Annotated in this window: 85 protein-coding genes, 5 tRNA genes and 1 pseudogene; 30 read left to right on the top strand and 61 right to left on the bottom strand. The window is 54.2% G+C overall.

Annotated features, from left to right (window positions below; translation table 11 throughout):
* From BUA44_RS13215 to BUA44_RS13205, 3 genes are all read left to right on the top strand, one after another.
* Positions 1-207: hypothetical protein (locus BUA44_RS13215; protein WP_218587613.1), on the top strand; the 207-nt coding region annotated here is incomplete at its 5' end.
* A gap of 60 nt (positions 208-267) precedes the next feature.
* On the top strand, positions 268-678 hold the full coding sequence (locus BUA44_RS13210) for a hypothetical protein (RefSeq protein ID WP_072812921.1): 411 nt from the start codon (positions 268-270) through the stop codon (positions 676-678).
* Between the two features lie 72 nt (positions 679-750).
* Positions 751-1,734 (top strand): rhomboid family intramembrane serine protease, encoded by a 984-nt coding sequence (locus BUA44_RS13205; RefSeq protein WP_083579625.1) that lies wholly within the window; start codon positions 751-753, stop codon positions 1,732-1,734.
* 19 nt (positions 1,735-1,753) lie between these two features.
* On the opposite strand, the gene BUA44_RS13200 is transcribed toward BUA44_RS13205, so the two are convergent.
* Positions 1,754-2,440 carry a tetratricopeptide repeat protein gene (locus BUA44_RS13200; RefSeq protein ID WP_072812917.1) on the bottom strand — a complete coding sequence of 229 codons (687 nt, stop codon included), beginning with the start codon at positions 2,438-2,440 and terminating at the stop codon, positions 1,754-1,756.
* A 118-nt stretch (positions 2,441-2,558) separates the two neighbouring features.
* Between BUA44_RS13200 and BUA44_RS13195 the strand changes: the two genes are divergently transcribed.
* Positions 2,559-2,631, top strand: a tRNA-Thr gene (locus tag BUA44_RS13195).
* A 110-nt stretch (positions 2,632-2,741) separates the two neighbouring features.
* On the top strand, positions 2,742-4,526 hold the full coding sequence (locus BUA44_RS13190; RefSeq protein ID WP_072812915.1) for a DNA repair helicase XPB: 1,785 nt from the start codon (positions 2,742-2,744) through the stop codon (positions 4,524-4,526).
* Between the two features lie 247 nt (positions 4,527-4,773).
* Here BUA44_RS13190 and BUA44_RS13185 read toward each other — a convergent pair whose 3' ends face one another.
* Both BUA44_RS13185 and rfbA read right to left on the bottom strand, forming a co-directional pair.
* Positions 4,774-5,664 (bottom strand): flavodoxin, encoded by an 891-nt coding sequence (locus BUA44_RS13185; RefSeq protein WP_072812912.1) that lies wholly within the window; start codon positions 5,662-5,664, stop codon positions 4,774-4,776.
* Positions 5,665-5,674: 10 nt separating this feature from the next.
* Positions 5,675-6,562, bottom strand: a complete 888-nt coding sequence (rfbA, locus tag BUA44_RS13180) for a glucose-1-phosphate thymidylyltransferase RfbA (RefSeq protein WP_072812910.1) — start codon at positions 6,560-6,562, stop codon at positions 5,675-5,677.
* A gap of 78 nt (positions 6,563-6,640) precedes the next feature.
* Between rfbA and BUA44_RS13175 the strand changes: the two genes are divergently transcribed.
* Both BUA44_RS13175 and ispD read left to right on the top strand, forming a co-directional pair.
* The gene (locus BUA44_RS13175; RefSeq protein ID WP_072812908.1) at positions 6,641-9,259 is read left to right on the top strand and encodes a DEAD/DEAH box helicase; all 2,619 of its coding nucleotides are present in this window, start codon (positions 6,641-6,643) and stop codon (positions 9,257-9,259) included.
* 90 nt (positions 9,260-9,349) lie between these two features.
* Positions 9,350-10,069: a 2-C-methyl-D-erythritol 4-phosphate cytidylyltransferase gene (gene ispD, locus BUA44_RS13170; RefSeq protein WP_072812904.1), complete on the top strand. Its 720-nt coding sequence runs from the start codon at positions 9,350-9,352 to the stop codon at positions 10,067-10,069.
* 63 nt (positions 10,070-10,132) lie between these two features.
* Here the strand turns inward: ispD and BUA44_RS13165 are convergent, their stop codons facing one another.
* Complete coding sequence (locus tag BUA44_RS13165; RefSeq protein ID WP_072812902.1) at positions 10,133-11,599, bottom strand: SO_0444 family Cu/Zn efflux transporter; 1,467 nt, start codon at positions 11,597-11,599, stop codon at positions 10,133-10,135.
* A 2-nt stretch (positions 11,600-11,601) separates the two neighbouring features.
* Positions 11,602-11,949: an ArsR/SmtB family transcription factor gene (locus BUA44_RS13160; RefSeq protein ID WP_072812942.1), complete on the bottom strand. Its 348-nt coding sequence runs from the start codon at positions 11,947-11,949 to the stop codon at positions 11,602-11,604.
* 116 nt (positions 11,950-12,065) lie between these two features.
* On the opposite strand from BUA44_RS13160, the gene BUA44_RS13155 reads away from it, so the two are divergent.
* Positions 12,066-12,980 (top strand): porin family protein, encoded by a 915-nt coding sequence (locus BUA44_RS13155; RefSeq protein WP_072812900.1) that lies wholly within the window; start codon positions 12,066-12,068, stop codon positions 12,978-12,980.
* Positions 12,981-13,120: 140 nt separating this feature from the next.
* Here BUA44_RS13155 and BUA44_RS13150 read toward each other — a convergent pair whose 3' ends face one another.
* The 10 genes from BUA44_RS13150 to BUA44_RS13105 all read right to left on the bottom strand — a co-directional run bounded on the left by BUA44_RS13150 (position 13,121) and on the right by BUA44_RS13105 (position 23,760).
* Complete coding sequence (locus tag BUA44_RS13150) at positions 13,121-14,365, bottom strand: hypothetical protein (protein ID WP_072812897.1); 1,245 nt, start codon at positions 14,363-14,365, stop codon at positions 13,121-13,123.
* 118 nt (positions 14,366-14,483) lie between these two features.
* On the bottom strand, positions 14,484-15,272 hold the full coding sequence (locus tag BUA44_RS13145; protein ID WP_072812894.1) for an ABC transporter ATP-binding protein: 789 nt from the start codon (positions 15,270-15,272) through the stop codon (positions 14,484-14,486).
* A 15-nt stretch (positions 15,273-15,287) separates the two neighbouring features.
* Complete coding sequence (locus BUA44_RS13140) at positions 15,288-16,070, bottom strand: MlaE family ABC transporter permease (RefSeq protein WP_072812891.1); 783 nt, start codon at positions 16,068-16,070, stop codon at positions 15,288-15,290.
* A gap of 2 nt (positions 16,071-16,072) precedes the next feature.
* The gene (gene dnaB, locus BUA44_RS13135) at positions 16,073-17,497 is read right to left on the bottom strand and encodes a replicative DNA helicase (RefSeq protein WP_072812888.1); all 1,425 of its coding nucleotides are present in this window, start codon (positions 17,495-17,497) and stop codon (positions 16,073-16,075) included.
* A 47-nt stretch (positions 17,498-17,544) separates the two neighbouring features.
* The gene (locus tag BUA44_RS13130; protein WP_072812885.1) at positions 17,545-18,480 is read right to left on the bottom strand and encodes a uracil-DNA glycosylase family protein; all 936 of its coding nucleotides are present in this window, start codon (positions 18,478-18,480) and stop codon (positions 17,545-17,547) included.
* Between the two features lie 6 nt (positions 18,481-18,486).
* Positions 18,487-19,881: a bifunctional phosphopantothenoylcysteine decarboxylase/phosphopantothenate synthase gene (locus BUA44_RS13125; RefSeq protein ID WP_072812883.1), complete on the bottom strand. Its 1,395-nt coding sequence runs from the start codon at positions 19,879-19,881 to the stop codon at positions 18,487-18,489.
* A gap of 249 nt (positions 19,882-20,130) precedes the next feature.
* The gene (gene rpsA, locus BUA44_RS13120; protein ID WP_072812881.1) at positions 20,131-21,921 is read right to left on the bottom strand and encodes a 30S ribosomal protein S1; all 1,791 of its coding nucleotides are present in this window, start codon (positions 21,919-21,921) and stop codon (positions 20,131-20,133) included.
* A 36-nt stretch (positions 21,922-21,957) separates the two neighbouring features.
* Positions 21,958-22,626 carry a (d)CMP kinase gene (cmk, locus tag BUA44_RS13115; protein WP_072812879.1) on the bottom strand — a complete coding sequence of 223 codons (669 nt, stop codon included), beginning with the start codon at positions 22,624-22,626 and terminating at the stop codon, positions 21,958-21,960.
* A gap of 29 nt (positions 22,627-22,655) precedes the next feature.
* On the bottom strand, positions 22,656-23,096 hold the full coding sequence (locus BUA44_RS13110; protein WP_072812877.1) for a hypothetical protein: 441 nt from the start codon (positions 23,094-23,096) through the stop codon (positions 22,656-22,658).
* Between the two features lie 58 nt (positions 23,097-23,154).
* A complete protein-coding gene (locus tag BUA44_RS13105) occupies positions 23,155-23,760 on the bottom strand; it encodes a hypothetical protein (RefSeq protein WP_072812875.1) in 606 nt (201 codons plus the stop codon).
* Positions 23,761-23,914: 154 nt separating this feature from the next.
* Between BUA44_RS13105 and BUA44_RS13100 the strand changes: the two genes are divergently transcribed.
* Positions 23,915-25,087: a TraB/GumN family protein gene (locus BUA44_RS13100; RefSeq protein WP_072812872.1), complete on the top strand. Its 1,173-nt coding sequence runs from the start codon at positions 23,915-23,917 to the stop codon at positions 25,085-25,087.
* 268 nt (positions 25,088-25,355) lie between these two features.
* Here BUA44_RS13100 and BUA44_RS13095 read toward each other — a convergent pair.
* Positions 25,356-25,440, bottom strand: a tRNA-Ser gene (locus BUA44_RS13095).
* A gap of 228 nt (positions 25,441-25,668) precedes the next feature.
* Here BUA44_RS13095 and BUA44_RS13090 point away from each other — a divergent pair.
* Positions 25,669-28,089: a DEAD/DEAH box helicase gene (locus tag BUA44_RS13090; RefSeq protein WP_255370563.1), complete on the top strand. Its 2,421-nt coding sequence runs from the start codon at positions 25,669-25,671 to the stop codon at positions 28,087-28,089.
* A gap of 34 nt (positions 28,090-28,123) precedes the next feature.
* A complete protein-coding gene (locus tag BUA44_RS13085) occupies positions 28,124-29,395 on the top strand; it encodes a M16 family metallopeptidase (protein ID WP_072812870.1) in 1,272 nt (423 codons plus the stop codon).
* A gap of 150 nt (positions 29,396-29,545) precedes the next feature.
* On the opposite strand, the gene rplT is transcribed toward BUA44_RS13085, so the two are convergent.
* From rplT to infC, 3 genes are read right to left on the bottom strand one after another with little or no spacing between them, the layout of a single operon-like run.
* Positions 29,546-29,896: a 50S ribosomal protein L20 gene (gene rplT / locus BUA44_RS13080; RefSeq protein WP_072812868.1), complete on the bottom strand. Its 351-nt coding sequence runs from the start codon at positions 29,894-29,896 to the stop codon at positions 29,546-29,548.
* A gap of 11 nt (positions 29,897-29,907) precedes the next feature.
* The gene (gene rpmI / locus BUA44_RS13075; protein WP_072812865.1) at positions 29,908-30,105 is read right to left on the bottom strand and encodes a 50S ribosomal protein L35; all 198 of its coding nucleotides are present in this window, start codon (positions 30,103-30,105) and stop codon (positions 29,908-29,910) included.
* A gap of 20 nt (positions 30,106-30,125) precedes the next feature.
* The gene (gene infC, locus BUA44_RS13070) at positions 30,126-30,743 is read right to left on the bottom strand and encodes a translation initiation factor IF-3 (RefSeq protein WP_254794707.1); all 618 of its coding nucleotides are present in this window, start codon (positions 30,741-30,743) and stop codon (positions 30,126-30,128) included.
* Positions 30,744-30,864: 121 nt separating this feature from the next.
* On the opposite strand from infC, the gene BUA44_RS13065 reads away from it, so the two are divergent.
* A tRNA-Gly gene (locus tag BUA44_RS13065) sits at positions 30,865-30,936 on the top strand.
* Between the two features lie 66 nt (positions 30,937-31,002).
* On the opposite strand, the gene BUA44_RS13060 is transcribed toward BUA44_RS13065, so the two are convergent.
* Positions 31,003-32,583 carry an FISUMP domain-containing protein gene (locus BUA44_RS13060; RefSeq protein WP_072812860.1) on the bottom strand — a complete coding sequence of 527 codons (1,581 nt, stop codon included), beginning with the start codon at positions 32,581-32,583 and terminating at the stop codon, positions 31,003-31,005.
* A gap of 75 nt (positions 32,584-32,658) precedes the next feature.
* Here BUA44_RS13060 and BUA44_RS13055 point away from each other — a divergent pair, with 75 nt between their 5' ends.
* The 3 genes from BUA44_RS13055 to BUA44_RS13045 are packed head-to-tail and all read left to right on the top strand — an operon-like array spanning position 32,659 to position 35,613.
* Positions 32,659-33,819, top strand: coding sequence for a class I SAM-dependent RNA methyltransferase (locus BUA44_RS13055; RefSeq protein WP_072812937.1), 1,161 nt, complete (start codon positions 32,659-32,661; stop codon positions 33,817-33,819).
* Between the two features lie 2 nt (positions 33,820-33,821).
* Positions 33,822-35,000 carry an MFS transporter gene (locus tag BUA44_RS13050; protein ID WP_255370562.1) on the top strand — a complete coding sequence of 393 codons (1,179 nt, stop codon included), beginning with the start codon at positions 33,822-33,824 and terminating at the stop codon, positions 34,998-35,000.
* Positions 35,001-35,022: 22 nt separating this feature from the next.
* Positions 35,023-35,613, top strand: a complete 591-nt coding sequence (locus BUA44_RS13045; RefSeq protein ID WP_072812857.1) for an NUDIX hydrolase — start codon at positions 35,023-35,025, stop codon at positions 35,611-35,613.
* Between the two features lie 59 nt (positions 35,614-35,672).
* Here BUA44_RS13045 and BUA44_RS13040 read toward each other — a convergent pair whose 3' ends face one another.
* From BUA44_RS13040 to BUA44_RS13005, 8 genes are all read right to left on the bottom strand, one after another.
* Entirely contained in the window at positions 35,673-36,143 is a 471-nt protein-coding gene (locus BUA44_RS13040; protein WP_072812854.1) for a T9SS type A sorting domain-containing protein, read from the bottom strand.
* A gap of 6 nt (positions 36,144-36,149) precedes the next feature.
* Positions 36,150-38,147, bottom strand: a complete 1,998-nt coding sequence (locus BUA44_RS13035) for an InlB B-repeat-containing protein (protein ID WP_072812851.1) — start codon at positions 38,145-38,147, stop codon at positions 36,150-36,152.
* Positions 38,148-38,358: 211 nt separating this feature from the next.
* Complete coding sequence (locus tag BUA44_RS13030) at positions 38,359-39,186, bottom strand: hypothetical protein (protein ID WP_072812848.1); 828 nt, start codon at positions 39,184-39,186, stop codon at positions 38,359-38,361.
* Positions 39,187-39,326: 140 nt separating this feature from the next.
* Positions 39,327-40,082 carry a hypothetical protein gene (locus BUA44_RS13025; RefSeq protein ID WP_072812846.1) on the bottom strand — a complete coding sequence of 252 codons (756 nt, stop codon included), beginning with the start codon at positions 40,080-40,082 and terminating at the stop codon, positions 39,327-39,329.
* Positions 40,083-40,171: 89 nt separating this feature from the next.
* Complete coding sequence (locus BUA44_RS13020; protein WP_072812842.1) at positions 40,172-42,364, bottom strand: NADP-dependent isocitrate dehydrogenase; 2,193 nt, start codon at positions 42,362-42,364, stop codon at positions 40,172-40,174.
* 94 nt (positions 42,365-42,458) lie between these two features.
* Positions 42,459-44,342, bottom strand: coding sequence for a cellulase family glycosylhydrolase (locus BUA44_RS13015; protein ID WP_072812839.1), 1,884 nt, complete (start codon positions 44,340-44,342; stop codon positions 42,459-42,461).
* Between the two features lie 184 nt (positions 44,343-44,526).
* Positions 44,527-46,326, bottom strand: coding sequence for an endo-1,4-beta-xylanase (locus tag BUA44_RS13010; protein WP_072812837.1), 1,800 nt, complete (start codon positions 46,324-46,326; stop codon positions 44,527-44,529).
* A gap of 175 nt (positions 46,327-46,501) precedes the next feature.
* Positions 46,502-48,397, bottom strand: a complete 1,896-nt coding sequence (locus BUA44_RS13005; RefSeq protein WP_072812833.1) for an endo-1,4-beta-xylanase — start codon at positions 48,395-48,397, stop codon at positions 46,502-46,504.
* Between the two features lie 378 nt (positions 48,398-48,775).
* On the opposite strand from BUA44_RS13005, the gene BUA44_RS13000 reads away from it, so the two are divergent.
* Positions 48,776-50,281: a PHB depolymerase family esterase gene (locus BUA44_RS13000; protein ID WP_072812830.1), complete on the top strand. Its 1,506-nt coding sequence runs from the start codon at positions 48,776-48,778 to the stop codon at positions 50,279-50,281.
* A gap of 81 nt (positions 50,282-50,362) precedes the next feature.
* Here BUA44_RS13000 and BUA44_RS12995 read toward each other — a convergent pair whose 3' ends face one another.
* The 8 genes from BUA44_RS12995 to BUA44_RS12960 form a co-directional block, all read right to left on the bottom strand.
* Positions 50,363-52,978: a carbohydrate-binding protein gene (locus BUA44_RS12995; protein WP_072812827.1), complete on the bottom strand. Its 2,616-nt coding sequence runs from the start codon at positions 52,976-52,978 to the stop codon at positions 50,363-50,365.
* A 160-nt stretch (positions 52,979-53,138) separates the two neighbouring features.
* On the bottom strand, positions 53,139-54,803 hold the full coding sequence (locus BUA44_RS12990) for a carbohydrate-binding protein (protein ID WP_255370561.1): 1,665 nt from the start codon (positions 54,801-54,803) through the stop codon (positions 53,139-53,141).
* 88 nt (positions 54,804-54,891) lie between these two features.
* Positions 54,892-57,591 carry a beta-L-arabinofuranosidase domain-containing protein gene (locus tag BUA44_RS12985; protein ID WP_143152007.1) on the bottom strand — a complete coding sequence of 900 codons (2,700 nt, stop codon included), beginning with the start codon at positions 57,589-57,591 and terminating at the stop codon, positions 54,892-54,894.
* 208 nt (positions 57,592-57,799) lie between these two features.
* A complete protein-coding gene (locus tag BUA44_RS12980; protein ID WP_369806419.1) occupies positions 57,800-59,572 on the bottom strand; it encodes a carbohydrate-binding protein in 1,773 nt (590 codons plus the stop codon).
* Between the two features lie 181 nt (positions 59,573-59,753).
* The gene (locus BUA44_RS12975) at positions 59,754-61,265 is read right to left on the bottom strand and encodes a carbohydrate binding domain-containing protein (protein WP_072812824.1); all 1,512 of its coding nucleotides are present in this window, start codon (positions 61,263-61,265) and stop codon (positions 59,754-59,756) included.
* Between the two features lie 109 nt (positions 61,266-61,374).
* Positions 61,375-63,708, bottom strand: coding sequence for a beta-xylosidase family glycoside hydrolase (locus BUA44_RS12970; RefSeq protein WP_072812821.1), 2,334 nt, complete (start codon positions 63,706-63,708; stop codon positions 61,375-61,377).
* 240 nt (positions 63,709-63,948) lie between these two features.
* Positions 63,949-65,607: a sialate O-acetylesterase gene (locus BUA44_RS12965; protein ID WP_072812819.1), complete on the bottom strand. Its 1,659-nt coding sequence runs from the start codon at positions 65,605-65,607 to the stop codon at positions 63,949-63,951.
* A 106-nt stretch (positions 65,608-65,713) separates the two neighbouring features.
* Positions 65,714-66,394, bottom strand: coding sequence for a hypothetical protein (locus tag BUA44_RS12960; RefSeq protein WP_072812818.1), 681 nt, complete (start codon positions 66,392-66,394; stop codon positions 65,714-65,716).
* Between the two features lie 147 nt (positions 66,395-66,541).
* Here BUA44_RS12960 and BUA44_RS12955 point away from each other — a divergent pair, with 147 nt between their 5' ends.
* Positions 66,542-67,204 carry a DNA alkylation repair protein gene (locus BUA44_RS12955; RefSeq protein WP_072812815.1) on the top strand — a complete coding sequence of 221 codons (663 nt, stop codon included), beginning with the start codon at positions 66,542-66,544 and terminating at the stop codon, positions 67,202-67,204.
* Positions 67,205-67,279: 75 nt separating this feature from the next.
* Here BUA44_RS12955 and BUA44_RS15750 read toward each other — a convergent pair whose 3' ends face one another.
* A complete protein-coding gene (locus tag BUA44_RS15750) occupies positions 67,280-67,432 on the bottom strand; it encodes a hypothetical protein (RefSeq protein WP_178348803.1) in 153 nt (50 codons plus the stop codon).
* A 99-nt stretch (positions 67,433-67,531) separates the two neighbouring features.
* On the opposite strand from BUA44_RS15750, the gene BUA44_RS12950 reads away from it, so the two are divergent.
* The 4 genes from BUA44_RS12950 to BUA44_RS12935 all read left to right on the top strand — a co-directional run bounded on the left by BUA44_RS12950 (position 67,532) and on the right by BUA44_RS12935 (position 73,143).
* Positions 67,532-68,356 (top strand): tetratricopeptide repeat protein, encoded by an 825-nt coding sequence (locus tag BUA44_RS12950; RefSeq protein ID WP_072812813.1) that lies wholly within the window; start codon positions 67,532-67,534, stop codon positions 68,354-68,356.
* 98 nt (positions 68,357-68,454) lie between these two features.
* Entirely contained in the window at positions 68,455-70,284 is a 1,830-nt protein-coding gene (locus BUA44_RS12945) for a hypothetical protein (protein ID WP_143152006.1), read from the top strand.
* Between the two features lie 6 nt (positions 70,285-70,290).
* Complete coding sequence (locus tag BUA44_RS12940) at positions 70,291-71,376, top strand: hypothetical protein (RefSeq protein ID WP_072812809.1); 1,086 nt, start codon at positions 70,291-70,293, stop codon at positions 71,374-71,376.
* Between the two features lie 192 nt (positions 71,377-71,568).
* Complete coding sequence (locus BUA44_RS12935) at positions 71,569-73,143, top strand: biotin attachment protein (protein ID WP_072812807.1); 1,575 nt, start codon at positions 71,569-71,571, stop codon at positions 73,141-73,143.
* A 191-nt stretch (positions 73,144-73,334) separates the two neighbouring features.
* Here BUA44_RS12935 and BUA44_RS12930 read toward each other — a convergent pair whose 3' ends face one another.
* The 4 genes from BUA44_RS12930 to BUA44_RS12915 form a co-directional block, all read right to left on the bottom strand.
* Complete coding sequence (locus tag BUA44_RS12930) at positions 73,335-73,574, bottom strand: DUF2442 domain-containing protein (RefSeq protein ID WP_072812805.1); 240 nt, start codon at positions 73,572-73,574, stop codon at positions 73,335-73,337.
* Positions 73,558-73,890: a type II toxin-antitoxin system RelE/ParE family toxin gene (locus tag BUA44_RS12925; RefSeq protein ID WP_072812803.1), complete on the bottom strand. Its 333-nt coding sequence runs from the start codon at positions 73,888-73,890 to the stop codon at positions 73,558-73,560. Before BUA44_RS12925 ends, BUA44_RS12930 begins: the two co-directional genes overlap by 17 nt.
* Complete coding sequence (locus BUA44_RS12920; protein WP_014545032.1) at positions 73,883-74,140, bottom strand: type II toxin-antitoxin system Phd/YefM family antitoxin; 258 nt, start codon at positions 74,138-74,140, stop codon at positions 73,883-73,885. Before BUA44_RS12920 ends, BUA44_RS12925 begins: the two co-directional genes overlap by 8 nt.
* A gap of 197 nt (positions 74,141-74,337) precedes the next feature.
* Positions 74,338-74,410, bottom strand: a tRNA-Glu gene (locus BUA44_RS12915).
* Between the two features lie 78 nt (positions 74,411-74,488).
* On the opposite strand from BUA44_RS12915, the gene BUA44_RS12910 reads away from it, so the two are divergent.
* The 5 genes from BUA44_RS12910 to rpmB all read left to right on the top strand — a co-directional run bounded on the left by BUA44_RS12910 (position 74,489) and on the right by rpmB (position 79,295).
* Positions 74,489-76,258 carry an ATP-binding cassette domain-containing protein gene (locus BUA44_RS12910; RefSeq protein WP_178348802.1) on the top strand — a complete coding sequence of 590 codons (1,770 nt, stop codon included), beginning with the start codon at positions 74,489-74,491 and terminating at the stop codon, positions 76,256-76,258.
* A complete protein-coding gene (locus BUA44_RS12905; protein WP_072812800.1) occupies positions 76,245-76,877 on the top strand; it encodes a methyltransferase family protein in 633 nt (210 codons plus the stop codon). The genes BUA44_RS12910 and BUA44_RS12905 overlap by 14 nt, the downstream gene beginning before the upstream one ends.
* 7 nt (positions 76,878-76,884) lie before the next feature.
* Positions 76,885-78,075, top strand: coding sequence for a glycosyltransferase N-terminal domain-containing protein (locus BUA44_RS12900; RefSeq protein ID WP_072812797.1), 1,191 nt, complete (start codon positions 76,885-76,887; stop codon positions 78,073-78,075).
* Positions 78,076-79,008, top strand: a complete 933-nt coding sequence (ispH, locus tag BUA44_RS12895) for a 4-hydroxy-3-methylbut-2-enyl diphosphate reductase (protein ID WP_072812795.1) — start codon at positions 78,076-78,078, stop codon at positions 79,006-79,008.
* A 65-nt stretch (positions 79,009-79,073) separates the two neighbouring features.
* Entirely contained in the window at positions 79,074-79,295 is a 222-nt protein-coding gene (gene rpmB / locus BUA44_RS12890) for a 50S ribosomal protein L28 (RefSeq protein WP_072812793.1), read from the top strand.
* A 137-nt stretch (positions 79,296-79,432) separates the two neighbouring features.
* Here the strand turns inward: rpmB and BUA44_RS12885 are convergent, their stop codons facing one another.
* Complete coding sequence (locus tag BUA44_RS12885; RefSeq protein WP_072812790.1) at positions 79,433-80,080, bottom strand: 3'-5' exonuclease; 648 nt, start codon at positions 80,078-80,080, stop codon at positions 79,433-79,435.
* Positions 80,077-80,622 (bottom strand): lysophospholipid acyltransferase family protein, encoded by a 546-nt coding sequence (locus BUA44_RS12880; protein WP_254794758.1) that lies wholly within the window; start codon positions 80,620-80,622, stop codon positions 80,077-80,079. Before BUA44_RS12880 ends, BUA44_RS12885 begins: the two co-directional genes overlap by 4 nt.
* A 73-nt stretch (positions 80,623-80,695) precedes the next feature.
* Between BUA44_RS12880 and BUA44_RS12875 the strand changes: the two genes are divergently transcribed.
* Positions 80,696-80,768: transfer RNA gene (locus BUA44_RS12875), tRNA-Cys, on the top strand.
* 90 nt (positions 80,769-80,858) lie between these two features.
* On the opposite strand, the gene BUA44_RS12870 is transcribed toward BUA44_RS12875, so the two are convergent.
* The 11 genes from BUA44_RS12870 to BUA44_RS12820 form a co-directional block, all read right to left on the bottom strand.
* Positions 80,859-81,785, bottom strand: a complete 927-nt coding sequence (locus BUA44_RS12870) for a LysR family transcriptional regulator (RefSeq protein WP_072812788.1) — start codon at positions 81,783-81,785, stop codon at positions 80,859-80,861.
* Between the two features lie 180 nt (positions 81,786-81,965).
* Complete coding sequence (thiF, locus tag BUA44_RS12865; protein ID WP_072812786.1) at positions 81,966-82,613, bottom strand: thiamine biosynthesis protein ThiF; 648 nt, start codon at positions 82,611-82,613, stop codon at positions 81,966-81,968.
* A gap of 1 nt (position 82,614) precedes the next feature.
* Positions 82,615-82,809 carry a sulfur carrier protein ThiS gene (gene thiS / locus BUA44_RS12860; protein WP_072812783.1) on the bottom strand — a complete coding sequence of 65 codons (195 nt, stop codon included), beginning with the start codon at positions 82,807-82,809 and terminating at the stop codon, positions 82,615-82,617.
* Positions 82,810-82,812: 3 nt separating this feature from the next.
* On the bottom strand, positions 82,813-83,472 hold the full coding sequence (locus BUA44_RS12855) for a TatD family nuclease-associated radical SAM protein (RefSeq protein WP_072812781.1): 660 nt from the start codon (positions 83,470-83,472) through the stop codon (positions 82,813-82,815).
* An 11-nt stretch (positions 83,473-83,483) separates the two neighbouring features.
* Positions 83,484-84,314, bottom strand: a complete 831-nt coding sequence (locus tag BUA44_RS12850; protein ID WP_072812778.1) for a pyridoxamine kinase — start codon at positions 84,312-84,314, stop codon at positions 83,484-83,486.
* 66 nt (positions 84,315-84,380) lie between these two features.
* Positions 84,381-85,616 carry a cytosine permease gene (locus tag BUA44_RS12845; protein ID WP_072812776.1) on the bottom strand — a complete coding sequence of 412 codons (1,236 nt, stop codon included), beginning with the start codon at positions 85,614-85,616 and terminating at the stop codon, positions 84,381-84,383.
* 114 nt (positions 85,617-85,730) lie between these two features.
* Positions 85,731-87,326: a bifunctional anthranilate synthase component II/anthranilate phosphoribosyltransferase gene (locus BUA44_RS12840; RefSeq protein ID WP_072812773.1), complete on the bottom strand. Its 1,596-nt coding sequence runs from the start codon at positions 87,324-87,326 to the stop codon at positions 85,731-85,733.
* Position 87,327: 1 nt separating this feature from the next.
* Positions 87,328-88,776: an anthranilate synthase component I family protein gene (locus BUA44_RS12835; protein ID WP_072812770.1), complete on the bottom strand. Its 1,449-nt coding sequence runs from the start codon at positions 88,774-88,776 to the stop codon at positions 87,328-87,330.
* Positions 88,777-88,807: 31 nt separating this feature from the next.
* On the bottom strand, positions 88,808-89,560 hold the full coding sequence (trpA, locus tag BUA44_RS12830) for a tryptophan synthase subunit alpha (RefSeq protein WP_072812767.1): 753 nt from the start codon (positions 89,558-89,560) through the stop codon (positions 88,808-88,810).
* 162 nt (positions 89,561-89,722) lie between these two features.
* Positions 89,723-90,997: a tryptophan synthase subunit beta gene (gene trpB, locus BUA44_RS12825; protein WP_072812764.1), complete on the bottom strand. Its 1,275-nt coding sequence runs from the start codon at positions 90,995-90,997 to the stop codon at positions 89,723-89,725.
* Between the two features lie 444 nt (positions 90,998-91,441).
* Positions 91,442-93,055, bottom strand: coding sequence for a bifunctional indole-3-glycerol phosphate synthase/phosphoribosylanthranilate isomerase (locus BUA44_RS12820; protein WP_072812762.1), 1,614 nt, complete (start codon positions 93,053-93,055; stop codon positions 91,442-91,444).
* A 180-nt stretch (positions 93,056-93,235) separates the two neighbouring features.
* On the opposite strand from BUA44_RS12820, the gene BUA44_RS12815 reads away from it, so the two are divergent.
* Together BUA44_RS12815 and BUA44_RS12810 are read left to right on the top strand one after the other, a co-directional pair.
* A complete protein-coding gene (locus tag BUA44_RS12815) occupies positions 93,236-96,628 on the top strand; it encodes an MFS transporter (protein ID WP_072812759.1) in 3,393 nt (1,130 codons plus the stop codon).
* 372 nt (positions 96,629-97,000) lie between these two features.
* Positions 97,001-97,939 carry a PD-(D/E)XK nuclease family transposase gene (locus tag BUA44_RS12810; protein WP_072812756.1) on the top strand — a complete coding sequence of 313 codons (939 nt, stop codon included), beginning with the start codon at positions 97,001-97,003 and terminating at the stop codon, positions 97,937-97,939.
* Positions 97,940-98,174: 235 nt separating this feature from the next.
* Here the strand turns inward: BUA44_RS12810 and BUA44_RS12805 are convergent, their stop codons facing one another.
* The 7 genes and pseudogenes from BUA44_RS12805 to BUA44_RS12775 all read right to left on the bottom strand — a co-directional run bounded on the left by BUA44_RS12805 (position 98,175) and on the right by BUA44_RS12775 (position 111,356).
* A complete protein-coding gene (locus BUA44_RS12805; protein WP_143152005.1) occupies positions 98,175-105,323 on the bottom strand; it encodes a pilus assembly PilX N-terminal domain-containing protein in 7,149 nt (2,382 codons plus the stop codon).
* Positions 105,324-105,332: 9 nt separating this feature from the next.
* Positions 105,333-106,718, bottom strand: a complete 1,386-nt coding sequence (locus tag BUA44_RS12800) for a prepilin-type N-terminal cleavage/methylation domain-containing protein (protein ID WP_143152004.1) — start codon at positions 106,716-106,718, stop codon at positions 105,333-105,335.
* A gap of 357 nt (positions 106,719-107,075) precedes the next feature.
* Positions 107,076-107,372: a GNAT family N-acetyltransferase gene (locus BUA44_RS12795; RefSeq protein WP_255370559.1), complete on the bottom strand. Its 297-nt coding sequence runs from the start codon at positions 107,370-107,372 to the stop codon at positions 107,076-107,078.
* 597 nt (positions 107,373-107,969) lie between these two features.
* The gene (locus BUA44_RS12790; protein ID WP_072812747.1) at positions 107,970-109,205 is read right to left on the bottom strand and encodes an AAA family ATPase; all 1,236 of its coding nucleotides are present in this window, start codon (positions 109,203-109,205) and stop codon (positions 107,970-107,972) included.
* Between the two features lie 16 nt (positions 109,206-109,221).
* Positions 109,222-109,416, bottom strand: a complete 195-nt coding sequence (locus BUA44_RS12785; RefSeq protein ID WP_072812744.1) for a hypothetical protein — start codon at positions 109,414-109,416, stop codon at positions 109,222-109,224.
* A 225-nt stretch (positions 109,417-109,641) separates the two neighbouring features.
* Positions 109,642-110,295 (bottom strand): annotated as a pseudogene (locus BUA44_RS12780) (NAD-dependent epimerase/dehydratase family protein); the annotation flags it as partial.
* A gap of 11 nt (positions 110,296-110,306) precedes the next feature.
* Complete coding sequence (locus BUA44_RS12775) at positions 110,307-111,356, bottom strand: PDDEXK nuclease domain-containing protein (RefSeq protein WP_072812740.1); 1,050 nt, start codon at positions 111,354-111,356, stop codon at positions 110,307-110,309.
* A 395-nt stretch (positions 111,357-111,751) separates the two neighbouring features.
* On the opposite strand from BUA44_RS12775, the gene BUA44_RS12770 reads away from it, so the two are divergent.
* Positions 111,752-112,705 carry a sugar phosphate nucleotidyltransferase gene (locus BUA44_RS12770; RefSeq protein WP_072812736.1) on the top strand — a complete coding sequence of 318 codons (954 nt, stop codon included), beginning with the start codon at positions 111,752-111,754 and terminating at the stop codon, positions 112,703-112,705.
* The last annotated feature ends 221 nt before the right edge of the window (positions 112,706-112,926 follow it).

Below are 112,926 nucleotides of genomic sequence, written 5' to 3'. Positions count from 1 at the left end.
ACGGAGGTCGCGACAGGTATGATCGACAAGGATGAATTCAATGCGTGCATGAGTTATGCCCGCCGCGAAGGATACGAGGAAGGCGAGGCAAAAGGCGAAGCTCGCGCGAAAAGAAAATTCGCTGCCCGAGACAAGAAGATTGCGGAATACTTCCGCTCAATCGGCGTCCCCAAAAAACACATCGAAACAGCAATGGCCATCAGGTAACTTTTTACTTGACAAAACTCCCTTTATCTACGATATCATAGTAAGATATAGGGAAATTTTATGGCAAGACCCACCTTCGGCAAAATTGCAGCAGCCGCATTCCTGATTGTTTGCGTAGCCCTTCTCGACGGTTGTGACGACTGCGGTAACTGTATTGACGGCATCATGGAAATGGACATGCCCCAGGAGGACGGTTCAACGAACTGTCTTTACTTCGGGGAATCGGAAAAGTTCATCTTCAACGCTCCTGCAGACAGCCTATGCCCCAACACGCTCCGAATCCGGAGGGAAGCGCTGCAGTACAAGGGAATAATGGGCCTTACCTTCATAGACGAGAGTCTAATCGCGGGAGGCACCGTTTTCTACAACCTGCCCGACTGCCTTGAAACGGAGGGCGATTTAGAAGGATTTGAATTCTCGACAGGGCTTTTCCTGTGCTCGCTCCTATACAGCGAAAAGGCGGTTCCCTGACTCACGGCGGCCCCGCCAAAGCAATAAAACACGCAACAGTTCCACGACAAGGCAATTTGCTATATTGAAAACATGCCCCGCCTGATGTCACCCCTACGCCCACGCTACATGCGAGTCCCTTCGGCCCCGCATCGCGCGGACCTAGTACCGAGCGAAAACGAAAAGCCCGTAGACACCCCCGCCGAGGAAGTTCCCGAGGAATCCTCCCGCATCGCAGAGGGCACTTACAGACAAATTCGTGACTACAGCCTGGTACTGCTGTCGCAGGGCATTGTCCACCGGTTGGAACGCAGCCCCGAAGGGCCGTTCGAGATTTTTGTCAAGCCGGAACACGAACCGCAGGCATTGCACCAGCTGGAGCTCTACCGCAAGGAAAATCCCCCGAGGGAAGAAAACCCGCCCCTGCCGCTCAGCCTGAGCCTGCAACCCGCGTGGGTGCTACTCGTGCCCGTGGTCTGCACGCTTCTCGACTTTTCGGGCAAGGTCGCCCGCATGCATAGCCTCGGCCTTTCCGATGCCGACAAGGTAATGCACGGGCAGTGGTGGCGAACCATCACCGCCCTTACACTGCACGGCGACGCCCGCCACATTGCAAGCAACCTGCTATCGGGCTATATCGTCCTCACCCTCTTGTCGTACCGCACGCCGCTCGCCCGTATGGCGCCCTTCCTTGCCGTCGCAAGCGCGCTCGCGAACTTCTGCACCGTCCTCACCGTGCAGACGGACTTCCGTTCCCTCGGGTTCTCCACGTTCGTGTTCGCCGCCATCGGGGCGCTTGCCGTAATCGAATTCAGGCTCATGCCCAGGGAGACGCACGGCCAGCTCCGTCGCTTCGCACCGCTGTGCGGCGCCGCCTCGCTCGCCGTATTCCTCGGGCTTGGCGAAAACGCCGACATTCTCGGCCATGCCTACGGGTTTATCGCAGGGCTCTTCTGCGGGTTCATCCCAAAAAAGAAGGCGCTCCGCTGGGGAACGCCTACCAAACTGGTTGATCTCGTGTGGGTCGCTATCTATTTCGCGATTTTCGCTATCGGCTGGAAGTTCGCACTCGCCTAGCCCGCGAATCCGTTAAATCCTAGATGCTCGCGAGGAACTTCTTGGCCTTGTCGGCGTACTGCGTATTGTCGCCGTAGACCTCGATGATACGTTCGGCAACGTTCTTCGCCTTGTTCTTGGAGCCGAGTTCGTTGTGGAGCAGAACGAGCTTCCACATGGCATCCGGAACGAGCGGAGTTTCGTCGAGCGGTTCTTCCTTCTGGAAACGGTCTTCCTTGTCGCCCGTACGCTTGCCGAATTCGCTAACGAAGTCTTCGAGCAGTTTTGCGGCAGCGGAAAGGTCACCCTTTTCCATCTTGGCGGCGGCCAGACCGTGGATGGCGGCCGAACGCACGAGCGCGACATCGCCCGCATTGTCGATGGACTTCTGGAACAGCGCGATAGCACCGTCGTAGTCGGCCTTCTCGTACTTGATGTTGCCGGCAAAGAGAGCGGCCTTCGCAAGGGAGAGTCCCTTCACGTCGCCGGCCTGGATACGGGCCTCGAATTCGGCGAGGGCGTTATCCTTGTCGTTCACATAGAGGTAGGTGTACCCCTTGCCCAGGAGCTCGGTCTGTTCGATGGCGGCAGCCTTGCGGCTGTCCCTGAACTGGACGATACCCGCGACAACCACGAGCAAAATGACAAGCCCAACGAGCACCTTGGTACCGTGCTGGACAAAAAATTCCTTGATTTCAGAATTATTCTGGTTAGATTCGTTAGCCATTTTCGACTTCCATTTTGAAATTTCGTAAGCCAAACATAGAAAAACTCGCCGACTTTGCCAACTGAAGGCCCCCCATCTTGACAAAAAAACGCCCTTTTGCTATTTTTGACCCCGCTATGCCACTCTAGCTCAGCTGGTAGAGCAGCTGATTCGTAATCAGCAGGTCGGCAGTTCAAATCTGCTGGGTGGCTCGAAAGCCCCGATTCCCGCAAGGAACCGGGGTTTTTCTTTTATCCGTGATGGTCCGCGCGCGGGTCGCCCCCTAACCAAAAAACGCTTTTTTTACTATATTTGGCGCCCTATGAATCCGAATGGCGCCATTATTGTTCAGAGCAACCTCGAAATCATGGTCGAGGTCGATTCCCCCTCCTACGAAGCGGCACGAGACGCGATTGCTCCCTTCACCGAACTGGTCAAGAGCCCCGAGCACCTGCATACATACAAGATATCGCACCTGAGCCTTTGGAACGCCGCAGCGACCGGACTCCGCGCACCCGACGTGCTGGAACGCCTCGAAAGCCAGAGCCGCTACCCCATCCCGCAAAGCGTCATTACCGAAATCGAGGACTACATGGCCCGCTACGGCCTGCTGCGCCTCAAGATGGACGATTGCGGCAACCTCATCATGGAATCCGACGACAAGATCATGTTCGTCGAAATCTGCAAGTTGCCCGAAGTCGCCGAGTACGTGAAGGAATTCATCGACGACACGCACGCCATTATGGACGGCGAACGCCGCGGCCACATCAAGATGGCGCTCACCAACGCCGGATTCCCGGTCGAGGACCTCGCGGGTTACACCGTGGGCGACCCGCTCCCCATCCACCTGCGCAAGACTACCCTCGGCGGAAAGGAATTCAACCTCCGTGACTACCAGAAAGAAGCTGCACAGATTTTCTATGCGAGCGGTTCCGAGAAAGGCGGTTCGGGCGTAATCGTGCTGCCTTGCGGTTCGGGCAAGACGGTGATTGGCCTTGCCACGATGGCTTTGGTACAAACTAAAACCCTCATCCTGACACCGAACATTTCGGCAAGCCGCCAGTGGATCCGCGAAATCTGCGACAAGACTGACCTCACCATAGACATGGTAAAGGAATACTCCGGCGAAGTCAAGGAAATCGGCCCGGTAACCGTCGCGACCTACCAGATTCTGACCCAGAGGAAGCGCGTCAAGAAGGACGAGAACGCGAACGCAACCGAAGAACTCGAAATGAGCGACGAGGAAGTGAAAAAGGAACTCGCAAACTTCCCGCTGTTCAGCCAGCAGAAGTGGGGCCTCATGATTTACGACGAGGTGCACCTGCTCCCCGCCCCGGTGTTCCGCCTGAGTACCGAAATGCAGGCGACCCGCCGTCTTGGCCTTACAGCGACGCTCGTGCGCGAAGACCACAAGGAAACGGAGGTCTTCAGCCTTATCGGCCCCAAGAAGTACGACATCCCGTGGCGCATCCTGGAAGCGCAGGGCTGGATTGCCACTGCCGACTGTAACGAGATTCGTATCCCGATGGAAGCGGAACTCAAGATGAAATACGCCCTCGCGCCCATCCGCGAGAAGATTACGCTCGCCTCGACGAACCCCGAAAAGACGGACATCGTGGAGCGCCTGCTCAAGCATTTCGACAAGCCCGACGACCGCGTGCTGATTATCGGCCAGTACATCGACCAGCTCGAGGCCCTCTCCGAAGACCTGCAGATCCCGCTCATCACAGGCAAGACTCCGAACAAGGAACGCGAACGCCTGTACGCCGCCTTCCGCGACGGTAGCCAGAAGAACCTGATGGTCTCAAAGGTCGGCAACTTCGCCATCGACCTGCCCGACGCGAACGTGCTCATCCAGGTTTCGGGAACGTTCGGAAGCCGCCAGGAAGAAGCCCAGCGACTGGGCCGCGTGTTGCGCCCCAAGAGCGACGGCGGTGCGGCGCACTTCTACAGCATCGTAACGCAGGATTCCAAGGAACAGGAATTCGCCATGAACCGCCAACTGTTCCTCACCGAACAGGGTTATGCATACAAGATAATCAAGCGCGGCGACTGGGATATTCTTGCGCGCACGCCCGAAGAACTAGCTGCGCGGGTCTCGCAATAAACTTCGCATAGTTTCGGTCCTGCGGCTACTGAGACTCTGCGCTTCAGCGCTGGAGGTTGGCTTGTCCAACCGTTCGTCGAAGGATGTCGTTACCAAGTTTTGTCGGAAACTTGTTTCCGTAACAAAACTTAGGTAAGGACCTCACTCTGCTCGTTTCTTGTTTCGACCTAATTTATTAAAAAAAAAGAGCTAGGAATCTAAATCCTAGTTCTTAATTTTTTTTAGTTACGTCAAGCGATAGCGTCGGCTACTTTTCCATGACGATGAGTTCAGGTTCGCCACGGCCCGGGAGCGGCTTGAATATTTTCACCATCGTCTCGGTCGGCGGGCGGTTGAACCCGCTTGTCGTGCACACGAACAGGTAGTTCGTACCCGCGACGACCTGCGTGGCAACGCTCAACGGAGCAAGTTTCAAGTAGGCGTAATCCTTCGTCGCGACGGCAAACACCGCAGAATCTTCCGCAGTAAGCGCCCTCTGGTCGGTAAAGCCGCCCATGAGCATCTCGTCCGTCTTGCCGGTAGCAAGGTCCGCGAAGAAACCTTCGACTTCCTTAGCAGCAACTTCCGCACCGTTTTCCGCGGTTATTCGCTTGTTCGAAATCCCGTAGGCAAGCGTCACGTTCGCGTTCGGCTCGAGCGTCTTGAGTTCTGCGGCAGATGCCTTGCGGCCGCCGCTCCCGTAGGTACAGAACGGCACCACCACCTTGCCCGAAAGGTCGTTCGAGTCGAGGAAGGTATAGACCGGCGGGGCGAAACTCCCGAACATGATCGGGTATCCGAGATACACCGTATCGTATTTCGCAAGGTCGGCCTTTGCGTTCACGAGTGCGGGCCACTGTTTGCTTTCACGCTGGGCGCCCACTGCGGCTATCGTGCTGTCGTATGTCGAGGGGTACGGCGTCACCGTCGCAATCTCGAACACGTCCGCGTTCTTTGCCTTCTGGAAAATTTCCGCGAGTTTCTTGGTGGCACCCGTCTGCGAGTAATAAACGACAAGCGATTTCGAAGATGCCTGCGGGGCCGCCGCCTCGGGCTGCGCGCCCTTCTCGCCCGTCTTGGACTGAGCGCTTTCCTGGCTGCAGGCGGTAAACGCGCACATCGCAACCGCAACAAGAATCAAGCCAAATTTCTTTTTCATATTGCTACTCCTAATACCTAATTTTCCCTTCGGCGACCTTGCGCAGGTGCTGACCGTAGGGGGATTTCCCGTACTTGGCGGCAGACTCGAGCAGTTTTTCTTTGCTGATCCAGCCGTTCACGTAGGCAATCTCTTCCACTGCGGAAATCTGGATGCCCTGGCGGTTCTCGATCATCTTCACGAACTCGCCCGCTTCAATCAGGCTGTCCATCGTGCCGGTATCGAGCCAGGCAAAGCCACGGCCCAGGAGTTTCACGTCAAGTTCTCCCCTGTCGAGGTACGTCTTGTTCAAGTCGGTAATCTCGAGTTCCCCGCGGGCGCTCGGCTTCTGGGCCTTCGCAAATCCGCTCACGCGGTTGTCGTAGAAGTAGAGACCCGTAATCGCGTAGTTGCTCTTGGGTTCCTTCGGCTTCTCTTCCACAGAAATCACCTTGCCGTTGTCGTCGAATTCCACCACGCCAAAACGTTCCGGGTCTTCCACGTAATAACCGAACACGCTCGCGCGGCCGTTCTCCTCGGCGTTCTTCACCGCGGCCTTCAAAAGCGGGCTGAAGCCGTTGCCGTAGAAGATGTTGTCGCCCAGCACCATCGCGCAGCAGTCGTTACCGATAAATTCCTCGCCCAGGATAAACGCCTGTGCCAGGCCATCAGGGCTCGGCTGCACCTTGTAACTGAGCTTGAGGCCCATCGCGGAACCGTCGCCCAGAAGGCGTTCAAAGTTCGGCAAGTCCGTCGGCGTCGAGATGATGAGGATTTCGCGGATGCCCGCGAGCATCAAGGTCGAAAGGGGGTAGTAGATCATGGGCTTGTCGTAGACCGGCAAGAGCTGCTTGCTGGTGACCATGGTCAGCGGGTAGAGCCTTGTGCCGGAGCCCCCGGCGAGAACGATTCCTTTCATGCTAGGTTCCTTTTATTTTTTCAAAATAATAGAAATCTTAAAATTACAGTCGGGACAAAAGAACTATCTTTGCGCATTATGGCAGAGCAAAACAAGGCCACACTCAAGGATTTCATTGCAAGATTCACCGCAAACCCGGCAGGAGGCCTCTCTGCGCCCGCTTCCGAGGACATCCTGGAAGCATTCATGGAATGGGCGCAGTCCAGCGGGACAACGCTCTACCCCGCGCAGGAAGAGGCCATCCTCGAACTTCTGGACGGAAAGAACGTTATCCTGAACACGCCCACAGGTTCGGGCAAGTCGATGGTCGCACTCGCGCTCCATTTCGACAGCATCGCGCATGGCCGCAAGAGCGTGTACACCTGCCCCATCAAGGCGCTCGTGAACGAGAAGTGGATGGCACTCTGCAAGGAATTCGGGCCCGAGAACGTGGGGCTTTCTACCGGTGATGCGACCGTGAACCGCGACGCCCCCATCCTGTGCTGCACCGCAGAAATTTTAAGCAACATGGCGCTCTGCGAAGGCGAGAAACTCACGATTACCGATATAGTGATGGACGAATTCCACTACTATTCCGACCGCGAACGCGGAGTCGCCTGGCAAATACCGCTCTTGACGCTCCCGCAATCTCGATTCCTCCTGATGAGCGCGACCGTCGGCGCAACTGAATTTTTTGAATGCGAGATGACGAAGCATACCGGCAGGCAGTCGGTCACCGTCCGTTCCTCGCAGAGGCCCGTCCCGCTCGATTTCAGCTACAGCACCACCGAAATTTCGACCGAAGTGCAGAAGCTCGTGAACGAGGGCAAGGCGCCCGTATATGTAGTTCACTTTACTCAGGCGGCTGCGGCAAGCAACGCGCAGAACTTCATGAGTCTCGACCTCTGCACCAAGGAAGAGAAGGTCAAGATAAACGAAGCCATCAAGGAAGTGCGGTTCTCTAGCCCGTACGGCCCCGATGTCAAGCGCTGGCTCAAGCAAGGGATTGGCCTGCACCACGCAGGTCTTTTGCCCAAGTACCGCATCCTCTGCGAAAAGCTCGCACAGCAAGGCTTACTGAAAGTCATCTGCGGTACCGACACGCTCGGCGTGGGCGTGAACGTCCCCATCCGCACGGTACTCTTCACGCAGCTCTGCAAGTACAGCGGCGACAAGACCGCGATATTAACCGCGCGCGACTTCCACCAGATTGCGGGCCGCGCAGGGCGCAAGGGATTCGACAACATCGGATACGTGGTGGCGCAGGCTCCCGAGCACGTAATCGAGAACCTGAAACTCGAGGCGAAGAGCCGCCAGACAGGGAAGAAGTTCCAGAAGCGCAAACCGCCCGAGCACGGCTACGTCCCCTTTGATGAGAGCACATACAGACGCCTGATTGATGCGCAGCCCGAACCACTCACCTCGAGCTTCCGAGTAGATCACGGGATGCTCCTGAACATTCTGAGCCGCGAGACCGACGGCTGCAAGGCGATGCGCACGCTCATCAAGGACTGCCACGAGAGTGCAGCGAGCAAGAAGCAGTTACAGCACCGCTCCTTCCAGCTTTTCCGAAGCCTGGTGGAAAAGAACATCGTGGAGTTCGTGAAGCCCGTAGCCGAAGGCTACAGCCACCTGCGCGTGAACATGGACCTGCAGGACGACTTCGCGATGAACCAGCCGCTCTCGCTCTACCTGGTAGATACGCTCCCGAAACTGGACAGCGAAAGCCCGGAATACGCACTCGACGTAATTACGTTGTGCGAAAGCATCGTAGAGAACCCGGAGGCGATTCTGCGCATCCAGCAGAACAAGGCCCGCACGGCAAGGCTCGACGAACTCAAGGCGCAGGGCATGGAATACAACCAGCGCATGGAAGAAATCGAGAAGGTCGAGTACCCCAAGCCGCTCCGCGAGTTTATCTACGGCACGTACAACGAGTTTGCGGAACAGCACCCGTGGGTCGACGTGAACGTGGAACCCAAGAGCATCGTGCGCGAGATGTTCGAGAACTTCAGCACCTTCAGCGGCTACGTGAAGCAGTACGGCCTGCAGCGCATGGAAGCGATTTTGCTCCGGCACCTCAACTATGTATATAAGGTTTTGAGCCAGACGGTGCCCGACGGCTACAAGAATGACGAACTCCACGAGATGGAAGACTACCTCGGCGACATGATACGCCGCACCGACTCGAGCCTGCTGGAGGAATGGGAAAAGATGGCCCACCCCGAGGACTACCAGAAGCGACTGGAATCGGGCACGGCAGAAGACGAGGCAGAAAAGGCGTTCGGAGCGGACAAGGCCGCCGCCGACATCACCTACGACAAGAAACGATTCCTCGGCATGGTGCGCCAGCGCATCTTCCAGATCATGGGCAACCTCGCGAAGCAGGACTTTGCCGCAGTTCTCGACAGCCTCGCAGACGACCTGGAAGAGGGCCAGATGCTCGTGGACGGCGAAGGCAAGCCGTGGACCGAAAACACGCTTACCGAGATTATGGCCGCCTACACGGCAGAGCATCACAAGTTCCGCCTCGATGTGGAAGGTCGCGCACTCGCCCACACCATCGTCAGCTACGAAGGCGACGTGATGCACATACAGCAGATGCTGCAGGACGAGGAAGAATTCAACGACTGGAGCATCGATTTCGAGATAAACCTCGCCGACAGCCGCGAAGCCGGAATCCCGCTCCTGAAAATGCTACGCATCGGCGAAGCGTAGGATGCTGTCATCCTGAGTGCAGCGCCATCATTAACACGTTCATTGTCACCCCCGCGTAGGCGGGGGTCTCTTTTTTATATCTTTACCACCATGCAGAACTTGAAAGGCAGATTCGCGGCAGTGCTCCCCGCAGGGGGCCTTGGCAAACGCATGGGCGGCAACATTCCCAAGCAGCTGATGCTCCTGGGCGGCAAGCCGGTCTACCGCTACTGTCTCGAGACATTCCTCGAGATGGAAGAAATCGCCGAAGTCGTGATGGCCGTACCCGCCGACTGGAAGGATCATTTCGAAAAGGAAATTTTCAACAGCGAACACTCCGGCAAGCTCGGCGAACTTATTGCCTGCAAAATGAAGATTGTCGTCGGCGGTGCGGAGCGCTGGCAGTCCGTAGAGAACGGCGTGAACGCACTTACGAGCAATGCGGAATTCGTTCTGGTCCATGACGTGGCACGCCCCTTCGTGAGCAGGGAAATCATCCGCGACGTGTGCGAAACGCTTCTAACCAAGGGCAGCTGCCTTGTGGCAAAGCCCGCCGTCGATACCATCAAGATTGCGAAGGACGGGCGCGTCGAATCCACCATCGACCGCAATACCGTCTGGATGGCACAGACCCCGCAGGCCGCCTCCATCGCGCTACTGAAAAAGCTCTACGCGCGCATTGCCGCAGAGCCCCTGAACTTCACGCCCACCGACGAGGCGAGCATCCTCGAATACTTCGGCGAGAGCGTCTATATCGTGAAGGGCAACGCCGCGAACGACAAGCTCACCACTCCCGAAGACTTCGAGATTTTCGCCAGCCGCGCGAAATAATACAAGCGTCACTCCGCGCGAAATAGGTTCTCGTCATGCCCGGCTTGGCCGGGCATCTTTTCTTCAAACCTTCCCGCCAAACTCGAAGCCGGCTTCTTCCACTGCCTTCCTGAGCGCACCTTCATCGATATCGTGTACGTCGTGCCATTCCACGCGAAGTTCCTTCTTCGAGACATCGGCCTCGGCAAATTCCACGCCGTCCAGCACGCGAACCGCCTTCTCGACACACGCCTTGCAGTGGCTGCAGCTCATGCCGTTCACGCGGTAAGTCACGTGAACGCATTCATCGCATTCCTCTTCGTGCTCGTGGCAGCAGTTTCCTTCGTGGTCATGGCCGCACCCGCAATGTCCACCATGTTCGTGCCCACAGCCGCAGCCCTTGTGCCCGAACTTCGCGTAAATCATGAATGCTGCGAGCAAGCCCGCACATACATAGTCAAACACGCCAAGCGCACCATGCCCGTGACATTCCGCAGAGCCATGCGGGAGCATCGCCGCAAGGAACGTGTCCATGAAGAGCGTATCCACAATGTAGCCAAAGAACAGCGCGCCCAGCGCAATGGAGGTCAGGTACGCAATCAAGGTACGCTTGCCAAACGCCTTCCCCACCACAAGCATCGAGGCGATACTCGTCGCAGGCCCTGCCATCAGCAGCACAAGGGCCGCACCCGGCGTAATGCCCTTCGCCACGAGCGCAAGCGCAAGCGGAATGGACCCCGTCGCACACGTGTACATCGGCATCGCGAGCATGAGCACGGCAAGCATACAGAGCAGCGGATATTCACGCAGGGCAAGGAAGAGCTCGTTCGGGACAAACGCCGAAATCAAGGCTCCCAGCAAGAGGCCTATGAGCAGCCACTTGCTCACGTCGCCCACCATGTTCACGAGCCCGTAGCGGAAAGTTTCCACAACCTTCTGGCCGAAAGACATGCGGTGCACATCGCGCGATTCACAACCGCAGCCATGTTCGCCGCACCCGCAATGATCGTGATGGTCGTGGTCATCGTCCTCCTCGCAGTGGCCGCAACCGCAGTGATGATCGGTATCGCAGTCGTCAAAGTCGATGGTTTCGGGGTGAGCCTCACCAAGCACCGCACCTTCTTCCCCGCGAGAAACGAAATTCGTGAGCACGCCACCGAAAAGCGCCGTCGTAAACGCCGCTATCGGGCGCAAAATCGCAAACGGGAGCCCGAGCAGCGAATACGTCGCGAGGATAGAATCCACACCCGTCGCAGGCGTCGAAATGAGGAAGCTCACGCTCGCCCCCTTGCTCGCCCCCTCCTTCCGGAGTGCAATCGACGTGGGAATCACGCCGCAGCTGCAAATCGGGAGCGGCACACCGAACAGGGCCGCCCACAGAACCGACTTGAAATTCGACTTGGAAATCTTGGGCACGTACAGATGGTTCGGCACCCACACGTGCAAAATGCCCGCAAGCAAGAAACCGAGCAGCAGGAACGGCGCCATCTCGGAAAACAGCGTGATAAACTCGTGTACAAAGACCTTAAAGATATCGACGAAGGAATCCATGTCTACTTTCCCTTCTTGTGGAGAATGTGCGTGAGGCCCGTATTGAAAATGAGCCCGATATGTTCGTCATCGAGCGAATAGAACATCTTGCGGCCATCGCGACGCGGCTTTACCAGGTTCGCCGTGCGGAGGATGCGCAGCTGGTGGCTCACCACCGACTGTTCCAGGTTCAGTTTTTCGGCAATCTCGTTCACGGAGAGTTCGCCCGAAAGCATCAGGTGAATGATGCGGATGCGCGTAGTATCGCCAAAGAACTTGAAGAATTCAGAAAGTTCGAAAAGCGTATCGAGCGAAACGTCCTGTTCTTGAGCCTTCCTACCGTTGTTTTTGATATATGAACAAGTATTCATATTTTCATATATAGAAATCAGCACCTGTTTTGTCAAGAGATACAACGACTTTTTTCAAATACCCTCCCACTTTCTGTCGAAATTATTACATTTACCGCAAAATAACGGAGGAATCCATGAATATATCCAAGATTATCGCGGCAGGCGCCCTCGCCACCTCGCTCGCAGTCGCACAGGAAGACGCCTGGCCCGCAGACGAGCAGACCGATGCTTCGACAAGCTCAGCAACCGAAGCTGAGGAAGCCGAGCCCGCAGAGGAAGCTGCCGAACAGTCCAACGAGGCCGCAGAACCACAGAGCGAAACTACCGCCCAGACGGCCAGCGAACCCGCCCCTGCAGCCAGCGAACAGGCCGACACCCGCACCGCATACGACTCAAGCGACAATGCCTACGCAGAAAACACGGCAAGCGCCCCGCAAAAAACAAACACGCTCAATTCCAAGATGGGCGTCGGCGCGCACATCGACTTCAACTACAGTTTCTTGAACGGACTCGCCCAGGACTGGAACATGGGTGACGAGACTGACGCCCCGGCCGGCTTCGGCTTCGATGCGGGTATCCGCGGACGCATCCCCATGGTGGACTACCTCCAGTTCGTGCCCGAGCTGAACTTCCACTTCGCGGCCCTCACCCAGAGCGACGAGGCCGCCGAGCGCGTGTTCAAGCAGATGGACCTCGAAATCCCGCTCACGATGCGCGCAACCGTTCTGGACATGCTATACATCGCGGCTGGCGTGCAGCTCACCCTGAACCTCAGTTCCAAGGTCACCTTCGAGGAAGAGGATATCGATATGGGTGGCGGACTTGGCACCACGAGCATGGAATTCAACGAGAAAATCGAACAGGCCGGGTTCACGTTCGGGCTCCTCTTCGGGGCAGGCTTCTTTATCATGGAACGCCTCTCCATCGACGCAGCCTTCATGCTCGGACTCAGCGACATGTACCCCGATTGCGAAAGCGACCTGATTGAATCGATGGACGGCGGCAAGCAGATGACCTTCAAGGTCGGCGTCGGCTACTGGTTCATGTAATCCAATATCGACCCGTGCCCCTTCGTCATACCGAAGCAGCGAAGCTGCAAGTGTATCCATAGACACACTCTTGCCAACGGAATGACACAGAAAAACCCGCTCAGACGAGCGGGTTTTTATTATAAAGTTTGGTCAATCTCTTAATAAACAGCGCACTTAGCTGGAACAGGCAGATTAACTGTAACAACGGGTTCCGAACATGGTGTGTTTATATACCATTCATTTGCAGCGCCAATCGTTACAACGTTACTGCCGCATTTAATCGTTCCACCAACCATACTTCCTGTAGGCTGGCAGTTGAAATTTGCATAACTAATCGCAATCGTTATAGATGCTTCACCAGCAGGGACTTCTATTCCTGTATTAGCGGCTTCAATTAGGAAATCCGGCTTCGTTGCGTCAATAGCCTTGGCATCGTCACACTGGATTGTCACCGCAGTGCTGTCATCGTTTTCGACCGTGAAAGACACGCCCTTCACTTCATCACCCTTCGCAGTCACCGGGGCAGTAGCAACCAGACCCGTGGCATCGGCAGTAGCGCCTTTCCACGTGTAGCCGGTAATATTCGCCTTGGACGTACAACCGCTAGCAGTCCACGTAGCAGACTCTCCCTTAGACACATCAGGCTCTATGTTCGTCGGCATGCACTTGCAACCTTCAATCTTCTGACCGTTCACCTTCAACGGAGAGCAAGTGACATCCTGCGTAGCTCCACCAGCCGTTACAGAAGCAACAGCCGTCTTTGTGCCCGAAACAGAATACGAAGTCTGACCTGTGGTCTTCGCTTGTGTACCTGCATACGAATCAGGCGTTCCATTCGGGAAGCTCCATTTTATCGTAATCGCCAAAAGTTCATTAGTCTTAATTACAGCCGTATTAGGTTTAAACGTCCAGGTAACCGTCTCGCCCAATTCCGCAGAGGTCTTTGGCGCATTAGAAGACCCTGCAAAACAGGTACCAAACTGGCCTGCCGGCACAACCACTTCCGACGACGAAGACTCGACTACGACCGGAGCAACGGACGACGAGCTCTGCTGGCCGATGGGGCCCCTTGAGGAGAAGTTATTGAAAAAATCCCTAGAGGAAGACGAAGATACCGGCTGAGGAATTCCGTCCGAAGATTCGGGGGTCGGGGCGGAAGACGACTCAATCAGGATTGCCGAACCCTGCGCCTTCGCCATCTCGTTTTCGCAAATGACATCCGCGGCACAGTTCTTCTTGGCATCGGCAACCTGGCTAGCGAAGTCGATAGACTGCGTTTCGAGCATTGCCCTGACATATCCGTCAGTTTCTTCGTTCAGGGGTTCCACGGTACCATCACCGCAGGCCCAAAATCCGGCCACCAAGCCGAACGACGATAAACTTATCAAAAGTTTCTTCTTCATAAAAAACCTCTTTTTCTACCTAGAAAATTACATTATTATTTGCAAAAGGGGTAACGGAAATCCTTTTTTTGTGAACGAAAACACGCAAAAAAGCCCATTTTTGCCCCAAAAACACGCACTACTGCTCCTCGTCCACCGAAATCTTGCGCTGGCCGGTAATAAACTGGTGCACATAGGGGTTGCTCGTGTTCTTGATTTCGTCCACCGTTCCCACCTCGATAATGCGCCCGTTCAGGAGCATCGCGATGCGGTCGGCCACCTTGAAGGCGCTCACCATGTCGTGGGTCACCACCACCGAGGTCACGCCGAGCTTGCTCTGCATGTCGAGGATGAGGTCGTTAATCACGTCGCTCGTGATGGGGTCAAGGCCGGTCGTCGGTTCGTCGTACAGGAGAATTTCCGGGTTCAAGGCAATCGCGCGGGCAAGCGCCACGCGCTTGCGCATACCGCCCGAAAGTTCACTCGGCATCTTGGTGCGGAACTCGGGCACGAGGTTGATCATCTGGAGCTTCTCGGTCACCACGTCCTGGATTTGCTTCTCGGAAAGTTCCGGATGGTGCTCGCGCAACGCGAACGCAATGTTCTCGCCGGTGTTCATGGAATCGAAGAGCGCGCCCATCTGGAAGAGCATGCCCATCTTGCGGCGAATCGTATGCGTGTCGAAGAACTTCGGGGTACTGATGGTCACACCGTCGACGGACACCTCGCCTCCATCGGGCTGCAAGAGGCCAATCATGTGCTTAAGAATAACCGACTTTCCACCACCGGACTTTCCGATGATGACCATCGTCTCGCCGCGCCGGATATCGAGGTTCACGTCCTCGAGAACGGTCTGCGGGCCGAAGGATTTCTTGAGTCCCTTGAGCCTGATGGCAATGTCGTTCGGGTCAATCTTTACGTTTGGCATATATCACCTGCAAAACTAGAAGAACATGATGGCATCGAGAATGAAGTCAGAAATCAGAATCATGAGGCAGCTCGAGACCACGACGTTCATGGTCGCAAGCCCCACACCGCGGGCGCCGGCCTGGGCGTTAATCCCGTGGTAGTAGCCCAGCACAAAAATAATCACGCCGAACACGAGCGACTTTATCATGCCCGACCAGAGGTCCATGGAATCGAACAGGTACTGCATGCCGGTAGTGTAAGTGTACGTAGTAATATCTAGGCCAAGCACGCACACGATCCAGCCACCGATAAGCGCGAGAGCATTCGAAATCGCGGTAAGGCAAGGAATCATCGTCATGAAGGCGACAAAGCGCGGGAGGGCGAGGTAGCGGTAGGGCTCAAGACCGAGCACCGTGTAGGCCGCGAGTTCCTCCTTCTCCTTCATGCTGCCAAGTTCCGCGGCAACGGCACTGCCCACGCGGCCCGAAAGCACGATAGCAGTTAGCAGGGGTCCAAGTTCGATAAGCACCATCTTGCAGGCGGCAGTACCCACAAACTTGTCGGCCACCAGGTTCTGGAACTCGAACTCGGCGCAAACGGTCGCCACCATGCCGGTAAAGATGGACGTCACAAACAAAAGCGGAAGGCTAGACACGCCGATGGAAACCATCTGCTTCACGACAAGGTCGGGGTTCTTGAACACGTGAGGCATCTGCTTGAGCGTCAACAGCAATATGCACAGCACCTCGCCAATGCTCGAGATGCCGTCCACGATGACGCGACCTATCCACGCAATGGGCCTGAGCAGCAAGGGCATCGCTAATACCCTCCAAAGTCAGAGGGGCCCGAGAACGAGGCGTCGTCGCCGTAGCTGTAATCCTGTTCCTCTCCGCCAACCATCCCGGAATCGTCGAAGCCGTCCTTGAACGTAGTGCATTCGGGAATGAACGTGAGCGGGATATCCCTCACCGAACCGTTACGGTGCTTCGCCACGATGAGTTCCGCCTTGTTCTTTTCTTCTTCCTTGTGGGTGCGCACGTAGGGGCGTTCCACGAACCACACCATATCGGCATCCTGTTCGATAGAGCCCGATTCGCGAAGGTCACTGAGCTGGGGCCTGTCGCGGCCCTTCTCTTCGACCTTACGGCTGAGCTGGGCAAGCGCGATGACCGGAATCTGCAGTTCCTTCGCCAAAATCTTGAGGCCGCGCGAAATCGCACCGATAGCCACAGCACGGTTTTCCTCGTTGCCCGTCTTCATCAGCTGCAGGTAGTCGATAATCAGCATATCGAGTTCGCCCTTGCGCTTGAGGTCTCGGGCCTTGCTCATGAGTTCCATGATGCCGAGGTCGGCGTTGTCGTCCACGAACAGCGGAGCCTGGTTGATCGGCCCCACGTGTGCCACCAGCTGGTTCATCTCGTCCGAGTTCAACTTGTTGTTGCGGAGCTTACTCTGGTCGACGCCGGAACGGGAACACAGCAAGCGCTGGGCCAGCTGCACGCCATCCATTTCGAGGCTGAAGAACGCCACGTGCTTGCCGTAATCGATGGCGGCGTTCGCGGCAATCGTGAGCGCGAACGACGTCTTGCCCACACCGGGGCGCGCCGCCAGGATAATCAGGTCCGAATTCTGCAGGCCGTTCGTGAGTTCATCCAGGTCCTTGAGGCCCGTGGGCACGCCGGTCATGCCGTCCCTACGGGTAGTGAGGCGCTCCAGGAGCGGGCTCATGAACTTCTCGATGGGGCGGAGCGTGTTCTTCACCTGCTTTTCGGCAATCGCAAACACGGAACGTTCGGCAGATTGCAGGACCTCGTCCGGCGACGATGTCGCATCCATCGCCTGCTTTATGGTTTCGGACGACATCTTGATAAGCTTGCGGAGCACGTGCTTGTTGCGCAGGTGCTCGAGGTTCCACTCCACGTTCGCCGCAGAAGCGACGCTTTCCATCAGGTCAAAAATGTATTCGCGGTTACCCGCCTCGCGGAGCTTGCCCATCGATTCGAGTTCGGCCGGGAGCGTGAGCATGTCGATAGCCGTACCGCGACTATAAAGGTTCTTCATGGCACGCCAAATCAACTGGTGGCGTTCCAGGTAAAAGAAGTCGTCTTCCGCAATCATCTCGATGGCGGGCGAAATCGTATTCGGGTCGCGGAGAATGCCACCAAGCAAGTAACGCTCGGCATCGGTATCCATCGGGACCTGGCGACCTTCGTAAGTATTATTTTCCTTTGCAAATTCTGGCATAACAATCAACAGGAAATATAATTTTTATCGGGCTTGCGGTATGCGGGCTACGCCTTGAAGTAACTGCTCTTCGGGATATGGACCTTCCAGGTAACCCACTTGAGCTGCTTATCCTGCGACATGGCGTAGGCATCGACCAGCGAGCACGTCTTGACGCCCGAAAATTCCATATCGGTACCGGCGTGCTCCTCGAAATTCTTCCCCTTGCCAAATACCTGGTGAAAGAGCGGTTCCCCGAACGTGACCATGACCGAGGGGGCGATGAACGAGAGTTCCTTCGCGAGCATCTTCTTGAGAGTCGCCTCGAGCAGGGCGGGAATGTTACGCGCGGTTCTGCCCTTGTAGAAGAACGTGACCCCGATCGATTCTGCCGGGATGGAGAGGCTACCGAAGAGACGCACGAGCATCTCGCCCGCGGGGGTAGCAAAGAACGGGCCGCCTTGGGCCGGAGGAGCGGGCAGCAGGAGCAGGACCTTCGGGTTCGCGGGGCCCTCGTAGAGCGCGAGGTCGCCGACATTCGCGTAGACCACGTCGGACTTGATGGCCGCATAGAAGGCGTCGAGCGATTCCGCAGATTCGAACGCGGAGGTTGTCTTCTTGACTACCGGGCGGGCGGCCGGAGCCGCAAGGCCGCCCGTCGGGGCGAACAGCGAAGCGGCGGGAGATTCGCCTGCAAGCGAAGCACTTGCGGAAGGCGCGCTTGTCGCAGACGTGTTTATCGCGGAAGGCGCGCTTGTCGCAGCAAAAGAAACGTTTGCCGCGGGATTGTTTGTCACGGGAGAGAACTGCGCAGATGCGGGCACGGAGGGCGCCACGTTTCTCGCGGGCACGGAAGGCGCGGTGTTTATTGCCGGCCTGGACGGTGCCGGGGCGGCCCGCTTCACGAGGGTCCACGGTTCATCGAGGAACACCTCGGAATCCCCCATGTCAATCTGCCCACGGAGATACTTGCGAAGTTCAGCAAAGTCAAATACTTCCGGCATGTTCCCTCACCGCGATACTCTTAGTTTATCAATAACAAATGCGACAATTTCCTGGGCCAGGTCGACCTTACCGCCCATCTTCATTTCGGGCACATCCATGCCGGGGCGCACCAGCGTGTAGCGCACGCAATCGTGCCCGAATCCGGAATCGCTTGCGACCGGGGCGTTCAACAGGAGGGCGTCGGCGCCGCTCTTCGCGAGCTTTTCGGCGGCATGCTGTTCAAAGTGGTCAGTCTCGAGCGCAAACCCCACGATGACCTGTTGTTTATTGCAGGGCGCTTCTTTGCCGGTATGGGATGCGCCGGCATTCTGGTTGCGAGATGCGCTTTGGTCGCAAGATGAATTCTGGTTGCGAGATGCGCGGGCGGCGGTGCAGTCCCGTAAAATATTCGGGTTCGGCACGAGTTCTATGGTAAGCTGGCTCCGGCTATCCTTGATTTTCGCATCGGCGGCGTGGGCGGGGCGGTAGTCCGCTACCGCCGCGCAATGCACGACGGCGTCGGCCTGGTCGAACCTTTCCATCACGGCGTCGTGCATCTCCCGGGCGCTTCTAACGCGGGTCACCAGGACTCCGCCCGGGAACGCCGCCTCCATCGGGCCCGCGACGACTTCGACCTGGAAACCGTTCGCGTAGAACACGGAAGCAAGCGCCACTGCAGTCTTCCCGCTGCTGCGGTTGCTGATGTAGCGCACCGGGTCAATCGCCTCCTCTGTGCGGCCCGCGGTCAAGAGCACCTTCTTGCCATGACCGGGGAGTGTTGCATCCAGAGTCGGGTCGATATCCTGCGCGACAGGGAACGCGGGAGGTTCGGGGGCTTTGCCCTTCGACAGGCTCAGGGACCTTGGTAAGGTTGGTGAGCTTGTCGAACCATCCAGCCACTTCACAATCTCCGCCGGTTCCATAAGCCTTCCCTGCCCCACCTCGCCGCAGGCAAGTTCACCCGCGGGAGATTCAAGCACGGTCGTGTTTTCAAACCCGCGCAGCACCTCGAGGTTGCGTTTTACCGCGGGGCTGTTGTACATCGCCACATTCATCGCGGGCGCAACGACGCGCGGGCACGTGCAGCTCATAAAGCAGAGGCTTACCGAGTCGTCGGCGATACCGCAGGCGAATTTCCCGATAACGTTCGCGGTTGCGGGCACCACCAGGTAGAGGTCCGCCCACCGCGGGAAATCAATATGCTGGAAAGGCCGCGCCTCCACGGCACCGTTCTTCAGGTACACGGGGCACTTGCTGAGGCTTGCGAACGTAAGCGGCGCCACGAACTCCGTCGCGGCCTCCGTCATGCACACGCGCACCTCGGCGCCCTTCTTCTGCAACAGGCGCAAAAGTTCGCAACTCTTGTAGACCGCGATACCGCCCGAGACACCCAGAAGGATTTTCTTTCCGGCAAGATTCATATAGTGCAAGATAGAAAAACTAGGGCGGTTTCACCCTTCCCGATGGCGCGCCCGGCCCGCACGAACTCGCTTTTTGCCGAAAAAGCAGACCAGAGGGGGCGTTTGTCGCAATTTGGTCTGCATAATTTCGTATAAATTAAACAAAATATGGTAAAATCAAGGCACCAGCGAATCCACCCCTCGCGCTACCCAAAAAACGAAAATCCCGCAGGCTAATGCCCGCGGGACTTTCTAAACTAGTAAGAGATCTTACTTGGCTTCTTCAGCAGGAGCGGCGTCTTCGGCCGGCTTTTCTGCCTTCTTCTTGGTAGCCTTCTTCTTCGGGGCGGCAGCTTCGCCAATCGTCGTACCCGATTCACCCGGCTTGTGGGAATCCATCCAAGCCTTGAGTTCTGCGGATTCGCGGTTCTTGAAGTAATCCACCACGGAGAGGTAGATCTTGCGGTTGTTCTGGTCGATCTCGGTCACGACAGCCGGGACTTCGTCGCCAACCTTGAATGCATCGGCCGGAACCTTGATGTATTCAGCGGTGAGCTTGGAGACCGGGATGAAGCCTTCGATACCGTCGTTGAGTTCAACCACGACGCCGCGGTCGAGCATACGGACAATCTTGCCCTTCACTTCGGAATCCACCGGGAACGTGGTTTCGATAGAATCCCACGGGTCTTCGGTGAGGTGCTTCATGGACAGAGAAATGCGGCGCTTTTCCTTATCGACAGCGAGCACGACGCATTCGACCTTGTCGCCCTTCTTGACCATTTCGTTCGGGTGAGTGATCTTCTTGGTCCAGGACATGTCGGACACGTGAATGAGGCCATCCACACCTTCCTTGATTTCGACGAACGCGCCGAAGGAAGCGATGTTGCGGATTTCGCCAACCACGCGTGCACCCGGAGGAAGTTCGGTCTCGATGGAATCCCACGGATCGCTTTCGAGCTGCTTCATGCCGAGAGAAATGCGTTCGGCTTCTTCTTCAACCTTGAGCACAACGGCTTCCACTTCCTGACCCACGGAGAGGATCTTGGAGGGGTGCTTGCCGTGCTGCGTCCAGGACATTTCGGAAACGTGGATGAGACCTTCGACGCCAGAATCCAGTTCGACGAATGCACCGTAATCAGTGATGGAAACAACCTTACCCTTAACGATAGCGCCTTCCGGATAACGTTCGGCGATATCCTTCCACGGATGCGGCTTAAGCTGCTTCATGCCGAGAGAGATGCGTTCCTTCTTGTCGTTGAAGTCGAGAACCATGACTTCGACTTCCTGACCGAGCTGGAGCATTTCGGACGGGTGGTTGATGCGCTTGTAGCTCATGTCGGTGATGTGGAGGAGGCCATCTACGCCGCCAAGGTCGATGAATGCACCGAAGTCGGTGATGTTCTTGACGATACCCTTGCGGACCTGACCCTTTTCGAGGGTTTCGAGCACGTCGCCACGCTGCTTGTTGCGTTCTTCTTCGAGAACCACGCGGCGGGACACGACGATGTTGCGACGGGCCTTGTTGACCTTGATAACCTTGAGGTCGAATTCCTGGCCGATGAGAGCGTTGATGTCCGGGATCTGACGGAGGTCGATCTGGGAACCCGGGAGGAAGGCGTCGATGCCGAACAGGTCGACAACCACACCGCCCTTGATACGCTTGGTGAGCGTACCGCGCACGACTTCGTTGTTTTCGAATGCCGCGTGGATGCGATCCCACACGCGCACGAAGTCGGCCTTCTGCTTCGAAAGGATGAGACGGCCGTCTTCATCTTCGAGTTTCTCGACAAACACTTCGATTTCGGAACCGATTTCGAGGGAGTCCGTGTCCTTGAATTCAGCACGATCAATGACACCTTCGGACTTGTAGTTCACGTCGATGAGCACTTCCTGGTCGTTGACCTGGCTGATCTTGCCCATGACGAGCTTGCCCTGTTCGAGGCAGCCCATGCCGGCATAGATATCGGCGTTAGCCTTGCGGAAGTCCTGGCTGCATTCGCCCTGAGCGGCGAGGATTTCGGCGAGATCTTCCTGAGTTCCGAATTTGAGATTTTGAGACATATTGTTAATTGGGGTTGTGGATCAAAGGACTCGGGACTACGCCACTACACCTACGTAGTCGAGAATCTTTTGAACCTGTTGTTGGATTGAGATGTGTGTAGTGTCAATTTCGATTGCGTCGTCCGCCTTCTTTAACGGGGCGTTCGCGCGGGAAGAATCCAGGCGGTCGCGTTCGACCAGATTCTGGAGAACCTCCTCAAGAGTTACCTTCTCGCCTTTTTCAAGGAGTTCCTTGTAGCGGCGTTCGGCGCGGACCTTCACGTCCGTCACCATGAAGAACTTGTACTTCGCGTCGGGGAAGACTACCGTGCCGATGTCGCGGCCATCCAGGATGCAGCTCTGCTTCTTGCCGATTTCGCGCTGCTGCTTGGTCATCGCGGCGCGGACAGACGGGAGGGCGCAGTAGATGCTCACGTTGCTCGAGACCTTCATCCCGCGGATTTCGCTTTCGCGGCAAACGCCGTTGATGAGGATATGGTTTTCGGAGTCGAACCCGAGGGTGAGGTTAGAGAGCAGTTCGTCCATCGCGGGGCCTTCCTCGGCCGGCAGTCCCTTGTCGAGGGCGGCAAGCGTCACCGCGCGGTACATGGCTCCCGTATCCAGGTAGGTAATACCGAGGGTCTTGGCCACAATCTTGGCCGTGGTGCTCTTCCCGGTACCCGAGCCGCCGTCGAGGGCGATGACAAAATTTTCAGAACTACTCATGAGTGGGGGCAATTATAGAAATTTTTGCCCTAGTACTCAAGATCGTAGAGGTAGACCGTGGCCGTATTTTCGCGCGTATCCCAGAAAATCAGCTGCGAACCGTTCTTGTACAGCGAAAGTTCGTAGTCGTCCTCGTAAAAGTAGTAGTACGAGCCGTCGTCGTCGTGGCCCGAGCCGTACTGCCTTTCCGTGTAGTAGAAGTTGTTGCGTCCGTCCAGGTTGAGCGAGGCGAACCCGTCGGAATCAATCCGGAGCGAGGCCGTGTAGGCGGGGCTCACCGGCTCCTCGTAACTGCAGTCGTACAGCCCGAAACTGTCGTAGCGGCAGTCCATCACGTAGTAATAGCGGAAAGACCTGTTGAACAGGGCCCCGTCCGCATCCGGCGAACCCGCGGTCCAGTCCCCGCCACAAGCGGCAAGGAGCAGGGGCAAGAGCGCCACCAGGAAAATCTTTCTAAAGAATAAAGCCATGCTTACCTAAAAAAATACCCCGACCGGAGCCGGGGAACAAAAGATTACAGACAACCTATCAGTCAGATTCGTAGTCGCCGTTGAAGATCTGCTCTTCGGCTTCCTCGGTGTTCTCGTCGTGGAACTCTTCCGGAGCCTGGAGGTCGCGGGTACTGCCGTACTTGCGCTTTTCTTCGTCGGTCAGCTTGTTGGTGAACACTTCAACCTGCTGTTCCTGCTCGGCTTCCTGTTCTTCTTCCTGCAGAATCTTCTGGCCTTCCTCAAGACGGCGCTGGATGCGCTTCTGTTCCATCTCTTCGAGGTTCGTGCCGACCTTGGCCTGTTCCTCGGAAACGACGTAGCGTTCATTGGCTTCGTCCATGGCGGCCTTGATACCCACGAGGCGGCCCCTGCCATCTACGGACAAGCCTGCCTTACGGAGGGTAGAAAGCGGCAAACGGCGAGCTGCGGTCTGGTACTCGGGCTTGAATTCGTAGCCGTCAGGGCTAATCTGATTAGCCTCGTCAGGCGTCACGTAATCAAGTGCTTCCTGCCAACGGGAACCCTGCACACAGGAAGTAAAGCCAACAAGGGCTTTGTCGAGTGCCTCCGGATCGTTCGACGTGCCAGCGCAGCCGATCAAAGCGAAAGCGGTAAGTACTAAACCCAGCAATATCTTTTTCATAGGGAGAAACCTCCGTAAAAAAATTATCCCACACATAATATATAACAATTTTTTCGGCAAAATATCCAAAAAAGACAAAAAATTCATAACTTCGTGCTATAAAAGCACTTACAATCACTAAAAACAGGTCAGATTTGCTATTTTCTGGCCCAATATGAGTGAAAACGCAGATATTTACCGCATCAAGACCTCCGATGACCGCGAAATAGTCCTTATTGGCACGGCCCACATCTCGAAAGTATCGAAGGAACTTGTGCGCGAGACCATCGAGAACGAAAAACCCGACACCATCTGCGTCGAGCTCGACGAAGGGCGCGCCAAATCCATCCAGGACCCCGAACGCTGGAAAAAGACCGACCTGAAGGAAGTCATCAAGAAGAAGCAGCTCGCGACCCTCATCGCGAACCTCGTGCTCGGGTCTTACCAGAAGAGGATGGGCGAACAGACCGGGGTGAAGCCCGGGTCCGAACTCAAGGAGGCGGTCGACCTCGCAAGCGAAAAGGAAATCCCCGTGGTTCTCGCCGACCGCGACATCAAGATTACGCTCCGCCGCACATGGGCCTGCACGCCCTGGTACCGCAAGTTCAGTTTGCTGGGCGGGCTATTCGCAAGCATCTTCGACAAGACGGAAATCAGCGAGGAGGAACTCGCGAAAATCAAGGAGCAGGACGCCCTCAACTCCATGATGCAGGAATTCGGCAAGAGTTTCCCCGAAGTGAAGCAGGTGCTTATCGACGAGCGCGACCAGTTCCTCGCGAGCAAAATCAAGAACGCTCCGGGCCAGAAGGTCGTCGCGGTCGTGGGTGCGGGCCACATGAAGGGAATCGCGGGCATCATTGAAGGCGACAAAGAACTCCCGAGCGAGGAATCCATCAGCGTTATCCCGAAGGGCGCTCCCATCTGGAAGATTATCGGGTGGGCCATCCCGCTCGCGATTGTCGCAAGCATCATTTTCGTGGGGTACAAGGCGGGCGTCGAGAAGGCGGGCGAACTGAGCCTGCAGTGGGCGATGCTTACGGGCGGCGGCGCCATGCTCGGCACGATTATCGCGGGCGGGCACCCGCTCACCATCCTGGTGGCGCTGGTCGCCGCACCGTTCACGGGGCTCACGCCGCTTATCGGCGTCGGGTTCTTTACCGCGCTTACGCAAGTGTACATGAGGCCGCCGCGCGTGTCCGAGATGGAGACGCTCTCCGACGACATCTGGCAGGTGAAGCGCTGGTGGAAGAACCGCGTGACCCGCGTAATCCTGTGCTTCCTGTGTCCGGGCATTCCGGCGATTATCGGGAAGATTCTCGCGATATTCCAGATATACCAGGCATTCTAGTACGCACTCTCTTCGAGAGAGGGATAGGACATCGACGTCACTTCGTTAGTCGTCTCTCCCTCCCCTCCTTTCAGGAGAGAGAGGGATAGGACAACAAACTCATTACATTCGTTTGTTGCCCTACGGGTTACGGCCCATGGCCGTAATCCTTGACTGCGTCTGGTTCGCTTCGCTCACCCGCAGTCAATCGAACCCTCTGCGAGGGTTCTCATACCCTTCCTTGCCTATTGAAACAAAAACGAGGCTTTTCAGCCTCGTTTTCGTTTCAAGGAGAGAGAGGGATTCGAACCCTCGGACCTGTGACAGTCTCCGGATTTCGAGACCGGCCCAATCGACCACTCTGGCATCTCTCCAAGGTTCGCATAATGTAGTAAAGTTTTAATCTTTTGTCTACCCTTTGAAACAACCAGCCTTATTTCTACATTTGGCCCCGAATCCATAAAAGGATCCAACAGACTTCAGGTTTATGAGCGCGAGTGCGCTTCGGGGCTTTTCAAGGTTCAGCCGGGTAACCGGCACAAGAACCAATCGATAGTGCGGCATGGGCCGCAGATGAAGTTTACGGGTCCTGAAGGCGCATCATGACTAAGAATACCGAAGAACGTATTCCCGAAGAAGATATTAACCCGAATTCCAAAATAGCACGTGAAGCGGACGCTTTCCTAAGCGCTCTTGCTGGCGGTGCGGACGAAGACGAAGCCGACGAGGCAGCATTCCTCGCACTGAACCCGAACGGAGTCGTAGTCGACGAAGAAGGCGACGTGCTGAAGAAGGGTCCCAAATCCGCCATCGATGTCGGCACGAAAGTCGAAATCGAGGAAGGCGAAGTCGAACAGGAACTTGACGAAGACTGTTCGGCAACTTCATCGGCATCGGACGAAGAATACGCCGTGTCGAAGAAGGACTGCGCGGATCAGACTGTTGAAAAGGAGATGTCCGGTCAAGCCGGACATGACAACGCTACTGCCGAGGAAGACAACACGGATATCGAACAATCTTCCGACGATGACAACCCCGCCGACGAAGCACTCGTAACCTTCGAAGATCTAGGACTCGCGGACGAAGTTCTCGAAGCCATCAAGGCGATGAACTACGAGACGCCCTCCCCCATCCAGGCGAAGGCGATTCCCGCACTGTTGCAGGGTGCAAACCTGCTCGGTACGGCTCAGACCGGCACCGGCAAGACGGCCGCGTTCTCGCTCCCGCTGCTTTCCAGGCTCAACTTCAACGGGCACGAGACATCCATGCTCGTGCTGACGCCGACGCGCGAACTTGCCATCCAGGTGGCGGAAGCCATCCAGCAGTACGCGGTGAAGATGCCGAAGGTACACGTGGTTCCCGTCTACGGCGGGCAGGATATCGCAGTGCAGTTGCGCGCCCTCAAGCGCCAGGCGAACATCGTGGTCGCAACACCGGGCCGACTCATCGACCATATCAAACGCGGTTCCATCGTGCTTTCAAGCGTGAAGGCCATCGTGCTCGACGAGGCCGACGAAATGCTTGACATGGGATTTATGGAAGATGTGGAAACCATCCTGAAGGAAATCCCGGCCGACGCACAGCGCGCGCTCTTTAGCGCCACGATGCCTGCCGACGTGAAGAAAATTATCGACCAGCATTTGGGCGAATACGAAGAGGCCCGCATCGAAGGCAAGACGACGACCGTCGAGAACATCCGCCAGCGTTACCTGCTGGTGAAGAACGAGCACAAGATCGAGGCGCTCGCCCGCGTGCTCGAAGGCGAAGACTTTGACGGTGTGCTGATCTTTGTGCGCACCAAGCAGAACACCACTGAAGTCGCCGAGAAGCTCGAAAGCCGCGGGTTCAACGTGGCCCCGCTCAACGGCGACCTGGCGCAGTCCATGCGCGAGCGCACCATCAACCGCCTCAAGATGGGCAAGCTCGATATCGTCGTCGCCACCGACGTGGCCGCCCGTGGCATCGACGTGGACCGCATCTCGCTGGTGGTAAACTACGACATTCCCTACGACACGGAATCTTACGTGCACCGCATTGGCCGTACCGGCCGCGCCGGGCGAAGCGGGAACGCAATCCTCTTTATCACCCCGCGCGAAAAGCGCATGCTCAAGACCATCGAGAAGGCCACCCGCCAGCCCATCGAAGTGATGGATTTACCGACCGCCGAAGTCATCAGTGCAAAGCGCGTCGCCGCCTTCAAGGAAAAGATCAGGAGCGTCATCGACACCGGCGAACTCGAGAAGTTCAAGGAACTCGTGGAAAGCATGGTCGCGGAAAGTTCAACAACCGCTACTGAAGGCGCCGAACCTCTGACCGCCATCGACATCGCCGCCGCCGTCATCAAAATCTGGCAGAAGAAGCAGCCGCTGTTCCCGGAACTCAAGCCGCTTGACGCCCCGCGCGAAAAGAACCGTGGCGGGAGGGATTTCCTCGGGCGAGATTCCGATAAATCCGCCGGCGACTTTACGAACGAAGAAAAGAGCCGCCTGCGTAAGGAACGCAAGGAAGGCAGCAACGGCGTGGAAGAAGGGTTCCTGCGCTACTACATGGGCGTGGGCCGCATGGACCGCGTGACCCCGAAGGATATTGTGGGCGCCATCGCCGGCGAAGGCAACATCAGCAGCAGCAACATCGGGCGCATCAAGCTCTTCGACAGGTTCAGTACCGTCGAACTGCCCGAGACGCTCCCGCAGGAAGTTCTTGATATCTTGTCTGGAATGACAATCCGCGGAAACGATTCCAAGTTCCGCCTCATGACCGACGAGCCGCCCGCAGGCCCGCGCGAAAGCAGGGAAAGCCGCCGCGGGTTCCATCGCGGTGGTCACGACTTTGGCCGGGGCGATCACCACGGAAAAAAATTCGGCGAAGACCGTCCGTTCGAGAACCGCAAGGCACGCCGCGAAAAGATGTTCGCCGACCGCAAGCCGGGCAAATTCGAAGACCGCCCGTTCCGCAAGGATCACGACGAGCGCAGCTTCGGCGACAGGCCTTTCCGCAAGACAAGGCGATTCGGACGTGTATAAGTTTTTCGAAAAAGAATTATATTAGTCTCGCAAAATGAAACAGGCAGTTAAGAAAACAGTTCTCGATAACGGCATCACCATTCTGACCGACTACATGCCGCACGCCTATTCCGTCGCGATGGGGGTGTGGATCCCGCGCGGATCGCGACACGAAGCAAAAGACGAATTTGGCCTAAGTCATTTTTACGAGCACCTCGTTTTCAAGGGAACCGAGAACCGCACGGCTCTCGAGATTGCACGCTCCATCGAAGACAAGGGCGGAAACCTGGAGGCCTACACCACAAGGCAAGAGACCGGATTCTACGCGCAGATTGAACGTAGCCACCTTCCGCTCGCCGTCGACGTGATTGCCGACATGCTCATGCACCCGCGCATGGACAAGAAGGAGATGGAAAAGGAACGCCGCGTCATCATCGAGGAAATTCACAGCTACGACGACATTCCCGAAGAAATCGTGGGCGACGTGTTCAACGCAATCCACTTCAAGGGTTGCGGCATCGCACATTCCATCACGGGCACCGTCAAGCAGGTGAAGGCGCTCACGCACAGGCAGATGCTCAAATACAGGGAGCAGGTGATAAACGAAATCCCGCTCCTCGTTTGCGCTTCGGGCAAGGTCGACCACGAGGAACTCGTGCAACTTTGTGCGGAAAAGTTTGCGCAGAAAAAATGCTCCGGTGTGTTGCCCGCAGACACCTACAGGGCGCACAACAGCGTGAAGGTCGTGCAGAAGCAGGACATCGCGCAGTCGAACCTCTTCTGGGGCTTGAGTTTTGACCGCAACCTGATGGACGAGCGCGGGCGTTGCGCCCTCTCGCTTTTCAACGTCGCGATGGGCGCTGGCATGGCAAGCCGCCTGTTCCAGAAGATTCGCGAAGACAAGGGACTCGCCTACTCCGTGTATTCTACCGCAGATATCTACTGCGACTGCACCGACTGGGGCGTATCGCTTGCGACCGAGCCGCACCAGCTGAAGACAGCCCTCGAGCTCTCGCTGAACGAGACCCGCAACTTTCTGAAGCGCGGGTTCAACAAGGGTGAGTTCGAGCGTACCAAGACGAACATTTTGGGCGGGATGTACCTCGGGGCAGACAGTCCCGAGAAGCGCGTTGTCCGCATGGCGGAACAGATGCTGCACCTCGGGGAATTCCACACGATGGAACACTCCGAGAAAATCATCAAGTCCATGACCGAAGATGAAGTCGTCGTTACGGTGAACCGCCTGTTCGGTGCTGCAAAGTTCTCCGCCGCGGTCATCGAGCCCGCCGGCCGCAAGAAGACCGAACTGGACGTCGACTTCTTTTAAGACGGTTTGCGCCTCCGCGCATTTTCTAACAAGCGATATACAGCAACTGAATCAAGACGTTGCGCATTTCCAAACAGGCGACAAACAAAAAAGCGCCCCGCCCTGTTACAGGCGGAGCGCAATTTCTCGCGTTTTCGCTAAGTCAGCTAATTAGGCAGCCTTCACGACTTCGACGACCTTGGCAAATGCTTCCGGATCGGCGACGGCCATGTCCGCGAGAACCTTGCGGTTCATCTGGATGTTGGCCTTGGAAAGCTTGTAAATGAACTGGCTGTAGCTGATGCCGTGTTCACGGACGGCGGCATTGAGGCGGACGATCCACAGGGAGCGGAACGTGCCCTTCTTGTCGCGGCGGTGAGCGTAGGCATACTGACCGGCGTGAGCAACTGCGTCGATGGCAAGGCGAAGGTTCGACTTGCGACGGCCGTAGAAGCCCTTGGCGGCCTTGAGGATTTTTTTGCGGCGTTCGCGGGAAGGAACTCTGGTTTTAGCGCGTGGCATTCTTACTCTCCTTATGCTACTACAAGCAGACGCTTGACGTGATAGGTATCGACCTTCTTGACGAGTGCACCCTTACGAAGGTTGCGCTTACGCTTAGTGGTCATCTTGGCTTGAATGTGGCGCATACCAGCGCGCTTGAACTTGACGTGGCCGGAACCCGTCACGCGGAAGCGCTTCTTAGCACCGCTGTGTGTTTTCATTTTAGGCATTTGTACCTCGTAGGTTAATGTTAAGCCTCACCTGCTGCCTTTGGCTCGGTTGCGGGCTTCGGTGCCTGGTCCTGCTTTTTGGCAGAACCCGCACCACGTTTAGGACCGTAGATAGAAAGCATTGTGTTGCCTTCCACCCTGGAGTCCATTTCCAAATCGCCGAATGGTGCCAGGTCTTCCTTGGCGCGTTCCATCAGGCGCTTGCCGTAGTCCATGTGCGCCATCTCGCGCCCACGGAACTGCATGATAAGCTTCACCTTCATACCATCCTGCAAGAACTCGGCCGCCTGCTTGATCCTGTACTGGTAGTCGTTCTCGGCAGTCTTCGGGTGCATCTTGATTTCTTTCAGCTTCACCACGTGCTGCTTGGCCTTAGCAGCCTTGGCCTTCTTGACCTGCTCGAACTTGTACTTGCCGTAGTTGATGATGCGGCATACGGGCGGTTTTGCATTCGGAGACACTTCCACCAGGTCCAGTCCGGCGTCCTTTGCCATCTGCAATGCCTTGCTCGTCTCGATGATGATGGCCTCGCCATCTTCCTTCACAAGACGAATCGGGGAGATATGGATATCTTCGTTGGTACGGGTCCCATCGCTGGGACGGTTGGGCATGCGGCGATCGCGCGGATTAGGGAACAAGTATACTCCTTGGGTATGATTGTTAATGTGGGCGAAAATTTAGCAAGTTTTATGTAAATTTCAAATATCTTTCGACAAAACCCTTTAAAAAATGCCCGATTTTTGTATAATTGGGCTTGTTGCGGCGGTAGCTCAATGGTAGAGCCTTAGCCTTCCAAGCTAATGGTTGCCGGTTCGATCCCGGTCCGCCGCTCTAGGACCCCTCGTTCGAGGGGTCTTTTTCTATTCAGCCTCCCTCGTGAAAGGCCATTTTTTGCAATCAATCAGGATCCGCCGGGTCATTTTCTATGCACCGGACCGGGTATTTAATACCCGCCACACCGGTATGCAATCCGACACCATTCAAATCCATTCGATAAGCATATCGGCCATTATCATTTGTAGACGTCCAAAAAGCTGTTGAACCACTCCTCATGCTATAACCGTCGCCATCTCCTTCTGCAGAAATCCGCGCTGAAAATCCATAGGGATCAGTGCCATTTTCCACGCTCTGCGAAAACAAGGACTTTTCATCACCAACGAAATCAAGTAATTTTTTCCAATCAGTCCAAGATGCTACACGCCAGCGAACTGGACACAGGTACCGACCACGCGCCCAGGAATACAATCGCCCCATCGCATCGCAACTGTCCTGCACATCATTGTAACAATATCCGGAATCTGACACATCCGAACTATGATTAGGATCCGGATCAAACCACTCTTGAACTGACTCATAATTGAGGTTCTGAGCCATCCACACTTGCTCCCCTATCCGAATCGTCTTATAAACATGGCCATCCCTTTCGTCCAGGACTTCGCCATACTTACCCGACTCGAGAAACTCCTGATTCAAATATTCCGTAGTAACGCATTTGTATTTTGTACAGTCGTACGTTCCAGAAGGCACTACAGCATAGGAATTTTCTTTCCAAGAAGTATCTTTCTGGGCATATCCCTTAACACACCGAACAGCGTTCGCGTTTTTCTTGGGTTCCAAATCAGAAGATCGATTCGCTCTATTATAAGCTATGTATATGGTCTTCGCATTCTCGAAGCCTACATCAGAAGAGCTCCAAAAAAATGTAATATGGCCTCCGTCTTCACCACAACTTCCACTAAAATCGGTTGTTGCAACCGCAGAAAAGCCAAATTCGTCTTCACCCTCATAATATCCACCACCCCTGCACCAGCCTTCTTTTGATTGAAGTTCATTGCGGGATGTACGATTTCCACCAACAGCTTTAATTAAAGTGCCCAATTCTTCCGATGACGGTATATGCCAGCCCTCGGGGCAAACACCCTGTGCCGGAAGAATGAGAGCCGGGTCACAAAGCCTTTCATTACCGCATCCCTTGGCATTGGTCGTAAATACACGAGCCGTATCCATAGCGGACATCCATGTATACAGTCTTCCGTACTTCTCGCAATATTCCGTAGAATCATTATAGCAAGAACTCATCAAAGCATTAAAGTTGAGATTCTGAGCCATCCATACTTGATCACCAATCTGAATGGTCTTGTAAACCTGGCCATCTCTTTTATCCAGAAACTCGCCATACTTGCCAGCCTCTAGAAAATCCTGATTTAAGAATTCAGTCGTAATGCACTTGTACTTTGAACAGTCGTATGTTCCCGAAGGCATTATTTCTACATCTTCACGACTATCCAGAACACTGCTGCTACTGGTCTTGTCACTATGAGAACTCGAAGAGTTCGTGGAACTGCTACTGGATACGTCTGTCTCGTGTTCGTTTGACTTCGGTGTGATGAAGTTGCTGTCATCGTCGTCGCAAGCGGAAAGCGCCAACAGGGACGTGACAGAAAGAACCAAGAGTTTCACGTGTAAATTGAAAATCATGATTGTCCTCCTTTCGTCTAAATATAAATAATTTCTAAATTTGCCTCTGTAAAAACGGCCGACATGGAGGCAATTATGTTTTTCGAACAAGCCATCGCACACCAGATTCCGGGCTACACCAAGGAGGCCGACTCACTCCACGGCGAATCGCTCGCCATGCTCGACTACAAGGACGAGCTGAAGGTCAAGAACGACGCCATCCAGGAATTCTGGGACGTGAACCGCCTTGCCGGCAACCCACAGAAGGTTATCGCGAGCCCCATGCCCCGCGGGTACCGCACCACGAGCAAGCGCCGTGTGTACATGCAGCCGGGCAACCTGCAGTTCGACCGCCAGGAATCGATGCTCGAACCCGAGGAACACAACAAGATTTACGACTTCCTGTTCGAGAAGCTGATTACGCCCGCGTACAAGCCGCTCGCCTACGCGCTCAACTGGATTATCATCCGCGGCACGTACCAGTACCGCGTGGTGATTTTCAACATCAAGAAGATTGACGCGAGCATCGTACGTAAACTCAAGTTGATTTCGGACGCACTGAAGGAATCGCCCCTCCACGTGACCGCGGCGCACGCCTACGTGGACACGACCGAATCGGACTACTACCTGGAATCGAAGCGCCCCACCGAAGGGCTCAACTTCAAGCAGCTCTACGGCCCGCGCGAACTCAGCCTGAATCTCGGGCACTTCAGCCTGCGCTACCCCGTCACGGGATTCAGCCAAATTAACGAGAGCCAGATTCACAACCTCATCAAGGCGGCGAGCCGCATGCTCAGCCTCGGCAAGGAAGACCACTTCCTGGACCTGTACTGCGGTTACGGCCTGTTCAGCTTTGCGCTCGGCGAAGCCGCCAAGGACGTTCTAGGCGTGGAATGGGAAGGCCCGTCCATCGACTGCGCGAAGGCTTCCGCAAAGCACCTGAAGAAAAACTACCGCTTTATCGCGGGCAAAATCGACGAGATGTTCGTACAAACTAGACTCCCGAAGCCGGTACTGAACGAGCCCGAAAAAATCCTGCTCGACCCGCCCCGCAAGGGCTGCGAACCCGGCGTGATTCACGCGCTCGCGATGAGGAAGCCTATCCGCGTGGCACACGTGTTCTGCGGCACCGACGAGATTCCCGCATCGCTCAAGGAATGGGAACGCTACGGCTACCGCGTGCGCGAAGTGCAGCCGCTCGACCTGTTCCCCGGCACCCCGCACCTCGAAACCATCGTGATGCTCGAGAGGAAATAAGCGTGGAGGAAAAAAAGCCAGCACTCTGGACACGCAACTTCGTGACGGTCGCCGCCGCGAACTTTCTGCTGTTCTTCAGCTTTTACCAGCTGCTGCCGATTCTGCCGCTCTACATTATCGAGAAGTTCCAGACCGACAACGCAACCGCAGGGTTCATCATCTCGCTCTACACCATCGGAGCACTCGCCTGCAGGCCCTTCGCGGGATTCCTGGTGGATACGCTCTCCCGCAAGCCGCTTTACTTCTGGACGTTCTTCGCGTTTACCGCATGTTTCTTGGGCTACAAGACGGTGGCCTTTTTGCCGATACTAGCCGCAGTGCGCTTTGCCCACGGTCTCTTCTTCGGGATTTCGAGTACCGCGAGCAACACGGTGGCCATCGATGCGCTCCCCGCAAGCCGCCGCGGGGAAGGCATCGGTTATTTCGGGATTAGCGTGAATCTTGCGTTCGCGACCGGCCCGATGACGGGTATGTTCCTGTACGAGGCCTTCGGTGACACCATCGTGTTTATCATTTCCATCGCGCTCTGCGTAATAGGCCTCATTCTCGTGCAGACGCTCAAGGTCGCCCCGAAAGAAAAGAAGCCGCACGCACCGCTTTCGCTCGACCGGTTCTTCCTCACCCGCGCCATCCCGCAATTCGTGAACTTTATCTTCGTGGGGTTCGCCTACGGGCCCGTCACGAACTACATCGCACTCTACGCGAAGGAACTGGGCATCGGAGGTTCCGGCTGGTTCTATGCGCTCATCGCGGCAGGGCTCATCTTGAACCGCGTTATGACCGGGCGCCTGATTGACCGCGGCTACCTGATTCACCTGGTGGGCACCGGCATGACGCTCAACATCGTCGCGTACTTCCTGCTCGCCTTCAGCCATGCGCCCGTCACCTTCTTCGCATCGGCATTCCTCATCGGTACGAGCCTCGGGCTAATTTTCCCCGGCTACCAGACGATGTGCGTGAACCTCGCCCGCCACGACCAGCGCGGCACGGCGAACAGCACGTACCTGAGCGGCTGGGACATCGGTATCGGGGCGGGCATTTTGGCGGGCGGCTCTATGGCGGGGCATTTCGGCATGCACCAGCAGGTATTTTTCACCTGCGCCGTGGCACTTGTAATCGCCGACATATTATATTTCACGTGGACCGCAAGGCACTACCTGAAGAACAAACTGGAAGGATAATCCCGGCGGAAAACATTACGATATGAAACCCTGGAAACTGCTCAAGACGGAATACCTGGTAGACGCCCCCTGGCTCAAGGTCGCGAAGGAAACATGCGAACTCCCGAACGGCAAGGTCATCGACGACTTCTACACGCTATGGCAACCCGACTGGGTGCTGATTCTCGCGCGTACCGCAGAAGGCAAGTGGGTCATGACGGAACAGTACCGCCACGGCACCGGAAAAATCGCGCTCGAATTCCCCGCGGGCATCATCGACAAGGGCGAAACGCCGGAACAGGCCGCGCTCCGCGAACTGCAGGAGGAATGCGGGTACTGCATAGATTCTTCGACTACCCCTATCGCGCTATGCGCTCCAGGGTCCGCTCAGAATGACACAGTCAGGTTCATCGGGACATTCCCCGTGAATCCGGACAGGCACCGCGGCGTATTCCATGTCGTTTTCATCGACGGGGTCGTAAAATCCGGCGAAACGCATTTCGACAGCACCGAGGACATCGAGTCTCTCGAACTTTCCGACGAAGAACTGCAAAAGAAAATGGCGGACGGCACTTTCAACCATCCGCTACAGATTGCAGGGTACTTTAAATTTAGGCTTTGCAAGAATTTCTAATAGATCCTCGCCTTCGCGAGGATGACGACGGGGCTCGCGAGGATGACAACGGGCATGTATTAGCGGACTGCGACACGCTTCACGTCACTACCCACGCGAACCAGGTACATTCCCGGCACAAACGTTCCCATGCTGAACGTGCCCGCACTTGCCGTAGCCTTCGCCACGACATGCCCACGCATATCGTACACGACTACGCCGGAGCCGGCACGTACACCCGAAATTTCGAGCGAACGCGCGTGCGACACCACACTGAAGCGGGCAACACTCGAACCCGCAACAGTGGGAATGGCATCCGGGTCCACCCGCCAGTGCGGGTAAAGCACCACGTCGGCATCGGCCACATAGTCTACGCCCAGCCTGTACACGCCCTTGCCTCCATCTTCGGTAGACCAGCCATCCTGCAGGTAGCCCTCACGCGTGAACACGGCTTCTTTCAGTTTCACCGTATCGCCGAACACCTTGACCTGCGGCTCGACAATCTCCAGAGCGAATTCGCCACCCATGTAGGTAACCGTGAACGTCTTCACTTCCCACTAGGCGTACAGCTTCACCTTGCCCGTAGAGCCCTCAGTAATCTGGGTCGCAGCATTCACGAAGTCGGCATCGTAGTACCAGCCGTCAAAATTGTAACCCTTCTTGGTAGGCGGGCGCAACTTGATGGTCGGAGTCTCGACATTATACGAAACCGGGTTCACCTCGTTGTTCGCGCCCGAGCCCATAAGGTACACGATATCGTATTCCTGCAGTTTCCACTTGGCATACACCACGACGTTTTCTTCAATTACCTTGCTGGTATCGAATTCCGTACCTTCCGCGAACGAGGAATCGGTAAACCAGCCCACAAACTTGTAGCCGGCAGCCTTCGGGGCTTCGGGCAGCACCACCTTCTCGCCATCCTGCACGTAGGCGACGCTCACGCCAAATCCGCGCGTATCGAACGTTACCGTCCAGGTCGGAGCCTTGGTCCACACTGCATACAACGTTGTATCACCCTTCGCCTCTCCGAGCGTTGCTAGAGACGCTTCCGCATCGGCCGCAAACGCCCAGCCTTTGAAATAGTACTTCACTTCATCTGCCGTGTAGCTTTCCGGCAGGCCGATACCTTCCACGCTGATTGTCTCGCCTTTCGCGACCAGCTTGGACATCGACTTCACTGCACCCTCGCCCGGGAACGCACTCCCGTTCGCATCGAAGGTCACCTTGAACATCTTCTTCCACACGGCATAAACCGTCTTCGCCTTGTCGGCAACACCCAGCGCACTATCGGGCTTCGTGGCATCGCTTGTAAGCGCCCAGCCCGCAAATACGGTATCGCCGCGGGTCGGCGGGATAATTTCTGTGGCCGTAATCTTGTCGCCGACCTTCAAGAGCTTGCTCGTCTTGTCGCCATCACGGAACACACCGCCATTCGCGTCGAACTTTACTTCGAACATGAGCGCACCGCTCTCGTTACGCGACACGCCGTTCACGACAATGTGGGTTTCGCCAACCGACCACACGCCATCCTTATCGCAAGCACCATCCTTGAGTTCGCCACCGTTCAGCGCACACGTCACCTTATCGACATTCAGTTCTTCTTCACTCATCGTCGTGCCATCCACCTCGAGCGAATCCGTCTTTTTGCCAACACCTTCCGAAGCGACATCCTTGTCAAAGTAAGCGGCACCGACATTCAAGACACCGTACTCGAAATTACCGACAATACCGCCCAACTTGCCGTCTCCACTATTGACAAGGGCGGTTCCATCGTATGCGCAGGATTCAACAGCCACCTTATCATTTTCATTTTTACCCCTAATGAACCCGACAATGCCGCCGATATAGGTCTGATTTCCGCTGGCATAAATAGAAACCGAGCTCAGGCTGTTCTTGATTGTACCATTCCAGGCGTTGCCGACGATACCGCCGACACCATTACCATTTCCGCTCGTAAGGATCTTGCCCGAAACGGTGCAACCCTCAATAGTGCCGCCTTTCTGCCAGGCGACAACGCCGCCGACAGAAACCGGCTGCTGGGCACCGAGAATTTCGCCGGCACTCGCCGATGCGGTAATATAGAGGTTATTGAAATTGAGGTTCTTGACCACGCCACCCGACATGACCGCAATAAACGCAGCGTTCTGGGCGTTGCAATTCGCAACCGACGCATCGCAGAAAGGATTCTTGATTTCGGCAATCTTGCCCGCATCGATATAGAGGTTCGATATGGTAAAGCCGTCACCGTCAATAGTTCCGGCAAACTGGTTGCGCCCCATGCCCGCAGAAATCGGCATAAAGAGTTTGCCCCCCATGTCCAGCGACCGGGTAAGTTTCGCGTTCAACGTAGCCGTTCCGCCCGCGCGGTAAATTGAATCGGTGAACCACGCCAAGTTGGCCTCGTTACCGATAAGGTAAAAATCCTTGCCGTCAATCTTCTGCGATTCAGGCTTTTCCATGGACTTGCCGTCCCACGCGGCAAACGACTGGCCGACGCCCGCCAAAAACAGGAGCGACACAAACAAAATAAAATGGGATTGGACTGCAATTTTCATCGTAATTCCCTTTTTTTGCCTAAAATAATTAAAAAAAACGGCCTTTTGACCGGGCTCAAGAGAGCACTACAAAAAAAATATGCACTATATCACAAGTGCATATCGGTTCAGTTTTGTAAAAAAGCCGTTTTTCGCGTTCAAATGGCAATATTGAACATTTTGTCGCACAGAATAGAGCATTCCAAGTTGGATTATGCCCTATCCCGGGTGACTAGGAGTTGCGGCGGAAATAAACGCCTTCGCAGGCATCCATGAACTTGACATCAAAGTGCCTCAGGTTACCCCAGGCCTGACCGTTCTTGTAGTGAGGAATATACTGGCCCAGCAATTCGCGGGTCACGTGCCTCCATTCACCTTCGCCCGTGAAGCAGTAGTAATCGCCTTCATCAAACGACTCGTAGGTCAGAGTTTGCTCATTGAACTCGGTTGCGACTTCCTCAAAGCCATCAATGGTTCCGCCGTTATCCAGAATTTCCTTCAAGCTATCTAGTTCGCTCTGTTCTCCAGTAGAAACCTTTTCCATATCATTGGTACCCACGGAGAAATTGCCCTCACCGTCAGTAAGAGTTTCCTGACGCACAGTGCTCGAGGAACTGGTTGCTTCACCAGACGCACTCGAAGAAGACTTGTCGGAACCGGAATCCGAGGAAGCCTTAGCGCTGCTGGAAGACTCCGTTTTTGAATCCGAGGAAGTCGTCTTGCTATCGCTCGAAGACGCGGTCTTGCTATCGCTCGAAGACGCGGTCTTGCTATCGCTCGAAGATTCAGTCTTTGTATCGCTTGAAGACGCGGTCTTGGAATCGCTGGAAGAGGACTTCTGGGTATCGCCGCCCGCAGCACCCTCTTCTTCATCTTCCTCGATGACGTTGCCCGATTCATCTACCAAGCCCTGCTCTACGAGTTCTTCGTACTCGTCTTCACTGTAGACCTGTCCCTTGGGCGTCACCACCTCTACCGGGGAATTGGACGTGCACGCGACAAGGGCGGCAACAGGGAGCGCTGCGGCCAGAGTCCACCATTTTTTTTCGAGTATACGCATAAGACTAACTCCTGTTTTATTCAGGAGTAATATAAATTATTTTGTAAATAAAAGTTAATAAAAAAGTAACGAGACAACAAAAATGTGCATTTTTGCACACTTTGACTGTAATTTTTTGATTTTTGACGTTTTTTAGGGAACTATTCAGCTTCGTTTCGCACAAAAACAGCCTTGCAGGCACCCGTAAAGCTTACCTTGAACCCCTCAAGCGGGCCCAAGTCGGCACCATTCTTGAAGTGCGGGATAAATTCCGCCAGCTTCGCGCGCGAAATTTCGGACCAGTTTCCTTCCTTATCAAGGCAGAAGAACTCGTTATCGATGTAAGCCTCGTAGTTGAACTCGCTTGTCGTAGATTCCAGGCCAAAGTCGCTATAACCTTCGGGAGCCTGCTTTTCGGAATCCTCGATGGACGCCTTAACTTGTTCTAAATCTTCCGCATATTCATCGTCCACATCGGCAAAGGCATCCACGCCGATGCTCAGCACGCCATCCTTCGCCACAATGGAATTGTTCTCGCCGAAGGTGGCCTCGTAGGCGCTGGAACTCTCAGGTTCTGCCGACGAGGAGGATTCCACCCAATCATCATCTTCCGAGGAACTGGACGCATCTTCGGCACCCGAAGAGGAACTGTTTTCCTCAGAACTGGAACTTCCGCCAGTTTCGGAGCTCGTGGCAACCGAGGAACTGGACTGCTTCGTAGCGGCGGAGGACTTTATCACATGACCGGTCTTGTCCATCTTGCCCGACGCCACGAGAGAATCGTACTCATCCTGGCTGTAGGTAAAACCATCCGGCGCAATCGCTTCGGGCGAAAGGTCCGAGGTACACGCCACAAGCAGAAGTACAGAGAAAATGCATACAAATGCAAACAACGACTTCCAAAGCGAAACTTTCATTTTCAGCCTCCGGTTCTACAACGAAAAAGCAGAACAGCCCCACAAAGGGAATGCTCTGCCTTAAACATATAATTTTTTTTGCGGGTGGGCTACAGCGCGTCGATGACGGCGTTGAATTCAGCGACCGGGCGCATCCACTTCTTCAGGAGTTCAGCCTTGGGCAGGTAGTAGCCACCGATGTCGGCGGGTTTGCCCTGCTCGGCGGCAAACGCGGCGACGATTTCGGCTTCGCGGGCCTTCAATGCGTCGGCGACCGGGGCGAACTTCTTGGCAAGTTCCGCATCATCCTTCTGGGCGGCGAGAGCCTGCGACCAGTAGAGGGCCAGGTAGAAGTGTGAGCCGCGGTTGTCGAGTTCGCCGATTTTGCGGGCGGGCGTGCGGTTGAATTCGAGAATCTTGCCGTTGGCCTCGTCCAGCGTGTCGGCGAGAACCTTCGCCTTCTTGTTGCCATCCTTCAACGCGACCTGCTCGAAGGCGGGCACCAGTGCGAAGTATTCGCCGAGGGAATCCCAGCGGAGGTAGTTTTCGGCGAGGAACTGCTGCACCTGCTTGGGAGCGGAACCGCCTGCACCCGTTTCGTAGAGGCCACCGCCAGCCATCAAGGGCACGATGCTGAGCATCTTGGCAGAGGTTCCGACTTCAAGAATCGGGAAGAGGTCGGTGAGGTAGTCGCGCATCACGTTGCCGGTGACGCCGATGGTATCGAGGCCGGCCTTGGCGCGCTTCATCGTTTCCACAATCGCCTTGCGCGGGCTCATAATCTTGATGTCGAGACCATTGAGGTCATGTTCCGGCAAGTAGGCTTCCACCTTCTTCTGGATTTCGCGGTCGTGAGCGCGTTCCGGGTCGAGCCAGAAAATCGCGGGCGTGTTGCTGAGGCGGGCGCGCGTGACGGCGAGTTTCACCCAGTCGCGCACCGGAGCGTCCTTCGCCTGGCACATGCGGAAAATGTCACCCGCTTCAACATTCTGCTGCAAGAGCACTTCGCCCTTGCTGTTCACGGCGCGAATGACTCCCTTGCCCTTTGCAACGAAAGTCTTGTCGTGGCTGCCGTATTCTTCGGCACCCTGAGCCATGAGGCCCACGTTCGGCACGGTACCCATCGTCTTCGGGTCGAATGCGCCGTTCTGCTTGCAGAATTCAATCGTCTCGTCGTAAATGCCTGCGTAGCAGCGGTCCGGAATGCAAGCGACAACTTCTTGCAACTTGCCTTCTTTGTTCCACATGCAGCCGGAATTGCGGATCATCGCAGGCATCGAGGCGTCGATAATCACGTCGCTCGGCACATGCAAATTCGTAACGCCCTTCGCGGAATCGACCATGGCGAGGTCCGGACCCGCAGCGAGCGCTGCATCGATAGCGGCCTTGACTTCTGCTTCCTTCGCGTTGCCTTCGAGGCGCTTGTACAAATCGCCCAGACCGTTGTTGGCATCGATGCCGAGTTCCTTGAACAGGTCGGCGTACTTCGTAAACACGTCCTTGAAGAACACGCGCACGAATGCACCGAACAGCACCGGGTCAGAGACCTTCATCATGGTAGCCTTCAGGTGTACCGAGAACAGCAGGCCCTTCGCCTTGGCTTCGGCCATCGCATTGGCGATGAACTTTTCGAGCGATGCCATGCGCATCACGGTGGCGTCGATGATTTCGCCCTTCAGGAGCGGCTTTGCGGCACGAAGTTCCGTAACGGCACCCGCTTCGTCGACGAATTCAATCTTGAACGTGTCGGCATCGGCCATGGTGATGGACTTTTCGTTGCCGTAAAAGTCGTCGGACTGCATGCTTGCCACGTGAGTCTTCACGGAGGTGTTCCACGTGCCGTTGCTGTGCGGGTTGTTGCGGGCAAAGTTCTTCACCGCCTTGGGGGCGCGACGGTCGGAGTTGCCCTGGCGAAGCACCGGGTTCACGGCGGAACCCTTCACCTTGTCGTACTTCGCGCGGATTGCCTTTTCTTCGTCATTCGCTGGAGCGTCCGGATAGTCGGGCACGTCAAAGCCGTTCTTCTGGAGTTCGGCAATCGCGGCCTTGAGCTGCGGTACAGACGCCGAAATGTTCGGGAGCTTGATGATGTTTGCATCCGGTTCAAGCGTAAGCTTACCGAGGAAATCCAGGTCGTCGCTCGCCTTGCCGAAGGCGGCCAGAATGCGGCCCGGCAGGGAGATGTTCTTGGTTTCCACATCGATATCGGCGGTCTTTGCAAAACCGCGCACGATGGGGAGCAGGGATTGAGTCGCCAGGAACGGCGACTCGTCAGTAAGCGTGTAATAAATCTTCGTATTCATACAAAAGTAAAGATAGAAAAAGCGTCACCACCAAAAATGCCCCGAAAACAAGTTTCGGGGCATTGGGTGTATGGATTAGGATTTCTCTTTTGGCTTAGCGGGTCACGCGGACGCTCTGCATTGCGCCGGTAAAGCGGTTGCGCAGGTAGTACACGCCGGAAGTCTTCACCATGCTGGAAGAGCGGAGCATATCGGCTGCGGCGTTAAACCCGTAGGCGCTCATCAGGCCGAGGCGTACGCCGTTCTGGTCGAACACGTAGTAGTCCTGGAGCTTGCCCGCATCAAAATTCACGTTAGCAATGGAGGTCGTACCCGGGTCGTCTTCACCGATAATCGGTTCGGGGTCGGTCGCGTCCTTGCCCTTCACGAAGGTGAAGTAGTCCACATCGAACCAGGCGCCGGTCACGTCCATGCGGAGGATATGCGAGCCTTCCGGGAGGGTCACGTTGGCGCTGACCTTGTTGTAGTCATCGTAGTTCTCTTCGCCGGACTTGGCCGCAGGAACCGTAATCACGTCGGTGAGGGCCTTGCCATCGAGGGATAGCTGGAAACTAGAGGTAGAACCTGCGGCAGCCACGGCAGCAAACATCGTGTAGTCGCCCGCTTCCTTCACGTTCACGGTCCATTCGAGCCAGTCGCCTTCGCTGTTGTAGCCCACAATCACGCCGGTAGCCTTCTTGTAGAGGTCGACACCCGTGCCCTTGCGGTAGTCGCTATCGCCGTGATTTTCGGAATCGTCGCTATAGGACTGGTTGCTCGAGCCATCTTCATTGACGCCCACGCCCGGGATATCGAAATCTTCGGCTTCCACCTTGCCCGGGAGCGCAATCGGCTGACCCTTGAACGGGAGCTGCGGTTCGGGCTCGACCGGAGTGAAGGTCACTTCATTCTGGCCCTTGTTGAGGTTCTTCGCGAAGTAGTCTTCGAGCCAGTTCATGGAAGCGCGCTTGCGGCCATCCTTTTCGATAAGGCCGGTGTTTGCCACCCAAGTAGAGCCGTTGATATAACCCCAGATAGTGATACCCGCGACCCAAGGAGTTTCCCACATGAAGGGAACCTGGTTTGCATAGTCATTTTTCTGCTTGGTATCGTCGGCTTCGCCGATATCGTATTCCGAAACCAGGAGCGGGAGGCCCGTCTCGTTATGGATTCGAGTCATCTTGCTTTCGAAATCGTTCTTGCTCATGCCCTTGCAGTCGTGAGCCTGCTGGCCGTAAGCATCGACCGGAGCGCCATTCTTGAGGATGGTCTGGATGAGTTCGATACCTTCGTTAATCTGCCAAGAGAGCGTGTTGTAGTCGTTGTAGATAAGCACAGCCTTCGGCCAACGTTCGCGGGCCATCTTGAAGGCGTTCGTGATAAAGTCGTACTGGTGCTTGCCATTCACCACGCGGTCGCCACCGAGGGCTTCGATAATGTAGGAGCCGCCGCATTCGGTATCGTCGGTGCTGTGGCCTTCGGCACCTGCAGCAGGCTTGCCGTAACCGGAGTGGTAGTTGTCACCCGCCCAAATGGCTTCGTTCACCACGTCGATGTATTCGAGGTCCGGGAACTTGGCCGCAACGGCATCGAACCATTCGGTGATGTACTGCTTGGTCTTTTCTACCGTGATGCTCGGATTCTTTTTCTTGCAAAGGAAGTTCGGGTACTGCGACCCCCAAACGAGGGCATGGAACTTGAAGTGACGCTCACCGGGCTTTTCCTTGGCCCACTTGTAGGCGCTTTCGCACTTGTCGAAGTTGTCCCAGGCGAACTTGCTTGTCCCGCTGTTGCCGTTAGAAAGGGAATGGATGGAGCCCCACTTACAGCCGTTTTCGGGAGTAATCTGGTTCCAGTACTGAGCAAAGTCGCTACGGATCTGACCGCCTGTAGTAATATTGCCCAAAAATTTTGCACCGCCATCGGCAAGAGCGGCATTTGCCACGGTTGCAAAGCCAGCGATGGCTGCGACAGCGAGAGAAAGGGAAAGCTTTTTCATACACCACATCCTTTTTTATTGTCTATACTCCAAAATTACCTTGAAAAGCGCCAAAAAAAGCATGTCGGGAGGGTGTTTCTATGGACAATCTATCCATGAGAACAAGGCAAACGCATAAAGAAACGGATCCCGAAACTTTCGTTTCGAGACCCGTCTCTAAAATGCTAAACCTTTTTGTTTGCGATTAGCGGACCACGCGGACCTTCTGCATTTGGCCGGTAGCACGGTTACGCAGGAGGTAGATTCCCGAGGTCTTCACATCGTTGGAAGTCTGGAGAATCTGCTTTGCTGCATCGAAGCCATAGGCAGTGAGTACGCCCATGAACATGCCGTTCATGTCGAACACGTGGTAGTCCTGACGGACGGAAGGATCGTCGAATGCCACGGTCTGCTTGATTGCGTCCGTACCCGGGCCCGTGCCCGGACCTTCGCCAGCCTTCGAAATCTGGAACCAGTCGATATCGATATATCCCTTGGCAACTTCCATCGTGAGAATCTGTTCACCCTTTTCAAGTGTGATGGAACCAGAAACCTGTTCAAAGGTAGTCCAAGAAGAACCGGTGTACGTCAGCGAATCAGATACGACCTTGTCGCCAACCTTGAACACCAATGCACCACTACCGTCTGCAGCGACCATTGCAGCGATATCATACGTACCAGCTTCTGCAACGTTTATGGAGTACTCGAAAGTGTTTCCTGTAGGATTGCAACCGAGGACAAGGCCTCCATTCTTTTCGCCAATGCTTACAGACGTGCCCTTTCTGTATTCCGTATTCCAGGTATCGTTGCATTCACCGGTAACAGAGTAGGAGTTGTTGTTCGTTCCATCTTCGTTACGACCCTTGCCCGGAACGTCGAAGTCTTCAGCTTCAATCTTGGCGGACAGATCGAACGGCTGGCCCTTGAACGGAGTCTGCGGTTCGGGCTCGATCGGGGTGCTGTTCAGCAAGCCCGTCGAGTTGTTACCCGGGTGAGAAGGCAGGTAGGACTTGAGCCAAGTCATGGCCGCACGGTCCCTGTTTCCGTCGATGATACCCGAGTTGTCCAACCATGTGGCGCCATTGATGTAACCCCAAATGGTAATGCCACCAATGTGTTCATTTTCCATGAAGTAGGAAATCTGTTCTTCATAGCACCTCTTCTGGGTATTGTCGTCCGAGGTGTTGATATCATATTCCGAAATGAACATCGGAGTCTGGGTATTGTTCCAAATTTTTTCTATCGCGCTCTTCAGCGTGCTGAGAGCCAGGCAGTTACCACCGCCACCGGTACCGTTGGCGCCGCCACCCTGGGTCATCATGTCGTGGGCCTGGAGGCCATAGGCGTCAACCGGAGCACCATTTTTCTTGATGGTCTTGATAAGGTCAATACCCTGGTCCAAGTTCCACTGGACCGTGTTGTAGTCATTGTAAATCAAGACGGCATTCGGCCAGCGCTTTCTTGCTTCCTTGAATGCATTGACGATGAACATGTAGTCACCATTATTGTCGCCGCCCATAGCCTGGATAATCTTGGTCTTCGGGTAGTTGGAGTGGTACTGGTTATTACCCGTACGGATAGCCTCGTTCACCACGTCAATCATGTCAAGTTCGGGGAAATTCTGCTTGACGGCATCGAACCAGTCCATGATGGCCTTCTTGGTATCGTCAACGCCCAGGCTTTCGAGCCAAGTCGGATACTGGGAACCCCAAAGCAGGGCATGGAACTTGAAGAGGCCTCCGTTATTCTTTGCCCAGTTATAGGCCGCCTTACAACCGCTGAAATTGCGGTTACCACGAGAACCTTCAATGGACTGCCATTTACATTCGTTTTCGGCAGTAATCTGGTTCCAGTACTGACCGAAGTCCGAACGCACCTGACCGCGAGTGGTGATGTTTCCGACGAACTTGGAAGCGTTTTCTGCCAAGCCGACGCCAAACGAAAGAGTGGACGCTGCAAGAGCAAGCGCCGCGACCTTCGTTGCTGTTGAGAGAATCTTTTTCATATCCACATCCTTTGGTTTATAACCATCTGGACATTAAATTATCCTCAAAACAGCACTTTTTCTCCCGTTTATAGACATTTCCCATTGACAAAATGTCCATAACACCCCAAAAGGCAGGTTCCGGAGAATCCCGGAATCTGCTCTTTTTTGCAAAATTTCGCGAATTTTTGATGTTTTACTTGATTACACGGACCTTCTGCATTTCGCCGGTAAAGCGGTTGCGCAGCAGGTACACACCCGAGGACTTCACGTCGGCGGAGGTTCGGAGGATTTCCGCGGCGCCGTCGAAACCGTAGGCACTCATGACACCCATATTGACGCCGTGCATGTCGAACACGAAGTAGTGCTGGAGAGCGTTCGGGTCGTAATTGATGTTCTGGCCGATAACCGTCGTACCTTCACCCGGATTATCGTCGCCCGGTTCTTCAGACACAATCGGTTCGGGGTCAGTCGCATTCTTGCCCTTCACGAAGGTGAAGTAGTCCACGTCAAACCAGGAGCCGGTTACCTTCATACGGAGGATATGCGTCCCCGCAGTGAGGGAAACGTTGGCAGAAACCTTGTTGTAGTCGTCGTAGTTCTCCTCGCCCTGCTTGGCAGCCGGAACGCTGATGACATCGGTAAGGGCCTTGCCATCGAGAGAAAGCTGGAAGCTGGAGGTAGAACCGGCAGCAGCCACGGCAGCGAACATGGTGTAGTCGCCCGCTTCCTTCACGTTGACCGTGTATTCGAGCCAGTCGCCTTCGCTGTTGTAGCCCACGATGATGCCGGTAGCCTTCTTGTAGAGGTCCACACCCGTCGTGTCCTTGCGGTAATCCTTCACGTCGCCGTGGTTTTCGATATCGCCTTCGCTGTAAGAGACGTTGCTCACGCCGTTAGTTTCGCCGACACCGGAAATATCGAAGTCTTCGGCCTCAATCTTGCCCGGAATCTCGAATGCGGAGCCCTTGAACATCTTGCGCGGCACAGGTTCGACCGGAGTGAGCACGCCAGTCTTGAGGCCGGTAGTGTTCACGCCCTTGTTGGAAGCCAGATATTCCTTCATCCATGTGAGAGCCGGACGATCCTGACCATTTCTCACAAGACCAGAGCAACCGTTCGCCTTACCATTGCAGTTAAGCCAGGTCTGACCGTAGATCCATCCCCAAATGGTGATACCGGCAACATGGGGGTCTTCCATCCAGTACTTGACCTGTTCCTGATAGCACTGCTTCTGGATGCCATCGTCAGTAGACGGAACGTCATATTCAGAGATGAGAACCGGGAAATTATTGGTTTCCTTATGGATCTTCTGCATGGTAGCAACGAAATTATTGTAATTCATGCAGACGCCGCCGCCGCCAGTACCGCCAGCCTGACCACCGTCACTCATCAAGTCATGAGCCTGAAGGCCGTAAGCATCAACGGGAGCGCCATTCTTCCGGATGGTGTTGATCAGGTTGATGCCCTGGTCCACATGCCACTGGATGGTGTTATAGTCGTTATAGATGAGGATTGCCTTGGGCCAACGTTCGCGAGCCATCTTGAAAGCGGTCGTCAAGAAGGCGTAATCGCCGTTGTTATCGCCACCCAGTGCAGGAATAATCTTGGTTCTGGTATAACCAGAATGATACTGATTGTTGCCAGTACGGATAGCCTCGTTGGCCACGTCGATCATCTCGATATCGGGGTAGTGATTCTTGACGGCGTCGAACCAGTCGGTAATCGCCTTCTTGGTTTCGTCAACGCTCAGGCTTTCAAGCCAGCCAGGATACTGGCCGCCCCAAAGGAGGGCATGGAACTTAAAGTGACCGCCATTGTTCTTTGCCCAGTTGTAGGCCGCGTCGCAACCGGCCCAGTTGTAGCGACCGCGAGTACCTTCGATGGAACCCCACTTACAACCGTTTTCGGCGGTAGCCTGGTTCCACAGCTTGGTAAATTGGTCGTTAGGACCAGGAGCCGTGTTTGACTGAGTAATGTTGCCAATGAACTTTGCTGCACCATCGGCAATGCCGGGCCCCGCAAAGGAGAAAGAAGACGCTGCAAGAGCGACTGCAGCAACTTTCGTTGCCGTTGAGAGAATATTTTTCATAACCACATCCCTTATGTGTTATGGCCGACTCACCAATACCGGCCTAATCTAAAGATATCTCCTCAGATTACGAAAATCTCACACCGGCACACCTATTCCATTGACGTTTTATCCACAATCAAAAGTTTACACTCAAGCGTTGCCCCAAACTCCTACATTTTCGCCATGACACAAAATGGCGATTTTTACAAAAAAAATGGGATTAATCGCCCCAACAAAAATGACCCTTTTGCAAAAATGGCTTTTTTAGCGAAATTTGCCGTTACCAAAATGTAAACAACCAAATCTTTACAAAAGAAAAAACACCTACCCGCAAGGCCAAAAGGTTAAATTTGTCTATGGAATGTATGTGATGTTTGGGAAAAAAAGGAGTCAAATATGCATTTTCCCAAACTTTTGGGCATTGCCAGTGGATTGGCTTTGTCTAGTAGCCTGGCGTTCGCCTGGAGTATCGACGGGGTTGTAAAATCCAAGGTATCCGGCAGACTGCTCTCGGGCGTAAAAATCAACACCTTCAATTTCGGTGGCTACGAAACGACCTCCGCAGAAGATGGCACGTTCAGCCTCAGCGGTGGTACGGACGCATTGCCCGGCATGAAGGTCGCCAATATGGCCATCCACATGGAAGGTGGCATGCTCACCATCTACAATGCGGACGCCAACAACCTCAAGGTTTCCGTGATTGACGCCCTGGGCAAGGTCCTTGCACAGAGCAACCCCGGGCACGTCCAAGGTATCGTCACTCTCAACTTTGGCAAGCTCGCCCGCGGTGCAAAATTCATCCGCATCAATGCCGATAGCGACAAGGCTACCTACATGGTAACCAGCAAGGGCGTAAAGGCTCTCAAGAAAGAGGGCGACCTGTTGCCGATGCTCCAGTTCGCGTTGGACGGCTATGCAAACCTGGCTTACCAGATGCAGGCTGAAGTCGAAACCGGTGTGACCATCGAGATGGTAAGGCCCTCCAGCTCGAGCTCTACCGAAGTCAAGCCGGCAGAATCCTCCAGTTCTCAACAGGTTGAACCGCCGAAGTCTTCCAGCAGCAACGCTGGCAGCGACGAACCTATCGTAGTCGATTGCTCCGGCAAGACTGCAAAGGTCGGAGATAAGCAAAACATGTCCGTGACCGTCGATGGCAAGCAGCGCACCTTTATTATGCACATTCCGAGTGCCTACAAGGGCGACAAGCCCGTACCGCTCGTTATTGACTACCACCCGATTGGCGGTTCCGGCAATGGCGAATTCGGAAGTTCTCCGTACAAGGCCAAGACTGACCCCGAAGGCGTAATCACGCTTTACCCGGACGGCACCAGCAAACCGGGTGGAATGGGTAACGGCTGGAACGTCGGCCCCTGCTGCTCCAACGACGACGACGTCAAGTTCTCTTACGCAATGATCGACATGCTCAAAGAAATCGCCTGTATCGACCCGCAGCGCATCTACGCAACCGGTTTCTCGATGGGTGGCGGCATGAGTAACCACGTGGCTTGCATGATGTCCGACGTCTTTGCAGCAGTCGCTCCGGCAGCTATGGACTTGAACAAGACCAACAGTGCACAGTGCAAGATGTCTCGTCCTATCTCTGTCATCAACTTCCGCGGCACAAACGACCCGGTCTGCAAATATCAGGGCGGCGATAGCGGATTCAACGACGGCCTGAACTTCCTCGGCGCCGAAGGCACCTTCAAGTTCTGGGCAGAGAAGAATGGCTGCACGGGCTCCCCGAGCAAGAACTCCAACGGCTGTGACGAATACTCCAACTGCCAGGACGGCGTGAAGGTCGTGCTCTGCACCAAGCAGGGTGGTGGCCACGACTACGGTGACGCAAGCATCGGCTGGCCGTTCCTGAAGCAGTTCACTCTGCCGGCAAGCTTCGTGAAATAATACAAGCTTCTTTACTAACTCCAAATCCAAAAGGCCTCCGCAAATGCGGAGACCTTTTTCATACATAGCCGTTCACAAGAATCAATGCAAGTTGACGCGAATCGCCTTCTTGCTGTCGAGCCCGCGGACCACGTACATGCCGGGGTTCACGCCCTTCGCAGAGAGGGCCGCCTTGATGCCACCCGCGGCCGCTACGCCTTCGATTCTACAGACAAACTTGCCGTTCATGCCGAACACGTCGTAGCCGCGTTCGCCGAGGTCTAGGCGCATTCCGGAAACCTGACGAACGGGGGTAAGTTCCTCGGCAGTGAGCGCAAACTTTATCCAGTCAAGATTCACGTAACTGCCGGTGAACTGAATTTTCAGAATGTGTTCGCCCTTCGCAAGTTCGCTAGTTTCGCCGTCAATTGTGGCATAGGTATTCCAGTCTTCGCCCTGCGGCACAGGAATCGTATCCGAAACCGCCTTGCCGTCAAGGAACAGGCGGAAGCTACCACCCTCAAGGCCGGTCGCCACGTTCGCGCGGAACACGTACTTGCTCGCCGTAGTCACATTCACGCTGTATTCGAGCCATTCGCCTGCCTGCGTGTAACCGATGGCGAATCCCTTACAGTCTTGGGTATTGAGCGTGTCGGAGCAGCCGAAGCCCACCACGTCCACGCCGTCTTCGCGATAGGTGTTGCCCTCGTTCACGAAGTCCTTGTCGCTGTAAGAAACGCTCTGGCCGCCCACATCGTAGTCTTCGGCTTGGATGGTTCCTGGAAGGGTCGCCACGGCCTTGAAGGCTTCCTGCGTCACGGTGTTGCTGAAGTCAGCGAGCGGAATTTCCTTGATGTCGCGGATGTAACGGAAATTCTTCTCGATACCAGCGTTGTTCACGACTTCGTCGCTGTAATAGTTGTTGGACTGCTGGAGATTATTCTGACCAGCCTGGTTCTGACCCACACCTGCGGGAGAATTCTTGAACACGTTCTCTTTCACGGTAAAGCCGCTGGAGCCTTCGTCCAGGTAGATAGGCACGTTCCAGTAATCGGCCCACTTGGAAGTTCCGTTATCGTGAATGTAGTTGTGCTGGATTTCGCTACCGGTGCCCTGGTTACTCAAAGTGTAAATCGGGCCCGAGTCACAAAGCAGGCGGGCAATGTGGTGAATTTCGTTCCAATTCACATGGTTGTTGGTCATGGCGGTCTGAGCCTTTGTCCAGCCAAAACCGATGGAAATGCCGGAGTAATACGTGTAAGAGACTTCGTTGTGTTCAATCACCACATAGCGCGGGTAACCTGCGCCAATACCTACGGCACCCTGATGCTCGTTCGTCACGTTGGTGACCAGGTTGTTCTTGACCGTATCGCGAGTGCTGATTTCGTCCTTGTCGCTCGGGTTGTAGGCGATATGGATTTCGGTCGTGGAGTCCTGATAGAACTTGCCGAGCATAATGCCCGCAGCGCCGATTTCGAAGAAGGCGTTGCCCTGAATCATGTCGTCGTTGGTGCCGGAGACAAAGTCGAGGCCCGTAGCCGCAATCTGCGAGAACACGTTGCCCTGCACCAAAAAGTGATGGGCATTTTCAACGCGGAAGGCCGCATCGGGGCGCCACAGCAAGTACTTGTTGCTGTTCAGCTTTTCCCAGTTTCCGCGGCTTGGATCCGGAAGCACGTCTACGTTGAAGTTTGCCGCCTGCAAATCCAAGAAGCCTTCTTCGCTAGGGCGTGTAAAGTTGGAATGGGCGAAGGTCAAGCCTTCGAAAGACATGTAGCCCACTTTGTTCTTGGTGTCTTTACCCAAAACGCTGAACAAAGTATTGAGGCGAGGTGCAACCACGTGGGCAGTCGCCATGCTTTCGCCTTCACGGGGCTTGTAATAAAGCGTTTGATTCTTTTCGTCCAGGTACCATTCACCCGGAGCGTCAATCAGGTCGTAGGAATTTTCCAGATAGAAAACCTGCTGCTTGGGCGGATTGCTCATGAAGGCGGTGCCGAGCATGGGGAAAGCGCGGTGGAACAGCTTGGTGCGTTCAGGATCCTTGGGGATGAGCTTTGCGGTGCCGCCGTTTACCTGGGCCTTTTCCAAGCGCAAAATGTTTTCGGACCAGGCAATCATCAAGTGGATTTCGACATCCTCGATGTTCTTGATATTCTTGATGTAGTCGGCAGAGACATCGAAGGCACGGCCCGTAGAGTCCACCTTCGTGAGTCGCACAAAATCGTGGTCGAAACCGCCGTTGCCTTTTTCCTTTGCGTCAATCACATTGGGGAAGCATGCGCGAACAGCCTTACGGTTGTTCACGTAAAGCTGGCGGAATCGGCCTTCCACGCCTTCGGCTTTCCAGATGTTGTTCGCCTCGTCGTGAATGGTCCAGCCCGTAATGGGCATACCGCCCGTAATGAGCGGTTTTTCGCCATCGGCAGCCTTGTAACGCACGTAGTGACCGTCCTTGCCACCGTCGCGTTCGTCAAATGCAATGGTTGCGGGGAGCGCGTAGGTGCCTTCGCGTAAAATTACCTCGATGTCGCCCGTCATGGAGCCGTTTATGGCGCGCACGGCCTTCTGGGCCTGCGTAATCGTCTTGAAGGGAGCATCTTTTGTACCCGCGGCAGCATCACTGCCCGAGGGGGCCACATAGAAGGTTGCCTGCGTCGCGGCCAGAGACATGCCCGACATCACCAAACAGAAGGATAGTAACGACTTCGTTCCCATAATTTCCTCTTTTTTCCCGTTTTTACACCAAGGGGGAATCCCTATCCCGAAAATTACCATTTACGAATAAAAAAAGAACCCCCGGAAAGGGAGTTCTCGTTGACAACTTATCAATGATTCAACTTAGGTCACTGAACTTGCCGAAGTGCACCAACCTGGTTTACTTGATGCGGTGGCCCGTCAGGTCGAAGCGCATGCCGTTCCTTTCGACAAACAGCTGGCCACCCTGCTTGCGGAGGCGCGGGACCGAAGTCTTGGTAACGGATGCGGGCATGATTTCACGGATTCCCGTAGGCGCCTCGCAGGCCTCGCCTTCGCAGAACTTGAGCCAGTCCACGTTCACGTAACTACCCGCAATGGCAAGTTTCAGGATGTGTTCGCCCGCCGTAAGGTTCGCGACACCGATATCAACTTCCTTGTACACATTCCATGTGGTATCGACCTTCTCGAAAGTCACCGTATCGCCAATCGCCTCGCCATCGACAAACAGCTGGATTTTCGAGGTCTCTGAAGCCGTCGCCACATTCGCACGGATTGCATACTTGCCGCTTGCCGCGACCTTCACGCTGTATTCGAGCCACTCGCCCGCTTCCGTATACCCGACGGCATAGCCCTTGCAGGCCTCGCCGCCACAGGTTGCGCCCTCCAGGGTAACGACATCTACGGCATCTTCGCGGTAGGTCTCGCCCTTGTTGGCAGCATCCTTGTCGTAGAAACTGAAGCGGTTTCCGCCCTTGTCGTAATTCTCCGCCTCGATTATACCCGGAATCGCCGCAGGTTCGCCGTTATACGCCTCACGGACGAGCGGGGTTGTCTCGACCGTATCGGCCCAGGCCATCTTCATGCGGTCCACGCCCGACTGGTTCACGATTTCGAGCTTGATGTTGGCACCTTCGCCGGTGCGCTTGGTCATGCTGTACCAGTCACCATCGCGAAGCCCCGGCCAGTAAAAACTACCCATTTCCCATTCGCGCAATTGGTCGGACATGCCGCGAATGTAGGCCATAAAGTAATTCGTCGGAGTAGAATTGTAGTCCATGTAGTCGTAATGCACGCCCGCCTTGTCGCCAGGGCTCATGGCGCCGCCCCATTCCGTACACACGGTGCGGTCGGCATACTTGCCCACCTTGCCCTTGAAGCTGTTTTTCCAGCCCTGCTCGGTGGTAATGCTCATGTTCCAGAAGGTGTATTCGTGCACCGCGAAAAGGCAACCCTCGAAGCGCGGGTCATCGGCAATGTCGGGTACATTCCATGCAAGGCCCGAACCGTCTAGCAGAATATGGTCGCGCGGCACATTCGGGAACTTGCTCAGCCACTGGGCGTAAAGGTCGCGCAGTTCCGTTTTGCTGTACATGTGCGGCTCATTGAAAATCTCGAAATAGGCATTCGGGTGGTCGCCGTATTTTTCGACGATTTTTGCCCACATGCTCCACCAGTCATTCATATTTTTCGGGCCCGAAGGCTGTGCGGGGCCCCAGTAGCCCATCACGATACGGCCCTTGGAAAGGCCCATGTCGATAACGCCCGTGTAGGTATCCCAGAACTTGAGTACCGTCGGCTCGTTCACCGGAATTCGCACGCTGTTGGTGCCGAACAGTTCCTGGAACTGCCCGATAACGCGGTCAGCAACAACCGATGCAGACTGGTAATTATCCGAAAGGCTCATGCCTGAAAGCACCAGCACGTCAGACACGAAATTGTCACGCTTGTCCGCCCAGTTTACGCCGCGGAACTGGCTCGTGACGGCGAAGGAACTCACTGCCGAAAGTGCTGTTGCAGCAAGAACAGAACAGGCTACACGCCTGAAACCATAACCAAACATCATAAGAACTTCCTTGTTAACACCAATAAGAAAATTACTTGAAAAAAGCGCAAAAAGGAACCCCCGCTAGGGAGTTCCTATGGACAGAATGTCAAAAGCCGCCCTTCCTGAAAATTGTTGAAGCATAGCTGAAACCATCGCGCTGGATTTTCAGGATATACATGCCATTTTTCATATCGGCAATTCCGATGCTAAAGCTGGACTGCCCCGCCGGTAGCGCCTCGGTTTTTACTAGACGGCCGTTCATCGCATAAATTCTCGCGGTGAGGCCCTGCGAAAGCACCGCTCCGGAGGCAATCTGCAGTTCGTTGCCCATCACGCGCGCCTTCAAGTCGGGGCGTGCGGGCATTTTTGCGGGTGCGGCAATCGTCGGCACGGTATCCTGCACTTCGGGCTTCGGCTTGTTGCGGAGCAATCGCACGCTGTAGATGCCACCCACCATGCCGGAAGTCGCCGTAAACGAGATGCGCACAATCTTCTTGCCCTTCACCATGTTGTCCGGAATCGGGTACGTCACGTTCACGAACTCGTTCTTGTTCCAGCGATTCGAAATCGTCTCGGTCGTGAGTTTCTCGCCATCGATATCGATATCGAATATGCGGGTGCAGCCCTCGTTGCCCCAGTAGCGCACCATGAGGCTCAGGGAATCCTCGCTGTTCGTCTCGAATTCATAGCTGATGAGGCCGCCGTCGCCACCGCTGCACTTACCCGCGTCGCGGTAGAATTCCCCATTCGCCGTTCCCGACGTGGAATTCTCGATTTTCATCTTGTGGTCCACTTCGGGCTGCTGCTCGCCGGGTGCCACCTTGTCAACCGTCTTCTCGTCAAGCGCGAGAGCCTCTTCCTGTTCCTTTTTCAGGCGTTCCAGAACGGAGGGGTCAGTAAGCACCATCCAGTACATCATGTAGCGGGCATCGTGCACCTCGTAGAACGGCTCCAGCAACAGGTTTGCATCCTTCTTGGCGGCAAACAGGTAGGGCGCCTTGAAGTGCAGGGGTTCCCCCTTCACGGGTTCCACCTTCGAAGGGATATCTTCCTTCTTGCTCGCAAGCATGGGGGCCTGATCCAGGGATTCGAGCGCTCCCGACGCGATATGGCTCCAGCGTCCGTCATCGGCAACAAGGCCGTTCAGGTTCGCCGTCCCCGTCTTTGCGGAAAGCACGATGGGGCCATGCATAAGCGCCACGTAGTCGCTCACGCCCGGCAAGTCCTCGGTATGCGTGTACATCGGGTAAAGGACCTCAATCACGTCGCCGGACTTCCAGGACTTACCCGCAGACACATAGCTAGAGGGCTCAGACTTTTTCACGACGGTATCGCCGTTCACGATAACCTTGAACTCGCCTTCCTTGACCCAGTACGGGTGGCGAATCTGCATATCGAAATCGCCGCTACCCGTAATCGTGAACTTGGAGGATTCGCCCTTCGGGAAGGCCGTTTCCTGCTTAATTTTCACGCCTTTATCCTTCCAGTTCAAAAGCGAAGCCACAAACAGGTTTACATACAAACTAGATTTATCCTTCGTGTAGATAAACTGGTTGTACTTCGCGGGGTTCTCCATGCCCGAACCCACGCAGCACCACATGCCCGCATTCACCTTGGAATACACGCGGTAATGGCGCGGGCGCGCGGGCGTAAAGTACACGTAGCCGCCATGCTTCGGGTGGATTGTCGAAAGGATATGGTTAAAAAGCGCCCGCTCGTAAAAATCGGCGTAATGCGCATCGTGTTTCATGTTGAACAGGCGCTCGGTCAACTTGAGCATGTTGTAGGTGTTGCAAGATTCCGGTCCTTCGCGTTCCTCCACGAACTTCTTGTGGTTATTGAGCGCCGGGAAATGTTCCGAAATGCTGTTGCCGCCAATCGCGATGCTCCTCTTGTTCACGACAGTCTGCCAGAAGAAATCGGAACCCTTCTTGTAGTTCTGATCGCCGGAAAGTTCCGCAATGCGGGCAAAACCCACCACCTTCGGGACCTGCGTATTCGCGTGCACGTTCGTGAGGTTGTCATTGCCCTGCGACATCGGGTTCAAGAGCCACTGGTGAGACCATTTCTTCGCCGCATTCAGGTACTTCTCGTTTTTCGTGAGGTAATACGCATCGGCATAGACTTCGGGCATGCCGCCATGTTCAGTACCGAGCATCTGCTGCATCTTGGAATCGTTCAGGCCGTTCGTGATGGTTATGCCCCAGTCACAGAGCTTGAGGAACATCGTCTTCGCCTGTTCGTAGCCCGCATACACGTATGCATCACGCAAGCCCGCGTAAAGCTTGTGGATGTTGTACCAGGGGACCCAATAGCCGTTCTGCGCACCGGCATCGCCGTTCTTCATCTTGAGCCACATCTGCTTCCCGTTCGGCACGCCGCTGATATAGCCCACAAAGTTCGCGTCCTTGGAATTCTGGTCCTGGATGGTCTTGAGCTCGTTCAGGATATACTCCAGACGTTCCTTTATCATGATATCGTCGTTATCTGCATAGTGCATAGCCAAGGCGCTCAGGTAATGGCCCAGCACGTGGCCGTCGAGGCCCGCCCAGTTCGGGAACTTGGATGCCTTCGGGCGCATTCCCGCCTCTTCGTAGAACGGCGCAAGCAGGCGGTCTACATCATAGGCTAGCAGCGTTTCCGCATTTAGGTCTTGACGTTCCTTCAGAACCCCGTCAAGGAGCTGCACATCGCTCAGCGCGAACATGTCGGGGTAAAGCAAATCCTGCGAGAACCCCTGTGAAAACAATCCGCACACCGCAGCGAAGGTAATGGCGGCGAGCCGCTTCGTCTTAATACCAAACATCTTGTACCATCCTTTCCCTATACCATGCACCATCATAAAAATTAGATTCGCAGCACGGCAAAAAACACCCCCTTACACAAAACACTTTTGCTAAAAATTCAAAAGCCCCGGTGTAAAATTTTTCAAAAAAAAACGCCCCGCTATTGCTAGCGAGACGCTTTTTGTTAGGAGGAACTTTTGAAGATCCCCGGTCAAGCCGGGGATGACATTAGCGGAGGCGGTGGCCGGTCAGGTCGAAACGCATGCCGTTCTTCTCGACAAAGAGCGTATTGCCCTTCTTGACAAGGCGCGGCGCAGAGGCATCGCCACGAACGGCAGGCATTACCTGGCGGATTGCATCCGTACCCGGTTCGGTGCTCCCCGGTTCGCTGAACTTTATCCAGTCAATGTCCATCCAGTCGCCGGTAACCGTGAAGCGGAGAATGTGTTCGCCCTCGGTCAGGCTCACTTCGGCTTCAACCGTATTGTATTCGTCGTAGTTTTCTTCACCCGAGGTTGCCGCAGGCACCGCAATTTCTTCGGTGATATCCTTGCCGTCCATGGAGAGCTTGAAGCCAGAAGTGCTGTTGGCAGAGGCAACGGAGGCACTCATCGTGTAAGTTCCCGTCTTGGCAACCTTCACGGTGTATTCGAGCCATTCGCCGGCCTGGTTGTAGCCGACGATGATTCCCGTAGCCTTCTTGTAAAGGTCCACACCGGTACCCGGGCGGTAATCGCTATCGCCATGGTTTTCGGTATCGCTTTCGTTGTAGGTGGTGTTGCCCTGGCCCACGCCGTTCACGTCAAAGTCTTCCATTTCGATCTTGCCTGGAATAGCGAGAGCCTCGCCCTTGAACGGCTTGCGCGGAACCGGCTTGAGAACCAAGCGGAGGAGTGCAGAGCCGTGAGCCGGAAGTTCGATAGAAACGTGCGAAACCGGGCCCAAGTCCTTCTTTTTCCAGGCATCGCGGACTTCCACTTCGCCTTCTACGCCGATGTCAGCAAAGTTGCATTCGACAGTCTGGGTAGAGGAATTGTTGTTGAGGAGCGCCACGGCAAGGTCGCCATTCTTCAAGGGTTTGGTCCAAATCTGCTTACCGTTCTGGTCAGAGATACGGTGGCCCTGAACGCCCAGGGAGTCCTGGTTGATGGCAATCATGTCCTTGTTCAGGTAGAGTTCCTTGGTCTCGTTGCTCATGTTGCGCACGTCGGAACTGATCATGATGGGAGCAGCCATGATGGACCACATCGTCATCTGGGAGCGCTGTTCCTCGTAAGAGAGGCCCCTGTTGCCCACTTCGAGCATATCCGGGTCGTTCCAATGACCGGGCTTTGCAATTTGCCAGTACTTGTTGTTGGCATCGATAATTTCATAGACGCCGCGGTACCAGGAGGTAGAAATCCATTCGGGGCCAATATCGAAAGTAGTACGCCAGAGGTTAGCGATTTTCGGCATCCAGTCCTTGTATTCCCACATGCAAATGCTGAACACGATATCGCGTCCGGAATTGCGGAGAGCGTTGGACATGGCAGTGTAATCTTTTTCCTGGGTTCTCGGATCGGAATCGCAGTTATCGTACTTCCAGTAGTCCACGCCCCATTCGGCGAGTTTCTTGGCATCCTGTTCTTCGTGACCGTTGGAACCGCTTTCGCTCTGCCAGTTGCTATTGTAATGGTGGCAGGTACGCTTGCCGCGGTCGCCATAAAGACCGAACTTCAGGCCCTTCGAATGCACGTAATCGGCAATGGCCTTCATGCCGCTCGGGAAGGTTTTCGGATTATTCTGGAGGTTGCCTTGCGCATCGCGCTTGGTGTCCATCCAGTTGTCGTCGAGGTTCAGGTAAATGTAGCCGGCATCCTTCAAACCGGAATTGACCATGGCATCGGCAATTTCCTGAATCTGCTTTTCGTTGATATTTTCGTGGAACACGTTCCAGCTGTTCCACCCCAACGGGGGCGTAAGCACCAGGCTATCCGGATGTGCAAAGGCCTGAGAGGCCATACCCAAAAAGGCAAGGGCACAAGCCCCGCCGAGCGAGCATTTTTTTAAACCAAACATCTTCATCTCCACTTTTTTTGATTTACTGGTCTAAAAATACTCTCCAAAAACGGCAAAATACCCGCCAAAACGGAAGGCGCCATTGATTATTTGTCAATGGCGCTATTAGTGTTTTTAGTGTTTTTTAGCGGGAAACGGGCACCAGAAGCGATTTTTCGCCCTTCAGGCCGCGCAGGAGGTAAACTCCCTTCGTGTAACCCGCACGCAGGAGCGTTTCGGCCTCGGTCGCATCGTGCATTTCGATAGTCCCGAGCCTGTGACCGCGCAGGTCGAACACGGCATACGATGCCGGCTGTTCGCGCACAAACTGTACCCCGCGCAGGGCGGTCGTTCCCGTATCAGCGGGGGCTTCCGTCTTCGCGATTTTCACGTTATCAAGCGTGAGCGTGCCGGTGGCGGCGCCCGCATTGAAACTCAGGCGGCTGTTCGTATCGGTCGCGGCCGTCATCTGGAACTTGAACGTGAACGTCTTTGGCGTAGTGCCGAGTTCAAAATTCTGCTTTTCCTTGAGGTAAGATGCCCACGGGTCGTTGTGCTGTTCCACGTTCACCTCGAGCGTACGGGCCGCACCCGCGCTCGCGTCAAAACTGATTTCGTACCACTGTCCCTTTTCGAGGTGCAAATCGTGCTGGATAAGTTGCACCTGGTAATTCTCGGTACCGACAGTGGAAATGTCCAGCTGGTACTTGCCACCCTTGGCCTCGCCCGTCGCCTGCGCGTCACCGTGCACCTGCAGGTCCCAAGCCACGGAGGTGGAATCGAAACCGCCATTAAAGATGCTGTCGCGATTCGTGGGCACCACAATCGCGGGAGGAGGCGGCGTGATGCTGGAACCATCAAGCGAGTAGTTCTTCACAAAGTTCCAGATTTCCACGCTCGTATTGACGCTCACGGCCTCGTCCATAGAATACCAGTGACCCTTGCCGTCAATGGTCAGCAGGCGCACCTCGACACCGTCGGTACAGCCGCTCCAGATTTCGAGCGATGCGGCAGAACCCGGCTTGGTCGAGGGATACGGCTTGATCTTTTGCGAATTGCTGGAGCACTTCTGTGCATTGACCCAGCCCTTGAGGGTATTCACGGTGCTATTGTAGTTCACCACGTCGTCGGTAGTTCCGTGCGTATGCATAATCGGCATGGCGCGCTTGGGCGAGTTTACGCCGCCGCCACCCGAAACAGGCGCGATGGCCGCAATCTGGTCGCCCATCTTGTTTGCCACGTGATAGCTCATCATGCCGCCCATCGAGAAGCCCGAAACGTACACGCGGTTCTTGTCGATACCGTACTTATTGTACATCTCGTTGATGATGGCCTTGATAAAGTTGAGGTCCTTGTTGCCGGAGATATCCCAGGCCTTGTTTTCGCCGTTCGGGAACACCACCACAAAACGCGCGGTATCGGCAATGGATTCCCACTTCGCCGCATTCTTCTGGTAGGGGGCGTCCTGGTTCATACCGTGCATCTGGATGATGAGCGGGCGGTTCTTCTCGATACCCGAAGGCGCATACACGAGCATGCTGCGGCTCTTGCCATCAACCGTTATGTTGTCTGCAAGTGCAGGAACCGAGAAAGCAGTCGCTGCTATTAGCGCAAGGGCAGAAACCGCCTTCGCGGAGGAAATTTTATGACCAAACATATTGACTCCTTAAGGGCAAAACACCAAACTGCCCTACCATAATATATACCCCGCAGGGTCGAAAATTACCTGCGGGGTATAACAAATCATTGTCATTTTGTAAAAAGCGTTACTTTGTCACAAGAACGCGGCGAGTCATGCCTGTCGCGGTCCTGATCAGGTACACGCCCTTCTCAGAAACCATCGCGCGCACCTTGGACTGGGCCTCGTACGTGCTTGTAGCATCTACGGTTCCCACGAGCGTGCCATTCAGGCTGAACACGCGATAAGTCTGCACGCCCTGCACGCCGAAGCGCACCTTCTGCGCAATATCAGTCCCGATGGGTTCCGGGTCCGTAGCGTCCTTGCCCTTCACGAACGTGAAGTAGTCAATATCGAGCCAGGCACCAGTAACCGTGAAGCGGAGCACGTGTTCGCCAGCAGGGAGCGTCACGTTGGCCTGCACCTTGTTGTAGTCGTCGTAATTCTCTTCGCCAGAACTTGCCGCAGGCACCGCGATTTCTTCGGTGAGGTCCTTGCCGTCCAGGGAGAGTTTGAAGCTCGAGGTGTTGCCTGCAGCAGCGACAGCCGCGAACATGGTGTAATCACCCGCTTCCTTCACGTTCACGGTGTATTCGAGCCAGTCACCTTCGCTGTTGTAGCCCACGATGATTCCAGTCGCCTTCTTGTAAAGGTCAACACCGGTACCTGCGCGGTAGTCGCTGTCGCCGTGGTTCTCGGAATCGCCATCGTAGTAAGAGGTACCGTCCTTGCCCTTGCCCGGCACGTCGAAGTTTTCGGCCTCAATCTTGCCCGGGAGCGCAATGGCGGGGCAGTTTTCGCCGGCGGCACAGAACGGAGTCTGCAGGACAGGTTCAGAGCCAGCGCCATCGAGGTAAATTTCATCGTTCGCATCAACACCGACCTTGAACCAGTCAAAGTCCGCATAGCCGCCCGCTTGCTTTGTTGCAAAGTTGAAGAGGCCCCAACGCACACCCACGAACATGTGGAGGTCGTAATTGAGCTTCACGTCGCTACCAATCTTTGTCCAGGTATTGCCATCGGTGCTGTAGTAGAAGTATGCGGTACCGCGGTCAATCGGCAGGTCGAAATCGATACGCAGGTAAACCTTGGAACCCGAAATCGCCTTGCTGTCCTTCAGGCTTTCACCGTCCTTGTTTCCGGTGTACATCACCACCTTGTAGCTGCCGCCATCTTTAGCAAGCGCCACGAAGCCCTTGTCATCTTGCAGGGCAACGAGGCCGGCCATATCGCCATCCTTCATGCCGGTGCCATCGACAAGCGTACGGCCCGAACTCTTGGGGCCAAAGGAGCGCTGTGTCAAGGTGTTCTTCGCATTCACCACGCGGCTATCGGTGCGGCTCGTAGTAATGCGGTAGAAACCCGGATTTGCAGACAAACTCCAGTTCTTGTTATCGGGATTGTGGTTGAACTGCCATTCAAGAGCAAGTTCGCTGGATTCAAAATCATCGCTGGTGACCATGCCATAGCCCGGGAGCGGGGATTCCGGCAGGTCAATCGTGGAGGGTGCCTTGCTTCCGCTGGTCGGAACCGGCCAGCCGTCCTTCCATTCCATCGGGACCAGGTGCGACATACGGCCAACCGGGCCGGAATCGCGGAACAGGAGGGCATACCACTTGCCATCGGGAGTATCAAAAATGCCGCCCTGCGCAACACCGTTATCGGAGAGGAAATACCTTCCGCTAAATCCGGAGAGCAGGCTCTTGGAACGGTAAACAATTTCGCTACGGCTCTTGCCCGCCGGCCAGGAAATCGTGAACAGGTAGTATTCGCCGTTCACCTTTTCCATGTGCGAGCCTTCCTGCGGCACGTAGTAGTTGCTGGTGCCGGTCACCTGGTTCACGCTCACGCCGCCGAGCTTGCCGCTCTTGCCGCCGGCCTTCACGCCGCTCGCATCGTCATTGAGCTGCACGTAGCTAATCTGGTCGCCGCTGCCGTAGAACACCCACACGGTGCCGTCGTCATCGAAGAAGAGGGACGGATCGTGATAGAACGGGAGCTGCACTTCGCTCCACTGGCCGCTTTCCACGTCGGCGGTCTTGTACAGGTGAGTCTTGCCTGTCGTGTAGGACGGGGTCAGCACGTAGAAGAATCCCTTGTGGTAACGGATGCTCGAAGCCCAAGAGCCCTTACCGTAGGCGTCCTTGCCGCCATTCAAGTTCTGCTGGTCGTTGTTGGTGAGCGTCTGGTAGGCATACCCCACCGTGCGCCACTGGGCCAAATCCGTGCTCTTGAAAACGGGCACGCCAGGCGCAAAGTGCATGGTCGTCGTCACCATGTAGTAAGCGTCGTCAACGCGGACAATCGAGGGGTCCGGGCTATCGACGTACATAATCGGGTTATTGACCGTAACGGCAAAGGAAATGCCGGTAAAAGCAGCAGCAGTGAGGGCTGCGCGAGTCAGAAGTTTGAAACATCCCATACAGAAACTCCTTATAACCCTAAAAATACCCTCTAAAAAGGCTTTTTTATAGGGTTCCGATATGTTTTCCATTGATATTTTGTCAATAGGAGACGCGTTTGACTAGGGAGGGGTGTGCAAAAAAAAGCCCCGGCTTAGCCGGGGCCCGATATATGATTAGGAGAAGACTATCCGTAGATGAAGCCGAGGGAAACGGCAATCACCATAAAGAAGACTATCTGCTTCACTATTTTGATTTCACTACTTTGCATAAACGCCTACCTTCCTGGAAACCATCCCGTTCGCCGTGTTGCCACGGAGCATGTACACGCCGCCGCGAACCTTGAGCGCACCCGACTTCACGTAATCCATCGCGCTAGCCATGCCGCCCGCACTAAAGCGAGCCACGCGGTTGCCGCGAAGGTCGAACAGTTCAAAATTGCTCTCTGCTTCGGTCATGCCCAGGCGTACATCCTTAAATCCAAGAGGCTGTTGGGAGGAAACTTCCTTGAATTCCACGTAGTCGATATCAATCCAGTCGTTGGTTATTTCAATTTTCAGTTCGTGCTCGCCCGCCTTAAGCGAAGCCTTGCCGCCATCCACGACAGAATACGCGTCAAATCCCTTGCCCTCGTTGACGATTTCATCGCCGATGCGTTCGCCGTCGATATAGAGCACAAAACCGCCCGTGCCGTTTTCACCCGCCACGTTGGCGGAAATTCCGTAATCGCCATCGGCGGCCACGTTCACGGTGTACTTGAGCCATTCGCCCTTCTGGTTGTAGCCCACGACAATGCCCATGTTCGGCTGGTAAATGTCCACATCGTCCTTGCGGAGCTTGCCGCCCTCGTTACCCTTGTTCAAATCGTAGTAGGCAACGTTTGCACCACCCTTGTTGTAGTTTTCGGCCTGCACCTTGCCCGGGATTTCAATCGGGTCGGTATAGGGTCCATATTCCTCGGGAGGTTCGTCAGGAACCGTAGACTGGCTCGGGTCCACCAGGTTTACCGGCGGGGCATCCGGGTCAATCGTCTTGTCGATAAGCTTGAGCATCTCGGAGCAGTAGCGCCTGCCAAGTTCAATCACGCCCGCGCGCCCGAAGTGGTACGGGTCCTTGCCGTTACCCTGCAGGCCCTTCGAGGAGGCAAGCCCGAACTTCTTGAAGTTGTTCTTGAGCTGGGCAATGCCGCCATTCTTGCTTCCGCAGCAGTTGTTGCCTTCCTGGAGGAGTTCGCCGGCAACGAACGGCACCTCGTTTTCGTCGAGGTCGAGCGCGTCGATAATATCCTTGTAGGTCTTGTAGACGGTGCGGCGCCAGTTGTCGTCGGTGCCGTCGCTTTCGCCCTGGTGGAAAACGAAACCCTTGATGACGCCCACTTCCTTAGCCTTCTTGGCGAGTTCCAGAATGCGTCCCGGAGGGTTGTTGTCGTAATCCTTGGGCCAGCCCCAGCTCATGATGTCCTTGCCGTCGCCCTTGAAGTAACTTTCATACTGGTCCTTGTCGAAGGCACGAATGCTCACCGCACCGATTGCAACCGGGATAATGCCCACGGTTACGCCCGGCAGGGAATCCACCATCGCACGGCCGAAGTAGTCCGCCGGGGAGAGGTTCTCGAACGGGTGGAACATCGGGGGAATCGCGGTGTACCATTCGCCAGTCTTGATGGACTGGTTCGTCTTGCCGCTACGCTGGCTCGCGTTTGCGTTATGCGAGGCAAGCATCAGGAACTTTTCGGAATACTTGTCCTGGTCTTCGGCAGGGACGATATCGCCGTTACCGGCCATGTTGGACTGCCCGTAGGCAATATAAATATGGAAATTGGGGTTCGGGGCCGCAGTCGCGACCGTCGCAAGCATTAAAATTCCGCCTACGAGCCACAGCGCGATAGTCAGAATCTCGGAATACTTTTTCACATCCATAACACACTCCTTTGTCTTCTCTAAAATTACCTCCGAAAAAGGCGGAAATTTCATCAAAAAGGGGTGTTTTTATGGACAAAAAATCAATAAGGACGCAAAGATTTATTTACGGCAAGGGGTTCTTGCGGGGGCGTCCACGCGGGCGCTTTACGGGCTGTCCGTCGGCATCCACGAGGGGGCCGGGACCGTTCCTGCGGGCAAGTTCGGCACGGATTTTCTTGGCACGTTCTTCCATGCGGATACGGCTCAGTTCAGCCGCGGAATACACCTGCGCCTTCGCCGTATCGCTGGGCTTTTGCCCGAAGGACCCACGAAGCACGCGACCCGAGGGCGGGACAGCCGGGGCAACAGCCTTCGGGGCTTCCGGCTTGGGCTCGACCCGAGGGGTTTCGGGTTCCGCCGGCCTGCGGGTAACCGAGGTAAACAGCGATTCCAGCTTCTTGCGGGCCACGGAAAGCTTCGATGCCGGGCGGGAGGGCGTCTGTGCCGGAAAATCGCCCGCAGGCTTTACAGAAGCTGAAAAACTCGCGTAATGCCTCTTTTCTACGCGCGGGGCCCTCTTTTTGGCGTTTTCGGCGTAATTTGCGGCAATTTTCGACATCTCCGCACGCGAAATCCCGAGTTTTTTGTCCATGCGTTCACGCTTGGAGGGCCTGGCAGCCGCCCTGCGACGCCTGGGGGTATCTTCACGCCCCTCTTTTTGCAGGATTTCTTCATTGGAAGGGCCCCGAAGCTCCGGCGGAACCTCGATAACCCCACTGTCAAAAACCGTTTTTTCAGTACCCATATAGCCCCAAAAAATCAATTTTTTCGCTTGTCAAGAGTAATTTTTGTCATTTTTTTGCAAAATTGCAGAGAAAATTTAAAAAAAAATGAAAAAAAGTTTTGTCAAGGTCTAGAAAAAAAATTTTTTTAGGACTATTTTTGTGGGGTCATGTTAAGATTCACGCAAGATATACTACTCGCACTACGTGCCATCGCGAACGAGGAAGAAGCTCACGAGATGTCCAAAAAGACGCGCGAACAGTTCGATTTTCTTGGAGTCCGTCTTGTCCCCCGCCGCGAAGTCACCTACCCTATTTTTGATAAGAACCCGCCCAAAAACGATACCGAGCTAGTCACCCGGGTCGAAGACATGTGGTCGCAGCCTTATCGCGAAATACAGTATGCCGCTTGCGACTACCTCTTCCGCCATAAGGAAATGCTCGGTGGCCAGCACCTCAACTTCCTCAAGAAGTTGATCAAGACCCGCGCCTGGCGCGATACGGTCGACATCCTTGCATCTTGCATCCTGGGCGACCTCGCCCTCCGCCTGCCGGCACTCCGCACCAAGATTACCTCGTGGATCCGCGACCCGAACATCTGGGTAAGGCGCAGCGCCATCATTTTCCAGGTGCAGTACAAGGACCGTACCGACTGGCCCCTGCTTAGGCAGTTCTGCCTGACCTGCGCCAAGGAAGACGACTACTATATTAGGAATGGTATCGGGCGCGCCCTCTCGGAATACGCGAGGATCAACCCCACCGAAGTGCGCCGCTTCGTGCAAGACAACAGCTTCGCCGAGCAGACCACCCAGGAAATCCTCCGCCTTATATAATAAAGAAAGCGCCAAAGGCGCCCACGCAAATAATTCACAGTCATCCCCACCAAGGTGGGGATCTTTTTTATATGCCTAGTCTTTTTTCTTCGGATTTTTCTCGGGTACGTCGGTGCGTAGCGGGAACACAAACCGCCCTTCAAGCACGCAGCCCTTCGCACCCGGGCAGCATTCCTGTTTCCGCTTATCGCAAAACGTCTCGCGCAAATATTTGCATTCCCAACTCATACTAGATAATATAGTATAAAATGGTTTTTAGTCATTAGTCATTAGTCATTGGTCATCAGTCATTGGTTGTTAGTTATTTAAAAAACTATATTATGTAATATGGCTAAAGTAGTACAGATTACCGCTGAAAATTTTGAGACCGAGGTCATCCAGGCCTCCGAGACCCGCGCTGTCGCAGTGCTTTTCTCCTCCGCAGAATACCCCGACTGCGCTCCCTATTCGCAGTTGCTGGGCCAACTCTCCACCAGCATGGACTTTACCCTCGGCGTGGTGAGTTGCGATGACCGCGCAAACATGCAGCTCATCCAGGCGTTCCGCGTGCAGTCCGTGCCGGAGGTGCACGTGGTGGACAAGGGCCAGATTGCAGATGTCATCGCAGGCGTGTTGCCCGAAGCCGATCTGAAAAAGCGACTCGAGAAGTTTTTTATCTCGGACGAGGCCCGCTTCCAGACCGCCCTCGAAGATGCGATTGCCCAGAAGAACTTTGACCAGGCGCTCCCGATGCTCGACGAGGCCCTCGCGAAGACCCCCGACGACAAGAAGTTGCAGTTATTGTGGGCGAAGGCGAGCCTCGGCATGGGCGACACCGAGAAGGCGAAAGCCGTGCTCCAGAAGTTCAACGAGGGCGACGACCAGTACCGCGAGGCGAAATCCCCGCTGGAACTCCTCGACTTCCACGCCGAAGCCGCGAAGAAGGACGTTCAGGGCAAGGAAGCCATCGTGTACCACGAGGCCTGCAAACTCGCCTGCGCCGAAGAATTCGAAAGCGCACTCCAGGCATTCCTTAACTTGTTCGTAGAAGCGCCCGAATGGAACGACGGCGCCGCAAAGAAGGCGATGCTTACCTTGTTCGGGGTGCTCGGGCCCAAGCACGAACTCACGTGGAAATACCGCGCCAAGCTCAACACGATGATGTTTATTTAGTGGTCATTGGTCATTGGTCATTGGTCATTGGTTATTGGTTGTTGGTTATAGTTTTTTTGTAGTTTTTTATACAGGTTGTTGTCGGGCAAGGAGGAGTCATGGGTAAATTGGGTATAGCACGTTTTCTCGTGGCAATGCTGCTACTTGCGGGCACCGGGAACGTATTCGCAGAAGGAAGCCTTCATTGCTTGTTCGACGCGAAGGAGTGCGAAGACTACGCGGATTCCTCCACCATATATCAGGTTCCCGATTCCATCAACACGACCCTGCAGGTGGAACTCGACCGGGATACCTCCTTCGTGTTCTACGGCTCCATCGAGAAATTCGATGTCGAAGCATACCTGAACCCATACCAGCAGGGCGGGCCAACCGAGCAACTCGGGCACAGCAAATACGGCAACACCGTCTTTGGCGACAGCACCAGCGAGCAAGACAAGGAACGCTTTGCCGCATGGGCCATGCCGCATATCGACACCATAAATGCAAGGCTTGAATCCGCACCGAAGGACTTGCAGACAACTTTCCGCGCGGTAGCCCCGGATATCGACTACGCATTGCTGAAACTGACCTACAACGTGAAGAAGGTCTATGACCGCGGTACAAAGAAGTGGATCGCTCCGGCAGATAGCCAGAAGGCGTACACCCGGCAGATTCTTGTCCGGAGGGGCGCATTCGTGGTAACCGACCCGATTGGCCTGCGGGCGAACAGGTCCGCCATCCGGGCAAATTCGCAGTACGGCAGAATCTACACGAGCAACGGGAACTCCACGATTGTCGACGAGAAAAAGCTCGATTCCCTCGACGCGTTTGCAAGCAGGCGCGGGACTTTCGTGCCGCAGGCATTCGTCGTGGAAGTCATCAAGAACATGTCGCCCATCTACATGACCCGCATACAGCAGGCTCTTGCAGAGGGCAACAAGGATGTTCTCCGGAAAACGGTCCCCCTGCTAGATTCCTTCTCTGTCAAGGCAGAAGGCTCGTTCGTCATCGGACCGGTACTGAATCTCAGTTGCCAGACGCGCCAATTCATGAACTTCTACCTGGGCACATACGACGACAACCTGCAAGGCAACCTGGATTGCATATCCACTTCCCTTGACAACAAATCGAACGACGGCCTGATATATGTAATGCTTCGCGATTCCCTCAAGGCCATGCACCAGTCCGGTGAACTCGAAAAGAACCTCGCCAGCCTCCCCTCCGGAGACAGGGCATTCTGGCGGATTGTCATCGCATCGCTCTCTGCAGACCAGGACAAGACGAACACGCTCGTAAAGGCGAACGTCGACAGCATCAAGAAAATCGAGCAGCGCGACTTTGTGCTCAAGAACTACTACAAGGAAGCCACCCTGAGCAACCTGACGGCACAAGTCGGCTTGGGTGCGGGGCTAAGCCTCCCGCTGGGAGACTCGCGCGACTACTTCCCCACCGACTGGACACCCTACCTGTGGCTCAGTTTCACCTACAGGGGATTCGACATCGGGTACTCCATACACAGCATGGTCAGCAACGACCTGACCGACTCCACGTTCGCGAACGCGATGTACATAGACATGCTCCTTGGGTACAGGACCTTCAGAACCTCGCATTTCGAGCACCGCATTATGGCGGGCCCCTCCGTCATCTTTACCGATATCAGGCTGAAGGACCCTCCCGATTCAAAAGACGCCGTACTCGAAGAAGAGACTCTCTTGAGGTACAACGTCTCGACATCCCTGGACTTCTACTTTAGCGGCATCAAGGTCGATGACCCGGATGACAAGCGCGCCATGAACAAGGGACACGGTCGCTTGGGCCTCCGCCTGCTGGTTGGCTACAGCGGCTATGCCACAGACCTTCTCAAGAACGCTGACGGCGGAAACTTCTATGCAACCCTGAGCCTTGTATTCCAGGGCTACGGAAGCAGGCTCAAGAAATACGGGGAGTAAAAGACGATGCGATTCATTCCCTTCCTAATTCTCGCGATATCATTCACGCACGCCCTTGCACAGGATGCCGCAGGCGAAGAAAACTGGGGCTGGGGCGGCGAGGAACTCCCGAAGGAGTCCTTCCGCACGGTTGCGAACAACACCCCGAGAGTCCCGCTATTCGACGAGGCTCTTGGGGAACGCCTGCTCAACAAGGACTTCAAGTTTATCGCGAATGCCGACTCCGTAAGGGATGCCGCAGAAAAATCCCAAATAGCATACCGGCACGCTAGCCAGTACCAGTGGAACGCAGAACGGGCAGAGTTCTTCAAGAACGTCTTTGCCTACCTCAATAGCGATGCCTGGGAACAGGACCTTGAAAAACTCCCCGAAGGGGATGCCGCTTTCATTAGGGTTATCGTCTACGACGCATTTTTCAACAACGTAGACAGGCGTTACGTACAAATTCAACTTTCCAAGATTACGGACGAGAAACAACTCACTTACCTGAAAAAAATCTACCACATAAAAACCGAAGCAGAAGAACTCCATAATGGCCGTCTGTTATTAGGATTCGGCATTGGAGCAAACTTCTTTAGCAACGGTGCAGACGATATTATCAAGAATGCGCCCTCGGTCGACATGAACATAGGCTACTGCATTTACGGGAGGTACTGCATCGACTTCCACATCGGAGGAATCAAGTGCGACCTCAAGGAAGATGTGGTGCAGGATGGCTACACCTACTCCAGGAAGGACATCTCTTACACCACCATCGAAGGCCTTTTCAGGGTCAACGTGTTCACCTCCTACGACTACGACCTTGCTGTCTTTGGCGGGCTCAGGCTCCACGCCCTCGAAATCGATACCAAGACGGACGAGAAGTACAAGGAAAAGTACGGGCGCACCATGGACGACTTCTATTCGTTCGGGTACACCACGGGCATTATGGGCGCCAAGTATTTCGGTGGAGGCAATGCCGCGCCTAAAATCTTCGGCGTCGGCGCACGCATAGGGGTAGCCACCTTCGGGGATACCGACCTCAATATTACCGGGTACAACTGGTACGCCACCCTGAACGTCCTCGTAAGGGTCGGAACGTCCGAGATGTAGCCAGCAGGCTTATTATAAAAGCAATTATTATAAATATAATAATCATCATTTTAGGTCTACTAGCGCCCTTTTCCAACCCATTTTTCCCTCATTTCCTAGTAACGAATAACCAGCAACTAGCAACTATTACTATCTTTCCCCCCGTATTTTATTGTACAGTAAAACAAGGGATTTATCCCACAGGAAAACACTATGAAAAAGATCAAGTTCCAGGATACCTCGTTCCGCGATGGTTTCCAGTCTATTTTCGGTGCCCGTGTCTTCGCGAAGGACTTCATGCCCGCCGTCGAAGCTGCCTGCAAGGCCGGCATCACCCACTTTGAAGCTGGTGGTGGCGCCCGTTTCCAGGCCCTTTACCAGAACTGCGGCGAAGACGCCTTCGACATGATGGACGAATTCCGTCGCGTCGTGGGCCCGAACGTCCGCCTGCAGACCCTCGCCCGCGGTATCAACGTGGTGGCCCTCGCTCCGCAGCCGCGCGACATGATCAAGCTCCATGCCGACATGTTCAAGAAGCACGGCATGACTCGTATTCGTAACTTCGACGCCCTCAACGACGTGAATAACCTCATCTACTCCGGCAAGTGCATCACTGACGCCGGTCTGGAACACGAAGTCGTCGTGACCATGATGGAACTGCCTCCGGGATGCGACCTCAACGCCGCCCACAACCCGGAATTCTACGAACGCATCCTCCGCAACATCCTGGACGCGGGCGTTCCGTTCGCTTCCGTCTGCTTCAAGGACGCTTCCGGTACCACGAACCCGACCAAGGTGTACGAGACCTTCAAGCGCGCCCGCAAGCTCCTCGGTGACAAGGTGGAACTCCGCATCCACAGCCATGACACCTGCGGTACCGGTGTGGCCCAGTACAAGGCCGCTATCGAAGGTGGCGCCGATGGCGTCGACCTCGGCCGCAAGCCGCTCTCTGGCGGTACGGCTCAGCCCGACCTGTTCTCCATGTTCCACGCCCTCAAGGGTACGGAATACAAGCTCGCCCTCGGTGAAGACAGCATCGTCGACGATCACATTCCGGAACTCATGGAAGCGAACAACGTCGCCGTTGAATGCCTCAAGGACTACAACTTCCCGCCTGAAGCACGCCAGATTACGACCGACGTGATCTTCAGCCCCATGCCGGGTGGCGCTCTTACCGCCAACACCCTCATGATGCGCGAAACCAAGACGTTCCACCTGTTCCCGAAGGTTATCGAGAACATGAGTGAATGCGTCCGCCGCGGTGGCTTTGCTTCTTCCGTGACGCCGGTTTCCCAGTTCTACTTCCAGCAGGCCTACATGAACACCCTGAACCAGGCCGCAGGCCGCGGTACTTGGTTCAAGATGACGGAAGGCTACGGCAAGATGCTCCTCGGCTACCAGGGCAAGACCCCGTGCGAACCGGATCCGGAGCTCGTGAAGATTGCTGCCGACCAGTTCAACATGAAGCCGTTCAAGGAAGCCTACCCGGGCATCCAGTGCGCAGAAGAAATCTTGCCGCCGGGCATCCCCGCCGCCAAGAAACTCCTGGAAGAAAATGGTCTGCCGGTTACCGACGAGACCATCTTCATCACGGGCTGCCTCCAGACGAAGGCCGGCAACAAGGGTATCGAGTTCCTCAAGGGCAACCGCCACATTGGCGTGCCGAAGAAGGACCCGAACGCCGCTCCGGCAGTGGACACCAAGAACATGAAGGCCGGTGCAACGAGCACCTACCGCATTGCCCTTGGCAACCAGAGCTGGGACGTGCAGGTCAGCACCCTCAAGTAAGTCTTATAGACAAATTAAAAAAGAGTTCGCGCATGCGGACTCTTTTTTTGTTTTTACTCTTGACCCCGCATCAAAAAGGAGATACATTTGAATTATGAAAAAAAACTAAATCGACTTTTGAAAGAGTCATGGAAGACCCGAAGCAGAAAGAGGAGTTCGAAAATGAATACGCGAACTTTCTTCAATCGGAATTAAAACTTCAGAAGGCTCTTGATGAATTCCGGGGCGAAATCGACTCCGTTCGGCCATGTGATTGTGTGCGTTTGCAGCGTGAAATCCTTAAAGGTATTGATATCTGCAAGTTGCTGCACGATGGGTCGGTGGTCCGACTTGATGACGCCTTCAAAATCAGCGACAAAACGGCATCCGTCGTTGAATTCGACGGATATCTTGTAGTCGCCAATATATTTCGCGTCAGTCACATGAAGCATTTTCGCCTATGCCCAATAGTTGAGTGTAATTACGCTTGGCGTAGAGTACGCGGTGTATTTGGACCGTATTGTCCCTAACCACATAGAACATCAGATAGTTGTCAATGGGAATGACCCTGTAGCCAACGAGTTTCAATAACGAATCTTGATGGACGGGATACGTGAACGGATGCGCCTTCAACAGCCTGACCTGCTCAATGAATTTCTCAAAAACGGAATTTGAAGCCGTTTTTAGAATGTTCGTAAAATAAGACTTGATCTCGGTCAGGTCTCTTTGTGCCGAAGGCGTGACGACGACTTCGTACTTTTTAGCCATTCATCAAGTCCTTCAGGAATTTTTCCGCATCAGCGCATTCCGCACCACGTTCCACTTCGGAAATAGCCTCGGCAAGTTTCGAATAGAGTTCCAATTGAGCCATCTGCTTTTCGTAGCACTCGATGGACATCACAACCATGTCGCCCACACCGTTCTTGGTCAGATACATGGGCTCGTCGTACTTGTGTACGGTTTCTGCGACGCTCGTAAAGTTGTTGCGCAAGTCTGAAATCGGTCGAATATTCGGCACGGGAACCTCCTTTATTATGATAATATAATATCATAATTATGATAAGTCAATAGAAAAATGATAAAAAAAAGTTCAACCTAAAAAAATAAGACCAACCTTTCGGTTGGTCTTATTATACCCTTTAAGGTTGGGCCTCGCCGCTTCGCGCCAAGGCCAACCACAAAATAAAAGAACCATTCTTTCGAATGGTTCTTTTATACCCCCAAGCGGTTTCGAACCGCTGTTGCGGGAATGAAAATCCCGAGTCCTGGGCCACTAGACGATAGGGGCGTCTTATGTAGGGCCAAATATAGTTATTCGTGGATTTTTGTAAAGGGGGCCGAGCGACATTTTTTGTATTTTTTTTCGGTGAACATCAAAAAAAGGCTAAAAAAGTCCCTTTTGCGCGGGATTTTGCGGTATTTGCCGCTCGCTTTCATGGCAAGCCTCGCCGACGCGGGGCTCCTGTGGGGCATCCGCTCGTTCATGGGGCTGCTCGAGGGCAGTTCGCCGTTTACCCTCTGGGAATGGGCAGGACTGATGGCCCTCCTCGCAGCGCTCCGCCTGGTGTTCATGTTCGCGAAGGCCCGCAATTCCGAGACATTCCTGTTCAATACCGGGAAAAACGTCACCGAGTGGTTCCTTGGGCGCATCCGCATGCTTTCGCCCCGGCTTTTCCACGACGGTTCGGGCGATTCGAAGGTCGAGGCCGCCTACGAGGCGACGCTCTCGCTCCAGAGCAACGCCGGGGCGTATTTCCAGCTGGTGCAGGCGCTTTTGCAACTCGCCATCTTCTTGCCGGTGCTCCTGTACATCTCGTGGCCGCTCACGCTGTTCCTGTTTGCGGCGGTGGTGCCGTTTGTCGCCTGGATGCAGCGCAGGCTCCACGCGCTCGGCCCGCAAGAAGAATCGCTCCTGTACGCGCGGTCGAACTTTAGGCTTTCGCTGAATACCGCCCGCAGGCTCTACCGCAACTGGAGCGGCAATGCCGAAATCGAGCACCTTGCCCGCGAGGTTTCGGAAGAGGCTGGCACGCTCAACCGCAAGGGGCTAGATGCGAGCATCCGCAAGAACGCGCTTTCCATCGCGATGGAGACGCTCTCGGTGGTGGCGATGGTCGCGGTTCTCGCATTCTGCGCGATGCTTATCGCCCGCGGGTGGATGGACGGCACGGGGCTCGTGCTGTTCTGCTCGGCGCTGTTGCTCTGCTACAAGCCGGTGAAGGAATGCGCCCGCGCCGTGCCGCAGTTCCGGGCCGCCGCGAGCGCCTGCGACATGCTGGAGGAATTCGAGGGGTTGCCGATGCGGGCGGCGGACCGTTCTAATCAGGATTTAAACGGCGCCGCTAAGGATGCCGGCGACGCATGCGGTCTGGAGGCGGGTTCGAGATTGCCACGCCTCTCCGAGGCTCGCAATGACGACTGCATTGTAATCGCGCACGGGAACTTTACCTACGAGGGGAGCGATACGCCGGTCTATCGCGATTTCGGGATTACTTTGTCCAGAGAAAAGCCCGTACTCTTGCGCGGGCAGAACGGCATCGGAAAATCGACCCTGTTGCGCCTGCTTGCGGGCCTCGAGGAGTGGGAGGCCGCGACCCGCGATACACCCGCGCAGTCACTGCCCGAAGGAACAGCCCAGCCCGCAAACGTGTTCTTTATCCCGCAAGACCTGGAACTCCCGCCCCGCCGCCTGCTTATAGAACAACTTAACAGAGTGAAATCCGCGGGCAGCTCGGCACCCGAAAAAAGCCCGAAATCCGCGGGCACGTTCAACCCCGCGATAAGCAACAGCCCCGCGATAAACGACGACCCCGCGACAAACATCCCGAAATCAGACCTTCTCGCAAGCTTCGCGCGAACCGCCGGTACCGACCGCCTGCTCGAAAAGCAGGGCCTTTCGGGCGGGGAACGCTCCCGCATCGCCCTCCTGTGGGCACTCGCAAGCGACTCGCCCACCGTCCTCCTCGACGAACCGATGGCCGCCATCGCGCTCGACGACCGCGAACGCATTCTCCTCGCATTCCTCGATACCGCAGCCGCCCTCGGCAAGTGGGTCATCATGGCGAGTCACGACCCGTTCAGCGCTACGACGCAGTCCCGCTTCAACGTAGTGGAGATGGAACGTGCGAAAGGCTAGCGAAATTCTCTACCGCTTCCGCGGCTATATCCTCGCGCTGGGCGCCGTGGCGCTCCTCGCCTGCCCCGCAGCGCCCTTCCCGCATGTATCTTTGGATGCCCTTGCCCTAAAGGGCGGCGGCACGACATGCATACCCTACATCGGCACGCTTCTCTTTTACATTCTGGGCATCGCGCTCCGCATCAGGGCCCGCCAGTTTATAGGCCAGCACACGCGCGGCTCCACGCACGAGGCCGCCGTACTCGTTACCACAGGGCCCTACGCCCACATGCGCCACCCGCTGTACACGTCGAACACCTACATCGCGCTGGGCGCAATCTTTTTCCATCTCGGCGTGAGCGGGCTCTTCCACATCTTCATTATAGCGATTGCCTTCTTCGAATACGCGCTCGCCCGCGCCGAAGACCGCTTCCTTGAAGAAAAGTTCGGCGACACCTGGCGCGCCTGGGCCCAAAGAACGCCGATGAGTTCCGCGAATATCGAGGCGCTTTTCTGCCGCAACTCCGGCGGCAGCCCCGCGCGCACCGTTTTACAGGCCTTCCGCGCCGATGCCTCCACGTGGTTCTGGTTCGTATTTTTTAATTTGATAATGGTTCTACTCAAAATCTACACGGCCTGAGATAAACATGTTTAACGCGATTGATTTTGCACGATTCGCCATTGGCACTGCCGCCAAGGCAGTCGCTAAGGTCCCTGCCGTAAATACACGGTTCCATATCGGCGACCGCCTGAACGGACCCTGGCCCGAAGGCCCATTCCTGTGGATGCACGGGGCAAGCCTCGGGGAATGCAAGATGCTCCTGAACCTCGCGAAGTTCCTGCAAGAGGACATCGCGAACCTGCCCTGGATTCTCATCACCACGCAAAAGGTGGAGGTGGTCGAGTTCCTGCAGGAATCGGGCGGGCAAATCGAGGCGGCCATCGCACCCGCCGACACGCAGACCGCCATGAAGGCCTTCGTGAAGAAGGTCAAGCCCGTCGCGCTCGTGCTCGCCGAAAACGAGCTCTGGCCAGGCTACATCTCGACAATGCGCACGCTTAGCGTAAAGCCCTCCGTCGCCATAGTCTCGGGCCGCTACCGCAGTTCGTTCCCGGGCATAGACTTTTCGCCCGTCGGGTTTGCCAGCATGCAGACCGGCGGCGACCTCTCGCGGTTCATGAACGTCGCCTCCAAGGCCAACATCGCGAACACCATGATTGGCGGCGACTGGAAGATTCTCCCCTGGGTGCGTGCGGGCAAGGATATCGCGCGCAACGAGAACCCGACCATCGATACCGTATTCGTGTCGATGCACATGGCCGAATGGGCAAGCCTGAGCCGCATGATAGTCTCTTCCATCAAGCGGCAAGAATCCGTAGTGCTCATCCCGCGCAGGCTCACCGAGGTCGAGGCATTCCGCAAGGCGCTCCTCGAGCAGGAACTCCTGGTCGTGGACTGGCCGCTCGTGCAGAAGGGAACGGTCTCGATAGTGACTCACTTCGGGCTCACCAAGGACGTGTTCAGCAAGGCCCGCACTGCAATCGTGGGCGGCTCGTTCAGCCGCGGGATAGGCGTGCACGACTTCTGGGAACCCCTGCAGATGGGCGTTGCCACCTGCATCGGGCCGTTCGCTACCGGGCAAAAGGAAAACGTCGCGGCACTCGTACGCGAAGGCGTGCTGACGCAGCTCATGTCCACCGCCGGGTACGCGAGGCGGAACCTTCCCGACCCGAAACTCGTGAGCACGTTCCTCACCCACGAGAAGGCGAAAATCCAGGATTCCTACCGCCAGTTTGTCGAATACATCCGCAGTATAATTCCGCAGGGAGCGGTCTAAATGAAAAAACTCGTACTTGCCACCCCGCGTGGGTTCTGTGCCGGCGTCGACCGTGCCATCCACGTGGTAGAAAAAGCCATCGAAAAGTTCGGTACCCCCATTTACGTGCGTCACGAGATCGTGCACAACAAGTTCGTGGTGGACACCCTCAAGGAGAAGGGCGTCGTGTTCGTCGACGAGGTCGACGAGGTACCGGAAGGCTCGGTCGTGATATTCTCCGCCCACGGGGTCGCAGAACACATCTACGCCGATGCCGAAAAGCGCGGGCTCAAGGTGCTCGACGCAAGCTGCCCGCTGGTGCTCAAGGTGCACTACAGCGCCAAGAGGCACTACGCCGCGGGCCGCCACACCATCCTTATCGGGCATGCGGGACACGCCGAAGTGGAAGGCACGCTGGGGCAACTCCCCGAAGGCGCCATCACGCTCATCCAGAACGAGGCTGACGTCGCGAAGGTCGCCGTACCCGAAGGCAAGGAACTCGCCTACATTACCCAGACGACGCTCTCCGTGGCCGAGACCCGCAAGATTATCGACGCCCTCAAGGCGAAATTCCCGAACATCGTCGGCCCGAATGCGGGCGACCTGTGCTACGCGACAGGCAACCGGCAGGCGGCGGTTCTCGACCTCTGCAAGCAGGTCGACATGCTCCTCGTGGTGGGGGCGAAAAACTCCTCGAATTCCACCCGACTCATGGAACTGGGGCTGGAGCAGGGCATCAAGAGCCACCTGATCGCCGGCGTGAACGACCTCGACCCCTCCTGGTTCGAGGGCATCGAGTCCGTGGGCATTTCGAGCGGGGCGAGCGCACCCGAAATCCTGGTCCAGGAGGTGGTGGACTGGCTAAAAGCCCGTTTTAGCCCTCTAAATACCGAAAATTTGATAAAATTGCTGGAATCGACCAAGTTTAACCTGCCCAAAGAGCTGCAGGATTAACTTTAGCCTTGACAATTCAGTGATTTTTATCTAAAATTGGTGTCCGAAAAACAACGGAGTTTATTATGAGCCGCATTTGTGAAGTTACCGGTAAGGCCGGCCTCGTGGGCAACATGGTTTCCCACTCCAACCGCAAGAAGTTGATGAAGCAGCTTCCCAACCTCCAGAAGAAGCGCTTCTACATTCCTGAAGAAGACCGCTGGGTGACCCTCCGCGTGAGCGCCGCCGGTCTCCGCACCATCAACAAGGTCGGCATTCAGGCCGTCGCCCAGGAACTCGGAATCTAATTCCCGCTCCGGCTACAGAATTTAACCGCCAAGGTGACCCTTTGGCGGTGTTTTGTGTATCTAGTTATTAGTCATTAGTTTAGTTTGGCGCCTCTGGCGCTTTTTTTGACCAATAACTAATGACTATTGACCAATGACTACTTATTGATAAACTGCGGCACGCCCTTGTACTTGGCGAGGCTAGCCATGATGTTCGCCATTTCCCAGTCCTTCTCCTTGAAGCGGCGGCGGAGCAGGGCAACGAACACTTCCATGAGCATCTCGCAGTCGTAGACGGCACGGTGCATCTTGGCGGGGTCAATCTTCATGGTGAACTCCCCGCGCTTCATGAACAGGCCCGCCATAAAGCCCAGCTTGTGGTTGCTGAGTTCGGGCAAGATGGTACGCGCCATCACGAGGCTGTCGACCACGGGGTTCACGGGCACGAGCTGCGGGTTCTTGGCATACGCCACGCGCAAAAAGCTCGCGTCGAAGTTCGCGTTGTGGGCCAGCAGGATAGTGCCCTGGCCGCAGAAGGCTGTAAACTTCTTGAGGCACTCACCCACGGGAGGGGCATCCCTCACCATGTCGTCGGTAATGTGGTTCACCTTGGAGGCCTCCTCGGGAATCAGCATGTTGGGATTCACGAGCATGTTGAATTCCGAGAGCAACTTCGGCACCACCTTGTTCCCCTCGACGGCGACGGTGAACTTGACCGCACCGATTTCGATGATTTCGTCCTTTGTATTTACCAATCCAGTCGTTTCCAGGTCAAATGCGACAAATTTTGGCGGCAATGTAATCACGGCTGAACCTCCTTTCTATTTTCTGAATTTTCAATGCAAAAATACTTAATTTCGATGTCAATAGATGACATCGGGAGCGGAACTACAAAATTATCCCAGGTATGGAGCGTAAAATGCGCCCCGTAGCGGGCGTCGACCTGCCAGAGAGGCCGGCCCGAAGCCTTCGAGAGCCATGGGGAACCGGGTTTGACTTCGAGTGCCGGACCGCGGGGGCCATCGAGCGCCATGCCCACAAATCCGCCCGAACGGAGCGTTTTTAGCAGGTGGCGCACGTTCAGCGAACCGCGCGTGTCGGACCCGCGGGTGACGGTGTACCCGAGGCGCGTGAGCGTGCGGGCAAGGAATTCCCCGTCATGCGATTCCGAGACAAGCGCGTGCACCCCCATTCCGCGGAAAGCCGCACCGCAGGCGAGCAGGTCGCGGTGCCAGACCCCGAGAATACCCGGCCCGTAGCCTTCCGGCGCATGGACGCGGACCCGCAGGCTTTTTATCCAGAGCCTGCACACAAATGCCGCAAAATCAACGCCAAACGCACCGAACATGCTCAAAAATTAGTTTTTTTGCCCATTTGCTCTTGGCAAAAGTGCAATCATTATCTATATTAGCGCTCACATCGGCGACGTACCCAAGTTGGTAAGGGGCGGCTCTGCAAAAGCCTTATTCATCAGTTCGAGTCTGATCGTTGCCTCTTGAAAACCCCGCTCACACGAGCGGGGCTTTCTTTTTTTTAAACGAGTTTTCCTTTTCAAGATTTTAGTTGCTACGAAGAACAGAACACTTACGACGAGCAAGTCGCGAGGTAGCGCTGCAGTTCCTCGACGTAGCGCTCGCCCACCAGGCCAAGCAGCATGTTGCGCTTCGCGATGTAGCCGATTTCCATGACGCGGCGCGATTCCTCGCTCTTGTCCTTGAAAGGCACGGCCAGGTAGTCGGAACCGTTCAGTTCCTCGCAGATGATGCCGGAGCAGAGCGTGTAGCCATTGAGGCCAATCATCAGGTTCAGCATGGTGGCGCGGTCGTTCGCCTTGATGGTGCGCTTGTATTCGTTTGTACTTAAAATCTCTTCGGCAAAGTAGAACGAACTGTTGTCACCCTGTTCAAAGGAGAGGCACGGGTATTCCGCAAGTTCGTCGAGCGTAATGAACTTGTTTTTCGCAAGCGGGTGCCCCTTCCACAGATAAACATACGCCTTGCAGTCGATAAGCTTGTGGAACGCGAGGTCGCGGGCGTTCAGCAGGTTCGTGATAATCTTGCGGTTGAAGTCGCTCAGGTACAGGATTCCGATATCGCTCTTGAACGATGCCACGTCCTCGATGACTTCCTTGGTGCGGGTTTCGCGGATGGCGAACTCGTATTTCTCGGTATCAAACAACTTAACAGTCTCGACGAAGCTCTTGACAGCGAAGGAGTAATGCTGTGTAGACACGCCGAACTTCTTCTTGCGCTTGCCAATCTTGCCGTACTTCTCGAGCACGGTTTCATAATGGTGGTAGAGTTCCCGCGCATACGAGATGAAGTCCTCGCCCTCGCTCGTGAGCTTGACACCGCGGCTCGTGCGGTTGAATATGAGGATATTCAGTTCGTCTTCCAGGTCGCGGATGGCGGCCGTGAGCGAAGGCTGCGAAATGTAGAGTTTCTCGGCAGCCTTGTTGAAGGAGCCGGTTTCTGCGATGCCGATGGCGTAACGGAGTTGCTGGAGAGTCATAAAACCTGGTTGTTAGTTGTTGGTCATTGGTTAATGGTTATTCGGGGCGCGGGGTGTTTGTTGCGGGCTTACTTTTGTTTTATAACGCGCTTGTTTTTTTGTTTTCCTATTGAATTAGTAGGAATAAATATAGATTAAAACTATATATTTGGCAAGTGGTTATAAACCGCATTTTGCCGTCTAGGCGTCTTTTTCGCCAAGAATAAGCCGGATGACAGTCAGGGCCTGGTGTGCGGCGCAGAGCATCACGCGGGGGGCGGTGAGTCCGATATCCTGGTCCACGTCGCTCTTGCCGTCGCCGCAGAGGTAGAAGCGCCCCGTTACCTTGCGGGTGCGAATCGCGTTCCCGCTGCCAAAACCCGCCATGCCACTCGCAGCGACAAGCGTCTTCTGCGGGAACTGTTCCAGGACAACATCCACAAGCATCGCCTTCGCGTCGGCCCTGTCGAACGCCTCACACACGACGTCGGCATCTTCAAGCAGGCGCACCGCATTTTCGGCAGTCACCTTCTCGTTATGAACCTCGTACCGGACATAGGGCGCAACTTCCTTCAGGTTCGCAAGAAGTGCCTCCGCCTTCGGGAGCCCCACCTGGGAGGCCTTGTACTGCTGGCGATGCAGGTTCGTGATATCGACCGTATCGAAATCAATCAGGATGAGTTTCCCGATTCCGGAACGCGCGAGCGAGATAGCGATATTCGAGCCGAGCCCGCCGAGCCCGCAAATAGCGACCGTCGCCGCCTGCAGTTTTGCAGTCGCAACGCTCCCCTGCTTCTTTTCGAGGGCGGCAAGGATTTCTTCGCGCGATGGAACCGGATGGCAGTCCATGTTACCCGCCACCTACAAAGTTCACGACTTCGACGCAGTCGCCTTCCGCAAGCACCGTCTCGCCGTACTTGGCCTTTGGAACGATTTCCCCGTTCCGCTCGACAGCGATGCGCACCTGGTTGTAACCCGCCTCGGCAAGGTACTGGACAAGCGTCTTTCCGGCTGCGTCTACATTTTCACCGTTAATTTTAAGCATAGACTATTCCTCGAACGGACGCACGCGAAGCGTAACGCCAAGCTCTTCGCAAATCTTGCGGCAGGCTTCAATCTTTTCTTCGGGCATTACCTTCTCGACCACCGTCATAACCACGTTCTTCACGTGAGCCTTCGCGAGCACCGCAAATTCCTTGATGGCATCGAACGACTGTATGCCGAACTTGGAGCGCGTGAGTGCCAGGAATTCCTCGGCATTGGGGGCGTTCAGCGAAATGGATACCGTGTCGAAGCGACCTTCGAGTTCGGGCGTAATATCCCTGCCGTGAATCAAATTTGCAAGGCCGTTCGTATTCACGCGCACCTTGAGCTTCGGGTACTTCGCCTTGAGCCGGTCAATCACCTCGCACACGTCGTGCAGGCGTTCAAGCGGTTCGCCGAACCCGCAAAAAACCAGGTCGTTGATAACGGAAAGGTCGTAGGGCGCGAACAGGTCCATTACTTTATCTACACTCGGTTCACCTTCCTTGAGCCAGAGCGAATTGCCTTCCATCATCTTCTTGGTCTGGCGCAGGCAAAACACGCAACTGCACGGGCAGCGGTTCGTCATGTTCACATAGATGTTCTTGCCCGCAATGTCGCCGCTGTTCGCGATATCCAAATAGCCGGCCTGGCCGACTTTTCCTGTAACCGTATATACTATCATTCAGTCCCCCTTTAATCTTCTATGAGGTCGCGAAGGAACATCTCGACGCTCAGGCCCCAGTGATCGGGAACGTTATTTTGTTCACAATACTCAATGCACTTGGACGCAAATTCCGTAGCGCGCAGTACCGATTCATAGAATCCATGCCCATTCAGGTACATACCCGCAATCACAGCGCTTATCACGTCGCCGGTCCCGCTCCGGTCACGGCCGATGCGGTCCACCATGATAGTGCGGGGCGCACTGCCGCGGCTGTACACGTAGTTCATAATCTGCTTATCGCTGTAATGGATTCCCGTCACCACGATATGTTCGGGGCCACGTTCGCTCAAATTTCGGCACAAGCCTTCCAGTTCATCGGCGCTGAATTTTCCATCGCGATAATCAACGCCCATCAGGGAGCAAAGTTCCGTGAGGTTCGGCGTGAGTATGTCGGCGTAATGCACGAGCGCGCGCATCTTTTCGCAAAGTTCCGGAGTGTAGGTGGTGTAAAGCCTGCCGTAGTCGCCCATCACCGGGTCGACCAGCGTAAACACGCCCTGCTTCTTGAAGGTCTTTATAAAATCGACAACAATATCGACCTGTTCTTCAGAACCCAGGAATCCCGTAGCGATTGCATCGAACGACATGTCCAAATCCTTATAGGTCTGGATATAGTCGCGCATCTTGGAAGTGTAATCGTCGAAAAAATACTTGGGGAACTGCGTATGCGTCGAAAGGATTGCAGTCGGCACGGCAACGGCCTGAATTTTCATGGCCGAAACGACTGGCGCCATGACGGCAACAGAACAGCGACCGAAACCAGTGATGTCATTGATCAACGCAATCTTTTTCTGTGGCATAGCAGGCTATAATTTAGAAATTAAAGCGAAGTCATTCTGGAGCGGAACGCAGTGGAGTGACAGAATCTACCGCTTCACAAGCACGCGAGCGTAGGCAAGAGCCGCCGATACGATGACAGCGAGAAGCGTGGGACCGAGCGGCACGGAATCCAAGCGCACGGCGACCTGGTACACGACAAAGCCCGCAAGCCACGCGAAAAGGTTCCAAATCCAGAACGCCTTGCCGGATGCGCAGGCAATTTCTTCGCGGGCAGTTTCTTCGCCGGTATGAACTGCGCCGGCCTTCCCGAAGTAGAACGACACCAGAAGAACGGCGGCCATCGGTGCAAAGACCGAAGCGATGAGGTAGAGGAAGCTGATGTAGTGGTCCATGATTCCCGAAATCGCGAGGAGTGCACTGATGGCGCTCACCACGACGCCCGTGATTTTCGGGTTCAGCCTGCGCACAATCGCCTTCGCCGATTCGCCCGCGGAATTTGCCGCAAGGAAGTTCGTCGTGACGGTAGAGAGCACAACGATAACGATGCCCGGGATTCCGAGACCCGCAAGGAGAATCGCCTTCGCGATGTCGTTGCCCACACCGGCACTTGCGATTTCAAGCCCGATGAAATACATCCAGAAACTGGCGATGGAGTAAGCGATGGCAGAAACCGCCGTAGCGCGCACCGGCTTTTCCACATCCTTCGTGTAGTCCGAAATCACGGGCAACCACGAGAGAGGCAGGGCCATAGATATTTCAAAGATGTTCCAGAAACCGAGGGCGTGGCCCGCGGAATCCGCACCCGAAGAGGATGCCCCGGCAGAAATCGAGCCCGTTCCGAACAACTTAACCGTCAAGGCAGCAAGCAAGACGGCGAGCACCGCCATCACGACGGTAGTGACCTTCGCGAAGCGACGCAGACCCACGAAAACCCAGAGCGCGATAAGCACCGCAAGCAGCACGCAGGTCAACGGGAACGAAATCGGAAGGTCCAGGCCCGCGAGCACGGAGGCGCCCTGCGCGTTCAAGACCGCAATCCACGCCACCAGCTGGAAAAGGTTCAGCGACGCAAAGAACTTGGAGCCGTATGTCCCGTAGACAGAGGCTGTCGTTTCCATCGCGTTCACCCGGATGCGGGCGCCGATAAGCCCCACGAAGAACAGGAAAATTCCGCCGACGATATGCCCGAGAACCAGAGGCAACCACAGGGAACCCGGAGCAGCCTCGGCACCGATTTCTATACCCGCCTCAATTTCGGAAACGGAAACTGCGACGCCGAACCAGATGACGGCATTGGTGAATAGACTTGTGCGTTTTTCCATAATTTTTTCCCTATCTTCTAACAAATTTGTGCGCAAATATAGAACGCCCGTTTCTGGGCGTCCAATACTTTTTATATGGCGTAGGTTATAGGTTTTTCCTATAACCCATCTCCTTTACGAATTCGTTGCAGCCTTGACTTCCTCGATTTTCTTCAGAACGGAGCCGTCTTCCATCGCCTTCATGGCCTTGTCGAAGCCTTCCTTGATGCTGGCTGCCTTCTTGCTGATGTAGAGGGCGGCACCGGCGTTCAGGGCGCAGGCGTACTTAATGCCCGGGCGGCCCTTGCCGTTCAGCACGTCGAGAGCGAGGTTGAAGTTGTCGACTCCCGTACCGCCGGCGAGGTCTTCGGGATCCACGGAGGGGATGCCGAAGTCCTTGGGGTCGATGCGGTAAGTCTTGTACTCGCCATCTTCCAGGATTTCGGCGATGGTCGTCGGCACGCAGGGCGAAATTTCGTCGTAGCCGTCGTCACTGATGGCGACCATCACGCGCTTCGCGCCGAGGGCCTTCGCCGCCTTGGTGAACGGTTCCAGCACGGTCGTGCTATAGACACCGAGCATCAGGTACTTGGCTTCGGCCGGGTTCGTGAGGGGGCCGAGCAGGTTCATGATGGTCTTCACGCCGAGAACGCCGCGAACCGGGCCCGCAAAGCGCATGGCACTGTGGTAAACAGGCGCCATGAGGAACACGAAGTTCGTCTTGTCGATGACGGAGGCTGCCTTTTCGGGAACCATGTCCAGCTTGAAGCCTGCGGCCGTATAGAAGTCGGCGGCGCCGGACTTACTGGAAACCGCGCGGTTGCCGTGCTTAGCAATCTTTGCGCCACAGCTGGCAGCAATCAGGCCGGAGAGCGAGCTCACGTTGAAGCTTCCCTTGCCGTCGCCACCGGTACCCACGATGTCGGTGAGTTCGTCGCCACTGTAAGGGAACTTGCGCTTCTTGCTGCTGAGTACCTTCGCGCAGCCAGCGATTTCGTCGGCAACAGGGCCCTTGCTGGAAAGTGCGGTAAGGATAGCAGCCATCTGGCGTTCGTCCATGATGCCGTCGGTCAAGTCTTCCATGAACATTTCGGCGGTTTCGCGGCTCAAGTCCTTGCCTTCGGTAAGCGTGTTCAAGATTCCGCGCACGTCAAGCGGTTCGCGACGGTAGTTGAGGAACGCCTTGAAGAATTCGTCGGCGCGGCCGCTGGCAATAGATTCCGGGTGGAACTGCACGCCTTCAATCGGGAGCGTCTTGTGGCGAATGCCCATGATATCGCCGTCGGTAGCACGCGCGGTCACTTCGAAATCCGGAGAGAGCGTCGCTTCGTCAACGACCAGGCTGTGGTAACGCGTGAAGATGTTCTTCTTGCCGATGGTGCGGAAGAGTCCCTTGCCGTCCAGGTCGATTTCTTCGGCGATGCCGTGCTTGATGAACTTGGCCTGCACAATCTTTGCGCCGAAAGCGTAACCGATGGCCTGGTGGCCGAGGCAAACGCCGAGAATCGGGAGTTTGCCCGCAAAGTGCTTGATGGCTTCCACGGATATGCCGGCGTCTTCGGGGCGGCCCGGGCCCGGGCTCACAATAAGGCGGCTCGGGTTCAGTTTTTCGATGTCGGCGATGGTGCATTCGCGGCTACGGAGCACGCGGATTTCTTCGTTAGTTATTTTTGCAAGCGCCTGATAGACGTTGTAAGTAAAAGAGTCGTAGTTGTCGATAATGATGATCATCTTAGTTTTCTCCTTCGAGCACGGCTCTGATTGCTCCGAGCTTTTCGTTCGTTTCTTCGAATTCGCGGTCGGCGTTAGATGCCGCGACAATGCCGCCACCGGCCTGCAAGCTGATGGTCTTGCCCTGCTTGAGGCAGCAACGGATGGCGATGCAGAAATCCAAGTCGCCGTCGGATTCCATATAGCCAACCGCACCTGCGTAGAAGCGGCGCTTGACCTTCTCGAGGCCAGAAAGGATTTCAATCGCGCTGATTTTCGGGGCACCGCTCACCGTACCAGCCGGAAAACTGGAGCGCAGCACTTCGATGGCCTTCTTGTTCTTCGCCACACGGCCCTGCACGTCAGAGACCAGGTGAATCACGTGGCTGAACTTTTCGCATTCCATGTACTTGGTGGTTTCCACCGTACCCGCTTCGCAGACGCGGCCCAGGTCGTTACGGGCCAAGTCCACGAGCATCAGGTGTTCGGCGCGTTCCTTCGGGTCGCCCTTCAGGTTCTTCATCAGGGCTTCGTCTTCTGCGTCGTCCTTACCGCGGCGGCGGGTACCTGCAATCGGGTGAATCGTTGCAATGCCTTCACGCACACGCACGAGGCTTTCGGGCGAGGCACCAATAAACTGGTGCGTGCCGTAATCGAGGAAGAACATGTACGGAGACGGGTTAACCGTGCGGAGCCTGCGGTAAATATCCAGCGCCGCGATGTCGCTTGCAAACTGGATGCGGCGCGAAGGCACGGCCTGCACGATGTTGCCGGCGACAATGTGCTTCTGCAGGGCTTCGACCTTTTCCACGTATTCCTTGCGGGACTGTTCCAGGTCGGTCATCGTAATGCCCTTGCCGTACTGCGGTTCGGGAGCGAGGTAACTGAAGTCCAAATCCGCGAGGCGAGTTTTCACGTTCTCGATGGCCGCCTTCAGGTCAATCTGGTGTTCTTCGTAGTTCAGGGCGAACAAGTGAAGCTTTTCGGTAAAGTGGTCGAACACGATGTAGATGTGGCCCACCAAAAATTCCGCTTCGGGAATGTTGAGTTCGTCCACCTGCGGGGCAAGGCGAATCGTATCGCAACGGGCACAGAATTCATAACCGAGGTAGCCCACGCCCGAAGAAGGAATAGGAATCTGGTTGGGCGGCACCGTGTTTTCGGCAGAGATCAGCGTGAGGGCGTCGAGAATGTCACCCTCGCCTTCCTTGAGGAACGTGCTTTCCTTGCCGTCGATGATGATGCTCACGTCCTTCTCGTTCTGGCGCAGACGGAATCCTTCGTCCACCATCAAGGTGGAGTAGCGGCTACGGCCATGCGAGAAACTTGCCGATTCGAAGATGGCCTTCGCACCGAGCTTCTTGCCGAGCGAAAACGGGGTGTAACGTTCGCCCGGGAGCGCCACGTAAATGCTATCAGTACGCGGCTCGTAGGTCGGTTGTTCTGTAATGTGCTTGATCTTGTTGGTCATATGATCCTCTTGTTTTAAAATTCCTGATTCCCTAGAATTGGGTAAGTTCCTTGGCCTTCGCCTCGATTTCGGCAATCGCCTTCTTGCGGCCTTCGGCAGAGTCTTCGTTGCCGAGCACGATGTTCACGAAAACGGAACCCGCGACAACGGCATACACGTGCTTGCTGAGCACCTTGGACTGTTCGCCGTTACGGATACCGAAGCCGCCGAGCACCTTCGCGCCGCCCTTACCGACCGTGTCGATAAAGTCGAGCGTCGCCTGGTCAATCGTGGTTTCGCTGCCGGTCGTGCCCGCGCGGAGGGCAGCGTAGATGTACTTGAAACCCTTGGAGGCCATCGTTTCGAGGCGTTCCTTCGTCATGCTGGGCGCTGCCACCGGGATGTTTTCGAGGCCGTGCTTCTTGCAGGCTTCGGTGAGGCCCTCGTCGCAATCGAACGGCAGGTCGGGAATAATGCAGGCCGAAACACCCGCGTCCTTGCACATACGTACAAAGTTGTCTATACCCGGCGTAAAGGCAAGTGAGCCGTAGGTCATGATGTAAATCGGCGTTTCGGGGTGGCGTTCGTGAATCTTCTTCACGACTTCAAGCCCCTGCTTGGTGGAGTAACCCTTCTCGAGAGCGACGGTAGAGGCCGTCTGGATAGCGGGACCGTCGGCGCTCGGGTCACTAAACGCGAGCTGGATTTCAAGGATGTTGGCGCCACCCTTCACGAGAGCGTCGGCGATGGCAATAGAAGTTTCTGCGTCCGGGAACCCGGCAATGAGATGAGACATTAAGTTCATAGATTAGACGATAGACCGCTTCGCTGGTAGACGATAGACGAAAGAGCTTAATTTCAATCTACTTCATCTAGAAGCATTGCTTGGTCTTCTCCTTATAGTCAAAGTTTAATTGTTTATTAATTGGATTTATCCTTAAATACGAGAAAATGAAAATTCTTTCGTCTATTTGTTCATAATCTCCGCGTCGTGGATGTCCTCGTTGTTTTCGAGGCGCTTGAGTTCGGCCTTCAGGAATTCCTTCCACTTTTCGGGTCGGAATACCGGGCTCGTGATAAAGATGTCCTTGTCGCCGCGGCCACTCATGTTGATGACGAGCGCCTTGTCCTTCGGGAGTTCCTTCGCAATCTTCATGGCGGCGGCACCCGCGTGCGCACTTTCGAGCGCAAAGAGAATGCCTTCATTGCGGGCAAAGAACTTCACAGCTTCCAGAGCTTCCTTGTCGAGAATGCTCGTGAATTCCACGCGGCCCGATTCGCCGAGGGCGGCGAGTTGCGGCCCGATTCCCATGTAGTCAAGACCTGCCGAAATGGAGCGGGTCGGCATAGACTGGCCGTCTTCATCGATGAGGAAGCGGCTCTTGTAACCCTGCAGAATGCCTTCGCGGCTCGCGTTACCTGTCATGCGGGATGCGTTCTCGCCCACGTTCGGGCCGATGCCACCCGCTTCCGCACCAATCAGGCGCACGTTCTTGTCTTCGATAAACGGGGTGAACACGCCGATGGAGTTGCTACCGCCACCCACGCAGGCAACGATCGCGGCAATGTCGATGTTGCGTTCTGCGGCCTGGCGCTTGACTTCTTCGCCGATGATGGACTGGAACGTACGCACGATATCCGGGAACGGAGCCGGACCGAGGGCAGAACCGAGCACATAATGCGTGTTCTTGAAATTCGTAGCCCAGTCGCGCATGGCTTCGTTCACGGCATCCTTCAGGGTGCGGCTACCGCTCGTGACCGGCACGACCTTGGCACCGTACATTTCCATGGTCGCCACGTTCGGCTGCTGGCGGCGCACGTCAACCTCGCCCATGTACACGACGCATTCGAGCCCGAGTTTGGCGCAAGCGGCTGCGGTAGCGAGCCCGTGCTGGCCGGCACCCGTCTCCGCAATAATGCGGGTCTTGCCCATCTTCTTTGCGAGCAAGCACTGACCGATGGCGTTGTTGATCTTGTGGGCGCCCGTGTTGGCAAGGCCTTCGAGCTTGATGTAAATCTGCGCACCGCCTAGGAGTTCGGTCGCGGTCGGGGCGAAGTACAGCGGAGTCTCGCGGCCAATGTAGTCGCGCTGGATAACGTGCAACTCCTCGAGGAATTCCGGATCGTGGATGTACTTGTTGAACGCCGCTTCGAGATCGTCGAGCGGGCGACGGATGATTTCGGCAACGTACTTGCCACCGAACTTGTCAAAGAAACCGTTGTTAGAAGTTGTAGAAGTCATAGGGTTAGTGAGCAGTGGTTAGTGGTTAAAGGTTCTCGGGGTAAAAAATTAAAGGCCTTCGGGAGTCCGAAAGCCTTTTTCAATTCTTGATTTTAAGCACTTGATGAAATCAGCAAAACCGGACTCTATGTTCTAGAGCCCCACCACCAACGGTTGAAACGGATTGCAGAATTCATCTTCATGTTGCCAAAATTAGGAATGTATCTTTTTGGCGGCAAGGGGTCGCCCCAAAATTTTTGAAAAAAAATTGAAGGCCCCCGGAGGAGCCTTCTGAAACACTAGATGAAAAGGCAAGTCCTGAATCCCTTTTCCCGAGAACCCTGCCGCTAGCGGCCAGAGCGGATTGCCCGTTTCATCCTTATGAAATTCAATATATATACTAATTCCTTGTCTGTCAATAGGTTACAAGCAAATTTTTGTAAATTAAAATTTAGTCAAAAACGCCTATTTTTGCAAAATTTCGAACAGTTTGCGCATTTTTTCCGCATTTTTGATTCCCAGTGCGTCTTCGACGCCGCTGGATACATCGATAAGTTCGGGACGGAATTTGGCCACGATTTCGCCCACGTTTTCGGGGTTTATACCGCCCGCAAGCCAAAGCGGCAGGTCGCCCACTTTTTCTCGCAGTAATGATTCGGGAATGGTCTTTCCGGTGCCGCCGGGAATGCCTTCGACTTTCGCGTCCAGCAAGATGCGGGGTTCGCCGTTCCTGCGGAGGGCAGTGACGTAATTGAAATCCTCGGGAGCACCTACGCGGGCAGCGCAGTAGTAGGGAATTCCAACTTTATTTGTCCCTTCGACAAGCTCAGTGACCTTATCATCCGCCAGCTCCAGGCACTTTGTCGGCTCGATTCCGTGAAGCTGCACCGCATCCAAGACGCCTTCCTGGGCGAGCCTGATGGCGGTCTTGCCTTCGGGAGAATCCGGGTCAGTGATGACGCCGACGAGGAGCGGAGATTCTTCGACTCCGTTAACACTACGCTCAGGATGACACAAGCGAATTTTCGCAGCGAAACCGCGCACGAATTCTTCAGTTGTCAAGCGCTTGGTAGTGCTGAATACAAAGCCCAGCATGTCGGCACCGAGTTCAGCGGCAAGCATGCCGTCTTCTTCGCGTGTGATGCCGCAGATTTTAACAAGCGGATGAGGCCGCACGCTCCCTTCGGCAAGCTCAGGGAACTTTGCGGAAAACCTTTTGGCATCCCTGCGTTCCGCGAACTTTTTCCAGAACTTGCCGCGGGCATTTTCGCACCCGCTTTCGAACGCAGCCACAACTTCTTTCGCGAGCGGCGGGTTCTTCGCGACAGCCTCGCCCACAAGGATTCCCGTGAACCCGAGGTTGCGTGCATACGCTGCATCGCCCGCGCTCAGTATGCCCGATTCAAAAACCGCCTTCGCCGGCAACTTACCGCGCACCGCAGCAGGAACCAGCGGGTCGGTATGGAACGTAGCGAGATCGCGCGAGTTCACGCCCGCGACAATCGTCTTCACGGCATCTGCCCCGAGCGCCTCCAGAACAACATCCAACTTCCGGAAGTCGTCCTTCTCGCGGACCTCGACAAACGCCTGTATCCCGAGGCCCTGGGCACGCTTCGCCATTTTAATAAGTTGTCCGTCATCCAGGATTCTTGCAATCAGGAGCACAGCATCAGCACCGCAACGGTACGCGATATCGATTTCGTCTTCGAACAAAAGAAAGTCCTTGCGCAAAACGGCGCAGGCGTGCAGTCCCTTCTTTACGCGTTCTTCCATCGAATCGGCGACCGCAATCAGGTCGCGGAGCGTTCCCTTGAAAAAATTGCCTTCGGTCAGCACCGAAACCGCCTGGGCGTGTGCATCCGCATACGTACTGGCAAGCCCAACCGGGTCAAGGTCCGGAGCGATGTCACCCTTCGAGGGCGATGCACGCTTGACTTCGAGAATGGCACCCGGCGTCCCGAGGAACTCGATGTGCCCGCGGCGTCGCTTCTCCGGAATCTCTATTCCGAAATTCAGGCCCAGCCGCTCGATATCCTCGCGGCGCATGCGTACGATTTTTGACAAAATATCTTCGCTCATCGGTTACCTTCAATCCGGGTTTCGGGTAAGAAAATTTAAAAAATTTTGCGTTTATATGGAAACACTTGCCAACAATAAACGAATCGGGCGCCCCGTCACTAAAAAGTAAGTTTAATGTAAACTACAGACTCGTGGATAAACATACCCATAATACTAACTTTGGGTAACTCTAGAGGATTTATGAAACTGAGCAAGTATCCGAGTGCCCCGTTGTTTTTGCTGTTTGTCTTTTGCAGCATTTTCGTTCAGATGGGCCTGTTCGTCCATTTCCAACGTTGGCTCTCCTTCTCGTTCGAAGGTTCCGCCTTCTGGTGGCGCAGCATGCTTTTGCAGGTCGCCATCTTTGCCCCGAGCATCTTCATGATGCCAGCGGCAAGCTACTTCGCGGGCCACTACCACAAGGGCCGCGTGATGGCGTGGTCGTCCGTGGGCATGCTCGCCTCCGTCATCGCGATTGTCGTGTGCTACGTCGCGGGTGCGGAATGGGTGGCCTATGGCCTGCTGGGCCTATACGGCGTGTTCCTCGCGGTCCTCACTCCGGCAAAACTCGGGATAATGAAGGAAATCGTCAAGAACGAGGACCTCGTGAAAATAAACTCGTGGTACATGGCACTCTCCGTGCTCGGCACCGCGGGTGCGGCGTTTTTCGCGATGGGGCTTTCGGGCCGCCCCGATTCCCCGGTAAGCATCGACCTTACGCTCTGGATTTATCTCGGGCTCAGCGCACTTTCGACCCTCGCCGCATTCTTCATCCGCGCGGGCGTATCGCACAACGAACTCAAGATGCGCTCCCCCATGCGCAATTTTTCCGCCACCTGGAGCCACCCCATCGTGCGGCTCGCCATCCTCGGGCTCACCGCCTTCTGGGGCGTAACGCAGATATTCCTCATACTCATCCAGAGCATGAACGACATGCTCAACACGGCGGTCATTCCCATATCGATGTTCATCGTTGCCGCGGGTTACTTTGTCGGTGCACTTTCCGCCAGCTGGGCTTCCAAGGGCTTTGTCGAAACCGGGCTCATCCCGTTTGCCGCGGCCGCTTCCGCCATCACGATGTTCGCCATCCCGTTCGTGCACAACGACTGGCTGCAGGCAGTTCTCTACGGCATCATCGGGTTCAGCACCGGCGCAGGCTTTGTGATATTGCGGACGGTTCTCCAAAGTTTCACGCGCCCCGATACCGCAGGCCGCATACACGCCGTCGCGAACATGATTCAGATGGCGTTCCTCGTGCTCATCATGGGCGGGCAGACGCTGCTCCTGATATTCACGCCAATTACGCTCGATTACTGCTTCATGATTCTTGCGGTAATCCTCGCGCTGTGCTTTATCATGAACCTGAAGCAGACCCCCATGACGCTCCTGCGCGCGTCGCTCCGCTTCGCGTTCGCCTTCGTGTTCCGCTACCGCTTTATCGTGAAGGGAGTCGAGAACATTCCCGAAACAGGCCCCGTTCTTCTTGTTGGCCCGCACTTCAGCTTTATTGACTGGGCTGTACTCCAGATGGCATCGCCACGCCCGCTACGCCTCGCAAGCAACCGCAACACGTTTGCCGACTGGTACCAGCGCTGGTTCATGCACGGGAAATACGTGATAGACATTAACCGCCGCGACCCCGCCCCCGCCATGGAACAAATCCGCAAGGCGCTCCTGAACGGCGAGGCAGTGGTAATCTTCCCCGAAGGCGAAGTTTCCAAGACACCGTTTGTTTCAAAGTTCTCGCTCGACTACAGCAAGGCAATCGAGAACACGGGCGCGCAGATAATCCCGTTCTACATCCAGGGGCTCTGGGGCAGCCGCTACAGCCAGGCATCCGAATGCGTGATGCGCCCGCAGGCGTTCAACCGCGTGATAAGCGTCGGGTTCTCCAAGCCGCTCCCCACAAGCGCATCCGAAAAAGAAATCCGCAAGGACCTGCAGTACCTCGGAAGCGACATATGGAACCTCGCGATGGAGCATTCCGAATCCATCATCCCGCTCTGGTTCAAGGCAATGCGCAAGCGCCGTAGCCGCCCGATACTCATAGACCCCGCAGGCAACCACGTGAACGGCTACGACATGATTCGCCTTTGCCATCACTTCGGCAAGGCAATCAGGTCAATTGCGAGAAACGAGAAGAACATCGGGTTCATGCTCCCGACAAGCCGCGACGCCGCACTCGGGATTATCTCGATTCTCGGCACCGGCAAGACGAGCGTCAACCTAAACTATTCCTCCCCCGTGGACACCATCCTCGGCTGCATCGAAAAGGCAGAAGTTTCTACCGTCGTCACGACGCACGCCTTCCTCGACAAGCTCTGCAACAAGAATGGTGAATTTGTCCACATTGCAGAAAAGTGCAAGATAATTTATCTGGACGACGAAGAAAAGAAACTCACGACGCTCGGGAAACTCGTCTCGGCATTCATTATCCGCACATGCCCCAAGAGCATCCTGAGGCCGCTCTGGTTCACTTCCGCAAAACTCTCCGACGATGCGGTAATCCTATTCAGTTCAGGCTCGGAAGGTACGCCCAAGGGCGTCGAACTCACGCACAAGAACGTAATCTCGAACGCACTCCAGGGCGATAACGTCATCAAGCTGTGCCGTACCGACGTGATGACTGCACTGCTCCCGCTTTTCCATTCGTTCGGGTTCACGCTCACGTTTATCCTGCCCCTCCTTGACGGCGTGCCCATGGTGCTCTGCCCTGACCCGACCGACATCAAGACGCTCGCCCGCGTGTGCGCCCAGTACAAGACGACCATCCTCATGGGCACCCCCACGTTCCTGCGCGCGATTGCGATAAACCGCTGGGTACACCCGATGTGTCTCGATACGCTCCGCTATATTATCGCGGGTGCCGAAAAGCTGCGCCCCGAAATGCGCGAGGCGTTCAAGCTCAAGTTCGGCAAGGATATCTACGAAGGCTACGGCTGCACGGAACTTACCCCGCTCGCGACGATAAACGCGCCCAACGTGCTGCTCGATGACTTCCTCACCATGGAAAAATGCAGCGACCCCGATACCATCGGCATACCGCCTCCCGGTACCGTAGCCGCCATCATTGACCCCGAGACAAACGAGTTCCTGCCGCAAGGCGCCGAAGGCATGCTCGCCGTTACCGGCCCGCAGGTGATGAAGGGTTACCTGAAGGACGAGGAAAAGACAAACAACGTTGTCTTTATTACCGAAGGCAGGCGCTGGTACAAGACCGGCGATAAGTGCATCATTACCGAAGAAGGATTCGTGAAGATTCTCGGGCGATACAGCCGCTTCGCGAAACTCGGAGGAGAAATGATCTCGCTTACCGCAGTCGAACTCCGCATCGGCGAAACGAAGATTCTTGACGGCAAGGAATTCGCCGTCACGGCAGTGCCCGATTCCTCGAAGGGCGAACGCATCGTGCTGCTCGTGAAGGAAGCGGAAGACCCGGAAGATATCGCCCGCAAGTTGCGCAAGTCCGGCATGCCGCCCCTGATGCAGCCCGGGAGCGTATTCAGCGTCGAGAACATCCCGAAGCTGGGTAGCGGCAAGTGGGATTTCCCGGGTATGAAGAAACTCGCCACCGAACTCGTCGAAGGCAAGTAGGCTCAAATCAGTTTAGCCATCCCCACCTTACCTTCGTCATCCCCGCCCCACCATTGTCATCCTCGCGGAGGCGAGGATCCTTTCATTCGTCATCCCCGCCCCCTCCATCGTCATCCTCGCGGAGGCGAGGATCCTTTCATTCGTCACCCCCACCATTGTCATCCCCGCCTTACCATCGTCATCCTCGCGCAGGCGAGGATCTTTTCATTCGTCTTGCCCGACTCGGTCGGGGATCTTTTTGTTTCCGCAATGTAAAAATTGCACGTAAACAAAATTTATTTGGCACATTTTGGCCGCGAAATCGTTTTATAGTATAGATAGGGTATTCCTTATCCGCGACACGGGCGCGTTCCCGCAATAAACGAAATAAAAATGACAAGAGAGGAATTCCTCGCCATGGTCAAGGACGTACACGAGCATCCCGAGCACCTGGCGAAATACCGCAAGAAGTACAAGAACGTCTACCCGTTCAGCGATGGCATCTTCAAGATGCTCATGGCAAACGAGGCCAAGCCTCGGCGCACCGTGAAGTTCCTGAACGCCATGCTCGGCCTCACCGGTCACAAGGCTATCAAGACTTACACGCTGGGCGTACCCGAGAATCCGGGAGTACTCAACGACAAGACCGCCATCTTCGACATCTACGGCACCACGCAATCCGGTGAGCCGGTGCTTATCGAGGTACAGCAGACATTCAACAAGCTTTTCGTCAACAGACTCTTCTACTACACCAGCCGCGTCGTCTCGCGCACCGTCAAGAAATCGCAAGATTACAAGCTGCCGCACATCTACGTGCTCTCGCTTTTGACCGAGAACCAGTTCCCGAAGGAACCGGATACCTACCTGCACCATGCGCAAATCGTGCGCAACCGTCGCATTTTCTACAACAAGCTGGATATCTATCTGGTCGAAATCGAGAAGTTCTTCGCCATCGACAAGCGCACCCCGCCGGGCAAGCGCGAAGCGACCGACAGGGCTGAGATGCTGCGCTTATTCCGGGATGTTCTTGAAGAAAAGGACATCCCCGAGGAAAAGCTGAAGAAACTGCTTGACAAGGACTTCATGAAAGATGTATCTTTAGTAGGGTACACCGACGAAACACTCCTGAACGAGGTTGACGGGATGACGAATATTATTTACGAAAAACAGGGATCATATTTGCAGGGCGGCGAAGACAAGGCAAACGAAATCGCCCTCGCGATGCTTGCCGAAGGCGATTCCGTTGACAAAATTGTCCGTGTTACCAAGCTCCCGAAGCAGGAAGTGGTCAAGCTGAAGCGGCAAGCCGCGAAAGAACTGGCAACGGCGTAGTTCTATTGTCATCCCCAGCCCGTCATAAGGTCGCTGAGCCGATGCACTGAGTTTATCGAAGTGTTGTCGAAGCGCACCAGATTTGGCGGGAATCTCCTAGAAGCCCCTCCCCTTTCATCGGCAAAAGCCCCGGGCGGTGTGTGCGTCCTGGGGCTTTGATTTGTTTAGGGAGAAAGGGAAGGCTCCCCGGTGGGCTTATACATTTGCAAAAAGAATTACTCTATCTGACGATTTACTAATCGCAAGACGTTTCAATCCACCACCAGGTCTGATTGGCTTCATCATTTATCCACACAGGAGAAGGTTTGCGATCAGGATTCATTGTATAGCACTTTCCATTTGCCATATTTTTCAATCCAGATTTGTAACAATGTTCATCGTATTCGCCGACTCCATTCACGAAAGCAATGCACTTGCCTTCGTTACCGCCACCACCGCCACCACCGCTACCGCTACTGCAAATAGAGGGAACAGTGCCAGTAATTATCACTTCTGCATAAGTCCATGTGGGAAGGTCTATATAATAACCTCCATTTTTCTTTTGGGGGACATTTGCCGAAAGCCACGTGTTGCACGCTGTTTCATTTTCGCATACCGTCTCAAGGTTGTTCGTGAATGACTTGCCATTAATTTTGAAAGATTGCGAAGCTTGATTGCCCCAATGTAATTTCGACGCTGTTTCGAAGAATATGCAATGAGTGTTTGCATTGTTGTATGTCATAGATGCTGTTTCTATATTCGAGCAACTGGCGCTTTCACAAGAACATTCACATACATCTCCACCGGAACCTCCCGAAGTATACTTCACTTCAAAGGTACATGCGTCCGTTGTGTGTCCGCCATCATCAGTCAATGTCAGCGAATAACCTATGGTACCAGACGGATTTGTCGCGTTGAACGTGATATCTCCACCCGTAAAATCACCTGTTGCACCAGAAACAGCAGCGCCAGTTGTCGTTGCAGCAACGGTATATGTACATCCGGCACCTTCACATCCACCTACAGTTAGATTCCCATGAGGAATCGTTATCTCAACAGAACTTGCAGCATCTTTATCCTCTATAGCAATGCTACTACACGAAAGCGTTGCGTGCGTTTTTTCTGCCACTGTTCGAGAACAAAGCGAGTCCGTACTTCCATTAAAGTACAAACTGTAAGTGCCTAGGCCCAGATTCGGAACTGAAATACTTTCTCCACATTCGCTTGACGACGAAACAGGATCTGTCACGCCATCTTTTTTCAAGACCCAGCTATTGCAATGCGTTACGCCGGTAACAGAGAACGTTGCCTTTTCTGTAGCATCAGAATACATTGATTCCGGACTAACAGAGCATTCACCGGTAGGCACTCCGACGGGTCGCTTGTAAGTCCCGCAAGATGACTGTCCATCCGTTCCATATAGAATAGATAAAACGATTGTTCCTCCTTCCGCAACAACATCATCTCTATTAAGATCCAAAGATGTTGAAACAGCGTTTGCATTTACCAGCATATTCTGCGTCCACAAAACATGCCCTAAGACACTCGTCTCAACAACCTTGACAGGGACATTTTCATAATTAGAGCTAGAAGCAGAAATACTCAACGTATTCCCTGAAATACTACAGCTTGCTTCTGCTTCCACAGCGGCAATTACCTCAAATTCATCTGTAGTGCAACTTTCGTATACAGCGCCAGCTTTATTCGTAGCCTTGACTGTATAACTGTATTTTCCTGTCGAGAACTTTTCCGCCTTCGTATTGACAGATGGGGTCCAAATATCTCCTGTAACAGGCTGTTTCCCTTCGCCATACCCGATATCAGTTATGTCACTTGTCAGCGAAACAGAGTAATAGCACCCTGTACTCGGGCAGTTCTCAAACGAATAAGTCAATGTTGGAACACCAAGCCCCTGAATCACAGTCTTTTCGTTTTCCGGAATGCTACAATCTATCGTCATCTTTTTGTATTCTTTAGTAGTCGCATTGCAACTTACCGTCGGCGCATCATTGTAATCGGCATCATCGTCCTCGTATGCGCCAATCGTGAACGTATATTGGAGCGAGCCAGTTCCCGTATGCAAATGTTCTTCGAACGGCGTTTCCGCATTATCATCCACCATGAACTGGCCATTTTCATTGCAGCTCACAAATTCACCAGGAACAACGATATCACCTGAATTCGCCGTTATCTTGCAATGTTTCGCATTCGACACGTTTCCAATCGGAGCTGTGATAACCCATTTTTTCGTATTTTCTTTATCAAACCCTGCAGAAACTGCATCGCAATTCATGGTTATCGCATACGGGCAATCACTGGATATCGCCTTCAGTGTAAAGCCAGAAGAAGCCTGCAACCGGACCGTTTTTACCTTTTCCGGGTTGAATCCGTACTTGTTCAAGAATTCTTCAACAGGGATTGACGTTGCCGAATTGCTGAGATATCTTGCTGGAGATTCAACCCCGTTTTCGTCGACAAGGACGATCTTTATGTCGGCGCCGTCGGACAGGCCTTCAAAATCAAAGTTTAGTGCAGCCTCTCTCAAATTGAACACAGCATCATTCTGAGTGAACGCTCTTTCACCCGATATATACTCGCTTCCCAGGAAGATTTTTACATTTTTCGAGCATTTTTTCTGGTCTCCAACATAGAAACGTCCGCAATTTGCAAACAAGTCAATGCTGGTATTATCCGTATTCGGACAAGCCGCTTTTACGGAACCATTTTGAACATACCCATTTCCATCGTTGTGTAAATATCCATGCAAGCCTTCTTCTTCAAAGTAGAACTTGTTTCCGCTAGTCAGTTTCAAACCATCCGCAGCATTGTTTACACTCTTGTAGTACCCATCATCCGTCCCCTGCGAGCAAGAACCAACAAGAGAGCCATTCCATCGATTCACAAAGTAACTAGAGGGCATATCACAGCCATTATAGTAATACGCGTCAATACTGCAACTTCCAGAATTTTCAAACCAGCTAGAGTAGCCAACCCATGGTTCGACCGCCGTTTCAAGCGGAACCTGTCCTCCCAAATAGTTTGCAGCAAACGAGCAACTTATCGACGGATAGTCAAAGCAAGCCGTATTCGTAAAATCGTCAGTCCTCCAACCGATATCGTGAATCTGGAATTCAGGATTAGAAAGTTTGAAGCCGACATACTGATGCTCAGCATCATTCAGGGTTCCATAAGACCAATCAGACGACAAATTGAACGTGTGGCTGTAAGCACCCTTAGCCACAACTGTCAAATCGGACCTATTTAAAGTCAGCTTCACATTTATCGGCTCCATTGGGTCAATGGTGAAGGAGTTATCGGAGCCATTCACAAGGCGATGTTCAATGCAGTTAGCCGAAGATGTAGAAAGGCCAGAAGCAAGGCATACACGAGCGTACGCAGCATTTGATTTCCCATATATATTGACCATAAGGTATTCGCCAACGGCCTTGTTCGACCTTACAACAAAGCCATCGTTCAACATTTCATTTTCATGACCAGCAGAAACTTTCGCAGTTTTTATTCTCGCAGTCAACATTCCGTTTGGTCCAGCCAGATTACGGTGCATGATTAGAGACGTCTGGCCTCCTGAAATATGACTCAGGAATCCGTTATCTACTGACGGAACCTGCGCCCCAGCAGTCGATGCCACACGAAGCCACTTTGCGTTATCTCCATACTTACCGCTGCCGACATTACATTTTGACGAATTGTCACATTCGTCTATGCAATGGCGATTTGTCTCCGGTTCCGAGACACTAGCGCATGCCGTAGTCATAGTATCAAGAGAGGAATAGAAGCAGTGTTCGTCTCGTTCGTTGAAATGCGCCATTAAAGAACGGTTCTCACTTATTGTAAACACAAGTTCCTCACTCACGTTGTTCACCCAATCGCAGTGAGTATCGTGGCACGACCAATACTTGAAAGCATCGTTCCCTGACGCATTTGGAACCAACTTTATCGTAGTCCCCACAGGTATCGAATACTCGCAAACGGTACTCTTGCATTCGTCATTAAATACTTCAAATTCTTCCAATCCAGTTTTTTTCTTCCAAACCTCAATTTTTGTATCGGAATCCTTAGCACCCACCTTTTCTATACGCAACGGGACACTTTTCTTTTTGAGAGACGCATACAAGATATAGGGCTTGTCGGGATTATCGTTATCATCCTTCGCTCCAACAATAGAGTTGTCCAAATCAGGCTTGTAAAGGACACAGTAGTTGGAATTAAACGAAAGCGCCCTAAGTTGGATCGGATTGCTGCTACTATTGCCCGACGGACATCTCCACTGTTCATTTGCCATGCCCTCTTCTGTTGTGCAGTTAGAAATAGCTTCAACCCAGACCCCCGAAACCATATCGCACTCTTCGTCATCCGCAGCAGTAGCATATTTCAAATTATCACCCTTACAGTTGTCGGGGTATTTTTCACAATATCTGTCGATTCCTTCGCGCTTGATGGTCGCATACCCTGTTATATTGAACGATTTGGTAGCATTTCCGAGAATTGCGCAATTAGTCGGAGACTGCAGAGCGAAAATCACGGATCCCGTCTGAGCACTAGATGTGGTCGTGACCGTAAACAACGGAATTGTTTGAGCCGTATTCCCCGCAGATCCGCTATACACATAAACATTGTCATAACCAGCTTTCGGCTCTAAATTGGGATTTGCGGAAGTAATCGTCCAACCGGTAAGGTTATCATTCATCACATTTATTTCGACGCTGAAATTCTGAGAAGCTGTTCCACCTACGGCCGGAACCAGGAGATTTACTGCATTTGTACTGGCCGTACCAGATGTTATGTACACAGAAGCGGGACTTTCAAAAGAAACACGCGCATCCGTTGGGGCTTCTCCCGTCACGGAAACATAGAATTCACTCTCAAAGTCGCCTTCCCTATAGGTACACTTGTAGTTCTTACCAAACTTCATTACTGACGTCTGCGTAGAAAGTTCGGTCGTCGCTGAGGGGCCTCCCGCGCAAGTGGTCAATCCATTAAGTTGCGTACTCGCTCTGTTCAACGGCATAACCGTGAAGTAATCCGTCAGTTTGCCAACGGCTTCTTCACTCAAATATATCACGCGAGGCAAGACAATCAAGGAACTCTTGACAGTATCAGGCCTGGACACTGTTTCCGCATTCGCATATTCCGATTCTACTTCTATATGGAGTTGAGCCCCCGTCGCAATATAGTTCTTATCGTAGCCTCCTTCTGAAACGAGTTCGTCATCGGTCAGTGTAGGATCAGCAGGTTCATTCATTGCCTCACCACAAGTTTCAGCCAACCTTGGGCAAATAACCCCTACAGAAGCCAAATGGCTTGCCATTGCTGAATCATATTCCATTGTCTGCTTGTCATTCAAGCCTCCTGGTATCTTGGCGCAGTTTGCGGATTTCATGTAGAACGAGCCCTTCCACATTCCGGTAGAACCATTTCCAAGTGCTGATATGTCAGCATCTGAAAAAATGAAATATTTAAACAGGCTGTGACTACTATACTGTTGAAGTTCCCCAGAACCATATGGTAAATACATAAAAACTTCGCTACTTGACGTTGTCCCAGGCACTTTTCCCGTCAATCCTGTTCCATCAACAAAAATGATAAACTTTCCGTCAAACTCGGTTTTAGGATCAGTAAAAATGTATCCCAACTTTTCAGGAGTTGCACGCACGACAAGATAAAGATTATCCCCCCTGCCATATTTTTCACTTGCCGGAACGGTTTTTTCGCAATTATTCAATTCTTCCACACCTTTTCCATCTTTCAACTGAGCAAAAGACTTTGCAAGCACATTTGCAACACATTCTGTCTGATATTTTGCGGCACCATAGGAACTGTCCGTCTTTAAGATATCGGGGACAGCCTTTTTCGCATTATCATCCGGACAATTATTCAGATTTTTAAAGTACTCATTGCAATACGAATAAATACCATCCGCACATGCTATGGATGGTTCGCCGGATACATCCGAATGCAAGTTATCCTTCAACGCTTCGGAATAGAAAGCCGTATAATCACCCGTATGAGTTCGCGTCACTTCTTTTTCACAATTATTCCAGTCTCCCTTACAAGAGTACCTAATGTGATATAATCCTAAATCATGAGCCTGATAATAATAAGAATAGTCTCCATTATCATTCGGGCATGATCCAGTTGCTGTATAGAGTGTCCAGGGGTACAAAATACTCGGGATATGATCATCATAATAGTTTGTCGTTGGAGTAAAATAGAGTCTATTAGTCGGAAATGACCCTACACGATATTTTTCATCACATATGTTGACGTTTTTTATATATAACTGCGAATTAGCGTTTGTTCCTAGTTTTACATAAGCATAATTACCATTTGGCGCAACCTTATTGCCAACAAGACCTCTTTCATTCGGGACCCACATTGAGCCCTTAAGTTCGAAATTTCCCTGGTTTTCATTACCCGGATTTTTAAAGTCAACTTTAGACGCATTCTCCAGCAAGCACATATTTCCTCCAATGTAGGTCTTATGCGCTGTCGGGTTACCATCCCATCGACCCCTCAACGAAACATTTCCCAAAATTGTAATACCCGCTCCACTTTGAGACACACCAACATTACCATTAAAATACGCATCACCTGTTATTTTCTTATTACCATTTGCAGATATCGAAAAACTATTGACATTTCCACCAACGTAAATATTGTGAGCAGAATCCAACCCTTGGTTAGAAATTATAAGATTTTGCCGCACGCAAGTATTCGCTCCCAATTTCAGGTGGTTTGTATTGTTGCTGCTAAGATTACCTGTAATAATAGCATCATTTTCTACCGTTATTTGACTTCCTGTAAGGTCGCCATTAACCAACATGGCATCAGCCTTTGAATTGGTTCCCATAGTCGTAGAACCACCATAATATGCAAAGTTGTAATTTAAATCAGCAGAAACATCTTCTTCCTTAGTCGGCACCATCACCCTGTAAAGTCCAGAAACTTTCATGACAGCTGCTTCTGTATGCGTACTACCATTCCGCGCCTTACCCGTAGAAACAACCTTTATCTTATAGACATTGGTACTTGCATCTACAGCGACCACAGATACACTAAAATTCTGGCTACCTTGCCCATTATTACCAATTTCTGTTTCAGGAAGAACCTTGTCTAAACTAATAGGTTTTTTCTTATTATCGAAATACTGCTTGATAATAGCGCCAACATCGTTACCATGATAGGTCATCCACGAACGCGCAGATTCAATACCGGCCACAGCAGCCTGTCGCGCTTCAGCCTGCATCATTCTTGACGCACTCGAACGTCCTTCGCTAGTGAGCCATTTGTAAGTTGCTGTCGCCGCGATGGTTGCAACAAGCATAAAGAGAAGGACGGTGATGAGCGACACGCCTGTTTTCTTTCGCATTTCGTTCAAAATCATAAACATCTCCTAGTCCGCAGACCCGTTGCTCGGCGTCGGGATAACTAAATTGAGTGAACTACCTTCGCCATTTTTTTTCACAACCATATCAATGCGGAACGCTTTAACGTTTTTCTTGTCTGCCAACGATGGTGTGTAATTGTCTGCCAACAACGGTGTGTAAGTTTCATCAAACATATAGTCCCCATCATTTATCTGATATAACTGGATATTCGATAGAGTTATCGGCGACATGCTGACTGTCGGCGAAAAAAGCGATACGGTAAATACAATACAGCCGGTCACGTCAATTTTATTACCACTACCATCATCTATTCCCCGCGTCATAAAAGACACAGACCTTTTACCTGCACCATTGCTATGGGCGGGAGGATAAATGAGAAAATCAGGAACATCAGGAATTACCGCAGGAGCATCCCCACCAACGTTACGAATACCTACAGCAAAATGATCAACCCCGGGCCTAAACATCCTTAACTGATTGTTCATGTCTGTCATTTCTAAACTGAGCTCATACGTTTTGCCCTTTTGGAACGTCAAAGCTTTACAATTATTTTTCCATGACGATGCCGTAACCGCCGCCTCGTCCGATCCAACAGAATCAGCAAGAAAGAAAACATGCTTGACAGGATTTGATGGCATTGAACCATCGCTTTTATAATTCGTTACCATATTCGTAAGCGATACAGTACTAGCGCCCTTGATTGGCGAAGATTCTGCCTTTAAAAACATTTCCGATGTATTTTCGTAGGCAATAAATCTAAAGCCTTTTTTTGATGCATCAGGATAATTTGGGAAAAGTTTTGAGGCATCTGCATCTAGCACTCTCGGCTTTGCTGGAATTACGGAAAATTTTTCAACATTTTCCGCTATTTCCACCTCTAATCCATCTGCAGTACAGGTTTCAGCATCCGGAGTTCCATCAATTTCTTGACAAGTACGATACAGTTTATGGTTCGCTCTGACAAACCACGCAACCTTCTCTGTTCTAATATACTCACCGGTAGAGCTATAATTAACACGAAGCACAGCCAAACTATCAAGGCCAGTTCCAAACTTATTCTTATGCAAATGGTAAGACGATAAATCCTTATCCGGATCATCTGATTTTATGTAGACCTTCGTCTTTACATCAAAAGCATCCGCATTTGCGTCAGAAGCGCTAGCATCCGTCACACTCTTCGCACCCATCTGCGCAATGTCATCCACCATCAGCGCAGCCACGTTCTCGGCAACCTCGGAAGCCTTGAGCATGCTCTGCGTGCGGACGCGCATCTTGGTCGAATTGCTGAACGCCTGGCCCGCGACAATAACGACAATACCCACGATGGCGATATAGACCATCAGTTCCATGAGGGTAAAGCCTGCGCGCTTGTCTGTAGTAATCTTTCCCATACCGTCCACAGTCCGTTCAGTGTACACAAAAACCCGCGGCACACGCCGCGACGCGGGGCCCACACGAGTCCCGTCCTGCTTAAAATAACTTTTTTCGGGAGAGAAGGCTCAAAAAATCTTTACAAAACGGCCAAAAGTGGGATTTTTCACTAAAAAAAGGGGGTTTTGCGGGGGCAATCCGTCTGGCGGGCTCATTTAACGCAAATTACGCGTAGAATAGAAAGTTTTGAAACCCCGAACTGTTGCAAAAAATGCAACAACTGAATCCGCGTCCAACTCGCCACTTTCCAGCCCCCTTGATGTGCCTAGATATCGTAGTTATTGCAGGCGGATATAATCGACATGGTCTAAAACGACTTAGCCCGCCACACCAGTCAACAACATCAAGTCGAAATACATCATACGGGTGTGCAGTTTTGCAACCGATTCGATTTTGCGGTACTCGCATTCTTGCTGTTCCGAAGAGAACATATACTTAAACCCATTCGCCTCGTAGAAAGCAAGTGGAACCGGTTGGTTATATGCATCGACCACTAGGTAACGGCAGCCCGTCTTGTTGTCAGGATCCACGAACCACTGCTTGATGTAGTCAAGCAACTTGCTGCCGACATGCATCTTCTTGAACGAATTGTTCACACCAAGGCGACTAATCAATACTGCCGGATATATAAGATCCCGCTTCTCCCATGGAAGATTCTAGAAAGGCCATTTTAGAGCCACGGCTCCGTTCTGCCGCCTCCGCATTTTTTACGAAAGTCTCGGCAGCCGCGCCCGTCAAGATCGGTATTAGATCCGCCCTATTTTCACTAGCCGACGCCACAAACTGAACATTTGCCCACTATCAAATGTTCGCAAACGCGAAACGGTTGTCAATACCCCCGGCGCATTTTTCGAAAAAAAATTTCGCGCGGGCAAACAGCATCGGGCTCATATCGGGGAGGTTCCCCGGCCAGGGCCGGGGGCGGGGGCTCACTTAACTTCTATCGTATTTTTACAGCACAGATGAAATCCGCTCGCATTATAGAACCGCTGTTTCACTTCTGCCATTCCCCGCGAAAAATCAGGATGCCGCCGATTCGCTACGTAAGCATAGCGTTTTCCCACTTTTTTAGCAGATTTCGTCTTCAGAAAAACATCAATCGTTGATTTAAGTTGACCGGTAGCATCGCCAACAGCCTTCCTTGTCAACCAAGCCAAAAAGGACGTCGGTCCGCGGTGGTTCCTTACGATATACGGGATTAAAGAAATCCATTATCTACGCACCTCATCCTGGATTTCAAGCAATGCATCGAACATCTCGTTCGTATCGTTCAAAGCGGAATTCAGAAAATTCGTATCACTAGGAACACCATCATAATTGCCCAGAAGTTGGAATTCGCCATCCTGCGAAATTTCATATATGGAGACATCCTTCGGGCGTACTGCACCACCGCGAGGCACAATCAAATCCATCTTCCCGAGCAACTCCTTTGACTTCGCAGAATGCTTCAAATCTTCCTTAAGCATACCCGCTTTGATGGCGAGAGTAAGGTAATTCAACATATAGGGACTATGCGTCGTAAAAACAAGCTGGTTATAAGCCAGTTCATTGTTGACCTTCAAAAGTTCATTCAACACATTACGTTGAGTTTCCGGGTAAAGATTCTGTTCGGGTTCTTCGACAATGTTTACCAAGCGCCCATTAAAATACCCCGCATGAAGTTGCTTAATCAGCGTGGCACGCATCGAACTAGACAACGACCCATCTTTCAAAAGCTTAGTAACGCGATTAATAATCTTGCGTCGTTCCACTTCACTAGCCGATTCCAAGCCAGCCCCCTTCTTGTTTTCCTTAATCTTGTTAAACAAGTAACGCGTCACAATGACCATAGGAGCCATAGACTGGAAGCCACTTGCAGCTTCAGTCATTTTTATGCTAAAATTAGAATCACTCAGCCAAGCAGACTTGGTCAGCTCGTCGTACGACACCTTGAACCCGTTAAGCGGGAGAGACAGAGGCTTTTTCGTATTTCTTAGGGCCCTGGAATACTCGTCCAACATTGCAGACAATGACCCCGGCAAATTTTGGATCTTATCGGCATCATCCAAGGCCGCCATCAAATTGCGCTCCGCAGGTATATACATCACCTGTGGACGGACAAAGTTCCGAGCCGTTTTTATTTCAGCGACATTCAGCCTGCCCTTTTCATAGGTAAACTCAAACTTCGTACCCTTGAAGTAAAAATATGTATCCGTTTTGAAATAGTTCTGTATGTTATGGAATGCACAATATTTATCGCGAAACACATTTTTTGCAGTCAACTCATTAATGCCAAAATCACCCCGAACCAAGGCTTTCTCAAGCCAAAAGAAGGTCGATATCAACTTGGCAATAGAGCTTTTTCCGGACCCCTGCCTACCACAGAGAACAGTAACCTTATTTACTTTCAAGGTTACACCACAACTGTTAACAATCGGCCCGAAATTTTGAATAAGAATCTGCTGCATACTCCAAATATACTATTTAGAAAGGCCATTTTCCTTCGGCCCTCAGCTTGGCAATTCGTGCTGCGTTACGCACGTCGAAACCGCTCCATTCGGCACATTGCCGGGAGAAATCAACGGAACCACGGTTCTTCTCGGCGTCTTCCGCATTTTTCACGAAAGAAGATGCCGCCGCGCCCGTCAGAATCGGAATATTGCTAATAGCCAAGGCCATATCTACCCCTCAATATACATTTTTGAACTACATTCCGCAAATGGCACCATCGGTTTTTGGGGCCGAGTACTCCCCAAAATCAGCAATAATACACATTTGTTCACTATCAAATATACACAAACGCGAAACGATTGTCAATACCCCCGACGCATTTTTTGAAAAATATTTCGCGGGGGCGCGCCAGCGACCCCGCGGGCATCTTGTGCCCCTCATCCAGCAACTGCCCTACCTCAGCGGGTTCTTGTCGCTCTTGTACCACTTCATGAACTCGGCGATGCCGTTGTGCAGGCTCCAGTGGGGCTTGTAACCGCATTCCGCCTCAAGCTTCGTGGTATCTGCGTTTGTCTGGTAAACGTCGCCGGGCTGCATCGGCAGGAACTCCTTCTTCGCGGGCTCGCCGTAGGCGTTCTCGATTTCGGCGATAAAGTCCATCAGCTTCACCGGGTGGCTGCAGCCGATGTTGTATACTTTATACGGAACCCCGTTCGGGCATTTGTCGGCGACAGGCATGTGGTCGAGCGCATGCACGGAGCCCTCGGCGATGTCGTCGATGTAGGTGAAGTCGCGGATCATGTCACCGTTGTTGAACACCTTGATGGGCTCGCCCTTCGAGATGGCGCGGGCAAAGAGCATAGGGCTCATGTCGGGCCTCCCCCACGGGCCGTAAACCGTGAAGTAGCGCAGTCCCGTCATCGGGATGCCGTAAAGCTTCGCGTAGGAATGCGCCATCAGTTCGTTGCTCTTCTTGCTCGCCGCATACAAACTAACAGGATTGTCAACCTTGTCGTCTTCGCTGTAGGGCACCTTCGCGTTCAAGCCATAAACAGAACTGGACGACGCATAGAGCAGATGCTTCACCTGGTTGTGGCGGCAGGCCTCGAAATTCCGCATCAGCGTTTCTTTTTCGCAATCTTTTTCCTTTGTGACGCTCCCGTTTCGAACGAGGCGCAGTATTCACCAAGCAATTTCTGAACCGTTTCTTGCGGAATCAACTTCTTTTTGTATTCGGCAATCAATGTCGGGCTCATGGAACGGTTCATCGCATATTCGACAACAACCTGATCTGCCGAGGGGCAAAGGATCATGCCAATAGAAGGATTTTCGTTAGACTTTCGAACATCCCGGTCCAAGGCCTCCAAGTAAAATTCAAGTTGTCCCAAATCCTTGGGATGGAACTTTGTCGTTTTGAGTTCAATCGCCACCAGAGCCTGCAAACCCCTGTGATAAAAGAGCAAGTCAGCCTTATACGAAGACGACCCCACTTGCAGAACATATTCCATATCAACAAACAGAAATTCCTTGCTGCCGAGTTCAAGAATGAAATTCTTCATCTGTTCCACGATGGATTTTTTCAGCTTGTTTTCAGAATGTTTTTCCGGTAAATTCAAGAAATCCAGGAAAAGTTCGTCCTTGAAGGTTATGCCTGCCTGCGGATAACTTTTCAGCATTCCCTTCGACAGATTCTTCTTTGTCCTCAAGAGGGTTGTAAATGTGTCGTTTGCGATACAACGTTTCAATTCCCTATAATTAAGGCGTTCCTTGTTTGCATAGAGCATATAAAAGAGCCTCTGCTCATAGGATCGGCAATTACAAAGAATTTCCACATGATTCGAGAAGGACGTCAACAAAACAATTCTCGGAAGCAATCCTAATTGTGCAGACGCTGTCTGCACAATTTCCGATTTCACATTCTTTTGGAGCACATCTACGTCCAATTGTGCAGTTTCAAGCTGCACAAATTCAGGATTCAGCTTCGATTGCACGAAATCAAGGAAATCACCAGACGAATACTCGTCATACAGCATCACCATGTTGTAGATGTTTCTCTTGCTAAAGCCTTTCAAAGTAGGATCCTGCGTATGGATATAATCGGCAAGGTCCGAAACGACTTTGGCTCCCCATTCGTTGCTCTTAATTTTGCGGCTTACAAGCCCACCCACAAACTTCCCTTTTAAAACCCCTCTAAATATACATCTTCATTTTGTCACAAAATGTCAAAATCCGATTTTTGGGGAAAATTGTATTGTTGGGCCTCTATTTTCTTGGTCAATTTCGTCAAATTTCACGTAAATTCGGAATTTCCGAATTTTTCGCGGGGGCGCGTCAGCGACCCCGCGGGCATCTTGCACCCCGCATCAGCATTCATCCATCTTGCGACCCGCATCAACATCCATCCACCGCCGCGACCCGCAAGAGGCAAAATCCCCCATCTTGCGAGGGGCGGCGGAGCCCTTTGGCGGAGCCGCCACTCGCACAATTGCAAACTTTTTTCTACATTTGTCCCACAATATTGCTGTTGTTTGGAGAATTTCAGCAACCCTGAAGAAGGAATTATATGAAGATCATTCTGCCTGTTGCTGGCAAGGGCGAGCGCATGCGCCCCTACACCAACAACCTGCCCAAGTGCCTGTTGCCCGTCGGCGGAAAGACCATCATCGACTGGATTGTGGGCGACACCCGGCAACTCGCGCCCACCGAGACCATCTTCATCACCGGCTACAAGGCCGAAGCCATGGACCGCTACCTGGCGGGCAAGCCCGAATGGGGCAAGACTCGCACCGTTCTCCAGAGCGACCCGCAGGGCCTGGGGCAGGCAATAAGCCTCGCGCTCCCCTACACAAGCGACGACGAGCCCCTGCTCATAATACTCGGCGACACCCTGTTCGACGCGGACCTCGGACGACTCGCGGACGAAAGCGAGAACGTGCTGTACACCTACACGGTGCAGGATCCCCGACGCTTCGGCGTGGCCGTCACCGGCGAGAATGGGCGCATCGAGCGACTCGTGGAAAAGCCCCAGGAATTCGTGAGCGACGAGGCCATCGTCGGCATATACTATATCAAGGATGTCAAGGCGCTCCGGGCGGCGCTGAAGCACCTGATGGATAACGACATTCGCACCAGGGGCGAATTTCAGCTGACCGATGCACTGCAGATGATGATTGAGCAGGGCTGTAAGTTCCGCACCGCCCCCGTCCGCGAATGGCTGGACTGCGGGCTCCCCGAGACTCTCATACAAACTAACACATGGTTGCTACAGAACAAGTTCGAACTCAATAACATCAGCCGCGCCGCCGTCGACCAAAGAGATACCATTCACAATGTCAAGTTGATTCCCCCGTGCATCATCGGGAAGAACGTCACCATCGAGAACTGCACCATCGGCCCCAACGTAACCATCGGGGACAACTGCAAGCTCAAAAACCTAACAATGAATAACTGCATCATGTGGGACAACGAAGAAACTGGATATTCCCACTTCGAGAACCAGATTATCGCTAGTTGCTGACACATTGTAAGGACAATCACATTTTTCTATTTTTTAAATCCTCACAGGAGATGCAATATGCTGCGTATTGGCTTAATTGGTACTGGAACCGTCGGTGGCGGTGTCATTCAGATTCTGGAACAGAAGATTGCCGAGTACAAGGAAAAGCTCGGTGTCGAACTCGAACTCGCCTGCATCTGCGCGAAGTCCGAGGAAGAAGTTGCCCCGTACAAGGCGAAGGG

The organism is Fibrobacter sp. UWR3, assembly GCF_900143055.1.
GTDB lineage: Bacteria > Fibrobacterota > Fibrobacteria > Fibrobacterales > Fibrobacteraceae > Fibrobacter.
Note: the sequence above shows the minus strand (reverse complement) of the source record. Positions and strands in the feature narration are given on the sequence as shown.

Excerpts from the sequence above, each read along its gene's own strand:
- BUA44_RS12870 (WP_072812788.1), bottom strand. The coding sequence starts at position 81,785 with ATGACTCTCCAGCAACTCCGTTACGCCATCGGCATCGCAGAAACCGGC.
- BUA44_RS12850 (WP_072812778.1), bottom strand. The coding sequence starts at position 84,314 with ATGCCACAGAAAAAGATTGCGTTGATCAATGACATCACTGGTTTCGGT.
- BUA44_RS13030 (WP_072812848.1), bottom strand. The coding sequence starts at position 39,186 with ATGCGTATACTCGAAAAAAAATGGTGGACTCTGGCCGCAGCGCTCCCT.
- BUA44_RS13035 (WP_072812851.1), bottom strand. The coding sequence starts at position 38,147 with ATGAAAATTGCAGTCCAATCCCATTTTATTTTGTTTGTGTCGCTCCTG.
- cmk (WP_072812879.1), bottom strand. The coding sequence starts at position 22,626 with ATGAGTAGTTCTGAAAATTTTGTCATCGCCCTCGACGGCGGCTCGGGT.
- BUA44_RS13005 (WP_072812833.1), bottom strand. The coding sequence starts at position 48,397 with ATGAAAAATATTCTCTCAACGGCAACGAAAGTTGCTGCAGTCGCTCTT.
- BUA44_RS13105 (WP_072812875.1), bottom strand. The coding sequence starts at position 23,760 with ATGAAAAAGATATTGCTGGGTTTAGTACTTACCGCTTTCGCTTTGATC.
- BUA44_RS13155 (WP_072812900.1), top strand. The coding sequence starts at position 12,066 with ATGAATATATCCAAGATTATCGCGGCAGGCGCCCTCGCCACCTCGCTC.
- BUA44_RS13145 (WP_072812894.1), bottom strand. The coding sequence starts at position 15,272 with ATGCCAAACGTAAAGATTGACCCGAACGACATTGCCATCAGGCTCAAG.
- BUA44_RS13020 (WP_072812842.1), bottom strand. The coding sequence starts at position 42,364 with ATGAATACGAAGATTTATTACACGCTTACTGACGAGTCGCCGTTCCTG.
- BUA44_RS13210 (WP_072812921.1), top strand. The coding sequence starts at position 268 with ATGGCAAGACCCACCTTCGGCAAAATTGCAGCAGCCGCATTCCTGATT.
- BUA44_RS13010 (WP_072812837.1), bottom strand. The coding sequence starts at position 46,326 with ATGAAAAAGATTCTCTCAACAGCAACGAAGGTCGCGGCGCTTGCTCTT.
- BUA44_RS13160 (WP_072812942.1), bottom strand. The coding sequence starts at position 11,949 with ATGAATACTTGTTCATATATCAAAAACAACGGTAGGAAGGCTCAAGAA.
- BUA44_RS12800 (WP_143152004.1), bottom strand. The coding sequence starts at position 106,718 with ATGGGAAAGATTACTACAGACAAGCGCGCAGGCTTTACCCTCATGGAA.
- rpmI (WP_072812865.1), bottom strand. The coding sequence starts at position 30,105 with ATGCCTAAAATGAAAACACACAGCGGTGCTAAGAAGCGCTTCCGCGTG.
- ispD (WP_072812904.1), top strand. The coding sequence starts at position 9,350 with ATGCAGAACTTGAAAGGCAGATTCGCGGCAGTGCTCCCCGCAGGGGGC.
- BUA44_RS12790 (WP_072812747.1), bottom strand. The coding sequence starts at position 109,205 with ATGCAGCAGATTCTTATTCAAAATTTCGGGCCGATTGTTAACAGTTGT.
- BUA44_RS12900 (WP_072812797.1), top strand. The coding sequence starts at position 76,885 with ATGTTTAACGCGATTGATTTTGCACGATTCGCCATTGGCACTGCCGCC.
- BUA44_RS12995 (WP_072812827.1), bottom strand. The coding sequence starts at position 52,978 with ATGGGAACGAAGTCGTTACTATCCTTCTGTTTGGTGATGTCGGGCATG.
- BUA44_RS13090 (WP_255370563.1), top strand. The coding sequence starts at position 25,669 with ATGACTAAGAATACCGAAGAACGTATTCCCGAAGAAGATATTAACCCG.
- BUA44_RS12955 (WP_072812815.1), top strand. The coding sequence starts at position 66,542 with ATGTTAAGATTCACGCAAGATATACTACTCGCACTACGTGCCATCGCG.
- BUA44_RS12950 (WP_072812813.1), top strand. The coding sequence starts at position 67,532 with ATGGCTAAAGTAGTACAGATTACCGCTGAAAATTTTGAGACCGAGGTC.
- BUA44_RS13125 (WP_072812883.1), bottom strand. The coding sequence starts at position 19,881 with ATGAATCTTGCCGGAAAGAAAATCCTTCTGGGTGTCTCGGGCGGTATC.
- BUA44_RS12990 (WP_255370561.1), bottom strand. The coding sequence starts at position 54,803 with ATGATGTTTGGTTATGGTTTCAGGCGTGTAGCCTGTTCTGTTCTTGCT.
- BUA44_RS12785 (WP_072812744.1), bottom strand. The coding sequence starts at position 109,416 with ATGGCCTTGGCTATTAGCAATATTCCGATTCTGACGGGCGCGGCGGCA.
- rpmB (WP_072812793.1), top strand. The coding sequence starts at position 79,074 with ATGAGCCGCATTTGTGAAGTTACCGGTAAGGCCGGCCTCGTGGGCAAC.
- trpB (WP_072812764.1), bottom strand. The coding sequence starts at position 90,997 with ATGACTTCTACAACTTCTAACAACGGTTTCTTTGACAAGTTCGGTGGC.
- BUA44_RS12835 (WP_072812770.1), bottom strand. The coding sequence starts at position 88,776 with ATGACCAACAAGATCAAGCACATTACAGAACAACCGACCTACGAGCCG.
- BUA44_RS12840 (WP_072812773.1), bottom strand. The coding sequence starts at position 87,326 with ATGATCATCATTATCGACAACTACGACTCTTTTACTTACAACGTCTAT.
- BUA44_RS12985 (WP_143152007.1), bottom strand. The coding sequence starts at position 57,591 with ATGTTTGGTATTAAGACGAAGCGGCTCGCCGCCATTACCTTCGCTGCG.
- BUA44_RS13200 (WP_072812917.1), bottom strand. The coding sequence starts at position 2,440 with ATGGCTAACGAATCTAACCAGAATAATTCTGAAATCAAGGAATTTTTT.
- BUA44_RS13110 (WP_072812877.1), bottom strand. The coding sequence starts at position 23,096 with ATGGCTTTATTCTTTAGAAAGATTTTCCTGGTGGCGCTCTTGCCCCTG.
- trpA (WP_072812767.1), bottom strand. The coding sequence starts at position 89,560 with ATGAACTTAATGTCTCATCTCATTGCCGGGTTCCCGGACGCAGAAACT.
- BUA44_RS13085 (WP_072812870.1), top strand. The coding sequence starts at position 28,124 with ATGAAACAGGCAGTTAAGAAAACAGTTCTCGATAACGGCATCACCATT.
- BUA44_RS13140 (WP_072812891.1), bottom strand. The coding sequence starts at position 16,070 with ATGCCCTTGCTGCTCAGGCCCATTGCGTGGATAGGTCGCGTCATCGTG.
- BUA44_RS15750 (WP_178348803.1), bottom strand. The coding sequence starts at position 67,432 with ATGAGTTGGGAATGCAAATATTTGCGCGAGACGTTTTGCGATAAGCGG.
- BUA44_RS12970 (WP_072812821.1), bottom strand. The coding sequence starts at position 63,708 with ATGGGATGTTTCAAACTTCTGACTCGCGCAGCCCTCACTGCTGCTGCT.
- BUA44_RS12980 (WP_369806419.1), bottom strand. The coding sequence starts at position 59,572 with ATGGCCTCTCAGGCCTTTGCACATCCGGATAGCCTGGTGCTTACGCCC.
- BUA44_RS12925 (WP_072812803.1), bottom strand. The coding sequence starts at position 73,890 with ATGGCTAAAAAGTACGAAGTCGTCGTCACGCCTTCGGCACAAAGAGAC.
- BUA44_RS12965 (WP_072812819.1), bottom strand. The coding sequence starts at position 65,607 with ATGGATGTGAAAAAGTATTCCGAGATTCTGACTATCGCGCTGTGGCTC.
- BUA44_RS13015 (WP_072812839.1), bottom strand. The coding sequence starts at position 44,342 with ATGAAAAAGCTTTCCCTTTCTCTCGCTGTCGCAGCCATCGCTGGCTTT.
- BUA44_RS13000 (WP_072812830.1), top strand. The coding sequence starts at position 48,776 with ATGCATTTTCCCAAACTTTTGGGCATTGCCAGTGGATTGGCTTTGTCT.
- BUA44_RS12940 (WP_072812809.1), top strand. The coding sequence starts at position 70,291 with ATGCGATTCATTCCCTTCCTAATTCTCGCGATATCATTCACGCACGCC.
- BUA44_RS13190 (WP_072812915.1), top strand. The coding sequence starts at position 2,742 with ATGAATCCGAATGGCGCCATTATTGTTCAGAGCAACCTCGAAATCATG.
- BUA44_RS12880 (WP_254794758.1), bottom strand. The coding sequence starts at position 80,622 with ATGTTCGGTGCGTTTGGCGTTGATTTTGCGGCATTTGTGTGCAGGCTC.
- BUA44_RS12805 (WP_143152005.1), bottom strand. The coding sequence starts at position 105,323 with ATGATTTTGAACGAAATGCGAAAGAAAACAGGCGTGTCGCTCATCACC.
- BUA44_RS12935 (WP_072812807.1), top strand. The coding sequence starts at position 71,569 with ATGAAAAAGATCAAGTTCCAGGATACCTCGTTCCGCGATGGTTTCCAG.
- BUA44_RS13130 (WP_072812885.1), bottom strand. The coding sequence starts at position 18,480 with ATGCCGGAAGTATTTGACTTTGCTGAACTTCGCAAGTATCTCCGTGGG.
- BUA44_RS12810 (WP_072812756.1), top strand. The coding sequence starts at position 97,001 with ATGACAAGAGAGGAATTCCTCGCCATGGTCAAGGACGTACACGAGCAT.
- thiF (WP_072812786.1), bottom strand. The coding sequence starts at position 82,613 with ATGGACTGCCATCCGGTTCCATCGCGCGAAGAAATCCTTGCCGCCCTC.
- BUA44_RS13055 (WP_072812937.1), top strand. The coding sequence starts at position 32,659 with ATGTTTTTCGAACAAGCCATCGCACACCAGATTCCGGGCTACACCAAG.
- BUA44_RS13100 (WP_072812872.1), top strand. The coding sequence starts at position 23,915 with ATGAGTGAAAACGCAGATATTTACCGCATCAAGACCTCCGATGACCGC.
- rfbA (WP_072812910.1), bottom strand. The coding sequence starts at position 6,562 with ATGAAAGGAATCGTTCTCGCCGGGGGCTCCGGCACAAGGCTCTACCCG.
- BUA44_RS13150 (WP_072812897.1), bottom strand. The coding sequence starts at position 14,365 with ATGAAGAAGAAACTTTTGATAAGTTTATCGTCGTTCGGCTTGGTGGCC.
- BUA44_RS13175 (WP_072812908.1), top strand. The coding sequence starts at position 6,641 with ATGGCAGAGCAAAACAAGGCCACACTCAAGGATTTCATTGCAAGATTC.
- BUA44_RS12960 (WP_072812818.1), bottom strand. The coding sequence starts at position 66,394 with ATGGGTACTGAAAAAACGGTTTTTGACAGTGGGGTTATCGAGGTTCCG.
- BUA44_RS12855 (WP_072812781.1), bottom strand. The coding sequence starts at position 83,472 with ATGATAGTATATACGGTTACAGGAAAAGTCGGCCAGGCCGGCTATTTG.
- BUA44_RS12945 (WP_143152006.1), top strand. The coding sequence starts at position 68,455 with ATGGGTAAATTGGGTATAGCACGTTTTCTCGTGGCAATGCTGCTACTT.
- ispH (WP_072812795.1), top strand. The coding sequence starts at position 78,076 with ATGAAAAAACTCGTACTTGCCACCCCGCGTGGGTTCTGTGCCGGCGTC.
- BUA44_RS13205 (WP_083579625.1), top strand. The coding sequence starts at position 751 with ATGCCCCGCCTGATGTCACCCCTACGCCCACGCTACATGCGAGTCCCT.
- BUA44_RS12815 (WP_072812759.1), top strand. The coding sequence starts at position 93,236 with ATGAAACTGAGCAAGTATCCGAGTGCCCCGTTGTTTTTGCTGTTTGTC.
- BUA44_RS12770 (WP_072812736.1), top strand. The coding sequence starts at position 111,752 with ATGAAGATCATTCTGCCTGTTGCTGGCAAGGGCGAGCGCATGCGCCCC.
- BUA44_RS12930 (WP_072812805.1), bottom strand. The coding sequence starts at position 73,574 with ATGCTTCATGTGACTGACGCGAAATATATTGGCGACTACAAGATATCC.
- BUA44_RS13165 (WP_072812902.1), bottom strand. The coding sequence starts at position 11,599 with ATGGATTCCTTCGTCGATATCTTTAAGGTCTTTGTACACGAGTTTATC.
- BUA44_RS13045 (WP_072812857.1), top strand. The coding sequence starts at position 35,023 with ATGAAACCCTGGAAACTGCTCAAGACGGAATACCTGGTAGACGCCCCC.
- dnaB (WP_072812888.1), bottom strand. The coding sequence starts at position 17,497 with ATGCCAGAATTTGCAAAGGAAAATAATACTTACGAAGGTCGCCAGGTC.
- thiS (WP_072812783.1), bottom strand. The coding sequence starts at position 82,809 with ATGCTTAAAATTAACGGTGAAAATGTAGACGCAGCCGGAAAGACGCTT.
- BUA44_RS13185 (WP_072812912.1), bottom strand. The coding sequence starts at position 5,664 with ATGAAAAAGAAATTTGGCTTGATTCTTGTTGCGGTTGCGATGTGCGCG.
- rpsA (WP_072812881.1), bottom strand. The coding sequence starts at position 21,921 with ATGTCTCAAAATCTCAAATTCGGAACTCAGGAAGATCTCGCCGAAATC.
- BUA44_RS13060 (WP_072812860.1), bottom strand. The coding sequence starts at position 32,583 with ATGATTTTCAATTTACACGTGAAACTCTTGGTTCTTTCTGTCACGTCC.
- BUA44_RS13025 (WP_072812846.1), bottom strand. The coding sequence starts at position 40,082 with ATGAAAGTTTCGCTTTGGAAGTCGTTGTTTGCATTTGTATGCATTTTC.
- BUA44_RS12975 (WP_072812824.1), bottom strand. The coding sequence starts at position 61,265 with ATGTTTGGTCATAAAATTTCCTCCGCGAAGGCGGTTTCTGCCCTTGCG.
- BUA44_RS12845 (WP_072812776.1), bottom strand. The coding sequence starts at position 85,616 with ATGGAAAAACGCACAAGTCTATTCACCAATGCCGTCATCTGGTTCGGC.
- BUA44_RS12820 (WP_072812762.1), bottom strand. The coding sequence starts at position 93,055 with ATGAGCGAAGATATTTTGTCAAAAATCGTACGCATGCGCCGCGAGGAT.
- rplT (WP_072812868.1), bottom strand. The coding sequence starts at position 29,896 with ATGCCACGCGCTAAAACCAGAGTTCCTTCCCGCGAACGCCGCAAAAAA.